The sequence below is a fragment of the Streptococcus mitis genome, from assembly GCF_001281025.1.
GTDB classification, from domain to species: Bacteria; Bacillota; Bacilli; order Lactobacillales; family Streptococcaceae; genus Streptococcus; species Streptococcus mitis_AK.
Genome location: NZ_CP012646.1, coordinates 1,310,757 through 1,426,099, shown reverse-complemented (window position 1 = coordinate 1,426,099; position 115,343 = coordinate 1,310,757). Strand labels below are relative to the sequence as shown.

103 protein-coding genes and 5 pseudogenes (2 of these 108 cut by a window edge) are annotated in these 115,343 nt (G+C 38.7%); 59 read left to right on the top strand and 49 right to left on the bottom strand.

Features of this window, described 5'->3' with window-relative positions:
• Both RN80_RS10210 and RN80_RS06930 read right to left on the bottom strand, forming a co-directional pair.
• Nucleotides 1-168 (bottom strand): annotated as a pseudogene (locus RN80_RS10210) (Xaa-Pro dipeptidyl-peptidase); its annotated part reaches 133 nt to the left of the window's first position; the annotation flags it as partial.
• A 174-nt stretch (nucleotides 169-342) separates the two neighbouring features.
• Entirely contained in the window at nucleotides 343-2,625 is a 2,283-nt protein-coding gene (locus tag RN80_RS06930; protein WP_060628436.1) for a Xaa-Pro dipeptidyl-peptidase, read from the bottom strand.
• A 288-nt stretch (nucleotides 2,626-2,913) separates the two neighbouring features.
• Between RN80_RS06930 and RN80_RS06925 the strand changes: the two genes are divergently transcribed.
• From RN80_RS06925 to pyk, 3 genes are all read left to right on the top strand, one after another.
• Nucleotides 2,914-6,015, top strand: coding sequence for a DNA polymerase III subunit alpha (locus RN80_RS06925; RefSeq protein WP_060628433.1), 3,102 nt, complete (start codon nucleotides 2,914-2,916; stop codon nucleotides 6,013-6,015).
• 81 nt (nucleotides 6,016-6,096) lie between these two features.
• On the top strand, nucleotides 6,097-7,104 hold the full coding sequence (gene pfkA, locus RN80_RS06920; protein WP_000820863.1) for a 6-phosphofructokinase: 1,008 nt from the start codon (nucleotides 6,097-6,099) through the stop codon (nucleotides 7,102-7,104).
• 58 nt (nucleotides 7,105-7,162) lie between these two features.
• Complete coding sequence (pyk, locus tag RN80_RS06915; RefSeq protein ID WP_060628431.1) at nucleotides 7,163-8,668, top strand: pyruvate kinase; 1,506 nt, start codon at nucleotides 7,163-7,165, stop codon at nucleotides 8,666-8,668.
• Nucleotides 8,669-8,754: 86 nt separating this feature from the next.
• Here the strand turns inward: pyk and RN80_RS09925 are convergent, their stop codons facing one another.
• The gene (locus RN80_RS09925) at nucleotides 8,755-8,910 is read right to left on the bottom strand and encodes a hypothetical protein (RefSeq protein ID WP_155455670.1); all 156 of its coding nucleotides are present in this window, start codon (nucleotides 8,908-8,910) and stop codon (nucleotides 8,755-8,757) included.
• Between the two features lie 75 nt (nucleotides 8,911-8,985).
• On the bottom strand, nucleotides 8,986-9,972 hold the full coding sequence (locus RN80_RS06910) for an L-lactate dehydrogenase (RefSeq protein WP_000204728.1): 987 nt from the start codon (nucleotides 9,970-9,972) through the stop codon (nucleotides 8,986-8,988).
• Nucleotides 9,973-10,166: 194 nt separating this feature from the next.
• Between RN80_RS06910 and gyrA the strand changes: the two genes are divergently transcribed.
• From gyrA to RN80_RS06750, 31 genes are all read left to right on the top strand, one after another.
• The gene (gene gyrA / locus RN80_RS06905; protein WP_060628429.1) at nucleotides 10,167-12,635 is read left to right on the top strand and encodes a DNA gyrase subunit A; all 2,469 of its coding nucleotides are present in this window, start codon (nucleotides 10,167-10,169) and stop codon (nucleotides 12,633-12,635) included.
• Nucleotides 12,635-13,378 carry a class A sortase gene (locus RN80_RS06900; RefSeq protein WP_060628427.1) on the top strand — a complete coding sequence of 248 codons (744 nt, stop codon included), beginning with the start codon at nucleotides 12,635-12,637 and terminating at the stop codon, nucleotides 13,376-13,378. Before gyrA ends, RN80_RS06900 begins: the two co-directional genes overlap by 1 nt.
• Before the next feature lie 166 nt (nucleotides 13,379-13,544).
• Entirely contained in the window at nucleotides 13,545-14,342 is a 798-nt protein-coding gene (locus RN80_RS06895; protein WP_060628426.1) for a formate/nitrite transporter family protein, read from the top strand.
• 291 nt (nucleotides 14,343-14,633) lie between these two features.
• Nucleotides 14,634-15,431 carry a formate/nitrite transporter family protein gene (locus RN80_RS06890; protein ID WP_060628424.1) on the top strand — a complete coding sequence of 266 codons (798 nt, stop codon included), beginning with the start codon at nucleotides 14,634-14,636 and terminating at the stop codon, nucleotides 15,429-15,431.
• A gap of 146 nt (nucleotides 15,432-15,577) precedes the next feature.
• Nucleotides 15,578-16,858: an O-acetylhomoserine aminocarboxypropyltransferase/cysteine synthase family protein gene (locus tag RN80_RS06885; protein WP_060628422.1), complete on the top strand. Its 1,281-nt coding sequence runs from the start codon at nucleotides 15,578-15,580 to the stop codon at nucleotides 16,856-16,858.
• Nucleotides 16,859-16,953: 95 nt separating this feature from the next.
• Entirely contained in the window at nucleotides 16,954-18,228 is a 1,275-nt protein-coding gene (locus tag RN80_RS06880; protein ID WP_001002655.1) for a DUF2130 domain-containing protein, read from the top strand.
• 169 nt (nucleotides 18,229-18,397) lie between these two features.
• Entirely contained in the window at nucleotides 18,398-19,195 is a 798-nt protein-coding gene (locus tag RN80_RS06875; RefSeq protein WP_000886495.1) for a hypothetical protein, read from the top strand.
• Between the two features lie 9 nt (nucleotides 19,196-19,204).
• Nucleotides 19,205-20,005 carry a hypothetical protein gene (locus RN80_RS06870; protein ID WP_000780008.1) on the top strand — a complete coding sequence of 267 codons (801 nt, stop codon included), beginning with the start codon at nucleotides 19,205-19,207 and terminating at the stop codon, nucleotides 20,003-20,005.
• A gap of 73 nt (nucleotides 20,006-20,078) precedes the next feature.
• On the top strand, nucleotides 20,079-20,957 hold the full coding sequence (truB, locus tag RN80_RS06865; RefSeq protein WP_060628420.1) for a tRNA pseudouridine(55) synthase TruB: 879 nt from the start codon (nucleotides 20,079-20,081) through the stop codon (nucleotides 20,955-20,957).
• A 109-nt stretch (nucleotides 20,958-21,066) separates the two neighbouring features.
• Nucleotides 21,067-21,705 carry a uridine kinase gene (gene udk / locus RN80_RS06860; protein ID WP_001181377.1) on the top strand — a complete coding sequence of 213 codons (639 nt, stop codon included), beginning with the start codon at nucleotides 21,067-21,069 and terminating at the stop codon, nucleotides 21,703-21,705.
• Nucleotides 21,706-21,831: 126 nt separating this feature from the next.
• A complete protein-coding gene (gene xseA / locus RN80_RS06855; protein ID WP_060628419.1) occupies nucleotides 21,832-23,172 on the top strand; it encodes an exodeoxyribonuclease VII large subunit in 1,341 nt (446 codons plus the stop codon).
• Entirely contained in the window at nucleotides 23,150-23,362 is a 213-nt protein-coding gene (locus RN80_RS06850) for an exodeoxyribonuclease VII small subunit (RefSeq protein ID WP_000043226.1), read from the top strand. The genes xseA and RN80_RS06850 overlap by 23 nt, the downstream gene beginning before the upstream one ends.
• Nucleotides 23,359-24,234 (top strand): polyprenyl synthetase family protein, encoded by an 876-nt coding sequence (locus tag RN80_RS06845; protein ID WP_060628418.1) that lies wholly within the window; start codon nucleotides 23,359-23,361, stop codon nucleotides 24,232-24,234. The genes RN80_RS06850 and RN80_RS06845 overlap by 4 nt, the downstream gene beginning before the upstream one ends.
• On the top strand, nucleotides 24,227-25,042 hold the full coding sequence (locus tag RN80_RS06840) for a TlyA family RNA methyltransferase (RefSeq protein ID WP_060628417.1): 816 nt from the start codon (nucleotides 24,227-24,229) through the stop codon (nucleotides 25,040-25,042). The genes RN80_RS06845 and RN80_RS06840 overlap by 8 nt, the downstream gene beginning before the upstream one ends.
• Nucleotides 25,035-25,466 carry an arginine repressor gene (locus RN80_RS06835; RefSeq protein WP_001034401.1) on the top strand — a complete coding sequence of 144 codons (432 nt, stop codon included), beginning with the start codon at nucleotides 25,035-25,037 and terminating at the stop codon, nucleotides 25,464-25,466. Before RN80_RS06840 ends, RN80_RS06835 begins: the two co-directional genes overlap by 8 nt.
• Nucleotides 25,467-25,472: 6 nt before the next feature.
• On the top strand, nucleotides 25,473-27,140 hold the full coding sequence (recN, locus tag RN80_RS06830; RefSeq protein ID WP_060628415.1) for a DNA repair protein RecN: 1,668 nt from the start codon (nucleotides 25,473-25,475) through the stop codon (nucleotides 27,138-27,140).
• A 1-nt stretch (nucleotide 27,141) separates the two neighbouring features.
• Nucleotides 27,142-27,870, top strand: coding sequence for a metallophosphoesterase family protein (locus RN80_RS06825; RefSeq protein ID WP_060628413.1), 729 nt, complete (start codon nucleotides 27,142-27,144; stop codon nucleotides 27,868-27,870).
• A gap of 78 nt (nucleotides 27,871-27,948) precedes the next feature.
• Complete coding sequence (lepA, locus tag RN80_RS06820) at nucleotides 27,949-29,772, top strand: translation elongation factor 4 (RefSeq protein ID WP_001047207.1); 1,824 nt, start codon at nucleotides 27,949-27,951, stop codon at nucleotides 29,770-29,772.
• Nucleotides 29,773-30,033: 261 nt separating this feature from the next.
• Entirely contained in the window at nucleotides 30,034-30,510 is a 477-nt protein-coding gene (locus tag RN80_RS06815) for a PTS sugar transporter subunit IIA (protein WP_000521973.1), read from the top strand.
• A gap of 38 nt (nucleotides 30,511-30,548) precedes the next feature.
• Complete coding sequence (locus RN80_RS06810; protein WP_000590547.1) at nucleotides 30,549-30,854, top strand: PTS sugar transporter subunit IIB; 306 nt, start codon at nucleotides 30,549-30,551, stop codon at nucleotides 30,852-30,854.
• Between the two features lie 47 nt (nucleotides 30,855-30,901).
• Complete coding sequence (locus RN80_RS06805; RefSeq protein WP_000338737.1) at nucleotides 30,902-32,377, top strand: PTS galactitol transporter subunit IIC; 1,476 nt, start codon at nucleotides 30,902-30,904, stop codon at nucleotides 32,375-32,377.
• Between the two features lie 210 nt (nucleotides 32,378-32,587).
• Complete coding sequence (locus tag RN80_RS09780; protein ID WP_080998520.1) at nucleotides 32,588-33,481, top strand: aldose 1-epimerase family protein; 894 nt, start codon at nucleotides 32,588-32,590, stop codon at nucleotides 33,479-33,481.
• A gap of 285 nt (nucleotides 33,482-33,766) precedes the next feature.
• Nucleotides 33,767-34,192 carry a galactose-6-phosphate isomerase subunit LacA gene (lacA, locus tag RN80_RS06795; RefSeq protein ID WP_000029277.1) on the top strand — a complete coding sequence of 142 codons (426 nt, stop codon included), beginning with the start codon at nucleotides 33,767-33,769 and terminating at the stop codon, nucleotides 34,190-34,192.
• A 30-nt stretch (nucleotides 34,193-34,222) separates the two neighbouring features.
• Nucleotides 34,223-34,738: a galactose-6-phosphate isomerase subunit LacB gene (gene lacB, locus RN80_RS06790; RefSeq protein ID WP_001216913.1), complete on the top strand. Its 516-nt coding sequence runs from the start codon at nucleotides 34,223-34,225 to the stop codon at nucleotides 34,736-34,738.
• Nucleotides 34,739-34,748: 10 nt separating this feature from the next.
• Complete coding sequence (locus RN80_RS06785; RefSeq protein ID WP_060628411.1) at nucleotides 34,749-35,678, top strand: tagatose-6-phosphate kinase; 930 nt, start codon at nucleotides 34,749-34,751, stop codon at nucleotides 35,676-35,678.
• A 1-nt stretch (nucleotide 35,679) separates the two neighbouring features.
• Nucleotides 35,680-36,660 (top strand): tagatose-bisphosphate aldolase, encoded by a 981-nt coding sequence (gene lacD, locus RN80_RS06780; RefSeq protein WP_001229114.1) that lies wholly within the window; start codon nucleotides 35,680-35,682, stop codon nucleotides 36,658-36,660.
• 234 nt (nucleotides 36,661-36,894) lie between these two features.
• Nucleotides 36,895-37,731: a PRD domain-containing protein gene (locus RN80_RS06775; protein WP_045611529.1), complete on the top strand. Its 837-nt coding sequence runs from the start codon at nucleotides 36,895-36,897 to the stop codon at nucleotides 37,729-37,731.
• A 35-nt stretch (nucleotides 37,732-37,766) separates the two neighbouring features.
• Nucleotides 37,767-38,084, top strand: a complete 318-nt coding sequence (locus tag RN80_RS06770) for a PTS lactose/cellobiose transporter subunit IIA (protein WP_001078331.1) — start codon at nucleotides 37,767-37,769, stop codon at nucleotides 38,082-38,084.
• Nucleotides 38,084-39,775: a lactose-specific PTS transporter subunit EIIC gene (locus tag RN80_RS06765; RefSeq protein WP_060628410.1), complete on the top strand. Its 1,692-nt coding sequence runs from the start codon at nucleotides 38,084-38,086 to the stop codon at nucleotides 39,773-39,775. The genes RN80_RS06770 and RN80_RS06765 overlap by 1 nt, the downstream gene beginning before the upstream one ends.
• A 463-nt stretch (nucleotides 39,776-40,238) precedes the next feature.
• Nucleotides 40,239-41,645 carry a 6-phospho-beta-galactosidase gene (gene lacG / locus RN80_RS06760; RefSeq protein WP_060628408.1) on the top strand — a complete coding sequence of 469 codons (1,407 nt, stop codon included), beginning with the start codon at nucleotides 40,239-40,241 and terminating at the stop codon, nucleotides 41,643-41,645.
• Nucleotides 41,646-41,686: 41 nt separating this feature from the next.
• Nucleotides 41,687-41,944, top strand: coding sequence for a DUF3884 family protein (locus RN80_RS06750; RefSeq protein ID WP_000471578.1), 258 nt, complete (start codon nucleotides 41,687-41,689; stop codon nucleotides 41,942-41,944).
• 104 nt (nucleotides 41,945-42,048) lie between these two features.
• Here the strand turns inward: RN80_RS06750 and RN80_RS06745 are convergent, their stop codons facing one another.
• From RN80_RS06745 to nrdH, 4 genes are all read right to left on the bottom strand, one after another.
• Nucleotides 42,049-42,816, bottom strand: coding sequence for a DeoR/GlpR family DNA-binding transcription regulator (locus tag RN80_RS06745; protein WP_060628407.1), 768 nt, complete (start codon nucleotides 42,814-42,816; stop codon nucleotides 42,049-42,051).
• A gap of 142 nt (nucleotides 42,817-42,958) precedes the next feature.
• Nucleotides 42,959-43,921 (bottom strand): class 1b ribonucleoside-diphosphate reductase subunit beta, encoded by a 963-nt coding sequence (nrdF, locus tag RN80_RS06740; RefSeq protein WP_000451386.1) that lies wholly within the window; start codon nucleotides 43,919-43,921, stop codon nucleotides 42,959-42,961.
• A 189-nt stretch (nucleotides 43,922-44,110) separates the two neighbouring features.
• Entirely contained in the window at nucleotides 44,111-46,270 is a 2,160-nt protein-coding gene (gene nrdE / locus RN80_RS06735) for a class 1b ribonucleoside-diphosphate reductase subunit alpha (RefSeq protein WP_060628405.1), read from the bottom strand.
• Between the two features lie 80 nt (nucleotides 46,271-46,350).
• Nucleotides 46,351-46,569, bottom strand: coding sequence for a glutaredoxin-like protein NrdH (gene nrdH / locus RN80_RS06730; RefSeq protein WP_000259240.1), 219 nt, complete (start codon nucleotides 46,567-46,569; stop codon nucleotides 46,351-46,353).
• Between the two features lie 350 nt (nucleotides 46,570-46,919).
• Between nrdH and RN80_RS06725 the strand changes: the two genes are divergently transcribed.
• The 5 genes and pseudogenes from RN80_RS06725 to RN80_RS06705 form a co-directional block, all read left to right on the top strand.
• Nucleotides 46,920-47,183 (top strand): phosphocarrier protein HPr, encoded by a 264-nt coding sequence (locus RN80_RS06725; protein ID WP_000146947.1) that lies wholly within the window; start codon nucleotides 46,920-46,922, stop codon nucleotides 47,181-47,183.
• 5 nt (nucleotides 47,184-47,188) lie between these two features.
• Nucleotides 47,189-48,922, top strand: coding sequence for a phosphoenolpyruvate--protein phosphotransferase (gene ptsP / locus RN80_RS06720; RefSeq protein ID WP_060628403.1), 1,734 nt, complete (start codon nucleotides 47,189-47,191; stop codon nucleotides 48,920-48,922).
• 134 nt (nucleotides 48,923-49,056) lie between these two features.
• Nucleotides 49,057-49,554 (top strand): YkgJ family cysteine cluster protein, encoded by a 498-nt coding sequence (locus tag RN80_RS06715; RefSeq protein ID WP_060628401.1) that lies wholly within the window; start codon nucleotides 49,057-49,059, stop codon nucleotides 49,552-49,554.
• 205 nt (nucleotides 49,555-49,759) lie between these two features.
• Nucleotides 49,760-51,529 carry an LPXTG cell wall anchor domain-containing protein gene (locus tag RN80_RS06710; protein WP_060628400.1) on the top strand — a complete coding sequence of 590 codons (1,770 nt, stop codon included), beginning with the start codon at nucleotides 49,760-49,762 and terminating at the stop codon, nucleotides 51,527-51,529.
• Nucleotides 51,530-51,592: 63 nt separating this feature from the next.
• Nucleotides 51,593-51,940: pseudogene (locus RN80_RS06705) on the top strand (hypothetical protein); the annotation flags it as partial.
• Between the two features lie 159 nt (nucleotides 51,941-52,099).
• On the opposite strand, the gene dhaQ reads toward RN80_RS06705, so the two are convergent.
• On the bottom strand, nucleotides 52,100-53,089 hold the full coding sequence (gene dhaQ / locus RN80_RS06700) for a DhaKLM operon coactivator DhaQ (RefSeq protein ID WP_060628399.1): 990 nt from the start codon (nucleotides 53,087-53,089) through the stop codon (nucleotides 52,100-52,102).
• Nucleotides 53,086-53,616 (bottom strand): dihydroxyacetone kinase transcriptional activator DhaS, encoded by a 531-nt coding sequence (dhaS, locus tag RN80_RS06695; RefSeq protein WP_045611536.1) that lies wholly within the window; start codon nucleotides 53,614-53,616, stop codon nucleotides 53,086-53,088. The genes dhaQ and dhaS overlap by 4 nt, the downstream gene beginning before the upstream one ends.
• A gap of 153 nt (nucleotides 53,617-53,769) precedes the next feature.
• On the opposite strand from dhaS, the gene dhaK reads away from it, so the two are divergent.
• The 17 genes from dhaK to RN80_RS06610 all read left to right on the top strand — a co-directional run bounded on the left by dhaK (nucleotide 53,770) and on the right by RN80_RS06610 (nucleotide 68,818).
• Nucleotides 53,770-54,759 carry a dihydroxyacetone kinase subunit DhaK gene (dhaK, locus tag RN80_RS06690; RefSeq protein WP_060628397.1) on the top strand — a complete coding sequence of 330 codons (990 nt, stop codon included), beginning with the start codon at nucleotides 53,770-53,772 and terminating at the stop codon, nucleotides 54,757-54,759.
• Between the two features lie 21 nt (nucleotides 54,760-54,780).
• Nucleotides 54,781-55,356 (top strand): dihydroxyacetone kinase subunit DhaL, encoded by a 576-nt coding sequence (gene dhaL / locus RN80_RS06685; protein WP_060628395.1) that lies wholly within the window; start codon nucleotides 54,781-54,783, stop codon nucleotides 55,354-55,356.
• Entirely contained in the window at nucleotides 55,356-55,730 is a 375-nt protein-coding gene (gene dhaM, locus RN80_RS06680; RefSeq protein WP_060628393.1) for a dihydroxyacetone kinase phosphoryl donor subunit DhaM, read from the top strand. The genes dhaL and dhaM overlap by 1 nt, the downstream gene beginning before the upstream one ends.
• Before the next feature lie 645 nt (nucleotides 55,731-56,375).
• Nucleotides 56,376-57,107 (top strand): hypothetical protein, encoded by a 732-nt coding sequence (locus RN80_RS06675; RefSeq protein ID WP_049544586.1) that lies wholly within the window; start codon nucleotides 56,376-56,378, stop codon nucleotides 57,105-57,107.
• Between the two features lie 136 nt (nucleotides 57,108-57,243).
• Complete coding sequence (locus RN80_RS06670) at nucleotides 57,244-57,435, top strand: hypothetical protein (protein WP_049544587.1); 192 nt, start codon at nucleotides 57,244-57,246, stop codon at nucleotides 57,433-57,435.
• 30 nt (nucleotides 57,436-57,465) lie between these two features.
• A complete protein-coding gene (locus tag RN80_RS10130; RefSeq protein ID WP_049544588.1) occupies nucleotides 57,466-57,678 on the top strand; it encodes a hypothetical protein in 213 nt (70 codons plus the stop codon).
• 48 nt (nucleotides 57,679-57,726) lie between these two features.
• Entirely contained in the window at nucleotides 57,727-57,945 is a 219-nt protein-coding gene (locus RN80_RS10125; protein WP_049544636.1) for a hypothetical protein, read from the top strand.
• Between the two features lie 124 nt (nucleotides 57,946-58,069).
• The gene (gene pynA / locus RN80_RS06655) at nucleotides 58,070-58,762 is read left to right on the top strand and encodes a pyrimidine 5'-nucleotidase PynA (protein ID WP_049544589.1); all 693 of its coding nucleotides are present in this window, start codon (nucleotides 58,070-58,072) and stop codon (nucleotides 58,760-58,762) included.
• Between the two features lie 61 nt (nucleotides 58,763-58,823).
• On the top strand, nucleotides 58,824-59,477 hold the full coding sequence (locus RN80_RS06650; RefSeq protein WP_060628392.1) for a uracil-DNA glycosylase: 654 nt from the start codon (nucleotides 58,824-58,826) through the stop codon (nucleotides 59,475-59,477).
• Between the two features lie 9 nt (nucleotides 59,478-59,486).
• Entirely contained in the window at nucleotides 59,487-59,951 is a 465-nt protein-coding gene (locus tag RN80_RS06645) for an NUDIX hydrolase (protein ID WP_001135768.1), read from the top strand.
• Between the two features lie 12 nt (nucleotides 59,952-59,963).
• Nucleotides 59,964-61,232: a dihydroorotase gene (locus RN80_RS06640; RefSeq protein WP_060628390.1), complete on the top strand. Its 1,269-nt coding sequence runs from the start codon at nucleotides 59,964-59,966 to the stop codon at nucleotides 61,230-61,232.
• A 41-nt stretch (nucleotides 61,233-61,273) separates the two neighbouring features.
• Nucleotides 61,274-62,635: a sodium-coupled multidrug efflux MATE transporter PdrM gene (pdrM, locus tag RN80_RS06635; RefSeq protein ID WP_060628388.1), complete on the top strand. Its 1,362-nt coding sequence runs from the start codon at nucleotides 61,274-61,276 to the stop codon at nucleotides 62,633-62,635.
• A 153-nt stretch (nucleotides 62,636-62,788) separates the two neighbouring features.
• Entirely contained in the window at nucleotides 62,789-63,757 is a 969-nt protein-coding gene (locus RN80_RS06630) for a thiamine pyrophosphate-dependent dehydrogenase E1 component subunit alpha (protein WP_060628386.1), read from the top strand.
• Between the two features lie 15 nt (nucleotides 63,758-63,772).
• Nucleotides 63,773-64,765 carry an alpha-ketoacid dehydrogenase subunit beta gene (locus RN80_RS06625; protein WP_000448714.1) on the top strand — a complete coding sequence of 331 codons (993 nt, stop codon included), beginning with the start codon at nucleotides 63,773-63,775 and terminating at the stop codon, nucleotides 64,763-64,765.
• Nucleotides 64,766-64,976: 211 nt separating this feature from the next.
• Nucleotides 64,977-66,020, top strand: coding sequence for a dihydrolipoamide acetyltransferase (locus tag RN80_RS06620; protein WP_060628384.1), 1,044 nt, complete (start codon nucleotides 64,977-64,979; stop codon nucleotides 66,018-66,020).
• 45 nt (nucleotides 66,021-66,065) lie between these two features.
• Complete coding sequence (lpdA, locus tag RN80_RS06615) at nucleotides 66,066-67,769, top strand: dihydrolipoyl dehydrogenase (RefSeq protein WP_001162878.1); 1,704 nt, start codon at nucleotides 66,066-66,068, stop codon at nucleotides 67,767-67,769.
• Between the two features lie 59 nt (nucleotides 67,770-67,828).
• Nucleotides 67,829-68,818 carry a lipoate--protein ligase gene (locus tag RN80_RS06610; RefSeq protein WP_060628382.1) on the top strand — a complete coding sequence of 330 codons (990 nt, stop codon included), beginning with the start codon at nucleotides 67,829-67,831 and terminating at the stop codon, nucleotides 68,816-68,818.
• A gap of 73 nt (nucleotides 68,819-68,891) precedes the next feature.
• On the opposite strand, the gene xerS is transcribed toward RN80_RS06610, so the two are convergent.
• From xerS to rexB, 24 genes are all read right to left on the bottom strand, one after another.
• Entirely contained in the window at nucleotides 68,892-69,962 is a 1,071-nt protein-coding gene (gene xerS, locus RN80_RS06605) for a tyrosine recombinase XerS (protein ID WP_060628381.1), read from the bottom strand.
• A gap of 564 nt (nucleotides 69,963-70,526) precedes the next feature.
• Complete coding sequence (locus RN80_RS06600) at nucleotides 70,527-72,077, bottom strand: ClC family H(+)/Cl(-) exchange transporter (protein ID WP_060628380.1); 1,551 nt, start codon at nucleotides 72,075-72,077, stop codon at nucleotides 70,527-70,529.
• Between the two features lie 16 nt (nucleotides 72,078-72,093).
• Nucleotides 72,094-72,873 carry a ribonuclease HII gene (locus tag RN80_RS06595; protein ID WP_060628379.1) on the bottom strand — a complete coding sequence of 260 codons (780 nt, stop codon included), beginning with the start codon at nucleotides 72,871-72,873 and terminating at the stop codon, nucleotides 72,094-72,096.
• Entirely contained in the window at nucleotides 72,860-73,711 is an 852-nt protein-coding gene (gene ylqF, locus RN80_RS06590; protein ID WP_060628378.1) for a ribosome biogenesis GTPase YlqF, read from the bottom strand. The genes RN80_RS06595 and ylqF overlap by 14 nt, the downstream gene beginning before the upstream one ends.
• Before the next feature lie 361 nt (nucleotides 73,712-74,072).
• Complete coding sequence (locus tag RN80_RS06585) at nucleotides 74,073-75,182, bottom strand: glycosyltransferase (protein ID WP_060628376.1); 1,110 nt, start codon at nucleotides 75,180-75,182, stop codon at nucleotides 74,073-74,075.
• A gap of 10 nt (nucleotides 75,183-75,192) precedes the next feature.
• Complete coding sequence (locus RN80_RS06580; RefSeq protein ID WP_060628374.1) at nucleotides 75,193-76,743, bottom strand: lipopolysaccharide biosynthesis protein; 1,551 nt, start codon at nucleotides 76,741-76,743, stop codon at nucleotides 75,193-75,195.
• Complete coding sequence (locus RN80_RS06575) at nucleotides 76,744-77,703, bottom strand: capsular polysaccharide synthesis protein (RefSeq protein ID WP_060628372.1); 960 nt, start codon at nucleotides 77,701-77,703, stop codon at nucleotides 76,744-76,746.
• A 5-nt stretch (nucleotides 77,704-77,708) separates the two neighbouring features.
• Nucleotides 77,709-78,704, bottom strand: a complete 996-nt coding sequence (locus RN80_RS06570; RefSeq protein WP_060628370.1) for a glycosyltransferase — start codon at nucleotides 78,702-78,704, stop codon at nucleotides 77,709-77,711.
• A 1-nt stretch (nucleotide 78,705) separates the two neighbouring features.
• Entirely contained in the window at nucleotides 78,706-79,680 is a 975-nt protein-coding gene (locus RN80_RS06565) for a glycosyltransferase family 2 protein (protein ID WP_060628368.1), read from the bottom strand.
• A gap of 13 nt (nucleotides 79,681-79,693) precedes the next feature.
• Complete coding sequence (locus RN80_RS06560) at nucleotides 79,694-80,653, bottom strand: glycosyltransferase family 2 protein (protein ID WP_060628367.1); 960 nt, start codon at nucleotides 80,651-80,653, stop codon at nucleotides 79,694-79,696.
• Nucleotides 80,646-81,656, bottom strand: coding sequence for a glycosyltransferase family 2 protein (locus RN80_RS06555; protein ID WP_060628361.1), 1,011 nt, complete (start codon nucleotides 81,654-81,656; stop codon nucleotides 80,646-80,648). The genes RN80_RS06560 and RN80_RS06555 overlap by 8 nt, the downstream gene beginning before the upstream one ends.
• Nucleotides 81,657-81,695: 39 nt before the next feature.
• Nucleotides 81,696-82,661, bottom strand: coding sequence for a glycosyltransferase family 2 protein (locus RN80_RS06550; protein WP_060628360.1), 966 nt, complete (start codon nucleotides 82,659-82,661; stop codon nucleotides 81,696-81,698).
• A 14-nt stretch (nucleotides 82,662-82,675) separates the two neighbouring features.
• On the bottom strand, nucleotides 82,676-83,785 hold the full coding sequence (locus tag RN80_RS06545; protein ID WP_060628358.1) for a CDP-glycerol glycerophosphotransferase family protein: 1,110 nt from the start codon (nucleotides 83,783-83,785) through the stop codon (nucleotides 82,676-82,678).
• Nucleotides 83,782-84,861, bottom strand: coding sequence for a glycosyltransferase (locus tag RN80_RS06540; protein WP_060628357.1), 1,080 nt, complete (start codon nucleotides 84,859-84,861; stop codon nucleotides 83,782-83,784). The genes RN80_RS06545 and RN80_RS06540 overlap by 4 nt, the downstream gene beginning before the upstream one ends.
• Before the next feature lies 1 nt (nucleotide 84,862).
• Nucleotides 84,863-85,261, bottom strand: coding sequence for a glycerol-3-phosphate cytidylyltransferase (tagD, locus tag RN80_RS06535; RefSeq protein ID WP_060628355.1), 399 nt, complete (start codon nucleotides 85,259-85,261; stop codon nucleotides 84,863-84,865).
• Entirely contained in the window at nucleotides 85,258-86,091 is an 834-nt protein-coding gene (locus RN80_RS06530; RefSeq protein WP_060628353.1) for a glycosyltransferase, read from the bottom strand. Before RN80_RS06530 ends, tagD begins: the two co-directional genes overlap by 4 nt.
• Nucleotides 86,092-86,107: 16 nt before the next feature.
• A complete protein-coding gene (locus tag RN80_RS06525) occupies nucleotides 86,108-87,208 on the bottom strand; it encodes an EpsG family protein (RefSeq protein WP_060628351.1) in 1,101 nt (366 codons plus the stop codon).
• 30 nt (nucleotides 87,209-87,238) lie between these two features.
• Nucleotides 87,239-87,892, bottom strand: a complete 654-nt coding sequence (locus RN80_RS06520) for a CpsD/CapB family tyrosine-protein kinase (RefSeq protein ID WP_045611653.1) — start codon at nucleotides 87,890-87,892, stop codon at nucleotides 87,239-87,241.
• A 1-nt stretch (nucleotide 87,893) separates the two neighbouring features.
• Nucleotides 87,894-88,598 (bottom strand): YveK family protein, encoded by a 705-nt coding sequence (locus RN80_RS06515; RefSeq protein ID WP_045611656.1) that lies wholly within the window; start codon nucleotides 88,596-88,598, stop codon nucleotides 87,894-87,896.
• A gap of 42 nt (nucleotides 88,599-88,640) precedes the next feature.
• Complete coding sequence (locus RN80_RS06510) at nucleotides 88,641-89,216, bottom strand: sugar transferase (protein WP_052691054.1); 576 nt, start codon at nucleotides 89,214-89,216, stop codon at nucleotides 88,641-88,643.
• Between the two features lie 229 nt (nucleotides 89,217-89,445).
• On the bottom strand, nucleotides 89,446-90,177 hold the full coding sequence (gene cps4B, locus RN80_RS06505; protein WP_060628350.1) for a capsular polysaccharide biosynthesis protein Cps4B: 732 nt from the start codon (nucleotides 90,175-90,177) through the stop codon (nucleotides 89,446-89,448).
• A gap of 305 nt (nucleotides 90,178-90,482) precedes the next feature.
• Nucleotides 90,483-91,661 (bottom strand): hypothetical protein, encoded by a 1,179-nt coding sequence (locus tag RN80_RS06500; protein ID WP_060628348.1) that lies wholly within the window; start codon nucleotides 91,659-91,661, stop codon nucleotides 90,483-90,485.
• 214 nt (nucleotides 91,662-91,875) lie between these two features.
• Complete coding sequence (addA, locus tag RN80_RS06495; protein WP_060628346.1) at nucleotides 91,876-95,526, bottom strand: helicase-exonuclease AddAB subunit AddA; 3,651 nt, start codon at nucleotides 95,524-95,526, stop codon at nucleotides 91,876-91,878.
• Nucleotides 95,523-98,798 (bottom strand): ATP-dependent nuclease subunit B, encoded by a 3,276-nt coding sequence (gene rexB, locus RN80_RS06490; RefSeq protein ID WP_060628765.1) that lies wholly within the window; start codon nucleotides 98,796-98,798, stop codon nucleotides 95,523-95,525. Before rexB ends, addA begins: the two co-directional genes overlap by 4 nt.
• A 117-nt stretch (nucleotides 98,799-98,915) precedes the next feature.
• On the opposite strand from rexB, the gene RN80_RS06485 reads away from it, so the two are divergent.
• From RN80_RS06485 to RN80_RS06475, 3 genes are all read left to right on the top strand, one after another.
• Entirely contained in the window at nucleotides 98,916-99,725 is an 810-nt protein-coding gene (locus tag RN80_RS06485; protein WP_060628344.1) for a Cof-type HAD-IIB family hydrolase, read from the top strand.
• 141 nt (nucleotides 99,726-99,866) lie between these two features.
• Nucleotides 99,867-100,775 (top strand): ATP-binding cassette domain-containing protein, encoded by a 909-nt coding sequence (locus RN80_RS06480; protein ID WP_060628342.1) that lies wholly within the window; start codon nucleotides 99,867-99,869, stop codon nucleotides 100,773-100,775.
• A 10-nt stretch (nucleotides 100,776-100,785) separates the two neighbouring features.
• Nucleotides 100,786-101,538, top strand: a complete 753-nt coding sequence (locus RN80_RS06475) for an ABC transporter permease (RefSeq protein WP_060628341.1) — start codon at nucleotides 100,786-100,788, stop codon at nucleotides 101,536-101,538.
• Nucleotides 101,539-101,578: 40 nt separating this feature from the next.
• Here the strand turns inward: RN80_RS06475 and RN80_RS06470 are convergent, their stop codons facing one another.
• From RN80_RS06470 to RN80_RS09760, 15 genes and pseudogenes are all read right to left on the bottom strand, one after another.
• Entirely contained in the window at nucleotides 101,579-102,457 is an 879-nt protein-coding gene (locus tag RN80_RS06470) for a sensor histidine kinase (RefSeq protein ID WP_060628339.1), read from the bottom strand.
• A complete protein-coding gene (locus tag RN80_RS06465; protein WP_060628337.1) occupies nucleotides 102,454-103,155 on the bottom strand; it encodes a response regulator transcription factor in 702 nt (233 codons plus the stop codon). Before RN80_RS06465 ends, RN80_RS06470 begins: the two co-directional genes overlap by 4 nt.
• A gap of 190 nt (nucleotides 103,156-103,345) precedes the next feature.
• The gene (gene aguB / locus RN80_RS06460; protein ID WP_060628335.1) at nucleotides 103,346-104,221 is read right to left on the bottom strand and encodes an N-carbamoylputrescine amidase; all 876 of its coding nucleotides are present in this window, start codon (nucleotides 104,219-104,221) and stop codon (nucleotides 103,346-103,348) included.
• 9 nt (nucleotides 104,222-104,230) lie between these two features.
• On the bottom strand, nucleotides 104,231-105,316 hold the full coding sequence (aguA, locus tag RN80_RS06455) for an agmatine deiminase (RefSeq protein ID WP_060628333.1): 1,086 nt from the start codon (nucleotides 105,314-105,316) through the stop codon (nucleotides 104,231-104,233).
• Nucleotides 105,313-106,440, bottom strand: a complete 1,128-nt coding sequence (gene nspC / locus RN80_RS06450; protein ID WP_060628331.1) for a carboxynorspermidine decarboxylase — start codon at nucleotides 106,438-106,440, stop codon at nucleotides 105,313-105,315. Before nspC ends, aguA begins: the two co-directional genes overlap by 4 nt.
• Nucleotides 106,440-107,699: a saccharopine dehydrogenase family protein gene (locus tag RN80_RS06445; RefSeq protein WP_060628329.1), complete on the bottom strand. Its 1,260-nt coding sequence runs from the start codon at nucleotides 107,697-107,699 to the stop codon at nucleotides 106,440-106,442. The genes nspC and RN80_RS06445 overlap by 1 nt, the downstream gene beginning before the upstream one ends.
• Nucleotides 107,696-108,556 carry a polyamine aminopropyltransferase gene (gene speE, locus RN80_RS06440; protein WP_000366729.1) on the bottom strand — a complete coding sequence of 287 codons (861 nt, stop codon included), beginning with the start codon at nucleotides 108,554-108,556 and terminating at the stop codon, nucleotides 107,696-107,698. Before speE ends, RN80_RS06445 begins: the two co-directional genes overlap by 4 nt.
• Nucleotides 108,557-110,017, bottom strand: a complete 1,461-nt coding sequence (locus RN80_RS06435) for an aminotransferase class I/II-fold pyridoxal phosphate-dependent enzyme (RefSeq protein ID WP_060628327.1) — start codon at nucleotides 110,015-110,017, stop codon at nucleotides 108,557-108,559.
• A gap of 561 nt (nucleotides 110,018-110,578) precedes the next feature.
• Nucleotides 110,579-110,674: pseudogene (locus RN80_RS09765) on the bottom strand (type II toxin-antitoxin system death-on-curing family toxin); the annotation flags it as partial.
• A gap of 18 nt (nucleotides 110,675-110,692) precedes the next feature.
• Nucleotides 110,693-111,408, bottom strand: a pseudogene (locus tag RN80_RS06430) (alpha/beta hydrolase).
• 3 nt (nucleotides 111,409-111,411) lie between these two features.
• Complete coding sequence (locus RN80_RS06425) at nucleotides 111,412-111,723, bottom strand: hypothetical protein (protein WP_060628325.1); 312 nt, start codon at nucleotides 111,721-111,723, stop codon at nucleotides 111,412-111,414.
• A gap of 119 nt (nucleotides 111,724-111,842) precedes the next feature.
• Nucleotides 111,843-113,585, bottom strand: coding sequence for a glycoside hydrolase family 13 protein (locus tag RN80_RS06420; RefSeq protein ID WP_060628324.1), 1,743 nt, complete (start codon nucleotides 113,583-113,585; stop codon nucleotides 111,843-111,845).
• A gap of 176 nt (nucleotides 113,586-113,761) precedes the next feature.
• Entirely contained in the window at nucleotides 113,762-114,253 is a 492-nt protein-coding gene (locus RN80_RS06415; RefSeq protein WP_060628322.1) for a phosphoribosylanthranilate isomerase, read from the bottom strand.
• Nucleotides 114,254-114,316: 63 nt separating this feature from the next.
• Nucleotides 114,317-115,198 carry a diacylglycerol/lipid kinase family protein gene (locus tag RN80_RS06410; protein WP_060628321.1) on the bottom strand — a complete coding sequence of 294 codons (882 nt, stop codon included), beginning with the start codon at nucleotides 115,196-115,198 and terminating at the stop codon, nucleotides 114,317-114,319.
• A gap of 113 nt (nucleotides 115,199-115,311) precedes the next feature.
• Nucleotides 115,312-115,343: pseudogene (locus tag RN80_RS09760) on the bottom strand (hydrolase); its annotated part runs 142 nt beyond the window's last position; the annotation flags it as partial.

The following is a 115,343-nucleotide window of genomic DNA, read 5'->3' as shown; positions in this document are numbered from 1 at the left end:
CCTTCTTTTAACTTGTCACTAGTTGGGTGTAGATGAATTGGGTATCTATCCGTTTATCTACATTGGTGTCCTCTACTAACAGTAAATCATTCAATTAGGGTAGCCTTTTGTCACGACTTGTTGTGAATTTACGATTAATGTCAATTCACAGAGATTGTCCAACATGTGGAGTGGTAGCGAGTGTTATTAATGAGTACATATGTTGGTTAGGGTCTTAGTATCTTTTGTCTAAGCTCCCGTGTAGACCTATCATAAGCCCATATTGGGATTGAAGTTGACCCAAAGTTTATGTTTGTTTCAACTGTTCAAGTGGAAATAGTTCCGTATTGAAATTCTAATATATTATACCTTTTGATAAGGTAGGATAAGTGTAGACTGTTCAAGATCAACAGTCAGCTGGTAAGCGGTATTGTCACGGATTGTGATTTCAAAGTCAGTAGTATAGAGGACTAAACGAAGAGTATCTCCTTCTTTTAACTTGTAAATAGTTGGTTGCAGTTCAAATTGCACATCCATCCATTCATCTGCAGTAATATCCTCTACTAACAGTAAATCATTTCTATTTTGTAAATTGAGGTAGCCTTTTGTCACGACGCGTTGTGCATTTTCACGAAAAGGCAATTCGTTAAGATTTTCCAACATGTAGTAGCGACCGTTGTCAATGGTTCTAGCACTTAATACAGCTGGATAAGGTTGTAGGTATTTCTTCTGTCCAAATTCTAGCAGTTGGGCAGATAAGAGCCCCTTATTTGTACTGGATTTGATACGAAGATTGAGTTGGGCACGACCGTTCAGGTGGAGATCCTTGGTCACAGGAAGGTCAATAGTAATCTGATTGACTTTCCCTTGATAGAGTTCCGTATTGAAGGTCTGGTATGTCTTACCATAACGCTCAAAATCCTTATCTAAATACTGGTTTTGAATAACTTGCTCTTCTTGACCAAGTGAGAATGTTTCAAAGTTATCTTGCTCACCGAAGGTATCAAGTGATAACCAAGTCTGAGGAGCTGTATTATCCTGCCAAATGACAGTAGGGAGTTGAAAATCTGTATCTTCTCCCAGTAATTTCTTAGTCAATAAGGCATTCATGGACTCACGGAAATCAATGGACTGCCAGTTATTCATATAAACATGGGCACCATTATGGAAAAAGAGGTGCTTATTTATATTATCAGGAAGGGCGTGAAACATCTGATAAACATGAAGTGGTTTGACATTCCAATCCTGTGAACCATGAGTAAAGACAACCTCTGCCTTTACCTTATGAGCATTGAGCAGATAATTGCGGTCATGCCAAAACTGATTATAGTCACCAGATTTGCGATCTAACTGCTTTTTTACTTTTTCTAAGTCAGTTTGGTGATCTTCATTACCACGAATATAGTCGCCAGCCAAGAGATTACGAGAGTAGGTTAGTTCTGCAAGGGAGTCAAAGTCCTCACCTGGATAACCACCTGGGCTAGTTACCAGACCGTTTTCACGGTAGTAGTTGTACCACGAAGAAATACCAGCCTCGGCAATAATAACCTCTAAACCATCTACACCTGTAGTCGCAAGACCATTGGACATGGTACCTAGATAGGAAAGTCCAGTTGTAGCTACTTTTCCATTTGACCAGTCAGCCTTGACTTGACGTTGGCGCGTGTGGTCAGTAAAAGCACGGCAACGGCCATTAAGCCAATCGATGACATTTTTATAAGCCTCGATTTGCTGGTAGTCTCCGTTAGTCATGAAACCAGTAGAGTCTTTGGTACCAACACCTGAGACATACAGATTGGCAAAACCTCGTGGAAGGAAGTAGTCGTTGAGAGTATAGCTAGCGTTGATGTGCGTTAGCTTTTCCTCAGTTTCTGACACAAGCTCAGCTTGACCTTGAGGTTGGACGAGATTTAGTTGAGGTTCCTCTAGCTCAATCTTGTGAGCAGGTTTAACCTCGAGATTGCCCTCCATCTTGTAGAGAGCCTTGTCACTAGCCTTGTCATTTGTTCCCTGATGATAGGGACTGGCTGTCATGATAGCAGGGATTTTTCCATCAAAACGAGGACGAATAATGCTAACCTTGACTAAGTCTGGAAGACCTTTTTGGTCAGTATCGACACGAGACTCAACGTAAACGACTTCTCGAATGGCATCATGGCTAGAAAAAGTAGCCAAACTCTTACCGTTAAAGTAGTGATAGTCATTATCCTCAGGAATAAGACCGTCACTGACAAGTTGGTCGATAAGAGTATTTCCCTTTTTGGTGCGAGTATTGAGTAACTGATAGAAATTTTCAATCAAGTCACCATATACAATGGGAAAACCAGTCTCTTTACGAAAAACATCACTGTCTTCAAAGTCAATCAAGTAGGAAAAACCTAAGAGTTGAAAGGCTACAGTATAGAAAATATCTGCAGTCAGTTCTTTGTCTGACTGAAAAAATGTCAGTAAGTCAGTTTCTTTATCAACTGCTAAACTGGATAGGGGATAGGTGCTATCTTTGTAATTAAAAAAGAAACGAATAAGAAACGCTTCAAGCGTTTTTTTATTTGTAATGTTGACCGGTAAATCGAATCCATACTTTTTTAATTCAAAGATAATTGTATCTCTAGGTAGCGCAAAATAGCTGAATTGATTAAAACGCATAAAACCTCCTATTTATGAAATATATTAAGGTTATTATATCAAAAAATAGAGAGAAAAGAAACTATAAAAATTAACAGAAATTATAATAAATAAAAATAAGTACTTATGAAATAAACATGTAAAATGATAAGCTTAAATACAAAAATATTAGCGATTCTGTTGAAAATCGGGCAAGGATCGTCTAGTCAACTATGATTTTAGTTATTAGATATTAAAGCATCAGTAATACTAATAGAAATTTAAAGAAAATGGTATAATATAGTGAGAACGATAGAGGAGAAGTGTAAATTGATCGCACAACTAGATACAAAAACAGTCTATAGTTTTATGGAGAGTGTCATTTCAATCGATAAGTATGTGAGAGTAGCAAAAGACTATGGATACACTCATCTGGCTATGATGGATATTGACAATCTTTATTGTGCTTTTGACTTTCTAGAGGTTACAAAAAAATATGGAATTCATCCTTTGTTAGGGCTTGAAATGAATGTCCTTGTAGATGATAAAGATGTGAATCTGCGCTTTTTAGCTTTATCTAGTGTGGGCTATCAGCAGTTGATGAAACTTTCAACAGCCAAGATGCAGGGGGAGAAAACTTGGTCAGTTTTGTCCCAGTACCTGGAGGATATTGCGGTAATTGTGCCTTATTTTGAAGAGCTTGAGTTGTTAAATCTAGGCTGTGATTACTATATAGGGGTTTACCCAGAAACACTAGCAAGCGAATTTCATCATCCAATCTTGCCCCTCTATCGGGTCAATGCCTTTGAAAGCAGGGATAGAGAAGTTCTACAAGTATTAACAGCGATTAAAGAAAATCTACCACTTAGAGAAGTTCCTTTGCGCTCACGACAAGATGTTCTTATATCAGCAAGTTCTTTAGAGAAACTATTCCAAGAACGATTTCCGCAAGCCTTGGAGAACTTAGAAAAGCTGATTTCAGGTATTTCTTATGACTTGGATACTAGTCTAAAATTGCCTCGTTTTAATCCAGCAAGGCCAGCAGTAGAAGAATTGAGAGAACGTGCTGAATTGGGGCTTGCTCAGAAGGGGTTAACTGGTAAAGAATATCAAGACCGTCTAGACCAAGAATTGGCTGTTATTCATGATATGGGCTTTGATGATTATTTCTTGGTTGTCTGGGATTTGCTGCGTTTTGGACGTTCGAATGGCTATTATATGGGAATGGGACGAGGTTCCGCAGTTGGTAGCTTGGTTTCCTATGCTTTAGACATTACAGGGATTGACCCAGTAGAGAAAAATCTGATTTTTGAACGTTTCCTCAATCGTGAACGCTATACCATGCCTGATATTGATATTGATATTCCAGATATTTATCGTCCAGATTTTATCAGGTATGTTGGTAATAAATATGGCAGTAAACATGCGGCTCAAATCGTCACTTTTTCTACCTTTGGGGCCAAGCAAGCTTTGCGAGATGTCTTGAAACGTTTTGGTGTGCCAGAGTATGAATTATCTGCAATTACCAAGAAAATCAGTTTTCGTGATAATCTCAAGTCGGCCTATGAGGGTAACCTCCAGTTTCGTCAGCAAATCAATAGTAAGTTAGAATACCAAAAAGCCTTTGAAATTGCCTGCAAGATTGAGGGATATCCAAGACAAACCTCTGTCCATGCAGCTGGTGTTGTAATTAGTGACCAAGATTTAACCAATTACATCCCTCTAAAGCATGGTGACGAAATTCCACTGACTCAGTATGATGCTCATGGAGTTGAATCTAGCGGGCTATTGAAAATGGACTTTCTGGGATTGCGAAATTTGACATTTGTCCAGAAAATGCAAGAGTTGCTTGCTGAAACAGAAGGTATTCACCTTAAAATTGAAGAAATCGATTTGGAAGATAAAGAAACGCTAACTCTTTTTGCTTCTGGTAATACAAAAGGTATCTTTCAATTTGAACAACCTGGTGCTATTCGCTTGCTAAAACGTGTGCAACCAGTTTGTTTTGAAGATGTCGTAGCAACTACTTCCCTAAATCGACCAGGTGCTAGTGATTATATCAATAATTTTGTGGCAAGAAAGCATGGGCAGGAAGAAGTGACGGTTCTGGATCCAGTGCTGGAGGATATTTTGGCTCCAACTTATGGCATTATGCTCTATCAGGAGCAGGTTATGCAGGTTGCTCAGCGATTTGCTGGATTTAGTCTTGGGAAGGCCGATATTTTGCGTCGAGCTATGGGGAAAAAGGATGCCTCTGCCATGCATGAGATGAGGGCTTCCTTTATTCAAGGCTCCATAGAAGCTGGTCATACTGTGGAAAAAGCAGAGCAGGTTTTTGATGTTATGGAGAAGTTTGCAGGTTATGGTTTTAATAGATCTCACGCCTATGCCTACTCAGCCTTGGCATTCCAGTTGGCTTATTTTAAAACACATTATCCAGCCATCTTTTATCAGATTATGTTGAATTCTGTCAACAGTGATTATGTAACAGATGCTTTAGAAGCAGGTTTTGAAGTAGCCCCTCTGTCTATCAATACTATTCCCTATCACGATAAAATTGCCAACAAGTCTATCTATCTAGGTTTGAAATCGATTCAGGGGCTCAGCAAGGATTTGGCGCTTTGGATTATTGAACATAGACCTTATTCTAATATTGAAGATTTTTTAGCTAAACTACCTGAGAATTATTTGAAACTTCCTTTGCTGGAACCTTTGGTAAAAGTTGGTCTTTTCGATTCATTTGAAAAAAATCGTCAAAAAGTATTCAATAATTTAGCTAATCTATTTGAATTTGTGAAAGTGTTAGGAAGCTTATTTGGAGAGACCATCTATAGTTGGCAAGATTCGGAGGACTGGTCGGAGCAAGAAAAATTCTACATGGAACAAGAGCTTCTAGGAGTAGGAGTGAGCAAACATCCCTTACAAGCTATTGCAAGTAAGGCTATTTACCCTATTACCCCAATTGGAAATTTGTCAGAAAATAGCTACGCTATTATTTTGGTTGAAGTTCAGAAAATAAAAGTAATTCGTACCAAAAAGGGTGAAAATATGGCTTTCTTACAGGTGGATGACAGTAAGAAAAAATTGGATGTTACCCTCTTTTCAGATTTATATCGACAGGTTGGACAGGAAGTAAGAGAAGGAGCCTTCTACTATATAAAAGGAAAAATCCAGTCACGTGACGGTCGTCTGCAAATGATTGCACAAGAAATAAGAGAAGCAGTTGCTGAGCGCTTTTGGATTCAGGTGAAAAATCATGATTCGGATCAAGAAATTTCGAGAATTTTAGATCAATATAAAGGCCCAATCCCAGTCATCATCAGGTATGAAGAGGAACAGAGAACGATTGTTTCTCCCAACCATTTTGTAGTTAAATCTGATGAATTAGAAGCGAAATTGAATGGAATCGTTATGAAAACGATTTATCGCTAAAATTACGGAAAATAGAAGAATTTTCAACGTAAATGTGGTATAATCAGTAAGAATGTTAAAAGAAAAAGGAGCATAACCAATATGAAACGTATTGCTGTTTTGACTAGTGGTGGAGACGCCCCTGGTATGAACGCTGCCATCCGTGCAGTTGTTCGTCAAGCAATTTCAGAAGGAATGGAAGTGTTTGGTATCTATGATGGATATGCTGGTATGGTTGCCGGTGAAATTCATCCCCTAGATGCAGCTTCAGTAGGAGACATCATTTCTCGTGGTGGTACTTTCCTTCACTCAGCTCGCTACCCAGAGTTCGCTCAACTTGAAGGGCAACTTAAAGGGATTGAGCAATTGAAAAAACACGGGATTGAAGGTGTAGTTGTTATCGGTGGTGACGGATCTTACCACGGTGCTATGCGTTTGACTGAACATGGCTTCCCAGCTATCGGTCTTCCAGGTACAATCGATAACGATATCGTTGGTACTGACTTTACAATCGGTTTTGACACAGCGGTTACGACTGCTATGGACGCTATCGATAAGATTCGTGATACGTCATCAAGTCACCGTCGTACTTTTGTTATCGAAGTTATGGGACGTAACGCAGGTGATATCGCTCTTTGGGCAGGTATCGCAACTGGTGCTGATGAAATCATCATTCCTGAAGAAGGCTTCAAGATTGAAGATATCGTAGAAAGCATTAAATGTGGTTATGAGTGTGGTAAAAAACACAATATCATCGTCTTGGCTGAAGGTGTGATGTCAGCGGCTGAATTTGGTCAAAAACTAAAAGAAGCTGGAGACACAAGTGACCTTCGTGTGACAGAACTTGGACATATTCAACGTGGTGGTTCTCCAACTGCGCGTGACCGTGTTTTGGCATCACGTATGGGTGCACATGCTGTTAAACTTCTTAAAGAAGGTATCGGTGGTGTTGCGGTTGGTATCCGTAACGAGAAAATGGTTGAAAATCCAATTCTTGGAACTGCAGAAGAAGGAGCATTGTTTAGCCTTACTGCAGATGGTAAGATTGTGGTTAACAACCCACACAAGGCTGACCTTGAGCTATCTAGCTTGAATAAGAGCTTGTCATAATTTATAATTTAGTTAATAAGACCAAAAAGGTCATATATATAAAGGAGTCACAAAAATCATGAACAAACGTGTAAAAATCGTTGCAACTTTGGGACCTGCGGTAGAAATCCGTGGTGGTAAAAAATTCGGTGATGACGGATACTGGGGCGAAAAACTTGATGTTGAAGCTTCAGCTAAAAACATTGCTAAATTGATTGAAGCTGGTGCTAACACATTCCGTTTCAACTTCTCACACGGTGACCACCAAGAACAAGGTGACCGTATGGCAACTGTTAAACTTGCTGAAAAACTTGCAGGTAAAAAAGTTGGTTTCCTTCTTGATACAAAAGGACCAGAAATCCGTACTGAATTGTTTGAAGGAGATGCAAAAGAGTACTCTTACACAACTGGTGAAAAAATTCGTGTTGCTACTAAGCAAGGAATCAAATCAACTCGTGATGTAATCGCATTGAACGTTGCTGGTGCTCTTGATATCTATGATGATGTTGAAGTTGGTCGTCAAGTTTTGGTTGACGATGGTAAACTTGGTCTTCTCGTTGTTGCTAAAGATGATGCGACTCGTGAATTTGAAGTTGAAGTTGAAAACGATGGCGTAATTGCTAAACAAAAAGGTGTTAACATCCCTAACACTAAAATTCCTTTCCCAGCACTTGCTGAACGTGATAACGATGATATCCGCTTTGGTCTTGAACAAGGTATCAACTTCATCGCTATTTCATTCGTACGTACTGCAAAAGATGTGAACGAAGTTCGTGCAATCTGTGAAGAAACTGGAAACGGACATGTTCAATTGTTCGCTAAAATCGAAAACCAACAAGGTATCGACAACTTGGATGAAATCATCGAAGCTGCTGATGGTATCATGATTGCTCGTGGTGACATGGGTATCGAAGTACCATTCGAAATGGTTCCAGTTTACCAAAAAATGATCATCAAGAAAGTTAATGCTGCAGGTAAAGTTGTTATTACTGCAACAAACATGCTTGAAACAATGACTGAAAAACCACGTGCAACTCGTTCAGAAGTATCAGACGTATTCAACGCTGTTATCGACGGTACTGACGCTACAATGCTTTCAGGTGAGTCTGCAAACGGTAAATACCCACTTGAGTCAGTAACTACAATGGCTACAATCGACAAGAACGCTCAAACTCTTCTTAACGAATACGGTCGCTTGAACTCAGATTCATTTGAACGTAACTCTAAGACAGAAGTAATGGCTTCAGCTGTTAAAGATGCTACTAACTCAATGGACATTAAATTGGTTGTAACTCTTACTAAGACTGGTCACACTGCACGTTTGATCTCTAAATACCGTCCAAATGCTGATATCTTGGCATTGACATTCGACGAATTGACAGAACGTGGATTGATGTTGAACTGGGGTGTTATCCCAATGTTGACAGATGCTCCATCATCAACTGACGATATGTTTGAAATTGCTGAACGTAAAGCAGTTGAAGCAGGTCTTGTACAATCTGGTGATGATATCGTTATCGTAGCTGGTGTACCACTTGGAGAAGCTGTACGTACAAACACAATGCGTATCCGCACAGTACGTTAATTAAAATAAAAAGCCTATCATATTAAGCTTTCTAGCCTGTATGATGGGCTTTTTTTGTCCATGGGGCAAAAATGGGGCAAAATTTTTTACTTTCGATTTAATGCGACGGTATCAAGTGCGTCAAGCACTGCTTGCTCCAGACCTTTAATAATGTGAGTGTTGATTTGATGGGGCGTCTTAGCGGCATTATTCCAAATCCGCGTCATAATAGCTTTTAAAGGGATGTTGTTTTCTTCACGCAAACTTCCTAAAATATTTAGTTTAGATACAGATAAAAAATAACTCCCTGATGACTCAAGGAGTTATTTCTATCTAAATTAGTTTTTAGAAGCAGCTTGGAATTCTGGGTTTTTCCACGCTTCGTCAATAATAGCTTGTAATTCTTTAGCAGATGCTTGCATTTTTTGAGTTTCTGCGTCGTTCAATGGGATATTTACTGGACGAACGATACCATGTGCACCAACAACAGCTGGTTGACCGATAAAGACGTTTTTAACTCCGTATTGACCTTCTTGGAATACTGAAAGTGGAAGTACTGCGTTTTCATCGTCAAGGATTGCTTTAGTAATACGAGCAAGGGCTACTGCGATACCGTAGTATGTTGCACCTTTTTTGTTGATGATTGTGTAAGCTGCGTCACGAACACCTTCGAACAATTCAATCAATTCAGCTTCTTGAACATTTTGAGTGTCTTTAAGGAATTCTTCAAGGTTTACACCAGCGATGTTAGCGTGTGACCAAACAGCGAACTCAGAGTCACCGTGTTCACCCATAATGTAGGCGTGCACTGAACGAGCATCAACATCCAATTTTTCAGCAAGTGCTTGACGGAAACGTGCTGAGTCAAGTGAAGTACCTGAACCGATAACACGTTCTTTAGGGAAACCAGAGAATTTCCAAGTTGAGTAAGTCAAAACGTCAACTGGGTTAGCAGCAACAAGGAAGATACCTTTGAAACCTGATTCAACAACTTGAGTTACGATTGATTTGTTGATAGCAAGGTTTTTACCTACAAGGTCAAGACGAGTTTCACCTGGTTTTTGAGGCGCACCTGCAGTGATTACAACAAGGTCAGCGTCTGCACAGTCAGAGTATTGAGCTGCATAGATTTTTTTAGGTGAAGTGAAGGCAAGGGCGTGACTAAGGTCAAGCGCGTCACCAACAGCTTTTTCATGCAATTGTGGAATTTCGATAATTCCAAGCTCTTGTGCAATTCCTTGGTTAACAAGTGCAAAAGCGTAAGAAGAACCTACAGCACCATCACCGACAAGGATAACTTTTTTGTGTTGTTTAGTTGAAGTCATTATTCTAAACATCTCCTTAATTTTATTCAGGGATTTCCCCAGTTATTTTAATTCTATCACTTTTAAAAAGCTTTGTCACGGATATGCATTTCAGTTCTTGATGTAAACGTTTTAGTGATTTTAGATACCTGAAATATAGCGGACATTATGGTATAATATAGTTAATTACTAATAGTGAAATGAGGCATTTATTAATGCAGGATAGAAATTTAGTGAATGTCAATCTGACAAAGGAGATGAAGACGAGCTTTATCGACTACGCTATGAGTGTTATCGTAGCGCGGGCTCTTCCTGATGTTCGAGATGGCTTGAAACCGGTTCACCGTCGGATTCTCTATGGAATGAATGAATTGGGTGTTACTCCAGACAAACCCCATAAAAAATCTGCTCGTATTACAGGGGACGTCATGGGTAAATACCACCCACACGGGGATTCCTCTATCTATGAAGCCATGGTCCGCATGGCTCAATGGTGGAGTTACCGTTACATGCTTGTCGACGGCCATGGAAACTTTGGTTCCATGGATGGTGATGGTGCTGCCGCCCAACGTTACACCGAGGCACGCATGAGCAAGATTGCTCTGGAGATGCTTCGTGATATCAATAAAAATACAGTTGATTTCGTTGATAACTACGATGCCAATGAACGTGAACCCTTGGTATTGCCAGCGCGCTTTCCAAATCTTTTGGTTAATGGAGCGACTGGTATTGCGGTTGGAATGGCAACAAATATTCCACCTCATAACTTGGGTGAAACCATTGATGCAGTGAAGTTGGTCATGGACAATCCTGAAGTGACTACTAAGGACTTGATGGAAGTTTTGCCTGGTCCAGATTTTCCAACAGGTGCCCTTGTCATGGGGAAATCAGGTATTCATAAGGCTTATGAAACAGGTAAAGGTTCTATTGTCCTTCGTTCTCGTACTGAAATTGAAGAAACTAAAACTGGCCGTGAGCGCATCGTTGTGACAGAATTTCCATACATGGTAAATAAAACCAAGGTACATGAGCATATTGTTCGTTTGGTTCAGGAAAAACGCATTGAGGGAATAACAGCGGTACGTGATGAGTCAAACCGTGAAGGTGTTCGATTTGTTATCGAAGTTAAGCGCGATGCCTCAGCCAATGTTATCCTCAACAATCTTTTCAAGATGACCCAGATGCAAACTAACTTTGGTTTTAATATGTTGGCGATTCAAAATGGGGTACCGAAGATTTTGTCTCTTCGTCAGATTTTGGATGCTTATATCGAGCACCAAAAAGAAGTGGTTGTTCGTCGTACACGTTTTGATAAGGAAAAAGCGGAAGCACGTGCTCATATTTTAGAAGGTCTCTTGATCGCACTAGACTATATCGATGAAGTGATTCGTATCATTCGTGCTAGTGAAACAGATGCGGAAGCACAAGCTGAGTTGATGAGTAAGTTTAAGCTTTCTGAACGTCAAAGTCAGGCCATCCTTGATATGCGTCTTCGTCGTTTGACAGGTTTGGAACGCGATAAGATTCAGTCTGAGTATGATGACCTCTTGGCTCTGATTGCGGATTTAGCAGATATTCTAGCTAAGCCGGAACGTGTTTCTCAAATCATTAAAGATGAATTAGATGAAGTTAAACGTAAATTTGGTGACCAACGTCGTACGGAATTGATGGTCGGTGAAGTCTTAAGCCTCGAAGATGAGGATTTGATTGAAGAAACGGATGTCTTGATTACACTTTCTAACAAGGGATACATCAAACGTCTCGACCAAGCTGAGTTCACCGCTCAAAAACGTGGTGGTCGTGGTGTTCAAGGTACAGGTGTTAAGGATGATGATTTTGTCCGAGAGTTAGTGTCAACTAGCACTCATGATCACCTACTCTTCTTTACAAATAAAGGCCGTGTTTATCGCCTGAAAGGCTATGAAATTCCTGAGTATGGCCGTACAGCCAAGGGATTACCGATTGTCAATCTTTTGAAATTGGATGAAGGTGAAAGTATTCAGACCATCATCAATGTTGAATCTGAACGTAGCGATGATGCTTATCTTTTCTTCACAACTCGTCATGGTATTGTGAAGAGAACCAGCGTTAAGGAATTTGCTAATATTCGTCAAAATGGACTTAAAGCTCTGAATCTTAAAGATGAAGATGAGTTGATTAATGTCTTGCTGACAGAAGAGGACACGGATATTATCATTGGTACAAAGTTTGGTTATTCAGTTCGCTTTAATCAATCAGCTGTTCGTGGTATGAGTCGTGTCGCCACTGGTGTGAAAGGTGTTAACCTTCGTGACGGAGACACAGTTGTTGGTGCTAGTGTGATTACAGATCAGGACGAGGTTCTTATTATCACTGAAAAAGGATTTGGTAAGCGCACAGTTGCGACCGAATATCCAACTAAAGGTCGTGGTGGTAAAGGGATGCAAACTGCTAAAATTACTGAAAAGAATGGTTCCCTTGCTGGTCTTATGACTGTAAAAGGTGATGAAGATTTGATGATTATCACTGATACAGGTGTCATGATTCGAACCAACGTTGCCAATATTTCACAAACAGGTCGCTCAACTATGGGAGTTAAAGTGATGCGCCTGGACCAAGATGCTAAAATTGTAACCTTTACTACGGTTGCAGCGGCAGAAAAAGAAGAAGTTGGGACAGGAAACGAAACAGAAGGTGAAGCATAATGTCTCATAAAAAGAACAAAAAGAAAACAAACCGTAAAAATTTACTAATCAATATCTTGGCAGGGTTTTTAATCCTCTTGTCAGTGGCTTTGATTTTCAATTCAAAAATTCGTGATATGTTCATGGTTTGGAATACCAATAAATACCAAGTCAGCCAAGTATCAAAAGAAAAATTGGAAGAAAATCAAGATACAGAAGGGAATTTTGACTTTGATTCCGTAAAAGCCATCTCGTCAGAAGCTGTCTTATCCTCACAATGGGATTCGCAAAAATTGCCAGTTATCGGTGGAATTGCTGTCCCTGAGGTAGAAATTAACTTGCCTATTTTTAAGGGGCTTGATAATGTCAATCTCTTCTATGGAGCTGGTACAATGAAGCGTGACCAAGTGATGGGGAAAGGAAACTATTCACTTGCGAGCCACCACATCTTTACAGCAGAAAATGCCAGTCAAATGCTCTTTTCTCCACTGGCACGCGCTAAAAATGGGATGAAAATTTATCTAACTGATAAGGATAAAGTTTATACCTATGAAATTCGAGAAGTGAAGCATGTGACACCAGATCGCGTCGATGAGATTGATGATCGTAGTGGTGTTGATGAAATCACACTTGTAACATGTGTAGACTATGATGCGACAGAGCGTATTATCGTAAAAGGTGACTTGAAAGATACAAAAGATTATTCACAAACACCTGAAGAAATTCTAACAGCTTTCAATCAACCATATAAACAGCGCTATTAATAGTTAAAGAATCAGTAAACATTTTATTTTACTGGTTCTTTTTATATTGCTTTATAAGCATGCTAAGTAATGATAAATCAATACAAATACTAGCATTTTTCAAAAACAATTACCTATTTTAATATTTTGTGTTATAATACTAAATATAAAAAAATAGGAGATGTTTATGAGTTCTTCAGAGTTTATTTCGAAGATTGATTATTATTGCCACAAGAAAGAAAGTCTTTTCAAGCAAAGTAAATTCAAGTATGCGATTCGTTCTATGTTTGCAGGTGCTTTTTTAACCTTCAGTACAGCTGCTGGTGCTATTGGTGCAGATTTACTTAATAGTATTGTTCCAAGTAGTGGGTATTTCCTTTTCCCATTTGTTTTTGCTTGGGGGCTGGTTTATATTGTTTTCCTAAATGCAGAATTGGTAACTTCCAATATGATGTATTTAACAGCAGGCGCATTTTTGAAAAAGATTGAGTGGAAAAAGGCAATGATTATTTTACTCTATTGTACTTTGTTTAATCTTATTGGTGCCTTGGTAGCTGGATGGGCCTTTGCCAACTCGTCAGCCTTTTCGCATTTGACCCATGATAGCTTCCTTCCTAAGCTTGTAGCCAAGAAATTGGCGCGACCAAGTGATTTAGTCCTGCTTGAGGGAATTCTTGCCAATGTATTTGTAAATATTGCCATTCTTTCATCTATACTAGTGAAAGATGGTGCTGCCAAACTATGGATCATTTTATCAGCTATTTCCATGTTTGTCTTCTTGTCCAATGAGCATATCGCTGCCAATTTTGCTTCCTTTAGTATTATGAAATTCAGCATGATTGCTGATCAAGTACCTCACTTTGATCTTCCAAATATCCTTCGACATTGGGGTGTAACCTTTATTGCTAACTTTATAGGTGGAGGTCTTTTGATTGGTTTACCGTATGCCTTTCTAAATAAGAATGAAGATGCATATGTTGATTAAGAAGAGTTAGTGTATCAGTGAGAATCAGAATGATTCTCTCTTTTTCTTTTACAAAATAGGCTTGCAGAGAAAATCGTTTTTAAATTGTAACAAAAAAATATATTAAATAGAATAAAAGTTATTCCATGTAACCTCAATATTCTGATAACTAAAACTTATAAAAGCTTATTATTAAAACAATGTAAACGATTGCTAGATTTATAAATTTATTAAAAATGCAATTAGGAAAGGCTTTTCATTATATCGATTTTATGTTATAATTATCACAAATAAAAATTTTAGGAGTTTATTATGGTTTCTTCAGAATTTATCTCAAAGATTGAATTTGCTTGCAAGAAGAAAGAAAGTCTTTATAGTCAGAGCAAATTTAAGTATGCGATTCGTTCTATGTTCGCAGGTGCATTTTTAACCTTCAGTACAGCTGCTGGTGCAGTTGGGGCTGATTTGATTAATAAAATTGCACCAGGTAGTGGACGTTTCCTCTTCCCCTTTGTCTTCGCTTGGGGCTTGGCCTACATTGTTTTCTTGAATGCTGAGTTGGTAACATCAAACATGATGTTTTTAACTGCTGGTAGTTTCTTGAAAAAAATCTCTTGGAGAAAAACAGCTGAGATTTTACTTTACTGTACCTTATTCAACCTTATCGGAGCTTTAATAGCAGGTTGGGGCTTTGCCCACTCAGCAGCTTATGCACATCTGACTCACGATAGTTTCATCTCAGGGGTTGTTGAGATGAAGTTAGGCCGTTCAAATGAATTAATCTTGCTTGAGGCGATTTTGGCAAATATTTTCGTAAATATTGCGATTCTTTCATTTGTTTTGGTCAAAGATGGTGGTGCCAAACTTTGGCTTGTGTTGTCAGCGATTTACATGTTTGTATTCTTAACAAACGAGCACATTGCGGCGAACTTTGCTTCTTTCGCGATTGTAAAATTCAGTGTTGCTGCTGACTCAATTGCTAACTTCGGTATTGGAAATATGCTTCGTCACTGGGGTGTAACCTTCGTTGGAAACTTTATCGGAGGAGGCCTCTTGATGGGTCTTCCATATGCCTTCCTCAATAAAAATGAAGATACTTATGTAGATTAAGAAAATGAGCACGATTAATTCGTGCTTTTTTCGTTTTTAAATTGAGTAATAGCTATTTCTAATATCAAAATATAGAAAACTGATATTTGTAAACTATAACTTAAGGTGCTACAATATCCTTAATCAAACTATTTGGAGGTCGTTTTATGACTCGTGATTTTAAATTTGAAACTTTGCAACTGCATGCTGGTCAAGTTGTGGATCCAGCTACTAAGTCTCGTGCAGTGCCGATTTATCAAACAACATCCTTTGTTTTTGATGACACGCAGGAAGGTGCAGATCTTTTTGCCTTGAGAAAACCAGGGAACATTTATACTCGTATCACCAACCCTACAACAGCTGCCTTTGAAGAAAGAATTGCTGCCCTTGAAGGTGGTGTTGGAGCTCTTGCAACAGCATCAGGTATGTCCGCAGTGACTTATACGATTTTGGCACTTGCCCACGCTGGTGACCATGTAGTAGCAGCCTCAACTATTTACGGTGGAACCTTCAATCTCTTGAAGGAAACCCTTCCTCGTTATGGTATCACAACAACCTTTGTCGATGTTGATAATTTGGAGGAAGTAGAAGCAGCTATCAATGACAATACCAAGCTTGTCTTGATTGAAACCTTGGGCAACCCCTTGATTAACATTCCTGACTTGGAAAAATTGGCTGAGATTGCGCATAAACACCAGATTCCACTCGTTTCGGATAATACCTTTGCCACACCTTACTTGATTAATGTCTTTTCTCACGGTGTAGATATTGCCATTCACTCTGCGACTAAGTTTATCGGTGGCCATGGTACGACTATTGGTGGAGTGATCGTTGATAGTGGTCGTTTTGACTGGGCAGCTTCAGGAAAATTCCCTCAATTTGTTGAGGAAGACCCAAGCTATCACAACTTGAGCTATACTCGTGATGTAGGTGCAGCAGCCTTTATTATCGCTGTCCGTGTCCAATTGCTTCGTGATACAGGTGCAGCCTTGTCACCATTTAATGCCTTCCTCTTGCTTCAAGGACTTGAAACCCTTTCACTTCGTGTGGAACGTCATGTACAAAATGCTGAGAAAATTGTTGATTTCCTTGTCAACCATCCTAAGGTAGAAAAAGTCAACTATCCAAAACTTGCAGATAGTCCTTATCATGCCTTGGCTGAGAAATACTTGCCAAAAGGTGTCGGTTCAATCTTTACCTTTCATGTCAAAGGTGGGGAAGCAGAAGCCCGCAAGGTAATTGATCATTTAGAAATCTTCTCTGACCTTGCAAACGTGGCAGATGCTAAGTCTCTTGTTGTTCATCCAGCCACAACCACTCACGGTCAATTGTCAGAAAAAGATCTAGAAGCAGCAGGTGTCACACCAAACCAAATCCGCTTGTCTGTTGGACTTGAAAATGTAGATGATTTGATCGAAGATTTGCGCTTGGCCTTGGAAAAAATTTAAAGTAAAAAAAGATAAACAGTGGGTTTCGACTCACTGTTTTTGATTTTCCTTCAGGCATGATATAATGGTTACAGAAGTCTAGAAAGAGGAACGATATGAACGAAATCAAATGCCCCAACTGTGGGGAAGTCTTTACAGTAAATGAAAGTCAGTATGTTGAACTTTTGTCCCAAGTGAGAACAGCAGAGTTTGATAAGGAACTACACGATCGCATGAAGCAGGAACTGGCCTTGGCTGAGCAAAAGGCCATGAATGAGCAACAGTCTAAACTAGCTCAAAAAGACCAAGAAATTGCGCAATTACAGAGTCAAATCCAAAACTTTGATACAGAAAAAGAATTGGCCAAGAAAGAGGTTGAACAGACAAGCAATCAGGCCTTATTGGCTAAGGATAAGGAAGTACAGGCCTTGGAAAACCAATTGGCCACCTTGCGTTTGGAACATGAAAATCAACTGCAAAAGACCCTTTCTGACCTAGAAAAAGAACGAGATCAGGTTAAAAATCAGCTACTTTTGCAAGAAAAGGAAAATGAGTTATCTTTGGCTTCTGTTAAGCAAAACTACGAAGCCCAGCTCAAGGCAGCCAGTGAACAAGTCGAATTTTATAAGAATTTCAAAGCTCAACAATCTACAAAAGCTATCGGGGAAAGTTTGGAACACTATGCGGAGAGTGAGTTTAACAAGGTCCGCAGTTTTGCCTTTCCAAATGCTTACTTTGAGAAGGATAATAAGGTCTCTGCGCGTGGTTCCAAAGGCGACTTTATCTTCCGCGAGAGTGATGAAAATGGTGTTGAAATCATTTCCATCATGTTTGAGATGAAAAATGAAGCTGACGGAACAGAGAAGAAGCACAAGAATGCAGATTTTTACAAGGAATTGGACAAGGACCGTCGGGAGAAGAACTGTGAATATGCGGTTTTGGTGACTATGCTTGAGGCCGATAATGACTACTTTAACACGGGGATTGTTGACGTCAGCCACGAGTATGAAAAGATGTATGTGGTTCGTCCTCAATTCTTTATCCAGTTGATTGGACTCTTGCGTAATGCTGCTCTTAATTCCTTAAAATACAAGCAGGAGTTGGCCTTAGTTCGCGAGCAAAATATAGACATTACGCATTTTGAGGAAGATTTGGATGCCTTTAAACAGGCATTTGCTAAGAACTATAATTCAGCTTCTACCAACTTTGGTAAGGCAATCGATGAAATCGACAAGGCCATAAAACGGATGGAAGAGGTTAAAAAGTTCCTAACAACATCTGAAAACCAACTCCGTCTGGCTAATAATAAGCTGGAAGATGTCTCTGTCAAGAAATTGACACGTAAAAATCCAACCATGAAAGCGAAGTTTGAAGCACTGAAGGGGGAGTGAGATTATCTTAAAAACAGGAGTGTTATATGAAAAGAACTATAGAAATTATTAGAACATGGTCAGCTGATAAAATTGAATTAATTTTTCTTAAAAGCTGGAGCTACTTTGCTAGCTCATTTAGCTAGTTTGTTTATATAAATTAGTTTGTAATTTTTTATAGGAGTTTTTTATGTTAGATAATATTTCTAAGAATATCTCGAATTGGTCATCAGTTCGAATCTGCAGCATACTGGAGGTTTTTATTTTATTTTATCTACGTTGGATAATTATAGCAACAGCAATTAGTTTATTATTCGTAAAATCAACCGTCGTTACTACATTATTGCTCATATTTCTAACATTACTGACTATTATCGTTGTAATAACTCATTTTTTAGTAAATCACGTTGCAGAAGTTATTTTATACGAGCAAGTGAATTTTATAAAATATATTTCTCTTTTAACTGAAACTTATGAAAGGCGGCCTGATAATAAAACAGGGAATTTAAATGCCTTAAATCTGGGTTTAGCTAGGTGTGCTTTCTATCAAGGGAATTTTAGTGAGGCAATCCAATATGCTGAACGAATAAGAGTTAAAAGTTCTAAATTGAATTTGAAACGTATTTATGAACTAAACATCGTATTTATAGAATCATTATCATACCTTCATTTAAGGGAGACGGATGAAATTTCTAAACTTTTAGTTTCTTATGATTGGGAAAAAATTAAAAGAATTGATAAAAATAGAATGTTGGATTTAATTGAACCAGTATCAAAAATACTCAATGGAGAAGTTACAGGCTACTTCGACACCACCGAACCAGAAAATAAATTAGCTCGAATCATGTTCTCTTATTACGGAGCTCTCAATGCTCAGCTAAAAGGAGATGAGGCTCGTGCCCGAAGTTTGTTTGAAAGCATTGCCCATGAAAATCCAGAACTCTTTTATGTTCAGGAAGCGAAAAAATATTTAGAATCAGTGAAATGAGAGTAATATATGAAATTAGTAAAAAAAATAGTAAGTAGGGCGACAGAAAACACTCTTTTACAACTTGATAGGGTTATTCTAATTTGCTTATTTTTAGTCTTGGATATTTATGTGATGGCAGTATTTTTAATATTTCAAAGCAATTTGGAAATATTGGGACTCATATTATTAGTTATTGACTTTTTAGTTCTCGTCTTTGTATTTTATTTAAGATTTGTATCTAGAAAAGTTATTGTTCTAGTGTTACACGATTCTATTGATCTTAAGCTATATGAAGACATGTTAAGAGTTCAATCAGAAAAATCTATTAAGCCCTTTAGGGCAACATATCGTGAGAATTACCAAATTATCCAAGGTCGAGTGGCTTATTTAAAAGGAGATTTTCAAGCTGCCAAGGAAAATATGTCCAAATATGATTTGAAAAAAATTTGGAAGAGATTCAGAACCCCTGCGTTTTTAATATCAAGCTTTGAACTATTAACAGTTTCCATTCATCTCCAAGATGTGCAAGATATTGCTTTCTTTGAGGAACAATTGTCCAAGGCGCCAGATTTTAAAGGAGGCAAAGCTACACTTGTTGCTCAAGCCCAAGCCATAAAAGATATTGTGTTCAATAAAGAAGTGAACGACTACTTTAACATTACTGAGCCAGAAAGTAAGCTAGCTCGAATCATGTTTTCTTATTACGGCGCTCTCAATGCCCAATTAAAAGGAGATGAAGCTCGTGCCCGTAGTTTGTTTGAAAGTATCGTCCATGAAAATCCAGAGCTCTTTTATGTTCAGGAAGCTAGGAAGTATTTAGAAAAATAAGCTGATATAGTTTTAAAATCTGTCTAAGATAGAATATGTTGATGTAAAGTGAAAAGGGAATTAGAAAGCAAAAATGAACGGTATTATCAACTTAAAAAAAGAAGCGGGCATGACCTCGCATGATGCGGTTTTTAAACTGCGTAAGATTTTGGGAACCAAGAAGATTGGTCATGGTGGAACCTTGGATCCGGATGTGGTGGGTGTTTTGCCCATTGCGGTTGGCAAGGCAACACGCATGGTCGAGTTTATGCAGGATGAGGGCAAGGTCTATGAGGGGAAAATCACTCTGGGCTATTCCACGACGACAGAGGATGCTAGTGGGGAAGTGGTCGCAGAGACACCTGTTTTATCGCCCTTGGATGAAAAGCTTGTTGATGAAGCAATCGCCAGTCTGACTGGGCCTATTACCCAGATTCCACCTATGTATTCGGCTGTAAAGGTCAATGGTCGCAAGCTTTATGAGTATGCGCGTGCTGGCCAAGAAGTGGAGCGTCCAGAACGTCAGGTGACCATTTATCAATTTGAGCGGACAAGTCCGATTTCTTATGAGGGGAATCTAGCACGTTTTACTTTTCGTGTGAAATGCAGCAAGGGGACTTACATCCGTACCTTGTCTGTTGATTTGGGAGAAAAATTGGGTTATGCGGCCCATATGTCTCACTTAACACGTACTAGTGCAGCTGGTTTGCAACTAGAAGATGCTCTTACCTTGGAAGAAATTGCTGAAAAAGTGGAGGCTGGTCAATTGGACTTTCTTCATCCTCTAGAGATTGGGACAGGCGACCTTGTCAAAGTTTTCCTAACTCAAGAAGAGGCTGCAGAAGTGCGCTTTGGTCGTTTTATCGAACTCGAACAAACAGAACAAGAATTAGCTGCCTTTGAAGATGATAAATTACTATCTATTCTAGAAAAGCGAGACAATTTATACAAGCCAAGGAAGGTTTTTAGCTGATCTAACTGGGGTGTAGGGAGTGTTGTTTCCCCTAGACTATTCAAACCAGACTATAAATTTTGCAAAAATTATGATAGAATAGACGACGGATAAAAAAACGGAGGATAGCATGCAAAATAGACCAATCATTATCGGAGTGACAGGTGGTTCTGGTGGTGGTAAGACCAGTGTTTCAAGAGCCATTTTATCGCATTTTCCTGATGAAAAGATTTCCATGATTGAGCATGATTCATACTACAAGGATCAGTCTCATTTGACCTTTGAAGAGCGTGTCAAAACCAACTACGACCATCCTTTTGCCTTTGATACAGACTTGATGATCGAGCAGATTAAGGAATTGTTGGCAGGGCGTCCGGTGGACATTCCGACTTACGACTATACAGAGCATACACGAAGTAGCAAGACCTATCGTCAAGAACCTCAAGATGTCTTTATCGTTGAGGGGATTTTGGTCTTGGAGGATAAGCGCCTGCGCGATTTGATGGATATTAAGATTTTTGTGGATACAGATGATGATGTGCGCATTATTCGTCGGATCAAGCGTGATATGGAAGAGCGTGGCCGTAGCCTTGATAGCGTCATTGACCAGTACTTAGGTGTGGTTAAACCTATGTATCATCAGTTTATCGAACCAACCAAGCGTTATGCTGATATCGTCATTCCTGAAGGGGTCAGCAATACCGTGGCTATTGACCTGTTGACAACCAAGATTGAAAAGATTTTGGAAGAAGCTCGAAACAGCAAATAATCAGATGTGGAGGCTTTGCCTCCTTTTTTATTTTCCCCTCATAATGGTACATAAATGGAGATTTTTAGGCATATTTTTGGTATAATAATACCCATGAAAGAGCAAGAAAATGAATAGTAGGTGGAGATGGAAAAGTATTTATCGGTAACAACTTTGACCAAGTATCTGAAAATGAAATTCGATAAAGACCCTTACTTGGAACGGGTCTATTTAACTGGTCAAGTTTCCAATTTTCGTAAACGACCTACTCACCAATATTTCTCCCTAAAAGATGACCATGCAGTTATTCAAGCGACCATCTGGTCTGGAATTTATCAGAAATTAGGTTTCGACCTGGAAGAAGGGATGAAGATCAATGTGATTGGGCGTGTGCAGGTCTATGAGCCAAGTGGAAGCTACTCCATTATCATTGAAAAGGCAGAGCCTGATGGGGTTGGGGCGCTTGCGATTCAGTTTGAACAACTCAAGAAAAAATTGGCAGAAGAAGGCCTGTTTCAAGAGAGGTTCAAGCAACCTCTGCCCCAATTTTCTAAGAGAATTGGTGTAGTAACCAGTCGCAGTGGAGCCGTTATTCGAGATATTATCACGACCGTCAGCAGGCGCTTTCCAGGTGTCGATATTCTTCTCTATCCGACCAAGGTTCAAGGTGAAGGGGCTGCGGAGGAAATTGCTCGAAATATTGTGCGAGCTAATCAACGGGACGATTTGGACTTGCTGATTATTGGTCGTGGCGGAGGTTCCATAGAGGATCTCTGGGCTTTTAACGAGGAAATTGTGGTACGAGCTATTTTTGAGTCTCGTTTGCCAGTTATTTCTAGTGTGGGACATGAGACGGATGTGACCTTGGCAGATTTTGTTGCAGATCGACGAGCTGCAACACCAACGGCTGCAGCTGAACTGGCAACACCTGTGACCAAGTTGGATGTATTAGCTCATTTGCAAAATCAGGAAAAGCGGATGGCAACAGCAGTCCGAAATGTCCTATCGAAGAAACAAGAAGCTTTAAAAAAATGCAGTCAGTCTGTTATCTTTAGACAGCCAGAGCGCTTGTATGACGGTTATATGCAACGCTTGGATCAACTGCAACTGCGCTTAAAACAAAGTTTGCGAACACGGATTTCTGATAACAAACAAGTCGTCCAAGCAAGGACGCATCGACTGGTACAATTATCACCTGTTACTAAAATACAACGTTATCAAGATCGTCTTGGTCAGTTGGACAAGCTCCTCCGTAGTCAAATGGCTTTGGTTTATGATGCCAAGGTTGCTGAGGTGAAACGACTTTCGGAAGCCTTGCTGATGTTGGATACCAGTCGAATCGTGGCGCGTGGTTATGCTATTGTCAAAAAAGAAGAGTCCGTTGTGGATTCGGTTGAGAGTTTGAAGAAAAAAGATCAAGTAACGCTTTTGATGCGGGATGGTCAAGTAGAATTAGAGGTTAAAGATGTCAAAACAAAAGAAATTTGAGGAAAATCTAGCAGAACTGGAGACCATTGTCCAAAGTTTGGAAAATGGTGAAATTGCTCTGGAAGATGCGATTGCTGCCTTTCAAAAGGGCATGGTTTTGTCAAAAGAGCTCCAAGCGACGCTGGACAAGGCTGAAAAGACCTTGGTCAAGGTTATGCAAGAAGACGGAACAGAAAGTGATTTTGAATGAAAAAGCAAGAAAAATTAGCTCTTGTCGAGTCGGCCTTGGAAGATTTTTATGGAGACCAGCAGTTTGCCTCTAGTTTGCGAGAGTCTGTTCTCTATTCCATTCATGCTGGCGGCAAGCGTATTCGACCTTTTCTCTTGTTAGAAGTTCTGGAAGCCTTGCAGGTCGCTATTAAACCTGCTCATGCGCAGGTGGCTGCGGCCTTGGAAATGATTCATACAGGTAGTTTGATTCACGATGATCTTCCAGCTATGGATGATGATGATTACCGTCGAGGGCGGTTAACCAATCACAAGAAATTTGGAGAAGCAATGGCCATTTTGGCAGGAGATGCTTTGTTCCTAGATCCTTATGCCTTGATAGCGCAGGCAGATTTGCCAAGTCAGATCAAGGTAGACTTGATAGCCAACCTATCTCTTGCATCAGGAAGTCTGGGCATGGTAGCAGGACAGGTTTTGGATATGGAGGGCGAACACCAGCACTTGTCTTTGGAAGAACTCCAGACCATTCATGCTAATAAGACTGGGAAACTACTAGCCTATCCCTTTCAAGCGGCTGCTATTATAGCCGAATTGGCACCTGAGATGCAGGTGAAGCTGAAAACTGTTGGTGAATTGATTGGGCTTGCTTTTCAAGTTCGAGATGATGTACTGGATGTGACCGCTAGTTTTGAAGAAATTGGCAAGACACCACAAAAGGACATACAGGCAGAAAAGTCAACCTATCCAGCCTTGTTGGGCTTGGAAGAGGCTATTGACTTTTGCAATCAAACTTTGGATCAAGCTAATGCCAAATTAGAAGAAATTGCCCAGCAGGTTCCCTTTGAAATAGAATCGATTGTAAGTGTAGTAGAAAGTTTGAGGATCAATGGCTAAGGAAAGAGTGGATGTACTAGCTTATAAACAGGGCTTGTTTGAAACGAGAGAGCAGGCCAAGCGTGGTGTAATGGCTGGCTTAGTCGTAGCAGTCCTTAATGGAGAACGGTTTGACAAGCCAGGAGAGAAAATCCCAGACGACACCGAGCTAAAACTCAAGGGGGAGAAACTCAAGTATGTCAGCCGTGGTGGCTTGAAACTGGAAAAGGCCTTGCAGGTCTTTGATTTGTCAGTGGATGGGGCGACCACGATTGATATCGGGGCTTCTACTGGTGGCTTTACCGATGTCATGCTGCAAAATGGTGCTGAGTTAGTCTTTGCAGTTGATGTTGGTACCAATCAATTGGCTTGGAAACTACGCCAAGACCCAAGAGTTGTCAGCATGGAGCAGTTCAATTTCCGCTATGCTGAAAAGACTGATTTCGAAAAGGAACCGAGCTTTGCCAGTATTGATGTGAGTTTTATTTCTCTCAGTTTGATCCTTCCGGCCTTGCACCGTGTCTTGGCAGATCAAGGTCAGGTTGTGGCTTTGGTTAAGCCTCAGTTTGAGGCAGGACGTGAGCAGATTGGAAAAAATGGAATTATTAGCGATGCCAAGGTTCATCAGAATGTCCTTGAATCTATCACAACCATGGCAGTAGAGGAAGGCTTTTCAGTCCTTGGATTGGACTTTTCTCCCATCCAAGGCGGTCATGGAAATATTGAGTTTTTAGCATATTTGAAAAAAGATGAGTCAGCAAGCAATCAGGTTCTTGCTGAAATTGAAGAAGTAGTAGAGAGGGCGCATAGTCAATTTAAAAATGAATAAAAAAGAGAGACTTGAAAAAATTAGACGATTTGTGACAGATTATCAAATCGGTACACAAGAAGAAATCGTAGAACATTTGAAAGAGGCAGGCATTACTGCCACTCAGGCAACGGTATCCCGAGATATCAAAGAACTGGGGATTGTCAAAATTCCTTTGAGAGACAATACCTATGTCTATGAATTGCCAAAATCAATCGTAAAAAGTTTGCAACTGGCTGAAGACAATATTGAGTCAGCTGAATTGATGGATAAGATGATCAATCTCCAGGTTATCCCAGGAAATACAGCATTTGTAAAAGCTCAGTTAACCGAGACTTTTGCGGATAAGATTTTTAGCTGTTTAGCTGATGATAGCTCGATTTTAGTCATTGCCAGAAGTGAAAGTCTAGCTGAGGAAATCTTTGAACAAGTAAAAAATTGGTAGGTCTATATGTTACTTGAAATTTCGATAAAAAACTTTGCCATTATTGAGGCTATTTCCCTCAATTTTGAAAAGGGGATGACTGTCCTGACTGGTGAAACGGGTGCAGGGAAGTCGATTATCATTGATGCCATGAATATGATGTTGGGAGCTCGTGCGACGACAGATGTTATTCGTCATGGGGCACCAAAGGCAGAGATTGAGGGGCTTTTCTCAGTTGAGAATAGTCGTCTTTTACAGGAAATTTTTGATGAGCAAGGTTTGGAATTGGGGGATGAGATTATCATCCGTCGAGAAATCTTGCAAAATGGTCGGAGTATTAGTCGTGTTAATGGCCAGATGGTCAATCTGTCTGTTTTGCGTGCTATTGGACAACATCTGGTAGATATACATGGCCAGCATGATCAAGAGGAGTTAATGCGTCCTCAACTTCATATCCAGATGTTGGATGAATTTGGCGATGCAGCTTTTTGGGACTTGAAAGAAACCTATCAAACGAGTTTTGATGCTTATCGAAAAATGCGTAAGCAGGTTCTGGAAGTTAAGAAAAACCAACAGGAACACAAGGCACGTATTGAAATGTTGGAATTTCAAATGGCAGAGATTGAGGCAGCAAACTTGCAGGCTGGAGAAGATTTGGCTCTCAATCAAGAGCGTGATAAACTGCTCAACCATAAAAATATTGCGGATACACTGACCAATGCCTACAGCATGTTGGACAATGAAGATTTTTCAAGTCTGGCCAATGTTCGTTCGGCCATGAATGACATGGAGAGTGTCGAAGAGTACGACCCTGAATATCGTGAAATTTCAAGCTCACTGTCTGAGACCTACTATGTCTTAGAAGACATTAGCAAACGTTTGGAAGCTATTATAGAGGACCTTGATTTTGACGGCAATCGTCTTATGCAGGTTGAGAATCGTTTGGACCTCCTTCACACTATTACACGTAAGTATGGTGGGACTGTAGACGATGTCTTGCTTTATTTTGCTAAAATTACGGAAGAATACAATCTCTTGACAGGCAATAACCTTTCGTCTGAGGACATGGAAGCAGAGCTCAAGAAATTGAAAGTCAATCTTGTTGATTTGGCAGGTCAACTTGCATCTGCTCGTCATGACTTGGCTCAGAAATTAGAATCTGAGATTAAACAAGAACTGCAAGACCTCTATATGGAAAAAGCTCGGTTTCAGGTTCGTTTTAGCAAGGGAAAATTCAGTCGTGAGGGAAATGAAACGGTCGAATTTTACATTTCAACCAACCCTGGCGAAGATTTTAAACCCTTGGTCAAGGTTGCTTCTGGAGGGGAATTATCTCGTCTCATGCTAGCTATTAAATCTGCCTTTTCTCGCAAAGAGGGCAAGACAAGTATTGTCTTTGATGAAGTGGATACAGGAGTTTCAGGCCGTGTAGCTCAGGCTATTGCACAGAAGATTCACAAGATTGGCCAACATGGTCAGGTTCTGGCTATTTCCCATTTACCACAAGTGATTGCGATTGCGGATTATCAATTCTTTATTGAGAAGATTAGCAATGACCATTCAACAGTTTCGACTGTTCGTCTCTTGACGGTTGAAGAGCGAGTGGAAGAAGTTGCTAAGATGTTGGCAGGTGATGATGTGACAGAAGCAGCCCTGACGCAAGCCAGAGAATTGTTGAGAAACAGGGAGAAATAAGATGACGGACTATTATGTAATTGGAGATGTTCACGGAAAAGCTGGGATGCTGGAAGACCTTCTCAAAACATGGGATGGTCAGACCCAGTTGCTCTTTCTAGGGGACTTGATTGACCGTGGTGAAGATAGTCGCCGTGTCCTAGAGATGGTTAAGGACTTGGTCGATAATCAAGGGGCTGTCTGTTTGTCAGGAAACCACGAGTATATGTTTCTGACTTGGCTTGATGACCCAGAAGAAAGCTATGATCATTATCGTCGCAATGGTGGTGATACAACCATTAACTCTATCCTAGGTCGTCCCTTGGATGCGCCAGTTGATGGGGTAGAAGATGCCAAGCGTGTTGCTACTGAAGCGGCAGACTTGGTCGAATTTATTCGTCAAATGCCATTTGTGGTAGAGACAGACAAGTATATCTTTGTTCACGCAGGTATTGATTTGACCTTGGATGACTGGCATGAAACCACAGATTATAAAAAAGTCTGGCTTAGAAAACCATTCCACGAAGCAGAAAATCATACTGGAAAAATCATTGTCTTTGGCCATACACCGGTCTATAGTTTGCTGAAGCAAGAGCGTGGTACTGCTGAGCTTTGGACTACAGAAGATGGCAAGATTGGGATGGACGGAGGAGCTGTCTATGGTGGTGTCCTTCACGGGATTGTCTTTACAGACCAAGGAATGACAGAACAACACTTTATCGAAAATGACGGCTTTGTCGCTGAAGATTAGTACTCCTAACAGGGTATGGTCTTGTCAAAATGTCAAAAACAATTTATAATAAATAGATACCCTGAAAGGAAGAGAATCATGAACTTAGAAGAATTGAAAAAACGACAGGAGAAGATCCGTAACTTCTCTATTATCGCCCATATTGACCACGGAAAGTCGACTCTAGCAGACCGCATTTTGGAAAAGACAGAGACCGTTTCAAGCCGTGAAATGCAGGCCCAGCTTTTGGATAGCATGGATCTAGAACGGGAACGTGGGATTACCATTAAGTTGAATGCCATCGAACTGAATTACACTGCAAAAGATGGAGAAACTTATATTTTTCACTTGATTGACACGCCGGGGCACGTTGACTTCACTTATGAAGTTTCACGTTCGCTAGCTGCTTGTGAGGGTGCTATTTTGGTGGTCGATGCCGCTCAAGGTATTGAGGCTCAAACCCTTGCCAACGTTTATCTAGCCTTGGACAATGATTTGGAAATCATGCCAGTCATTAATAAAATTGACCTACCAGCTGCAGATCCAGAGCGCGTGCGTACAGAGATTGAAGATGTGATTGGTTTGGATGCCAGTGAAGCAGTTTTGGCTTCTGCCAAGGCTGGTATCGGTATCGAAGAAATCCTCGAGCAAATCGTAGAAAAAGTACCGGCACCAACGGGTGATGTGACGGCACCACTTAAGGCCTTGATTTTCGACTCGGTTTACGATGCTTACCGTGGGGTTATTCTTCAAGTACGTGTCATGGATGGGGTGGTCAAACCTGGCGATAAGATTCAGCTTATGAGCAATGGCAAGACCTTTGATGTTACGGAAGTGGGTATTTTCACACCAAAAGCAGTTGGTCGTGATTTCCTTGCGACTGGTGACGTTGGTTATATTGCAGCTTCTATTAAGACGGTTCAGGATACGCGTGTGGGTGATACCGTTACCTTGGCAACCAATCCTGCGGCAGAGCCATTACATGGTTACAAACAGATGAATCCTATGGTTTTTGCAGGTCTCTACCCAATTGAGTCAAACAAGTATAATGACCTACGTGAAGCCCTTGAAAAATTGCAACTCAATGATGCCAGTTTGCAGTTTGAACCAGAAACATCTCAGGCACTTGGATTTGGTTTCCGTTGTGGTTTCCTTGGACTTCTCCATATGGATGTTATCCAAGAACGTTTGGAACGTGAGTTTAACATCGATCTCATCATGACAGCTCCGTCTGTTATCTATAAGGTTAATTTGACTGACGGTGAGTCTATGGATGTGTCCAACCCGTCTGAATTCCCAGATCCAACTAAGATTGCGACCATTGAGGAGCCATATGTTAAGGCGCAAATCATGGTACCACAGGAGTTTGTCGGAGCAGTCATGGAATTAGCTCAGCGTAAGCGTGGTGACTTTGTGACGATGGACTATATTGATGATAACCGTGTCAATGTTATCTATCAAATTCCACTGGCTGAAATCGTCTTTGACTTCTTTGATAAGCTTAAGTCTTCAACTCGCGGTTATGCAAGCTTTGACTATGAATTGTCAGAGTACCGCCCATCTAAGCTAGTGAAAATGGATATCCTTCTCAATGGAGACAAGGTGGATGCCCTCAGCTTTATTGTTCACAAGGACTTTGCCTACGAACGTGGGAAACTCATCGTTGATAAGCTCAAGAAAATTATCCCTCGCCAACAATTTGAGGTTCCAATTCAAGCAGCTATTGGACACAAGATTGTCGCTCGTACTGATATCAAGGCCCTTCGTAAGAATGTACTTGCTAAGTGTTACGGTGGTGACGTTTCTCGTAAACGCAAACTCCTTGAAAAACAAAAAGCAGGTAAGAAGCGCATGAAAGCTATCGGATCAGTAGAAGTTCCACAAGAAGCCTTTCTCAGCGTCTTGAGTATGGATGAAGAATAAGTTATCAGAAATGCCTTTCCTTGTTCATAGGAAATTTATATAATAATAAATAGTAAAGCAGGCTTAGATGGTCTGCTTTTTTAGTTTCTAGAACAGAAAAAATGTTTGAAATGTTTGTTTATATGTTTGTTTTTATATAACAAGCTATAAAAACAACAAAAATATAAAAAAAGAGACAAAAAACAACAGAAAAATATTGACAACGATTTCATATAGTGTTATACTTATAGCATAAAGTTAATGGAAAGAAGGGAAAACCTTATGGGATTAGATCATTTCTTTGACAAAAACCTTGTGTTTTGCTTAGAAGCGGATAATCAAGAACATCTCTTTGATCAGGTTGCAACTTTATTGGAAGAACGAGAAATCGTAACTCCAACTTATCGTGAAGCCTTGATTACGCGTGAAAAGTCATTTCCAACTGGCTTAGATATGGAATTTTTGGGTAAGGATTTGCCGAATGTGGCTATTCCTCACACAGATATTGTTCATAATCTAGCTGAAAAAGTTGTGGTTGTTCGATTAGAGAAACCGGTGACTTTCCACAATATGATTGCACCAGATAAGGAAGTAGAGGTATCCTTGCTCTTCTTTATCATTAATAACTCAAGTTCAAGTCAAACGAACATTCTTGCTCAGTTGATGGACTTCTTTACTGGAAATGGTCATCTTGAAGACCTATCAAAAATTTCTGATCCTGAAGCCCTCTATGCTTATATCGCTGAAGAAACTGCATAATCTTGTCTATTAAAAATATTAAATCGGAGGAAATCCATATGATTAAAATTCTTGCTGCCTGCGGTGCAGGTGTTAACTCAAGCCACCAAATTAAAAGTGCTCTTGAAGAAGAACTTTCAAACCGCGGTTTCGATGTTCACTGTGATGCGGTAATGGTCAAAGACGTTAACGAAGACCTTATCAAAGGTTATGACATCTTCACACCCATTGCTGCTACAGACCTTGGTTTTGATCCAGGTATTCCAGTTATCGAAGCTGGACCAATCTTATTCCGTATCCCAGCAATGAGCGCTCCAGTATTTGATAATATTGAAGCAGCTATCAAAGAACACGGATTAAGCTAATTTTAATTTGTTAACATTCATATAACATAAAAAAGGGAGGAACTGTTATGGATGCAATCTTTGGCCTAATCAAAGAATTTTTCACACCTATCTTAGATATGGGTGGACCTGTCATCATGTTAATCATTTTGACAGTATTGGCTTTACTTTTTGGAGTGAAATTCTCCAAAGCGCTTGAAGGTGGTATCAAACTTGCCATCGCTCTTACTGGTATCGGAGCTATCATCGGTATGCTAAATGGTGCTTTCTCAGCATCACTTGCAAAATTCGTTGAAAACACTGGTATTCAATTGAGTATCACTGACGTTGGTTGGGCACCACTTGCAACAATCACTTGGGGATCTGCTTGGACACTATACTTCTTGCTTATCATGTTGATTGTCAACGTAGTAATGCTTGCTATGAAGAAAACTGATACACTTGACGTCGATATCTTCGATATCTGGCACTTGTCTATCACAGGTCTTTTGATTAAATGGTATGCAGACAACAACGGTGTGAGCCAAGGGGTTTCACTCTTGATTGCTACAGCAGCTATCGTACTTGTTGGTGTGTTGAAAATTATCAACTCTGACTTGATGAAACCTACATTTGATGACCTTCTTAACGCACCAAGTTCATCACCAATGACATCAACTCACATGAACTACATGATGAACCCAGTTATCATGGTTTTGGATAAGATTTTTGAAAAATTCTTCCCAGGTCTTGATAAATATGACTTTGATGCTGCTAAATTGAACAAAAAAATCGGTTTCTGGGGATCTAAATTCTTTATCGGTTTCATTCTTGGTATTGTTATCGGTATTATGGGAACTCCACATCCAATTGCAGGTGTTGCCGATGCAGATAAATGGCGTCTTGTTATCAGAGGATGGTTGTCTCTTGGTTTGACTGCCGGTGTATCTTTGGAACTCTTCTCACTTATCGGTTCATGGTTCATCGCAGCCGTAGAACCACTATCACAAGGTATTACAAACGTTGCTACTAAACGTCTTCAAGGACGTAAATTCAACATCGGTCTTGACTGGCCATTCATCGCTGGTCGTGCTGAAATCTGGGCTTGTGCTAACGTACTTGCACCAATCATGTTGATTGAAGCTGTGCTTCTTTCAAAAGTCGGAAATGGTATCTTGCCACTTGCAGGTATCATCGCTATGGGTGTTACTCCAGCTCTCTTGGTTGTAACTCGTGGTAAATTGCTCCGTATGATTATCTTCGGAACACTCTTGTTGCCACTCTTCCTTCTTTCAGGTACACTTATTGCACCATTTGCAACAGAACTTGCTAAAGGTGTAGGTGCCTTCCCAGCAGGTGTGAGCGAAACTCAATTGATCACTCACTCAACTCTTGAAGGACCAATCGAAAAACTTCTTGGTTGGACAATTGGTAACACTACAACAGGTGATATCAAAGCAATCCTTGGTGCTGTAGTCTTCCTTGTATTCTATATCGGTATCTTTGCTTGGTACAGAAAACAAATGATCAAACGTAACGAAGAGTACGCAGCAAAAGCAAAATAATGCGCTCCTATAAAATGTAAGCTCAATGAAAATCAAAGAGCAAACTAGGAAGCTATCCGCAGGCTGTACTAAAGTACGGCAAGGCGACGCTGACGAAGTTTGAATTGAATTTTCGCAGAGTGTAAATTGTTGAAACTAGGTTGTCAATTTCCTAATTGGGAGTGACAGCCTAGCTTTTTCTTAAGTATAAAATCTCGGAGGTAAATAACAGTGATTGAATTAAAATCAGAACAATTAAGTGTTCAATTTAACAGTTTTGGTGGGACTCTTTCTTCTATAAAAGATGCTGAGGGACTTGAGTATTTGTGGCAAGGAGATGGTACTTATTGGAGTGGACAAGCTCCTGTTCTCTTTCCAATTTGTGGTTCATTGAGAGAGGATACAGCACTTTATATAGATGATAATGGAGAAGAAAGTAAAGGAAACATTCCTCGTCATGGTCTGGTCCGTAAGAAAGAATTTGAATTAGTTGAACAGACAGATAATAGTGTAACTTTTGCAATTGAAGACGATGAGAATAGCTATCAGAACTACCCTTATCATTTCCGCCTAGAAATCACTTATATTCTTACTGGCAAGACAGTACGGACTCAATACAAAATATTTAATAAAGAAACTAGCAAGGTCCTGCCTTACTTTATTGGTGGCCATCCAGGATTTAATTGTCCTCTACTGGATGATGAAGTTTATGAAGATTACTATTTAGAGTTTGAGAAAGAAGAGACTTGCTCTGTTCCACGTCCTTTCCCAGAAACGGGGATGCTTGATTTTCAAGATAGAAGTCCATGGCTAGAGGATCAAAAGGAATTAGATCTTAATTATGATCTTTTCAGCACAGATGCAGTCACCTTAGATGAATTGCAATCTAGAACAATTGCCCTTCGTTCTCGTAAACATGATAAGGGATTGAAAGTTCGTTTTGCAGAGTTTCCAAATCTCATCATCTGGTCAACTTTGAATAAAGGTCCTTTCATTGCTTTTGAACCATGGTCTGGCTTGTCAACATCTCTTGAAGAAGGAGATCGTCTAGAAGATAAGAAGAATGTTCGTCTCCTAGAACCTGATCAAGTGGATCAAATTGGTTTTGATATCGAAATTTTTTAGTTAAAAAACACAAAAACAAACACTAACTGTTGACTTTTTCCGGAAATAGGAGTATATTATGTTTGTAAGCAACAAATGATGTTTGTAACAAACAAATAATCACTTGTTATATTCTCTTTCGTGGAGAAAGATTATTTCTAGGGAACTGGTTTCCTAAACTTGAATAAGGTGTCATTCATCTCGTTCAATTCAATTTGTCAATAAACTGCTAGAAAGCTTTTTGTAGGTAAACTGCTAACTGTAAAAGGTTTTACTAGCCTAGAAAAATAAAAAGGAGTATACAATATGTCTATTGTTATCGGTGCAGATGCTGCAGGTTTGAGATTGAAAGAAGTTGTGAAAGACTTCTTGGAAAAAGAAAACTTCCACGTTGTGGATGTTACAGCTGAAGGTCAAGACTTTGTTGATGTGACTCTTGCTGTTGCTGCAGAAGTAAACAAAGAAGAACAAAACCTTGGTATCGTGATTGATGCTTATGGAGCTGGTCCATTTATGGTTGCAACTAAGATCAAAGGAATGGTTGCTGCAGAAGTATCTGACGAACGTTCAGCTTATATGACTCGTGGCCACAACAACTCACGTATGATCACTATGGGTGCACAACTTGTTGGTGATGAATTGGCTAAAAACATCGCTAAAGGATTTGTTAACGGTAAATACGATGGTGGACGTCACCAAATTCGTGTCGACATGTTGAACAAAATGTGCTAATTAGATTACAGTAAGAAAGGTAAGTTAAAAATGAGAATTGCAATTGGATGTGACCACATCGTAACAGATGAAAAAATGGCGGTTTCAGAATTTTTGAAATCAAAAGGATATGAAGTCATTGACTTTGGTACATATGACCATACACGTACTCACTACCCAATCTTTGGTAAAAAAGTAGGGGAAGCTGTAACTAGCGGTCAAGCTGATCTTGGGGTATGTATCTGTGGTACTGGTGTTGGTATCAACAACGCTGTCAATAAAGTTCCAGGTGTTCGTTCTGCCTTGGTTCGTGATATGACAACAGCTCTTTATGCTAAAGAACAATTGAACGCCAACGTTATCGGTTTTGGTGGTAAGATTACTGGTGAATTGCTCATGTGCGATATCATCGAAGCTTTCATCCATGCTGAATACAAACCATCTGAAGAAAACAAGAAATTGATTGCGAAAATTGAACACGTTGAAAGTCACAATGCTCAACAAACAGACGCAAACTTCTTCACTGAATTCCTTGAAAAATGGGATCGCGGAGAATACCACGACTAAGAGGTGACCTATGATTTTAACAGTCACAATGAACCCATCCATTGACATTTCCTATCCCTTGGATGAGTTGAAGATTGATACTGTCAATCGTGTGGTGGATGTAACCAAAACGGCTGGTGGTAAGGGACTCAATGTTACCCGAGTACTTTCAGAATTTGGGGATTCTGTTCTTGCTACTGGTTTAGTGGGTGGCAAACTTGGTGAGTTTTTGGTTGAAAATATCGATGATCAAGTAAAGAAAGATTTCTTCTCAATTCAGGGAGAAACTCGGAACTGTATCGCTATTCTCCACGGAGACAACCAAACAGAAGTTCTTGAAAAAGGTCCTGAAGTATTGGAACAGGAAGGTCAAGACTTTTTGGAACATTTCAAAAAACTCTTGGGCTCAGTTGAAGTAGTAGCTATCTCAGGTAGTCTGCCAGCTGGCCTTCCAGTTGCTTACTATGCGAGCTTGGTAGAACTTGCTAATCAAGCTGGTAAGCCTGTAGTCTTGGACTGCTCTGGTGCAGCGCTTCAGGCGGTTCTTGAATCACCACATAAACCAACAGTCATCAAACCAAATAATGAGGAATTGTCTCAACTTCTAGGAAGAGAAGTTTCTGAGGATTTGCATGAATTAAAAGAAGTCCTTCAAGAACCTTTGTTTGCAGGTATTGAATGGATTATCGTTTCACTTGGTGCCAACGGTGCCTTTGCCAAACATGGTGACACTTTCTACAAGGTAGATATTCCTAGAATTCAGGTAGTCAATCCTGTCGGATCTGGAGACTCTACTGTGGCAGGAATTTCTTCAGGGCTTCTTCACAAAGAATCGGATGCAGAATTACTCATCAAGGCAAATGTCCTTGGTATGCTCAATGCTCAAGAAAAAATGACTGGTCATGTCAACATGGCCAACTATCAAGCTCTATATGATCAATTAATAGTAAAAGAGGTATAAAATGGCTTTAACAGAACAAAAACGTGCACGCTTAGAAAAACTTTCTGATGAAAATGGTATCATCTCAGCTCTTGCATTTGACCAACGTGGTGCTTTGAAACGCCTCATGGCTCAACACCAAACAGAAGAACCAACAGTGGCTCAAATGGAAGAACTGAAAGTCTTGGTAGCAGATGAATTGACAAAATACGCTTCATCTATGCTTCTTGACCCTGAGTATGGACTTCCAGCAACTAAAGCTCTTGATGAAAAAGCTGGTCTTCTCCTTGCTTATGAAAAAACAGGTTATGATACAACAAGTACAAAACGTTTGCCAGACTGCTTGGATGTTTGGTCTGCAAAACGTATTAAAGAGGAAGGTGCAGATGCAGTTAAATTCTTGCTTTACTATGATGTAGATAGCTCAGATGAACTTAACCAAGAAAAACAAGCTTATATCGAACGCATCGGTTCTGAGTGTGTGGCTGAAGATATCCCATTCTTCCTTGAAATCCTTGCTTACGATGAAAAAATTGCTGACGCTGGTTCTGTAGAATATGCGAAAGTAAAACCACACAAAGTTATCGGTGCTATGAAAGTCTTCTCAGACCCACGCTTTAACATTGATGTCTTGAAAGTAGAAGTTCCTGTTAACATTAAATATGTTGAAGGTTTCGCTGAAGGTGAAGTAGTTTATACACGTGAAGAAGCAGCAGCCTTCTTCAAAGCTCAAGATGAAGCAACTAACTTGCCTTACATCTACTTGAGTGCAGGTGTATCAGCTAAACTTTTCCAAGATACTCTTGTATTTGCTCATGAATCAGGTGCAAACTTTAACGGAGTTCTTTGTGGCCGTGCTACATGGGCTGGATCAGTTGAAGCTTACATCAAAGATGGTGAAGCAGCAGCTCGCGAATGGCTTCGTACAACTGGTTTTGAAAACATTGACGAACTCAATAAAGTTCTTCAAACAACAGCGACTTCATGGAAAGAACGCGTGTAAGCAAGTCCTCCTAGGTTAGGAACATGAATCTAAAAAAATTTTAAAAAAAGTTTTATGTAAAGGTTTACAAAACAACTTACTTGTGCTATACTTAAATCACAAGTTAATACAAGGTGAGTGTTACTAAGTAATATTAGGCATGATCACAGGTGAATTAGAAATCGGCTGATTTTCTAGTTCATTTGTGGTCATTTTTTGTACTCATATACCTTTAAGATATAAAAGGAGGTTGACATGTATCGAATTCTAAATCCAATGAATCACAATGTCTCGCTTGTCAGAAACGATAAAGGAGAAGAAGTGATTGTGATTGGTAAGGGGATTGCATTTGGAAAGAAGAAAGGGGATTTGATTGCTGAACAGCAGGTTGAGAAAATCTTTCGGATGAAGACCGAAGAGTCCAGAGAAAACTTTATGGCTCTCCTCAAAGATGTTCCGCTTGATTTTATCACAGTGACCTATGAAATCATTGATAAGCTATCAAAGAAATATCATTATCCGATTCAAGAGTATCTCTACGTAACATTGACAGATCATATTTACTGTTCTTACCAAGCTCTAGCACAAGGAAGGTACAAGGATAGTAATCTGCCAGATATTTCCACTAAGTATCCTGTCGCTTTTCAAATCGCAAATGAAGCATTTGAAATTTACCGTCAGAAGCTAGCAGATCATTTTCCTGAGGACGAAATTATTCGGATTGCTTATCATTTCATTAATGCCGAAGGTGAAAATGAAGTGGAACTTGTGGAGTCGATTGATAAGAGGAAAGAAATTCTCAGGAATGTTGAAGAAGTTTTAACGGACTATGCAATTCAACGAACTAAAGAGAATAACCATTTCTATGATCGTTTTATGATTCATTTGAATTATTTCTTGGATTATTTAGACAGATCTAGAGATGATAACCAATCACTTCTGGATATGGAAGATCATATTAAACAATCCTATCCAAAAGCGTTCGAGATTGGTTCCAAGATCTATGATGTGATTACGCAACATACGGGTCTTGATTTGTATAAAAGTGAACGAGTTTATCTAGTTCTACATATCCAACGTTTATTGTCATAAAAATTTATTTAAAACTATATAAGGAGAAATCTATCATGAATAGAGAAGAAGTAACATTGTTAGGTTTTGAAATCGTAGCCTATGCTGGCGACGCTCGTTCAAAACTATTGGAAGCCTTGAAGGCTGCTGAAGCTGGTGATTTTGAAAAAGCGGACGCTCTGGTAGAGGAAGCTGGTAGCTGTATTGCAGAGGCTCACCACGCGCAAACAAGTCTATTGACTAAGGAAGCTTCTGGTGAGGACTTAGCGTATAGTGTGACCATGATGCACGGTCAAGATCACTTGATGACAACTATTTTGTTAAAAGATTTGATGCACCATTTAATTGAACTGTACAAGAGAGGAGTTAAATAATGAATAAACTAATTGCATTTATTGAGAAAGGAAAACCTTTCTTTGAGAAATTATCTCGTAATATCTATCTTCGTGCTATTCGTGATGGTTTCATTGCAGGTATGCCTGTTATTCTCTTCTCAAGTATTTTTATCTTGATTGCCTTTGTACCAAACTCATGGGGCTTTAAATGGTCTGATGAAGTTGTAGCCTTTCTTATGAAACCTTACAGCTATTCAATGGGTATTTTAGCTCTCTTGGTAGCTGGTACAACAGCCAAGTCATTGACCGACTCAGTAAACCGTAGCATGGAGAAAACCAATCAAATCAACTATATGTCAACATTGTTGGCAGCAATTGTTGGTTTGTTGATGTTGGCAGCTGATCCTATCGAAAATGGTCTAGCTACTGGATTCTTAGGGACAAAAGGTTTGCTTTCAGCCTTCCTTGCTGCCTTTGTTACCGTAGCAATCTATAAGGTTTGTGTTAAGAACAACGTCACTATTCGCATGCCTGACGAAGTTCCACCAAATATTTCACAAGTTTTTAAAGATGTGATTCCATTCACTCTATCTGTTGTTTCTCTTTATGCTCTTGACTTATTAGCACGTCATTTTGTTGGTGCAAGTGTGGCTGAATCAATCGGTAAATTCTTTGCACCATTATTCTCTGCAGCTGATGGCTATCTTGGTATTACCATTATCTTTGGTGCTTTTGCCTTCTTCTGGTTTGTTGGGATTCATGGTCCATCTATTGTTGAACCTGCTATCGCAGCAATTACCTATGCCAATGCCGAAGTCAACTTGAACCTTCTTCAACAAGGGATGCACGCTGACAAGATTCTTACTTCTGGTACACAAATGTTTATCGTTACCATGGGTGGTACTGGTGCGACACTGGTTGTTCCATTCATGTTCATGTGGTTAACAAAATCAAAACGTAACCGTGCAATCGGACGTGCTTCAGTAGTTCCAACTTTCTTTGGTGTAAATGAACCAATCTTGTTTGGTGCACCGCTTGTATTGAACCCAATCTTTTTCATTCCATTTATCTTTGCTCCAATCGCAAACGTATGGATCTTTAAATTCTTTATTGAAACTCTTGGAATGAACTCATTTACTGCTAATCTACCATGGACAACTCCAGCTCCACTAGGTCTAGTTCTTGGTACTAACTTCCAAGTTCTATCATTCATTCTTGCTGCTCTTCTAATCGTGGTTGACGTAGTCATTTACTACCCATTCCTTAAAGTATATGATGAACAAATTCTTGAAGAAGAGCGTTCAGGTAAGTCTAATGATGAATTGAAAGAAAAAGTTGCTGCAAACTTCAACACTGCAAAAGCAGATGCTATTCTTGAGAAAGCGGGTGTAGAAGCAGCACAAAATACCATCACTGAAGAAACAAATGTCCTCGTTCTCTGTGCAGGTGGAGGTACAAGTGGTCTCCTTGCAAATGCTTTGAACAAGGCAGCAGCAGAGTACAATGTTCCTGTGAAAGCAGCAGCAGGTGGTTATGGTGCTCACCGTGAAATGTTGCCAGAGTTTGATTTGGTTATTCTTGCTCCTCAAGTAGCTTCTAACTTTGAAGATATGAAAGCAGAAACTGATAAACTTGATATTAAACTTGCGAAAACAGAAGGCGCTCAATACATCAAATTAACCCGTGATGGAAAAGGTGCTCTTGCATTCGTACAAGCTCAATTCGATTAACGATAGGGACTGTGAAACAGTCTCCTATCGTTACGGAAATCGCTATGGCGAATTTCCTAATCGCCTTGTTAATTCGTCGGTAAAAAGCTATCGTTTTTACCTCCTCATGTCACAATTCGATTAATAATAGGGACTATGAAATAGTCTCCTATCGTTACGGCAATCGCTATGGCGAATTTCCTAATCGCCTTGTTAATTCGTCGGTAAAAAGATATCGTTTTTACCTCCTCATGTCACAATTCGATTAATAATAGGGACTCTGAAATAGTCTCCTCTCGTTACGGAAATCGCTATGGCGAATTTCCTAATCGCCTTGTTAATTTGTCGGTAAAAAGATATTGTTTTTACCTCCTCATGTCACAATTCGGTGACTTGGTACAAGAAGTGAGATGGAGAAGGATGGCTCACTGACTCCTCTCCTCTCACTTTTACTTTATTTTAAATCAAGAAATAGGTGAAAAAAATGACAAAAACATTACCAAAAGACTTTATTTTCGGTGGCGCAACAGCTGCCTATCAAGCAGAAGGTGCTACACATACTGATGGTAAAGGACCAGTTGCGTGGGATAAGTATCTTGAAGATAACTACTGGTACACTGCCGAACCAGCCAGTGATTTTTACAATCGATACCCAGTTGACCTCAAGCTAGCAGAAGAGTATGGTGTCAATGGTATTCGAATTTCTATTGCCTGGTCACGTATTTTCCCGACTGGTTACGGTCAAGTAAATGCTAAAGGTGTTGAATTTTATCATAATCTATTTGCAGAGTGTCACAAACGTCATGTTGAGCCTTTTGTAACTCTTCATCACTTTGATACGCCAGAAGCTCTCCACTCAAATGGAGACTTCTTAAACCGTGAAAATATTGAACACTTTGTAGACTACGCTGCCTTCTGTTTTGAAGAATTCCCAGAAGTAAACTATTGGACAACCTTTAATGAAATTGGGCCAATTGGTGATGGTCAATACTTGGTTGGAAAATTCCCTCCAGGTATTCAGTACGACCTTGCCAAAGTTTTCCAATCGCACCACAATATGATGGTTTCTCATGCGCGTGCGGTAAAATTGTACAAAGAGAAAGGCTATAAAGGTGAAATTGGGGTTGTTCATGCTCTACCTACTAAGTATCCTCTAGATCCTGAAAATCCTGCAGATGTTATTGCGGCAGAGTTGGAGGACATTATCCATAATAAATTTATCTTGGATGCAACTTATCTGGGTCACTACTCTGAAAAGACCCTGGCAGGGGTAGAGGCTATCTTGGCTGCCAATGGTGGTAGCTTAGATCTTCGTGAAGAAGATTTCGAAGTATTAGAAGCTGCGAAAGACTTGAACGACTTCCTTGGAATCAATTACTATATGAGTGACTGGATGGAAGCCTTTGATGGAGAAACTGAAATTATCCATAATGGTAAGGGTGAGAAAGGAAGCTCTAAATACCAAATCAAAGGTGTTGGTCGTCGTGTAGCTCCTGACTATGTACCACGTACGGATTGGGATTGGATTATCTACCCTCAAGGTTTGTATGACCAAATCATGCGCGTGAAGAAAGATTATCCGAACTACAAGAAGATTTACATCACTGAAAATGGACTTGGTTATAAAGATGAGTTCGTTGATAACACTGTTTACGATGATGGTCGTATTGATTACGTGAAGCAACACTTGGATGTCTTGTCTGATGCTATTGCTGATGGTGCAAACGTCAAAGGATACTTCATCTGGTCATTGATGGATGTCTTCTCATGGTCAAATGGATATGAGAAACGTTACGGTCTCTTCTATGTAGACTTTGAAACCCAAGAACGTTATCCTAAGAAATCAGCTCACTGGTACAAGAAAGTAGCGGAAAGTCAGATTATAGACTAGTAGAATTAGTAATTAGATATAGAATTATAGTGAGGCAAAAGATGTTCAAAGATTTTATCCAATCTATTTATGAAAAAGTTTATATCATCAATTTTGATAAATGTTCTCAAATACCTTGTTTGACGAATGAGGAGCTGAAAAAACTTGGGAAATGGTATGTCTCTACCGGTAAAGAATGGATCTGCCATTCAGACTATGAGCTAGAAGAATTTAAAAATATCTTTTTAAATTTTATCAGTCCTGAAGAACGGGATAATATCTCCTTTGATTCAGATTTCATGCCGTTTCAACAATCATAAAGAATCTAGGAAACTCCTAGTAAAAATCTTCATCTAAAAATGCGTCATATCAAGATTCTTATTTTCTTGATATGACGCATTTTATATTTTATCAATCCTCAGTTTTATGGTTTAGAAAGAATAATTTTTGTTTGTTTTGAAAGTTGTTCGAAGGTTTCTTTGCCCAGTTTAGAATCTGAAATGATGGTATCAATATCAGAGATATTGTAGAAGGTATAAAAATCAAATTTATTGAACTTACTATTGTCAGCTAGTAAGTATTTTTTATTGGAATTATTGAGGGCGATGCGTTGAGATTCACCTTCCTCTTCACTAAAGGTCGCAATCGCATTGTCCTGAATACCATTACAGCTAACGAAAGCTTTAGAAAATTGTAGGTTAGCTAAGTTTTGTAAGGTTAGTGTTCCCACAAAAGCTCCGGTGATAGAGCGGTAGTTTCCACCGATTAAAATCAAATCTGTTAGTTTTCGTTCGTTTAGGATGAGAAAGACTGGTAAACTGTTTGTTACAACACGAATATTATCGATTGGAAGTTCTCGGGCAAACGATTCCAAGGTTGTCCCTGGACCAATAAAAATGGTTTCACCTTCATCAATTAAATGGCCTGCAAAACGGCTGATTTCTTGTTTTTCTGCAATCTGTAAGCTTTGTTTTTCAATATTAGAACGTTCATTATTTAAAATGGAACCTGTGCGAATTTTTTCAGCTCCACCGTGCACCCGAACAAGTAAATCCTTGTCTGCTAACTCTTGCAAGTAGCGTCTAGCAGTCATATCTGATACATCCAAGCGAGTCATGATTTCTTTTACAGTAATAGTTCCCTTTGTATTTACCGTTTCTAGAATATTATCTAGTTTTTCCTGCTTTAACATCGTTATCACCTCTATTTCTATTACTATTTTATCATAAAGTATGCAATCAATCAATTTAAAAAACAAAAGAAAACAAAAACAAAAATATCATGGTTGTTTTAAACAAACCATGATATATGTTATTAGTTCTGGGATAATTGAATTAGTCTAAACCGTAGTTGTAATCATCATCTTGCATGGCTTCAACTTCACCAAGAAGGTAACCATTTCCGACTTGAGAGAAGAAGTCGTGGTTGGAAGTACCTGTTGAAATACCATTCATAACGATTGGGTTGACATCATCAGCTGAGTCTGGGAAGAGTGGATCTTGTCCCAAGTTCATGAGAGCCTTGTTAGCATTGTAGCGAAGGAAGGTTTTGACTTCTTCCGTCCAACCAACACCGTCATAGAGGCTCTCTGTGTAACCTTCTTCATTCTCGTAGAGAGTGTAGAGCAGGTCGTACATCCATTCTTTGAGTTTTTCTTGCTCTTCTTCAGGTAATTCATTGAAACCAAGTTGGAATTTGTAACCGATGTAAGTTCCATGAACAGACTCATCACGAATAATTAATTTGATGATTTCCGCAACGTTGGCTAGTTTGTTATTACCAAGGTAGTAGAGCGGCGTGAAGAAACCAGAGTAGAAGAGGAAGGTTTCGAGGAAGACACTGGCAACTTTCTTTTCAAGTGGGCTACCGTTGAGGTAGATTTCGTTGACAATCTCAGCCTTCTTTTGTAGGTAAGGATTGGTATTGGTCCATTCGAAAATTTCTTCAATCTCAGCCTTAGTATTCAAAGTAGAAAAGATTGATGAGTAAGATTTTGCGTGGACAGATTCCATAAATTGGATATTATTGAAAACAGCTTCCTCATGTGGTGTACGGATGTCTGCGCGAAGGGCTTGAACCCCAGTTTCAGATTGCATAGTGTCGAGAAGGGTTAAACCACCAAAGACTTTTCCTACCAAGTCTTTTTCTACATTTGATAGCTTTCTCCAGTCATCCAAGTCATTTGATAAGGGAATACGTGTATCAAGCCAGAATTGCTCCGTCAGTTTTTCCCAAGTTGATTTGTCGATGACATCTTCGATGGCATTCCAGTTAATGGCTTTGTAGTAAGTTTCCATTTTGAAATCTCTTTCTGTGTTTAGTATTGCGAACTCACAATTACCTCTATTTTATCATAAATCTAGAGGAGTATCGCACAAAAAGTCGGAAGCCCGACTTTTTGATATTTCATAGTGTAGATGCTTATTCCAGTTTAGCTTGGTAAATGAATCGATAGCCTGAGTAAATGTAGTTTCCTCAAGCAAAGATTAAATCACACAGCTTTCACATTGGTTAGCACCGACTTCTCCACCATCATCTGTAAAGGTACGGACGTAGTAGATAGATTTGATACCCTTGTTAAAGGCATAGTTACGAAGGATAGACAAGTCACGTGTCGTTTGTTTATTTTCCTTCTTCCATTCGTAAAGACCTTTTGGAATATCACTACGCATGAAGAGGGTGAGTGATAGTCCTTGGTCCACGTGCTCAGTTGCAGCAGCATAGACATCAATCACCTTACGCATATCCATGTCGTAGGCAGAAGTGTAGTAAGGAATAGTATCTGTTGACAAACCAGCAGCAGGGTAGTAGATTTTACCGATTTTCTTTTCTTGGCGTTCTTCGATACGTTGCGTAATCGGGTGGATAGAAGCAGAAACATCGTTGATGTAGCTGATAGAACCATTTGGTGCTACAGCAAGACGGTTTTGGTGGTAAAGTCCATCTGCTTGAACCTTGTCGCGAAGTTCAGCCCAGTCAGCAGCACTTGGGATAAAGACATCTTTGAAGAGTTCTTTAACACGTTCTGATTTTGGGATAAACTCGCCTGTAATATACTTGTCAAAGTAGCTTCCGTTAGCATAGTCTGATTTTTCAAAGTTGTGGAAGGTGATACCACGTTCACGCGCGATATTGTTTGACTCAACCAAAGTCCAGTAGTTCATAAGCATAAAGTAGATGCTTGTAAACTCAACAGACTCAGGTGATCCATATTCAATCAATTGTTGGGCAAGGTAGCTGTGAAGTCCCATGGCACCAAGACCAAAGGTATGAGCTTGGCTATTTCCATGGTCAATAGTAGGTACAGCTACGATGTGTGAACTATCTGTAACGAAAGTAAGGGCACGAACCATGGCACGGATAGAACGACCAAAGTCAGGTGAAGTCATCATGTTGACCACGTTGGTTGAACCAAGGTTACATGAAACGTCCGTTCCCATTTGAAGGAATTCTTGAGCATCGTTGATCAAGCTTGGTTCTTGGACTTGAAGAATTTCAGAACACAAGTTACTCATGATAATCTTACCATCAACAGGATTTGCACGGTTAGCCGTATCAATGTTGACGACATAAGGGTAGCCAGATTCTTGTTGCAATTTAGAGATCTCAGTTTCCAAATCACGCGCCTTGATTTTTGTCTTGCGGATATTTGGATTTGCGACTAGCTCATCGTATTTTTCAGTGATGTCAATGTAGTTGAATGGCACACCGTATTCAAGCTCTACTGAGTATGGGCTGAAGAGGTACATTTCTTCATTTTTACGAGCCAATTCGTAGAATTTATCGGGTACTACAACACCAAGTGAAAGGGTCTTAACACGAACTTTTTCATCGGCGTTTTCTTTCTTAGTTGAAAGGAAGGCGATAATATCTGGGTGGAAGACGTTGAGGTAGACAACACCAGCACCTTGACGTTGACCCAATTGGTTTGAGTAAGAGAAGCTATCTTCGAAAAGCTTCATAACAGGAACGACACCTGAAGCAGCTCCTTCATAGCCTTTGATAGGTGCACCAGCTTCACGAAGGTTGCTGAGGGTAATTCCCACACCACCACCGATACGTGAAAGTTGAAGAGCTGAGTTGATAGAACGTCCGATAGAGTTCATATCATCAGTTACTTGGATTAGGAAGCAAGATACTAACTCCCCACGACGAGCACGTCCAGCATTCAAGAAGGAAGGAGTAGCAGGTTGGTAGCGTTGGTGGATGATTTCATTGGCAATATCGATTGCAACAGCTTCATTGCCATCAGCGAAATAAAGGGCGTTAAAGAAGACACGGTCTTCCATGCTTTCAAGATAATATTCACCGTCATTAGTCTTTAAGGCGTATTGATTGTAAAACTTATAAGCTGCCATGAAAGACTTGAATTGGAAGTTTTGGTCTTTGATAAATTGAGCCAATTCTTCCAAAAATTCTGGACGATATTTCTTGATAAAGGCTGTTTCGATGTAGTTGTGTTCAATGAGGTAGTTGATTTTATCCTTGATTGAATCAAAAACCATAGTGTTTGGAACTACATTTTCTTTAAAGAAGGCATCCAAGGCTTCCTTATCTTTATGAAGCATGATTTGTCCATTGACAGGACGGTTGATTTCGTTATTGAGACGGAAGTAAGTCACGTCTTCAAGATGTTTTAATCCCATAAAATTTCCCTTATCTAATTACAAAAGAAAGGCTTCTAAGTTAGCCCTAGAAGCAGTTTCTTCTGGATGATGTACTAAGATTATGCTAATTGTTTCAATTTTCCTGGTTGGAAACCTGAAAAGACTTCAGTTGGTGTTTGGATAACAGGAGCTGCGCTGAAACCGAGCTCTTTAACTTGATCGATGTACTCAGGTTGCTCATCAAGATTGATTTCACGATAAGCGACATTATTACTGTCCAAGAAACGTTTGGTCATCTTACATTGGACACAGTTGTTTTTAGAATAAACGGTTACCATTGTGTAACTCCTCTTTCAAAATAGATTACTTTCTTAGTATATCAGAAAATAAATTTTTGTCAATGATTTAAAACTAAATATAGTGGTCTATTTTCATGCTTCAGCTCACAAAACACAATATGTAGTGTTTACTTTGTGAAATAGTGATGATAATCCTACAAGTAGCTTTTTGGAAAACTATATCCTGTGTTTTGTTATCTAGAATAGAAGATTTTCAGCAAGTTATCTGAAAGGAAATCGAATAAATCCCATAAAATGCTTGAAAAAAATCCTAGAAGATGATATAATACCAAATTGTAAGGGTTATCACATATAACTCAAAAAAGAAAGAACAAAAGGAGAGTCAAACTATGGCTTCTAAAGATTTCCACGTAGTGGCAGAAACAGGTATTCACGCACGTCCAGCAACATTGTTGGTACAAACTGCAAGCAAATTTGCTTCAGATATCACTCTTGAGTACAAAGGTAAATCAGTTAACCTTAAATCAATCATGGGTGTTATGAGTCTTGGTGTTGGCCAAGGTGCTGACGTAACTATCTCAGCTGAAGGTGCAGATGCAGATGACGCTATCGCTGCAATCTCAGAAACAATGGAAAAAGAAGGATTGGCATAAGGAAGATGACAGAAATGCTTAAAGGAATCGCAGCATCTGACGGTGTTGCCGTTGCAAAAGCATATCTACTCGTTCAACCGGATTTGTCATTCGATACTGTTTCAGTCGAAGATACAAACGCAGAAGAGGCTCGTTTGGATGTTGCTCTTGAAGCTTCTCAAAACGAGCTTTCTCTTATCCGTGAGAAAGCTGTAGGTACGCTTGGTGAAGAAGCGGCTCAAGTTTTTGACGCTCATTTGATGGTTCTTGCTGACCCAGAATTGATTGGTCAGATTAAAGAAACAATCCGTGCTAAGAAAGTCAATGCTGAAGCGGGTCTTAAAGAAGTGACTGATATGTTCATCACTATCTTTGAAGGTATGGAAGACAACCCATACATGCAAGAACGTGCAGCGGATATCCGCGACGTGACAAAACGTGTATTGGCAAACCTTCTTGGTAAAAAATTGCCAAATCCAGCTTCTATCAATGAAGAAGTAATCGTAATTGCGCATGACTTGACACCATCTGATACAGCTCAATTGGACAAAAACTTTGTAAAAGCTTTTGTAACAAACATCGGTGGACGTACAAGCCACTCAGCTATCATGGCACGTACACTTGAAATTGCAGCTGTATTGGGAACAAATAACATCACTGAAGTAGTGAAAGACGGTGATATCCTTGCCGTTAACGGAATCACTGGTGAAGTCATTATCAACCCAACAGATGAACAAGCGGCAGAATTTAAAGCAGCTGGTGAATCTTATGCTAAACAAAAAGCTGAGTGGGCACTTTTGAAAGATGCTCAAACAGTGACTGCTGACGGTAAACACTTTGAGTTGGCTGCTAACATCGGTACTCCAAAAGACGTGGAAGGTGTTAACAACAACGGTGCAGAAGCTGTTGGACTTTACCGTACAGAATTCTTGTACATGGATTCTCAAGACTTCCCAACTGAAGATGAGCAGTATGAAGCATACAAGGCTGTTCTTGAGGGAATGAATGGTAAACCAGTGGTTGTTCGTACAATGGATATCGGTGGAGATAAGGAACTTCCTTACTTCGATATGCCACACGAAATGAACCCATTCCTTGGATTCCGTGCCCTTCGTATCTCTATTGCCGAAACTGGAGATGCAATGTTCCGTACACAAATCCGTGCCCTTCTTCGTGCTTCTGTTCATGGTCAATTGCGTATCATGTTCCCAATGGTTGCCCTATTGAAAGAATTCCGTGCAGCTAAAGCAGTCTTTGATGAAGAAAAAGCAAACCTTTTTGCTGAAGGAGTTGCAGTTGCGGATGATATCCAAGTTGGTATCATGATTGAAATCCCTGCAGCAGCGATGCTTGCAGACCAATTTGCTAAAGAAGTTGACTTCTTCTCAATTGGTACAAACGACTTGATCCAATACACAATGGCAGCAGACCGTATGAACGAGCAAGTTTCATACCTTTACCAACCATATAACCCATCAATCCTTCGCTTGATCAACAACGTTATCAAGGCAGCTCACGCTGAAGGTAAATGGGCTGGTATGTGTGGTGAGATGGCTGGTGACCAAAAAGCTGTTCCACTTCTTGTCGGAATGGGCTTGGATGAGTTCTCTATGTCAGCAACATCTGTACTTCGTACACGTAGCTTGATGAAGAAATTGGACACTGCTAAGATGGAAGAGTACGCTAACCGTGCCCTTACAGAGTGTTCAACAATGGAAGAAGTTCTTGAACTTCAAAAAGAATACGTTAACTTTGATTAATGTGATTAACCTTGTAACTTAGTTGCAAGGTTTTTTTGACGCATTTTGGAAAAGCATAGTCCTATAAAGTCCACTTTTCAATGCTCCAGAGGCATGGTATAATAGGGGGGAGTAAATAGAATAAGAGAGAAACCATGTCTAAAGAAATTGATATTGAGTACTACCACCAGCTAGCCTTGCAAAAGCAGAAGGAACACCGTAAAGTTTTAGCCAATCTAAAGAAAAAGCCACCTAAGAACTTGGATAAAATTGCCCAGCAGATTCACCAAGAAGTCTTTGAGGAGATTGATTGTACGGCCTGTGCCAACTGTTGCAAGACATTGGGGCCTGACTTTAAAGAAGCGGATATTACAAGAATAGCCAAGTATTTTAAGATGAAATTACCAGCTTTTGAAGCGGAGTTTCTGCAGGTAGATGAAGATGGTGATAAGGTTTTTAAATCCATGCCTTGTCCCTTTCTAGGAGGAGATAATCTCTGTTCCATCTATGATGTTCGTCCAAAGGCCTGCCGGGAATTTCCCCATACGGACCGTAAAAAAATCCATCAAATCAACCATTTGACGATTAAGAATACTTTGACCTGTCCAGCAGCCTATCTCTTTGTTGAAAAGTTAAAAGAAAAAATCGAATGAAGGAATCTTTATTCAATTTTTTATGTACTTTATGATGTAATATCAAATAATTATTTTCCTTCCCCAAATAACATGTAATATTATTAAATAATTGTTTGTGAATTAAGCGTTTATAGCGTTTATATGGTATAATGTTTGTAATAATGTTATAAATCTATGGGATTTTGCTAATGCATGATTCCTTCCATTTAAGGAGAAAAACTGTATGAAAAAACTTACTAAGTTTGGCATCATTACAATGTCTGTCTTTGCTCTAAATTTAGTTTCTCAGTCAGTAGTTCAAGCTGAAGGAATTAATAGCGAACCAGCAAATGTTTCAGAGACACTAGGTATTACTAATTCAACTGATGCTGAGAACACTTCTTCAGTAGACAATAGGGTTGCACCAGACCCTACTAGTGACACATCACGAAAATCAGACGAACCAGATGGTAGCAATATCATTGATGAAGGCGGTTATGTCAATGTTGAAGGACTTCCAGCACATTTTAGTGAAGATGGTAAAAGTGTCGTCTACAATTACACCGTAGCCTTTAAAGGACTGCACACAAATTATCATGGCGAAACAGTCCAAGGCGTTCGTGTTCGTATACCAGAAATAGTTGGTTCTAAAGTTGATTTCACTTTGATTGGAACACGTGATGCTAATGAAAATCCTGTAGATGTCAATGTTCCTATGAAAGAGTTTTCGTATAATAAAGATATGGAATCAACTGATGGAAAGGAGATTGTTCCAACTGCAGAAGAACTAGCGGCTGGTAAGAAACCTTCCATTGTTAATATGAATGATTATTATGACAGTGAACGTGAATCTTTCAATGATAAAGTTAATATATATGCTGTTAGTTCAAAAACATTGAGATCAAATGCTTTTCGTATATCTGTGACCGTACCCTTGGAGGAAGCTAAGAAGATCAAGTACTTACCAATTGACGCTAGATTTGGTTGGAAATGTTCTCAAGAAGGTACGCTTGGTTCATATGAAGAAGGTTGCCAAAATCTAGAAGATTATCTTCAACATCCCCCATATTATCAAGACAGTAATGGAAAAAACACTTATGGTGCTCTAGCTAATCCAAGCTTAGTAGATGATACTTATGTTCAGAATAATCATCTAATTAGGTCAGTTTCAAACCAAAATACTCATATCACACCTAATAACGGTGATTGGAAAACTATTCCTCATGATGTTAATATTAATCCTGAGACCTTCTTTAATTATGTTAAAATTTTTAACTCGAAATACAATCCTTCTGTTAAATATTATGCTTCAGAATTTGAAGATATGGCTGATCAGGATGTTTCTACGCTTCATTATGGAGATGTAGTGGTGGATTATGTGATTAAAGGAACAAATCAATCTATTAAGGAGACTTATAAAGACACACCATTAACTTCTATTTATGGATCTGATGGAAATCTTGTGACTTATAATGCTGCTGAAAATGCAGATGAGCGTCCGTCTTCTATCACTGTAGATGGTAAAAAATACAATCTAGTTGGTGTTTCTTCAACATCTGCACCTGAAACAGGTCAGTTAAAAGAAGGTACAACTCATGTTATCTATGAGTATGAGAAAGAACCAGATCCAAAACCAACACCAGATCCAGAGCCAACTCCGGATCCAAAACCAACTCCGGATCCAAAACCAACTCCGGATCCAAAACCAACTCCGGATCCAAAACCAAGTCCGGATCCAAAACCAACACCAGATCCAAAACCAACACCAGATCCAGAGCCAACACCAAATCCAGAGCCAACTCCGGATCCAAAACCAATACCGAATCCAGAGCCAGCTCCAAAACCTGTTCAACCAGAAAATGTTCAATCTACTGAGCAAAAATCAGATCCAGAAAAAGCTCAGTTACCAAATACAGGAACTTCTGATTCGCCATTAACTATGAATCTTCTTGCTATTTTAGCTGGAATCTTTGGTATTTCACTTTTCAAAAAAAGTAAAAAATCAGAGAACTAAGTAAATAGTTTTAAAAAAAGTCATCCAAATTGGATGGCTTTTTAGTGTAGTCCCCTATATTTCTATAGTCTACTCACTATTTTCTTTTTAGCATTTAGCCGTATCTACGAGTCCTTTAGTTTTGGGGAGAGCTCCCTTCATATGCACTATCTCTTTGTGGTTCCTCTAGTAGGGGGTATCATTCTGGTATTATTGTTGAAAACCATCCCAAACTTAGGGCGACTCAGTCTAAACTTGTGGAACTCGGCAGTTGCAGTACTAACAGCAGGAATGCTCTTTCGTGGAATCGTCCACCTATCAGGTCGTTCAACGACACTAGATCAACCCTACTGGTATGTTGGTCTAGCCTTTACTATTTTGGCTATAGCATCGCTTTCCCTTCAGAAGAGGAACAGTAAGAAATTAGTTTAAAAATGAAGAAACTGGTTGTTGAGGAACAGCCAGTTTTTTGATAGAAGAATTGTAAGGTATAGATGGACTATTTGAAATGGCAAGAATGAGTTCTTTTAAACGTAAGATAAAAGCAAAAGGCTATCAAGTGATGTAGCCCTTTTGAGTTATACAAGCAAATTACCATGCAAAAGCTGTCGTTGTAGCATTGAGGGCTTCTAGCCATTGCTTATTTTTTACAGGGCAAAGAGTTACGGATATACCTGCCATATCTAGACTGGTCATAAATGTTCCTGATTTTATAAAGGTAATAGTGACTCCTTCAATTTCTAAGAGTTGAAGGAGATCATTGACAAATATGCCCATTTCTAGGTTGGTACTAGTACCTAGATTATTTATAAGTAATATGAATTGATCTCCTTTTTTCCAATGATAGTGCAATCTTAATTTACTTATAATTTCATTTGCAAGAATTTCCGATGATTGGAATGGGACGATACGATAGCCTTCTTCTCCATGTATCCCAATACCATAAGAAATATTTCCTTCTTCTAAGTTAAATAGTGGACGGGTAGCTTGGGGGAGACTAGCAGATTTCGTTGCAAAGCCAATTGTTGCGATTTCGGGAGCAAGCTGATGACCTAAATCGGTTAGTTGTTCTATGTCGGCACCATTTTGAGATGCAAATCCTAGGATTTTATGAAGTAAGATTGTCCCTGCAAGCCCTCTTCCTCTAATTTGAAATCTATTGTGAGGTTCAATAGAAATATCGTCGTGTGCTAGACTATAGCCGACCTTAATTCCTTCTTTTCTAGCAGTGTTAATGGCTGAGCTAAATTCTTTGATGTCTGCTTCGAAATTTTTTACAATGATGAAGACACCGTGACCATTGTTTAAAAAACGAATGGACTCTAAGATTTCAGTTCTTGTAGGAGGAGTAAATAATTGGCCATAGATAGCAGCGGTAAGCATTCCTTCTCCCACATATCCAATATGCGCAGGTTCGTGACCGGAACCTCCACCCGACAATATTGGAACCTGATGAGGATTGCGATTTTTTTGATAGACTAATGGTAAGGTAGGGTGTTTTTCTAATTCAGGATGACTGCTGACAGTTGCCGAAATGTAACTTGAAATAATTTTCTGTTTATGATTTGAAATAAATGTCATTGTGGTCTCTTTCCAATAATTGTCATGATTAGAAAGTCTGGTTGTGGAACTGGACTTTTTTTATTGACGTAAGCCTTCACGATTTCTGCTAGAGCATGTGAATGATAGTCTAACAAAAAACAAGTATAAGCAGATGAATCGATATCAATCTGACCGTATTCTCTTAAAATTTTTGATACAAGCAAGCGACAGTAGCTGATAAAGTGGTCATAGAAGTTATTTTGTCCTTGAATATCAAAAAGTTGAATATAAAAGTCACGCTCTTGTTCGAAATAAAGAAATAATTCTTGTAATAGTTTTTGGCCTGAAATGAAGTCCAAGTTATTGGTGATATACTCGGTTAAGTCATTTTCAAATATCCAGTCTAGCAGTTCATATTTGTCAAGAAAGTGATTATAAAAGGTCTGTCTACGAATGCCAGCTGATTCCATGATATCTACAATGGAGATTTTGTCAAATTCTCTAGTAGCTAATAGGTCTCTAAATGCCTTGGCAATCCGTTTTTTTGTAATAAATGATGATGCCATAGGAAACCTTTCTTTTACTTACTTCATTTTACCAAAAAAATGTTTTAAACGGGTTTAAAAGGGGACAAATAATAGAATCTGTCCCTTATCATCCAGCGATAAAAAATATATAATGAAAGCGAAAACAAAGGTACATGCCGAAAGGAGTTTCTCATGAAAAAAATTATAAATGAACCGACACAAGTTGTTGATGAAATGTTGCAGGGATTGTCATTCATGCATGATGACTTGGTAGAACGCTTAGATGGTTTTGATGTCATCGTTAGAAAGGCAGAAAAGACAGGAAAAGTTGGACTCATTTCAGGTGGAGGTTCAGGACATGAACCAAGTCATGCTGGATTTGTAGGAGATGGAATGTTGTCTGCTGCCATTTGTGGAGCAGTCTTCACTTCACCTACTCCGGACCAAATTTTAGAAGCCATTAAGGCGGCTGATGAAGGTGCTGGAGTTTTCATGGTCATCAAGAACTATTCTGGTGACATTATGAACTTTGAAATTGCACAAGAACTTGCCGAAATGGAAGGCATTGATGTAGCAAGCGTTGTGGTTGATGATGATATCGCTGTTGAAAATAGTCTCTATACCCAAGGGCGTCGAGGTGTCGCAGGTACTATATTAGTCCATAAAATTTTGGGTGCTGCAGCTCGTTCTGGTAAAACATTAGCTGAAATGAAGGACTTGGCCGACAAACTTGTCTTAGAAATTAAAACAATTGGGCTAGCCTTGTCTGGAGCAACCGTTCCTGAGGTTGGGAAACCAGGTTTTGTTCTAGAAGATGATGAATTTGAATATGGAGTTGGTATCCACGGTGAACCGGGATATAAGAAAGAGAAAATGCAACCTTCAGCACAATTGGCTTCAGAATTGGTTGAAAAATTATCTGAAGGTTTCCAACTTAAAGCTGGAGAACGCTATGGCCTTCTCATTAATGGTTTAGGAAGCACTCCTCTTATGGAGCAATATGTATTTGCAAATGATGTGGCTAAATTACTCCATGAAAAAGGTGTTGAGTTGGCGTTTAAGAAAATTGGAAACTATATGACATCAATTGATATGGCTGGATTATCATTAACATTAATTCGATTGGCAGATGATGAATGGTTAGATGCTCTAAATGCACCTGTTACTACACCAGCTTGGTAAGACTCAAGGAGGAAATGTTTCATGAATGTTGAACAAGCTCTTGAATGGATGAAGCTTTTTAATAAAAAGATTCAAGAACAGAAAGATTATCTTAGTGAGCTAGACACCCCTATAGGAGATGGAGACCACGGTGGAAATATGGCGCGTGGCATGGCTGCAGTTATGGAAAACTTAGAAGGAAAGCAATTTGAGACCAGCAGTGATGTTTTTAAACTTGTCTCAATGCAACTACTGAGTAAGGTAGGTGGTGCTTCTGGTCCCTTGTATGGCTCTGCTTTTATGGGCATGGCCAAGTCTGATTCAAATTCGAAAATAGAGGAAATTTTACAAAGTGGTTTGGATATGATTGTCAAACGTGGGAAAGCAGAAGTTGGAGAAAAGACAATGGTTGATGTTTGGACTCCTGTTATTGCTGCTTTGTCTGCTGGCCAATTGACTCAAGAGGTTATTGATCAGGTAGTGAATGCTACCAAAGATTTACTTGCAACTAAAGGAAGGGCATCTTATGTAGGAGAACGTTCTCTTGGACATATTGATCCTGGATCATTCTCATCAGGATTACTCTTTACTGCTCTTTTAGAAACTGGGGTGGTTTAATGGGAAGTATTGGTCTTGTTATCGTTTCACATTCCAAACACATTGCAGAAGGTGTCGTTGAACTGATTAGTGAAGTAGCTAAAGATGTTCCGATTACTTATGTAGGAGGCATCGAAGATGGAGGAATTGGTACAAGTTTTGATCAAGTAGATAGGGTTGTTTCCGAAAATCCAGCAGATACTTTATTAGCCTTTTTTGACCTAGGTTCTGCTAAAATGAACTTAGAAATGGTGGCTGATTTCAGTGATAAAAGTATCATCATCAACAGGGTTCCAATTGTAGAAGGTGCCTATACTGCAGCTGCTCTTCTTCAGGCTGGTGCAGAACTGTCAGTTATTCAAACACAGTTGGCGGAGCTTGAAATCAATAAATAAGGAATTTTACTATAACTCTTTTTATAGGTGGGCTATTGATTATCTCAACTATCAAATTTTAAGTAAATAATTTCAAAATCAGAAAGGGATTGCTTTGGGCAGTTCCTTTTTAATATAAAAGGAGTGGAATCATAGCGTTTCTAAATTGTGAATCATTCAAAACAGATTGTGATGGGACTATTCTAGCTTTAGAATTCTTCAAAAATTAAAATTTAAGGCAATCAATGGCTTAGAATAGTGCCAAAACGTTTAGTTTATAGGAATTCTAGGTCTATAATTACATAGATATTTATGAAGTTAGGGTATTCGATAGTTAGGATTGTTCTATTCTGAAAGATTTGAGCTGTCAATTGTATAGGATAGTGTTTTACCAATGAATTTTGTTGAAAGATTCCTTGTTTTATGGTAGTCTAAAGTAAAAGAAAGCCTTATCATTATATTTGTATCTTTAATCTGACTTGGTTTAGGTCTAGAAGAAGGATAGATCTTTTTGGGATTTTTAATAACAATTATATTTTCACTTGCAAAAAATGTATTTCAACTTTACCTAATGTAAAAGAAGGAAATATCATGAAACGTTTATGACTTGTTGGAAAGAGAATGTGAACTAAAAATTGATTCTCTTTGCATATCAGGAGTAGGTAGATGAGTAATCTAGAGTCAATTCGTAAAGCGCATATCATCGTGTGGGGTGCCTATCTATTTTTATCATTAAGGGCGCCGCTAATTAGCAGCACAGAGTATTTCTTGCTTATTTTTTTAGCATTTCTCTACTCAATAGTATCGTTACCTATATATTCTGTGAAGAATAAAATAGTATCCATTTGTTTGGCTATAAACTCGATTCTGTTAATGAGTTTTCCAATTTTAATCAATAAATTTTTCCCAGGAAAGGTTTCTACTTATATCGTATTAATCAGTATTTTTGTCCTGGAGTTCTTAATCTTTAATAAAATTGGTAGAGATTTTGATACTAGATTAGCTAGCGAGTATAGGAAAATCAGTCAGTTTAAAAGTAAGATGTCTCAATCTCCTTGGATAAAATATTTAGAGATTTCTAGTTTTATATTAACTATATTTCCATTTATTCTTCATGGTACAGTTGATAATCGTGTATTGGCTCTTATATTTTTGATAAAAATTTGTGTAGATACTACGATAAAGATTCTATTAAACAGAATCTTTAAGACAAGTGAGGTAATGAAAAGGAGGATATTTTCTCTTTTTGTACTAGATTTGATTGTCTTTTTATTTTTAGGCTATGTTTTAGTGATACAAAAAGACGAATATCTGTTTTCAATTCTACTAATTTTTTCTAATTTCTCACTTCCCTTTATCAGAGAAAAAGAGTATGAGTTATTTAAAAATAAGAAGTGAGATAAATACTTTTCTTTCAAATCAGGTAGAGAAAAGATATCTTATCTAGTTGACGAAGAGATAAAAACGAAGTTCTTTCTTTTGGGATAAATGTTACAGTAAACATAGCAATTGCTTATTTTATGGGAGACCCAACATGTTTCAACTAAGTGATAAAGCCAGAATAATATTTGCTATTATAGGAGCAAGTTCCATATTAGTCAGCATGTATCTTATTCCTCTTATTAAAACTGAGAATAAATTTTGGGAAATACTTTTATTTATATTAGGTGTATTACTAATTGGAATTGCGTTACTAAGTCATAAAAAAATTAAATTTTGGAAATAGCGTTAGTGAGAAGGACAGGATAATAGTATTATGATGGTTGTTTTAATTTTGATGGTTGTGGTATATCTGTATTATGTAATTACAGAGTATTTTCAGAATAGTTATATTGACTGTATACTATTTCTAACATTGCTGATTTCTCATTTGATATGGGATTACTATTTTTTGCCCATTGAAGTTTTAGTGGCATTAAGTGGAGTAAATTTGCTGTCAAGATTATTCAAAAAAATGAGAAGTCAATAGATTTGTTAGTGGATTATAAAGATGAAAGGTAAAATTGGGATATTTAAAATGAAACATTTTTTTGCAGGAATTGGTGAGATAAGATTTAGTAGTTATCTATTGTCTCTATGTGTAGGACTAGCCCCTCTTTTTCATATCTATGTAATAGGCTCTGAAATGAGTTTTTTGAAAATAGTATTATCTATTTTGGGAGTCATATTTGTAGGTATTTTAACTATTGCTCGAATTTATAGAAGATTTTTCTATAATAAAAATAAACTTGACTAGAATAGTATGGATTAGTTAATCAATTGGAACGATTATTCTTTGTGATACTATACCACTTTTAAGTTTTTACATTAAACAGCTGGCTGAAGTGAAAGTTGTTTATCTTAGAAAGGAAAACACCAAATTGTCCTACAAATTTCTACTCTTCGACCTCGACCACACCTTGCTTGATTTTGATGCTGCTGAGGATGTGGCTTTAACGCAACTTCTAAAAGAAGAAGGGGTTGCAGATATTCAGGCTTATAAAGACTATTATGTTCCTATGAACAAGGCTCTCTGGAAGGACTTGGAGCAAAAGAAAATCAGTAAACAAGAGCTGGTTAACACGCGCTTTTCTTGTTTATTTGCTCATTTTGGAGAGGAAAAAGACGGTAGTTTTCTAGCCCAGCGTTACCAATTTTACCTCGCCCAACAGGGGCAAACTTTTTCAGGTGCTCATGAACTTTTAGATAGCCTCATCGAGCGTGATTATGACTTGTATGCTGCGACAAATGGAATAACTGCCATTCAGACAGGGCGTTTAGCTCAATCTGGTCTAGCACCTTATTTCAATCAAGTCTTTATCTCTGAACAGTTGCAAACACAAAAGCCTGATGCCCTCTTTTATGAAAAAATGGGGCAGCAGATTGTAGGTTTTAGCAAAGAAAAGACGCTGATGATTGGAGATTCCCTAACTGCCGACATTCAAGGTGGTAATAATGCGGGGATTGACACTATCTGGTACAACCCTCATCACCTCGAAAATCACACACAAGCCCAACCGACTTACGAAGTCCATTCTTACCAAGACTTGCTGGATTGTTTAGATAAACTGTAAAAAGTGGTTTCCATAGCCACTTTTTGCTATAATAGAGGCAGTAAAAACGAAGGAGTTGGCTATGGAACACTCGTCTTGGCATGCTTTGATTAAGGCACAATTACCTGAGGGTTATTTTGGGAAAATCAATCAGTTTATGGAGCAGGTTTATGGTCAGGGGACTGTTTATCCACCCAAGGAAAAGGTTTTTCAGGCTCTCTTGACCACACCCCTAGAAAACGTTAAGGTGGTGATTCTGGGACAGGATCCCTATCACGGGCCAGGTCAAGCGCAGGGCTTGAGTTTTTCTGTACCGGACTCTATCCCAGCTCCACCATCCTTGCAAAATATCTTGAAAGAATTGTCAGATGATATCGGGGTTAAGAAATCTCATGATTTGACAGCTTGGGCTGAGCAAGGAGTCTTGCTTCTTAATGCTTGTTTGACAGTTCCTGCTGGACAGGCCAATGGTCATGCTGGTCAGATATGGGAGCCTTTTACGGATGCTGTGATTCAGGTGGTCAATCATCTAGATAGACCAGTCGTTTTTGTACTCTGGGGAGCTTATGCACGTAAGAAGAAGGCCTTAGTTACCAATCCTCATCACTTGATTATCGAATCAGCCCATCCTAGTCCTTTGTCAGTTTATAGAGGATTTTGGGGTTCCAAGCCTTTTTCCAAGGCCAATGCATTCTTAAAAGAAACAGGACAAGAGCCAATCGATTGGCTTAGATAAGGAGAAAATATGCCTCAGTTAGCGACGATTTGCTACATTGATAACGGGAAAGAATTGCTCATGCTCCATCGTAATAAGAAGCCAAATGATGTTCATGAAGGGAAATGGATTGGTGTGGGTGGTAAGCTAGAGAGAGGAGAGACCCCTCAGGAATGCGCGGCGCGTGAAATCCTCGAAGAGACGGGACTGAAAGCCAAGCCAGTTCTAAAAGGTGTTATCACTTTTCCTGAATTTACGCCAGATTTAGACTGGTACACCTATGTTTTTAAGGTGACGGAGTTCGAGGGTGACTTGATTGACTGCAACGAGGGAACGCTAGAATGGGTTCCCTATGATGAGGTTTTGAGCAAGCCAACTTGGGAAGGTGACCATACCTTTGTTGAGTGGCTTTTAGAGGATAAACCCTTCTTTTCAGCCAAGTTTGTTTATGATGGGGATAAATTGTTGGATACCCAAGTCGATTTCTATGAATAAAGGAGAAAGCAGATGCTACTAATTAAAAATGGTCGTGTAATGGATCCCAAGTCTGATTTGGATCAAGTGTGTGATGTCTTAGTTCAAGATGGGAAAATTATCAAAATTGCGCCTGAGATTAAAGAAGAAGGAGCAGAGATAATTGATGCTACTGGTCTTGTAGTTGCTCCTGGCTTGGTCGATATTCATGTTCATTTCCGTGAACCTGGTCAAACACACAAGGAAGACATCCATACTGGGGCACTAGCAGCTGCGGCAGGTGGTTTTACAACTGTTGTCATGATGGCTAATACTAGTCCAACCATCTCGGATGTAGAGACCTTGCAAGAAGTTCTCCATTCAGCTGCCAAAGAGAAGATTAATGTTAAGACGGTTGCGACCATTACTAAGAACTTTAATGGCCAAGACTTGACTGACTTCAAGGCACTCTTAGAAGCTGGTGCGGTTGGTTTTTCTGATGACGGTATTCCGCTTGAAAGTAGTAAAGTTGTCAAGGAAGCCATGGAGGAAGCCAAAAAGCTTAATACCTTTATTAGTCTCCATGAGGAAGATCCAGGTTTGAATGGGATTCTTGGCTTTAATGAAAATATCGCTAAAGAACATTTCCATATCTGCGGTGCTACTGGGGTGGCTGAGTATGCTATGATGGCGCGTGATGTCATGATTGCCTATGCAACCAAGGCCCATGTTCACATCCAGCATTTGTCTAAGGAAGAAAGTGTTAAAGTAGTTGAGTTTGCTCAGGGGCTAGGTGCGCAGGTCACAGCAGAAGTAGCACCACAGCATTTTTCTAAGACCGAAGCGCTCCTTTTGACACAAGGAAGCAATGCTAAGATGAATCCGCCACTTCGTTTGGAATCAGACCGTCGTGCCGTTATCGAAGGTCTCAAGTCAGGTGTTATCACAGTTATCGCGACAGACCACGCGCCTCACCATGCGGATGAAAAAAATGTCGAGGATATTACCAAAGCGCCATCTGGTATGACAGGTTTGGAAACATCTCTTTCTCTCGGCTTGACCTATTTGGTAGAAGCTGGTGAGTTAAGCCTGATGGAATTACTCGAAAAGATGACCTATAACCCAGCCAAGCTTTATAACTTTGAAGCAGGTTACTTGGCTGAGAATGGTCCAGCGGATATTACTATTTTTGATGCTAATGCTGACCGCCTTGTGGACTCCCATTTTGCTTCCAAAGCAGCTAATTCACCATTCATCGGTGAAACCTTAAAAGGGCAGGTTAAATATACCATCTGTAAGGGACAAATTGTCTATCAAAACTAGGTGGAAGTCTGCTCTGTAAACTAGAAAAATAGAGAGACTATATGTACCAAACCCATCATTTTAAAGATAAATTTATCTTATTTTTAAAGATATTTTTCCCTATCCTTATTTATCAATTTGCCAATTATTCTGCCTCCTTTGTTGATACGACTATGACAGGTCAATACAATACCATGGACTTGGCTGGTGTGTCTATGGCAACCAGTATCTGGAATCCTTTCTTCACATTCCTGACAGGGATTGTGTCAGCTCTGGTGCCTATCATTGGTCACCATCTTGGTCGAGGTAAAAAGGAAGAGGTTGCGTCTGATTTTTACCAGTTCATCTATCTGGCCTTGGGCCTATCCGTGGTCTTACTGGGGATGGTGCTTTTATTGGCACCACCAATCTTGAATCATATTGGACTAGAAGCACCGGTGGCAGCAGTAGCGGTTCGCTATCTCTGGTTTTTATCTATCGGAATTATCCCCCTGTTGCTTTTTAGTGTCATTCGTTCCTTGCTGGATTCGCTGGGCTTGACCAAGCTGTCCATGTACCTCATGCTTTTGTTACTCCCTCTCAATAGCGGATTTAACTATCTCTTGATTTACGGTGCCTTTGGAGTTCCAGAGCTGGGAGGTGCTGGTGCTGGTTTAGGAACATCCTTGGCCTACTGGGTCTTGCTGGGGATTTCTGTTTTGGTTCTATTTAAACAGGAGAAGCTCAAAGCCTTGCATTTTGAGAAATGCATTCCGCTTAATATGGATAAAATCAAGGAAGGAGTTCGCTTAGGTCTGCCTATTGGAGGAACTGTCTTCGCGGAAGTGGCTATCTTTTCTGTGGTTGGCTTGATTATGGCTAAGTTTTCGTCCTTGATTATCGCTAGTCATCAGTCAGCTATGAACTTTTCAAGTCTTATGTACGCCTTTCCTATGAGTATCTCATCGGCTATGGCTATTGTCGTTTCCTATGAAGTGGGAGCCAAGCGATTTGATGATGCGAAAACCTATATTGGTCTAGGAAGATGGACTGCCCTCATTTTTGCAGCCTTCACCTTAACCTTCCTTTACATTTTTAGGGGAAATGTGGCCAGTCTTTATGGGAACGACTCAGAATTTATCGATTTGACAGCGCGTTTTTTGACTTACAGCCTTTTCTTCCAGTTAGCAGATACCTTTGCGGCACCGCTTCAGGGAATTTTGAGGGGTTATAAGGATACCGTTATTCCTTTTTACCTTGGTTTGGTTGGTTATTGGGGCGTAGCAATCCCAGTGGCTATGGTCTTCGATTCACTAACAGATTTTGGAGCTTATTCTTACTGGATTGGCTTGATTATTAGTCTAATTGTGAGTGGGGCGCTATACCGTTGGCGTTTAACTGTGATTATGAAGAGGTTTGAATCTTTAGAAAAATCTAAACGATAGAAAGTTTGTGAAAAAATGTTCTTGATAAGAAAATCCCTTGTTCCTATGGGGTTTTCTTTTTGATTTTGTGAAATTTTCTTTAGAAAAACTTTGACAGTATTTGTCAAAAACGGTAAAATAGTAAGGTAAGAAGAAAGTTAGAAAGGCAAGAAGATGTCAACTTTAGATAAAAATCTTTTGCTAGAGATGTTCCGAAAGATGGAAGAAATCCGTCGTATGGACTTAAAAATTGCGCAATTAGTAAAGAAAGGGAAAGTGCCAGGAATGACGCACTTTTCTGTTGGAGAAGAGGCGGTTAACGTGGGTGCTATGTTGGCTCTCAATCCAGATGATCTGATCACATCAAACCACCGTGGTCATGGACAAGCTATTGCTAAAGGAATTGACCTAAACGGAATGATGGCTGAAATCCTTGGTAAATACACTGGAACCTGTAAAGGTAAAGGTGGTTCTATGCATATTGCTGACCTTGATGCTGGTAACCTTGGTGCCAATGGTATCGTAGGTGGTGGTATGGGAATCGCTGTTGGTGCAGCCCTCAGTCAGCAAATGCAAAATACCGGTAAAATCGTTGTCTGCTTCTTTGGAGATGGTGCGACCAACGAAGGTGTTTTCCACGAAGCAGTGAACATGGCTTCAATCTGGAACCTGCCAGTCATTTTCTATTGCATTAACAACGGTTACGGTATCTCTGCGGATATCAAGAAAATGACCAATGTAGAACATATCCATCAACGTAGCGTCGCTTATGGAATTCCTGGAATGTTCATCGAAGATGGAAACAATGTCATCGACGTCTACGAAGGATTTAAGAAAGCTGTAGACCATGTTCGTGGTGGTAATGGTCCAGTCTTGATTGAAAGTGTTACTTATCGCTGGCTCGGTCACTCATCATCTGATCCTGGTAAATATCGTACGCGTGAAGAAGTGGAATTGTGGAAACAAAAAGATCCAATTGAAAACCTCCGCAATTACCTTATTGAAAATAACATTGCAAGTGCCGAAGAATTGGAAGAAATCCAAGCGCAAGTTAAGGAAGCGGTAGAAGCTTCTGTTAAATTTGCAGAGGAAAGTCCATTCCCACCGCTTGAATCAGCATTTGAAGATATTTACGCAGACTAAGGAGAAAGAGATAAAATGGAAACAAAAACAATGTCCTTCCGTGACACCATTATCCTTGCTATGTCTGAGGAAATGCGTCGCGATGAAAATGTGTTCTTGATGGGAGAAGACGTCGGTGTCTTCGGAGGCGACTTCGGTACTTCTGTTGGAATGCTCGAAGAATTTGGACCAGAACGTGTTCGTGACTGTCCGATTTCTGAAGCTGCTATCTCAGGAGCAGCAGCAGGAGCAGCCATGACAGGCCTTCGTCCAATCGTCGATATGACCTTCATGGACTTTTCTGTTATTGCAATGGACAATATCGTCAACCAAGCTGCTAAAACACGTTATATGTTTGGTGGTAAAGGTCAAGTTCCAATGACTGTCCGTTGTGCAGCTGGTAATGGAGTTGGATCTGCCGCCCAGCATTCACAGTCTCTAGAGTCTTGGTTTACTCACATTCCTGGTCTTAAGGTTGTGGCACCCGGAACACCTGCGGACATGAAAGGACTGCTTAAGTCTTCTATCCGTGATAACAACCCAGTTATTATTCTTGAGTACAAGTCAGAATTTAACCAAAAAGGGGAAGTGCCAGTTGATCCAGACTACACGATCCCACTTGGGGTTGGCGAAATTAAACGTGAAGGTACGGATGTAACAGTTGTTACTTATGGAAAAATGCTACGCCGTGTGGTTCAAGCTGCTGAAGAATTAGCAGAAGAAGGAATTTCTGTTGAGATTGTGGACCCACGTACCCTTGTTCCGCTTGATAAGGATATCATCATTAACTCAGTTAAGAAGACTGGTAAGGTTGTTCTGGTAAACGATGCCCACAAAACAAGCGGCTATATCGGAGAGATTTCAGCTATTATTTCAGAATCGGAAGCATTTGACTATCTAGATGCACCAATTCGTCGTTGTGCAGGAGAAGATGTGCCGATGCCTTATGCGCAAAACCTAGAGAATGCAATGATTCCAACAGTTGAAAGCATCAAAGATGCTATCCGTAAAACATATAATAAAGAATAGAATTACATAAGATAAGTTATGTAAAATAACGGTTGTTTTTAACTTTAGTAACTTGAGATACGTGTTGTATCCAAGTTGCTTGTAGAGTTGAGCACGGGCTAAAAGCTCGGAAAAAAGATAAATCTCCTTGGCTTAATCGAAGCCATCGTCGATTTCCTATTTTTCAGTCGCTTTTAACGCCCTTTGTATCATAAATAGAATTGGAGAGGTCATGGCTGATGACAAGCTAAGAGCGACTCCTGCGGCTAGAAAGTTAGCGGATGATCTAGGGATCAACCTCTACGACGTTTCTGGCTCAGGTGCAAACGGTCGTGTCCACAAAGAAGACGTGGAAACTTATAAAGACACAAATGTGGTTCGCATTTCGCCACTTGCAAAACGAATTGCCCTCGAACATAACATTGCTTGGCAGGAGATTCAAGGAACCGGTCATCGTGGTAAAATCATGAAGAAGGATGTTTTGACCTTGCTTCCTGAAAATATCGAAAACGATACCATCAAGTCTCCTGCTCAGATTGAAAAAGTGGAAGAAGTTCCTGATAATGTAACACCATACGGTGAAATTGAACGTATTCCAATGACACCAATGCGTAAGGTTATTGCTCAACGTATGGTTGAGTCTTACCTAACTGCGCCAACCTTCACGCTCAACTATGAAGTTGATATGACTGAAATGTTGGCTCTTCGTAAGAAGGTTCTTGAGCCAATCATGGAAGCAACTGGTAAAAAAACTACTGTAACAGACCTTCTTTCACTTGCAGTTGTTAAGACACTTATGAAACACCCTTATATCAACGCTTCATTGACAGAAGATGGCAAGACCATTATCACTCACAACTATGTCAATCTTGCCATGGCAGTTGGGATGGATAATGGATTGATGACACCTGTTGTTTACAATGCTGAGAAGATGAGCTTGTCAGAGTTGGTTGTTGCCTTCAAGGATGTTATTGGCCGTACCTTGGATGGTAAATTGGCTCCAAGTGAACTGCAAAATTCAACCTTCACAATCAGTAATTTGGGAATGTTTGGTGTTCAGTCCTTTGGTCCTATCATTAACCAACCAAACTCAGCTATCCTTGGTGTGAGTTCGACAATCGAGAAGCCAGTTGTAGTCAATGGTGAAATTGTGATTCGCCCAATCATGAGCCTTGGTTTAACAATTGACCACCGTGTCGTAGATGGTATGGCTGGTGCTAAGTTTATGAAAGACTTGAAAGAATTGATTGAAAATCCAATCTCAATGTTGATTTAAGTACAAGAGTATTCATTTTTAAGATATAGATAAAGGAAGGAAGACATGGCCTTAGAAGTAATTATGCCAAAAGCCGGCGTGGATATGACAGAAGGACAAATCGTCCAATGGAATAAAAAAGTCGGAGAATTTGTAAAAGAAGGAGAAATCCTTTTGGAAATCATGACTGATAAAGTCAGCATGGAATTGGAAGCCGAAGAAGATGGGTACTTGATTGCTATCCTCAAAGGGGACGGTGAAACAGTCCCTGTAACGGAAGTTATCGGTTACCTTGGCGAAGAAGGGGAAAATATCCCAACAGCTGGAGCAGCAGCGCCAGAAGCTAGCCCTGTACCTACAGCAAGTGCTTCAAACGATGATGGTAAGAGCGATGATGCTTTTGATATCGTTGTGATTGGTGGAGGTCCTGCTGGTTATGTTGCAGCCATTAAAGCTGCCCAACTCGGTGGGAAGGTTGCCCTTGTTGAGAAATCTGAACTCGGTGGAACCTGCTTGAACCGTGGATGTATCCCAACTAAAACCTACCTACATAACGCTGAAATTATTGAAAATATCGGTCATGCTGCAAATCGTGGTATTGTGATTGAAAATCCTAACTTCACTGTTGATATGGACAAACTCCTTGAAACCAAGTCTAAGGTAGTCAATACTTTGGTTGGTGGAGTTGCTGGTCTTCTTCGTAGCTACGGAGTTACTGTTCATAAAGGAATTGGTACCATTACTAAAGACAAGAACGTCTTGGTAAATGGCTCTGAATTACTTGAAACCAAGAAAATCATCCTTGCTGGTGGTTCAAAAGTCAGCAAGATCAACATCCCTGGTATGGAATCTCCACTTGTCATGACCAGCGACGACATCCTTGAAATGAACGAAGTACCAGAAAGTCTTGTTATCATCGGTGGTGGTGTTGTCGGTATCGAGCTCGGTCAGGCCTTCATGACATTTGGTTCAAAAGTGACTGTTATCGAAATGATGGATCGTATCGTGCCAGCTATGGATTCAGAAGTTTCTAAGAACCTTCGCTTGATCCTTGAACGTAAAGGAATGACCATCTTGACTGGTACTAAACTGCAAGAAATCATCGAAGAAAATGGTCAACTTCGTATTAAAGTTGAAGGAAAAGACGATATCATTGCAAATAAAGCTCTTCTTTCAATCGGTCGTGTGCCAGACCTTGAAGGTATTGGAGAGGTTGAGTTTGAATTGGATCGTGGTCGTATCAAGGTCAACGAATACATGGAAACTTCTGTTCCAGGTATCTACGCACCAGGTGATATTAATGGTACTAAGATGTTGGCTCACGCAGCTTTCCGTATGGGTGAAGTTGCCGCTGAAAATGCCCTTAAAGGAAATCATGCTGTTGCCAAATTGAATTTGACTCCTGCAGCTATCTACACTCTTCCTGAAGTAGCAGCAGTAGGTTTGACAGAAGAACAAGCCCGTGAGAAATACGATGTAGCTATTGGTAAGTTCAACTTTGCTGCTAACGGTCGTGCCATTGCTTCTGATGCTGCTCAAGGTTTCGTAAAAGTCATTGCAGATAAGAAATACGGGGAAATCCTTGGCGTTCATATCATCGGTCCTGCAGCTGCAGAATTGATCAATGAAGCGTCTAGCATTATCGAAATGGAAATTACTGTTGAAGAAATGCTGAAGACTATCCACGGACACCCAACCTACTCTGAAGTGATGTACGAAGCATTTGCGGATGTTTTAGGAATGGCCATCCACTCACCTAAGAAAAAATAAAACGAAGATAGAATAGACTGGAAAATATCTTTCCAGTCTCTATCGTATAAAGGGATATCATGAAATATATTATCAATCATTCAAACGACACTGCCTTTAATATTGCCTTGGAAGAATATGCCTTTAAACACCTTTTGGATGAGGATCAAATCTTCCTACTTTGGATTAACAAACCATCTATCATTGTTGGTCGTCACCAGAATACCATCGAAGAAATCAACCGTGATTATGTTCGAGAAAATGGTATTGAGGTGGTCCGCCGTATCAGCGGTGGTGGAGCTGTTTACCACGATTTAAATAACCTCAACTACACGATCATCTCAAAAGAAGATGAAAACAAGGCTTTTGACTTCAAGAGCTTCTCAACTCCTGTTATCAATACTTTGGCTCAACTTGGGGTTAAGGCTGAATTTACAGGTCGTAACGACTTAGAAATCGACGGTAAGAAATTCTGTGGAAATGCCCAAGCCTATATCAACGGCCGTATCATGCACCACGGTTGCTTGCTCTTTGACGTTGATTTGTCAGTCCTCGCAAATGCCCTCAAGGTTTCAAAGGATAAATTTGAATCAAAAGGTGTGAAATCGGTTCGTGCTCGTGTGACCAATATTATCAATGAATTACCAGAAAAAATCACAGTCGAAGAATTCCGTGACTTACTCTTGGAATACATGAAAAAAGAGTATCCAGAGATGACAGAATACGTTTTTTCTGAGGAAGAATTAGCTGAAATTAACCGTATCAAAGATACTAAGTTTGGAACTTGGGACTGGAACTACGGTAAATCACCTGAATTTAACGTCCGTCGTGGAACAAAATTCACTAGTGGTAAGGTGGAAGTCTTTGCTAACGTTACTGAATCAAAAATCCAAGACATCAAGATTTATGGTGACTTCTTTGGTATCGAAGACGTTGCTGCAGTAGAAGATGTCCTTCGTGGGGTGAAATACGAACGCGAAGATGTCCTCAAAGCGCTAGAAACCATTGATATCACACGCTACTTCGCTGGTATTAGCCGTGAAGAAATTGCTGAAGCGGTAGTCGGATAAATCAAAAAGAAGTTGGTTGTAGGACCAGCTTCTTTTTTAAAAATCATATATTACATAATTTATTTTATGTATTTTATAAACTATCTAGAGCATTCTTTTGTTCATCATTAACGATATGGGTATAGAGGTCAGTGACTTGTGTACTGGCATGTCCTAGCTGATGGCTGACCAAAACTTGCGATTTAGTCGCATCATAAAGCCTGGTTGCTAGCGTATGGCGCAGTTTATGGGGAGTTACACGGACTTTGAAGTCCTCAGAGTACTTAGCAACCATCTTTTCCACACTGGAAGCATCGATACGATTAGGAAGACCTCTGTAGAGTGTCAAAAAAAGGGCTGTATCTGTTTTTTCTGTCTTATAGCGTTGATTACGAATGGCCAGATAATTCTCTAAATAAGGCTTAGCAAAAGCAGCGACATTGACCGAGTCACGTTTTCCCCCTTTTCGAGTGACATCAATAACCATCATTTTGAGATTGAGATCCCTTAGATCCAGATTAACAGCTTCAGATAAGCGGACACCAGACGCCAAGAGAAGGGCAATAATGGCCAAATCACGTTCTTTATTTTTGTTAAATGATGAGAGAGCGCGATTTGAAAGTTGTTGTGGATACTCTTGGTCAATATAAGTTAGAAAACCTTCTGTTTCATTACCTAAAAAGAGTTTTTGCTTGATGTTTTCAGCTCTGGCAGCAAGCGTTTCTTTCTTTTTCTTTGTTGAAACTTTCTTCATTACATTACGATAAAAATAAGGCTCTCCCTGATCGTTTTCAACTTCCTCGGTCAGATACTTGTAAAGACTGGAAAGTGCTGACAAAGTCCGATTGATGGTTGTCTGAGAAACTCCTTGCTTGGTTGTATTAGCGTTTAGCAAAGGACGTTCACGTAGGTAAAGAATAAAGGATTCCATGTCTTTCTTAGACATGTTTTCCAATACAGATAAAGGAATATCAGATATTTTATCAGCGTTTGAAATCCCAGACTCCAAAACCCAACTGAAAAATCGATCGTATTCCTTGAGGTATTCGTACAGTGTTGTAAAACTGTAGGGCACAGCAAGCTTAGATTGGTAGTATTCCAGAACATACCAGGGCATGATTTTTTTTAGTTTGTCGATTCGTTCCAGTAAAATCTCACGTTTCATGTATTTTCTCCATAAATAAGTCTACTAGTAGTATAGCATAGGCTTATTTATTTTTCAAGAAAATTATAGTTTTTCGGAAAGATGTTATAGAGCTTTTTAAAAAAGACTTAAACCTGTGTAAAACGGATCTAAATCTTTGGAGTTTCATTGTGAATCATTAGCTAGTGCTTTTTCTAGTTTCTAAATACTAAACCAGAATGAAATAGTCAACAGAATAAAGAAAATAATAAAGAACTCACCCACTAAACTTCTGTTCATTCTACATAACTGAAGAGATATATAAGGAGCTATGAGATACAAAATGCATTGTATGATTGCTATCGTTTTCTTTTTTATTATTTTAATCTTGCTGTACAGATTTGATACAGTAAACTCCTTTCTAGCTTTATGCATTATCATTTCTAACTTAATTATAATCTTATTTTTACCAAAGTTCAGTTACTTGTACGTGAGATATCTTGTAAGTAAAAAATAACCGATCTCATTGCTGAGAATCGGTTTTCTAATATATTTAATTAATTAAGAAGTTTATTTTTTACATAACATAAATTATGTAAAAAGCTCCTACAACAATAAATCTTTTACTTTCCCAATTTCACTTTTTGGAATAACTAGGTGAATCATATCTCCGAGATACATTCTGGTTGAACCGTTAACGGTTTGACTTTTACCGTTATGGACTTGGGTGGTGATGAGGATATTATGTGGTAGGTTGAGTTCATGAACCTGTTTTCCAGCGATTTTGTCAGAAACAGGGATTTCAATGAGAGTGACTTCTCCTTCATCTGTCGCTTCTTCTGGCAGCATTTTTTCCAACATAGCCTCATAGACTGGTGCACCCTTGAGTAGATCCATGATGATGTAGGCGACCAAGGTTACTAATCCAAGTGGCATGAGGTTGCGAATATCTCCTACCATCTCAGTTACGAGTATCATAGCAGTTAAGGGAGCCTTAGATATTGCTCCAAAATAACCACTCATTCCTAGAATGACAAATATAGGGAATTGCTCTTGACTGACAAGTCCAAGATTGACACAAATAACACCAACTAGAGCTCCAAGTAAGGAGCCAAGCGCCAAAATTGGTAGGAAAATTCCTCCTGGAAGACCACTTCCATAACTAATCATGCTCCAAACAAAGCGAATCAAAAAGTAAACTAATAGAACTTGGAAACTAAAATCTTGCTCAGTTAGGGAAAGAACCAGCTGATTTCCACCACCAAGGATTTGGGGTAAGAAGATTCCGACTGGTAGGATGAGAATAAAGGCAAAAATTGGATAATAAGCTCTATCCAAATGGATTTTTTGACCAAGCCAATCATAAACTCGACCAACATTGAGCACAGCTTTCTCATAGAGAAAACCGGAAAGTCCTAGAAAAATTCCCATAAGGAGGTAAATCCAATACTGATCTAAGGTCATGAGTGGGATGTTGTCTGGCATATCCAGTACGGGTGTTAGGCCAAATATGAGCAGAGAAACAAAGTTTGCTACGAGACTAGCTGCTAGAGTGGAAACCCAGAAAAATCGAGAAAAGTGATGATAGACTTCTTCTACCACAAAGAGAAGTCCTGCAATCGGCGCATTAAAGGCTGCAGCTAGACCAGCGGCAGCTCCACTAGCAATCAAGGAGCGTTCCTCTACTGGACTGGATTTGAGCCATTTGGCAATTCCTTTACCACCAACAGCTCCAAGTTGAATACTTGGCCCTTCACGCCCCAGCATAAGACCACTAGCAATAGCAAGAATTCCTAGGATATATTTTTTCCAAAGAACGCCCCACCAGTTGAGGGTCATGAGGCCTTTCAGTTCGGCTTCGACTTGAGGAATTCCTGAGCCTTTGATATCTTTTTCTGACCGTGTTAATTTAGCACTGAGCCAACAAACTATTAAATAAAATAGACCAATGATAAAAAGATTGCGCACTAGGTGCGCTTGATCTTGATAAAGTCCTTGTATCAGGTGGAAGCCTTTTTCGATTAAGAAACGAAAGGATCCAACGATAATTCCAACAACGAGACCGACGATGATTCCTCGTCCAACTTGGGATAATATGGTACTCGAGGCAAAGGCAAATTCTTTCTTGGAACTGAGTGTTTCTGACTGTTCCTCCATAATCATTCCTTCTAACTTAACTTTCTTTTTCTCCTAAAACCAGTGATTTAACGGGTTCAAAGCTGGTTCGGTGAATTGGGGTAACTCCTAGTTTTGTGAGGCCTTCCAGGTGTTTAGCAGTTCCATATCCTGCATTAGCAGCAAAATCATAGCCAGGGAACTGCTGATCGTATTCCTTCATCAATTCATCACGTGTCACCTTGGCTATTATAGAAGCCGCTGCAATTGAAAGGGAATTGGCATCTCCCTTGATGATAGATGTTTGTGAAATTGGTAAATCCAGTTTCATGGCATCTATCAAAAGGTGCTCAGGTTGCGGACGGAGCTGGGAGATTGCTTCCTTCATAGCTAGTTTGGTTGCTTCATAGATATTGACTTGGTCGATGACCTGATTATCCATGATACCAATGCCGATTGACAAGGCTTGCTCCTGAACTGCTTGGAAAATCTCCAGATGTTTCTTTTTAGGAATTTTCTTGCTGTCGTTGAGACCTCTAATTTTACAATTTTTAGGTAAAATAACGGCTGCAGCGACTACAGGACCAGCAAGAGGACCACGACCGACCTCATCAACACCTGCAATTAAGGTCAATCCTTGCTTATAAAGTTCTTTTTCATAGGAAAGCATGGATTCCAAACGAAGATCCTCATCCAATTCAGCTTGAATGGCTTTTTTACGCTTGCTGATTTCCTTTTGAACTCCAGAGCGACTATCCTTTTCAAGTTCTAAAAAAACAGGGTTATCTAAGTCCTTGACTGTTGCAAGGAGTTCTTTGATTTCTTTAATCGTCGCCATCGAGGTCATCCAATGTATCTAAGGTATAGTTACCGAGTTTGCCATCGCGGACTTCCTTCACGAAGAGGCTGTAAAAACGATCATAGTCGTCACGGAAACCGAGGGCACGGGTCATATCCATAATAATAACAGGCGCTTCTTCTTCAATTTTCATTTGTTTGAAGCGTTCAGCCAACTTTTCTGGATAATGTTCTTTGAAATAATTGATACCAAAAATTGTCACCTCATCCATAGGAAGCAGCTGGTCTTTGATAGCTCCAGTCAAGGCTAGTTTAAGAGCAACAGTTTCATCCTCAAACTTAGGCCAAAGAATCCCCGGTGTATCCAAGATTTCAAGGTCTTTATTGGTTTTGAGCCATTGTTGTCCCTTGGTTACACCTGGTTTATTGCCGACAACGGCAATTTTCTTACCAGCCAAACGGTTCATAAGCGTTGATTTACCAGCATTTGGAATCCCGATAATCATGGTACGCAAGGTTTCAATTTTTATCCCACGTTCTCTCTGGCGAGCAATCTTATCAGCCATGAGCTTTTTGGCCGCATCTGTTACAACTTTTACAGTTACTTGTTCTTTGGAGTTGATAGCTAGAGTCTGGATTCCCTTTGATTCAAAATACTGACGCCATTCTTTGGTCATTGCTGGATCGGCCAAGTCCGCCTTGTTTAAAATCAAGAGTTTTGGTTTGTCACCAACAATCTTTGTCAACATAGGATTTTGACTAGATAGAGGTAAACGAGCATCCACCAAAATCGTTACAAAATCAACAAATTTTAAATTTTCCTGCACCTGTCGACGCGCTTTAGACATGTGACCAGGAAACCATTGAATAGTAGCCATAATATATCTCCTTCGGGTTGAAAAAATTGTAAAAACGTTTTCTTTCTTGCCTTATATTCTATCATAAATTACTCTTTTTTGCATAAGCTTTTGTCTAGAAAAGCTACTTTATTAAGAAAAATTGAATGCAATCTCATTTTTTGATATATTAACCTCCGAAAAATAGTCATCTCTAATCCATGAGATTATTAAATATAAACTTAGTAGTATTCTCTTGCAATTAAGTTAATTATTCAGCTGATAAAATAGCTTTTAGAAGTACTATTAAAATAGCCATAATTTTATTTATGAAACTAACGTGTAATAATCTGATAGAAATAAAATTAGAGAAGACATTCATGTCCTCTCCATCAACTTTTAATCACTCATCAAATAATTTCTCCAACTGTCTGGTTGCTGATTCAATCTCGTAGCCATTTTCATCTATCAGCTGTTTCACCTTTTCTGTATCAAGCTCTCGATGATTTCTGACCGACAAAATCTTATCTGCCCATTTTTCAAGAGAATCTTTCAAAGACAGGCTGTTGTCATAGTTATCTAGTATTCTTGCATCTGGTAGATGATTTGCTGTTACAACAGGCAATCCATTTGCCTGAGCTTCAATGAGTACAATTGGCAATCCTTCAAAATGAGATGGGAAGAAGAAAACGTCTAGAAGATTTAGCATTTTTCCGACATTAGTGGTCAAGCCTGTAAAAATGACTTTGTCTACTACTCCATATTCTTTTGCCACATTTTCTAAAAATGCAGTATCTCCTCTTCCAATAAATACTAGACGAGAATTTGGTTCTTTTTTGACGATTTCAGAAAAGACCTTAACACAAAAACTTTGATTTTTTTGTTTTTCATATAAACGGGACACTTGCCCAATGACCAAACAATTTTCAGGGATCTGATACTCCTTTCGAAGTTGGGCTTGCATTTCTTGATCATATAAAAATTTCTCAACTTCAATGGCATTATGAATAACTAAGGCCTTTTTTCGTTCTTGACCATGATAAAAATGGTTCAATGCTTCTGTTCCGCAGGCCCAATAATCTGTCGCATATTTGCCGACAAAAAATCGATTGACTGGATGAATAAAGCGATAAAATTTATCTGCTGTAGCACAATGTCCATGAACGATTCTTTTTTCTATCCCATATTTCTTTGCCAATTTTAAAAATTCTAAATGTGTCAAGCCATTTTGATTGGACCATACAATATCATAACGATGAGCATTTTTCTTAAAAAAATCATCCCATTCTTTTAAGGCTTGCTGGATATGAGGTCTTAACTTGGGGATTCTATGAACGACTAGAGGATTGCGACAAAGCTTTTTAAAATGATCACTAAATTCAACATCTTCAGGACCTTGTAGTAAAAATTCTAGTTCAAATTCAGAGGTATCAATATGGTTATAAAAATCTAGAACAATTTTTTCCAAGCCACCAACATCTGGAACCAGACCACAAACCAATATTCTTTTCATTGATTTCTCCTTATTTTTTTAACTTTAACACTTTTTGAATCATGAATATAATTTGTTTTCCACCTTCATGATTTCTAAATAGGAAAACGTAGACACCCAATACTGTCAAATAAAGAACGATTTTGATTGCCAAACTGAGAATGAAATCTAGCTGAGTTAAGAGGTAGTTATCCAGTAAACTCAAAAGTAGGATACTCATCCCTACAACTGAGAAATCTTGTAACATTGTTTTAAAAAAGTCCTTTGAGGAAGCTTTCAATCCATACTTAAAGGCGCTATAGGGTTCATACCATGTGCAGGTTAAGACTGTTGAACAAATCGTACCCAATAAAATTCCAGCTACTCCTAAATCTAAAATCGCTAAAAAGTAGAGTGAAAGGGAAATATTTAATAAAATCTCGACGATAACTTTTTTATTTTGCTCATAACTTAAGCCATAAACTGAAATCAACGTTAGAATCGGTCTTCTATAAAAAGTTAGGAAAAAATGAAGGATAATCAAAATCTCAACTGTACGATTAAATGAAAAACTCTCACCTAACCAGATAGTCATAAATGGATGAATGAACATTAAATAGCCTAAGCTAGCAAAATAAATCAAGCTAAAAGCAATAAATTGGTATTTTTTTAGGAATTTAACCGTATCTGCTACTGTCGTAGATTTCGAATGGACTAAGTTACCTACGGAAGAAACAACTGAATTTATCACAGTATTTAAAATCAGTGAAAGAAATCCTAAAACATAGGTATAATTCCCATAAATACCAATAGCTGCTAAGCTGATAAAACTTGCCATTAGAATACTATCTGTTTGAAAAACAATGGTTTCTCCAATACTACCGACTATATTTCCTTTGATATTTCGGATAAATTTTTCTTTTTCCTCCTGATTAATGGGTGTTATCTCATTCTTAAACAAGTAACCATACAATCTATCAACAATCCCCGACATGATGATATTCCCTATAAAATTCATCATGATACTGATCAATAGATAAAAGATATAATTTTTGGTAAAGAATAAAATTCCGATTTGCAAGCATACACGAAGCGTATTTAATCCAAAGTCAATCAAAGTCATCATATAATTACGCTGATCGACATAAAGCAAGGTTCGTTTATAGGAGAAAAAATAGCTGGAAGCTGAGTTAAATACAAAGAGAAAAAATATCAAATATACTTCACTATTTACCGTATAATCCTTTATCATGTAAGGAAGAAATAAAGAAAGTATAGCGCCCAGTATAAAAATAGAAAAGCCGATGATTCTATATAATTTTTTGAAAAGAATCATAAAGGCATTGATTTTTCCATGTTCTTCTCTGCCTAAGGGTCCATATAGTGCATAGCTCATGGCTCCAGCAACCCCTAATTCTGCCAAAGACAGGATAGAAACTAAGCTAGACAAATAATTGTTTAATCCTAGATAGGTTACCCCAAGTAAATTGATAAAAATAGTTCGATTGATAAAGCCAAGAAGGACTTGAAAAGGTTGCAATGCCAGAGCAATACTCGTATTTAAGGTGGCAAATTCGGTTCTACTTTTTTTCGTGTATTTCATCTATTCCTTTAATTTTCCTTGTAAAAGTTGATCGAGATAACTTCCTGGAAGGACTTCTTCTTTCTTGATTTTATAAGTCGTTTTTAAAATCGGTGTTGTTTTTAACACTTCTTCCCATTCTTTTTCATCAAAAAGATCATGGGCATGGTCTCTTAAAAACCAAACACGCTCAGCTGGTGCTAGAATAGGTAATCTATCCACTAAGTTTTCAAAATAAGGACTGCACTTATATTCGGACAAAATAAAATAATCCATCATCAGGTAATGAATAAAAACTGGATATTTACGAACATAGTAAAGATATAAATCCCGAATATGTTTAAAATAAGGCTTGCCTTTTTTTCCTGCCAGAAAGAAACCTGCCCATTTAAAGTCACCAACAGTTCGTTCTATTTGTTCAGATCGTATAGGTGGATGATTCAAACTAAAAAAGTCCCCTTCAAACATTTCTAAAGTTGCATAGGGAGATACAAATAAGGTTGCATCCATCCAAATGCCACCGTATTGGCATAAGAGACTAAAACGAATAATATCTGAATAATGCGCAGCTGATAATTCTTTTTTCTTGTATTTTTCGGTGATGTCTCTTGGAATATTGATGAAATCCGCCAGATTTTCATCCGTCAACAAATAGAATTCACAATCATTTCTTTTGGCGAAGTTTTTTATGGTCTTTATTGAAGTCTGGACTGTCCCAGGCATTTGAGCTTCTCCCTGTTGCCACATTGTCCAAATCATTTTCGGAAATTCCGTCACTTCTTCTTTTTCATCTATCAAATCATCTATTTGAGCTTCTTTTCTTAATTTCAGTACAAAATGCAAAAGAATCTTTCTTCGAAAATCATAAAACATCTTGTCAGATTTTTGTGCGAGAAAGTAAACACATGTTAGTTTAAGGCCATAATATTTTAAAATTTGACGATAGCGAGCCATTTTTTTTTGTAAGATTTGTAGTTTCATAAACTCTACAAATTCCTTTCACATTTTTCTAAAGCTGTTTCTAGAAAATACCCACTACGAATTTTTTCTCCAATTTTTTTACTATTTTTAATCAGCTCTTGAAAATCTTCTTCATCAATCGAGTTTAAACAATCTGCAATTTCAAATAATGAATCAACAAGTATTCCACAATGGTTTTTTCGTACAAACTCCGCTAAAGCAGATTGGCTCCATACAATAATCGGAAAACCTGAGGCTAAATAAAGAGAAGCTTTATGAGGGTTATTCATCTTTAAATACTCTCCATACATTCCACTACAAGTATGGGGGCTATCTCCATCCCAGACTAAGCCAAAACCGCCATGCAAGTGATTAGAAAGTTCATCAGGAGAAAAAGCACCTTGATAATGAACGTTGTGAGGAAGATTCTCCTCTTCAAAGTTAATGCCATAAATAGAAAAATCTGGTTTTTCGGGTAATTGTCTTGCGTATTTTGTTTTCCGAATATCGAAATTTCCAGCTAACAAAATAGTTTCTTTTTCATAAGCTTTCTTCTCTTTATAATGTGGAATCAAATAGTCAAATATCTCTAAGGAAACAATCTTCTCTTCCGGTATTCCTAATCGCACAAGTTCTGCTTTCATCTTTTCATTATGAGCGATAATACCATCTACTTTTTCAAGGACTGTTTTATTTTGTAAAAAATGGATAATGGAATATTTGAAATCTGTAAATGACTTGATTTTTTTATTTCTCAGGGACTCGATATCGTGAATCAGCAAATAAGCTTTGAATGTTCTATTTTTCAAAAATCTCGTAAAAATTTGTTTTTTTAAGGTATGCCATAATAACGGAAATTGAAGAACTAACACATCATTTTTTGTCAAAGTGATGGGATTTGAATCATTATTTAGGGAAAAAGGTTGATATCCTGCTTCTAGCATTATTTTTTCAGCATCTAATCTTGCCTTAGATCCTGCATGTTTGGCTTCTGCGTAAAATTCTTTTAAGTAATAATTCATACTACTTCAACCCTCTCCAAAATCTTTTTACAATATATTTTTCAAATCTCCATTGAATGGCTCCAACAACTCTTGAAATAAAGACAATCTTTTTAGGGAATAAGCGATAAGCTCTCATTAAAAATGTGCGACTTGAACTTTTAGCGTAACGATTCAGATACTCGACATATTTTTCTTGATAGGGATTTCCTTCAAATATACGATAGTCGACAACGTGCATCAAGACTAAATGAAATAAGCGACGATGTACGTATGGGAGTGAGTCAGCATTTCCATCATATAAATGCTCCACTTTATCACAAATAGTAAACAAATCCAAATTTTTCAAACTAAATTCGCGATTCATAATACTACCAGAACGTACACGGTAATAATATCCTATATAATCGATTTTCACCATTTTATGAATATGTTTTAAGATTCCCATTCCTCCATACACATCTTCATAAAATAAACCTTCTAAAAATGGAAAATTGACAATCACTTGTCTTCGAAAAAGTTTAGCAACTGCATTCAAACGGACAATATTATCTTTACAAAGAGAAACTAATGCTTCATGGGCATTTCCTTGGAAAATAATTTTGACATTCTCAGGAGAAGGGATTTCTATTTCTTTTTGATCATTTGTATACCAACATTCTACGATGTCCATTTCTTCTGAAGTCATGTGCTTTAATAATTGTTCCAACATATCTTCTTTAAGAACATCATCACTGTCTACAAAAGTGATAAATTCGCCTCTAGATTCAGTCATACCACGATTACGAGCGCCACTTAATCCTTTATTTTCTTGATTGATTAAGTGAAAACGAGAATCTTGTTGACAATAGCGCTCACAAATTTCTTTTGAGCCATCTCTTGAACCATCATTGACTAGGATCACTTCTATATCGGTATAAGTTTGATGTTGAATACTATTTAAACATTCTTCCAGATAGTCTTCAACATTATAAACAGGTACAATGACACTAATCATAAATAGGCTCCTATTAAATTTTCCATTTTTTTCGAATGTCTAAATATCTTAAATATAAAGGATAAAATATACTTAAAAAATATTTCGGAGAAGAACTATACCATCTTAATAGTTTACTAGAATTGAAAATATCTGATGATTTCTTAGCTATTTCAAAATAGTTATCAATTGCATCAACATATAACTGATAGTAGGGATGTCCAATTCTTATACGATACTTTTTAAAATGACCAATACCGACTAAAAATAACATATTCCCTACATAAGGTAACCAATTATCTTCTCTAAATTCCTCTAATAATTTTTCGCCAACTTTAAAAATATCAAGATTCTTTTCTGAATATTTCTGATTCATCGTACTAGAAGTATGATATCGATAATAATAACCAATATAGTTAATTTTTCTCATTTTCTGAATATATTTTAAAGAGACGATTCCAGTATAAAAATCTTCATAAATTAAATTTTCTAAAAACGGAACTTTCTCCACTATTTCACGACGATAGAGTTTTGCGACTGGACTCCAACTTACCCCGTGATGAAAGCATTGATATAATGCTTCATTTGAATCAAATTCTTTAACATGAATATCTTTTTTTTCTTCATTCAAACATTGAATAGCCTCAGTTCTATCACATTCTACAATATCAATCCCATTAGACATATACTTCATAAGTTGTTCTAACATACCAAGACTTACAACATCATCACTATCAACAAACATGATGTATTCGCCAATAGATTCTTTCACACCATGATTTCTGGCTACACTTTGACCTTGATTTTTTTGATTGATCAATCGGAAACGCTTATCCATTTGGCAATAACGCTCACAAATCGCGTGTGAGCCATCTGTAGAACCATCATTGACTAAAATGACTTCTATATCTTGATAGGTTTGCTTTCGAATACTTTCTAGACATTCTTCCAGATATTCTTCCACGTTATAAACTGGAACGATTATACTAATCATTTTTGTTCATAAGCTCCTTCATTTGTCTTTTGTGAGTCAACTTTCTAAATTTACTCCATCCTTTATACAGAAACTGATACACTGGATGAGTAATCGTTAAAAAATATTTTGGCGCTATGAAATACATTCTTAGTAAACGGTATTTTCGAACAACTTCTTGAGATTGCTTCGCAATAAAAGCAGACTCCTTTATAAAATTCTCATACAAACTAACACAAGGACTCTTCTTCGTAATGCCATCTCTGTAATAATGACTAACCCCTAGATAAAACATAAAGTATCCAATATACGGTAATAAATATGCATCATCTTGGAAGGATGCTATTAATTGATTTCCAACTTTAAAAATATCTAAATTTTTCTCATTAAAAGAAGTTGTCATAGTACTATTCGGACTAAATCGGTAATAATACCCAGTTAAATCAACAACTACCATTTTTCGAATATTTTTTAAAAAATTAATTCCTGTATAAACATCCTCGTAAATAACACCTTCTAAAAATGGAACTTTTTCAATAATTTCTCTTCTATATAATTTTGCACATGGGGAATAATTCACTTCTTTAAGTGCTATACATTTAATAATGGCTGCCGTTGAATTACCTTCGAAAATAACTCGAATCGGTTTATTTTTATGCAATTCTTCTTGATTGCGAACAAGACTACATTCTACTAAATCCACATCCGCCTTCATATAGGATAGTAATACGTCTAGTATATTTGCTTTAATGACATCATCACTATCGACAAACATGATATATTCACCAAGGGATTCTTTTACGCCATGATTTCTGGCTACACTTTGACCTTGATTTTTTTGATTGATCAATCGGAAACGCTTATCTGTTTGGCAAAAATGCTCACAAATAGCTTGTGAGCCATCTGTTGATCCATCATTGACTAAGATGACTTCGATATTTTGATAGGTTTGCTTTCGAATACTCTCTAGACATTCTTCCAGATATTCTTCCACGTTATAAACTGGAACGATTATGCTAATCATAAAACAGCTTCCTTCTCATTCATTTTTATTCATCTGAATTTACTTTCTAATTCCATTTTTTAGTTTCCACAAAAAATGATAAACAGGGAAAATGATCGAATTATAATATTTTGGACAAATATTATAGAGGCGAATCATACGCGAACTTTTTGCAAGCTCAGGATTTTTCTTGGTGATAGTTACATAGTCGGCTAATTTCTGATTATAGACATCTGCATATGGATTTCCTTTTTGGATATAGTCTTGATAATGCATGGTTGCTACATGAACTAGGAAGCTTCCAATGTAAGGAAGAAGTTCTTCCCTATCAGAATACAAGTCTATTAATTGGTCACTGACTGTAAAGATATCTAAATTTTTAGGAGTAAAGGTTCGATGCATGATACTAGCTTGATGTTGTCGATAATAATAACCTTTATAATCAATTTTAATGATTTTTCGAATATATTTTAACATTCCAATTCCACAATAAACATCTTCAAAAATCACCCCATCTATATAAGGAACAGCTTCAACAATTGATCTTCTATAAAGTTTTGTAACTGCATTAACATTTAAAACATGTTTAGGGAAAATTTTTACTGCTTCTTGAGAGTTCCCTTCGAATAGAATACTTGGTTCTTTAAAACTTTTAGCAAGAAATTCCTCGTTAGATACGGTAAACTGACTTTCCACAATATCTACGTCTTCACGCATATAGTGCATTAAGGTTTCTAAATAGTTCGCTAGAATCATGTCATCACTATCCACAAATACAATAAACTCTCCTCTTGAAGCTGCTACACCAGTATTTCGTGCAGCGCTCAATCCTTGATTCTCTTGATTCAACAAGTGAAAGCGACGATTCTCTTTACAATAACGTTCACAAATAGCTTTTGATCCATCTGTTGAACCATCATTGACTAAAAGGACTTCAAAGTCTGTGTAGGTTTGGTTTTGAATGCTGTCTAAACATTCTTCCAGATAAGTTTCTACATTATAAACAGGTACGATTACACTAATCATTCTTTATCCTAACCTTATTTCCTTAATCCAATTTCATCCAAAAGTGTCTTTGTAAAATCTTTTTGAATGGCATTTACCTTGTTATTAACTTTTTTTCGTTCTTCAATATAAGGATCTTCAGATTTCATGACACTCGCTAGGAAATCTAATAAATCATGCGAATCACGAATGACACTACCCACCATTAAACTCTTCACATCCTCAAATACAAAGCCTCTTTTTTCTTTGTATTCCTCATAATCATTAATGGTAAATGCAACTGGCCTATTTAATAAATAATAATCTAAAAATACTGATGAATAATCAGTAATTAATGCACTTGTTGTTCCCAAAAAGGTATATAAAGTCCCATATTGCTCACTGATGATATCTTCTGTCAATAGATGAATGGTCGAATAATTCATCTCAAATTTTAACTGAGATTCCTCAAGAGGGTGAAGTTTAATATAAAGTTGATAGCCATAGTTTGAAAGTAGTTCTTCAATGTTTTTAAAGTCCTCTTCTTCTAAAGAAAATATCAATGCCGCTTGGCTATCATGATAATTTTTGGAATTTCGGTAAGTTGGCATCCAAATGATTTTCTTCTCTTTTTTCTCTTTAAAGAGCTCATCATTTCGAACGTTGCCAACAAGAAGCATCTGCTCATCTTTAGCATTAAAGGCTGCTTTCATGATTGGAGTAAATAATTCTGAAGAGGAGACTAATTTTGTAAAGAAATTATAGTCAATTTTTTCCATTCCAACTTCAAGATTCCCAATTTTTTTCAAGGGCATTCCATGCCACAAGTTGACAACCATCTGGCTTGGAGCAGGCTTTATAGGATACTTGCCAAATGAATAGAAAAAATATTTAGATGTTAAAAAATAAAAGAAACCTCGATAAATCGAAACATACTTTACATCATTTTCTTTGTCTAAATGATAAAAATCATTAGAAGCACAAACGATTTCGTATGTTTCCTGATAGCCATTGTCCACTAAATAGTGATAGAGTGTTCTAAGATTATCTCTAAATCCCCAGTTAGAATACAGAACAATTCTATTCCTTTTCTTGTGAATAATTTTATTTATCTTATAAGTAAAATCACTTACTTTAAAAAGTAAGGGTTTTAAATAGTTGATCATTCTCTTTTTAAACCTTGCTTATAAATTTCTTTTAAATTTTGAACATTTTCTTCGATGTCAAATCGCTTTAGGTGTTCATTCAGCTGTCGTTGCTTATCCTTGATAGGCGCCTTTTCGATATAGTTTACCCATTTATCCTTATCTAGAGGCATAGCTGTACAGAGTTCATCAACAATCTGAGTTGTTGGATCAATTGTTTCATTCATGATAATATTGACTCCAGAACATTGAGCTTCTACCATTACCATTGGGAAACCTTCATACAAAGATGGAAAGGCAAAAATATCAAAGGCTGAATAAAATTTATGAACATCTTCTCTTTTTCCTGTAAAGATAATATTCTTCACTTCCTTACTTTTCTCTTCTAAAATTGAACGATCTGGTCCTTCACCAACAAAGAAAAAAGTAACATCAGGCAATTCTTTAGCAATTTCAATCAAAAAATTCTGATTTTTGAAAGGATTTAAAATACCAATCATCCCAACTACTTTTTGATGTTCAGCTATATGAAACTCTTTGCGAATTTCTTCTCGAAAAGTTGGAGAAAACCGATACTTGTTGATGTCAATTGCATTTGGAAGGATTTGAAATTCTTTTTTTCCAAATATCTTCAATCCAGCTAATTGACCACAAGAGATACGACGGGTCGCATTTTTCAAAGCTAAAAAGACCAAAAATCGATTGCGAATACTTTTTAACCAAGTGTCTGAAAATTGGCTACTATGATTGTGGTAAATCCTAACTGGAACACCATTTTTTCGAGCATAGTAATTATGGATAAAAGCGGTTATAGGATTATGGACATGGAGAATGTCAATTTTATTACTTTTATAAAATTGACGACACTCTCTCGCATAGGCAAATAATTTAGAAATCTTTAGGGCAGGAAATACAATGCGTTTGATTTCTTTTTCATCTAGGTATTGATTAAATGGGAAATGAGCCTCTCCATTTGACTCTCCAACCATATATTCAAACTCTTGATCATCAGTTGGAATATGATTTTTGATAAAACTTTGTACCCCACTCATGGTATTCCTTACACTACCTGTTACATGTATGACTTGATATTTCATCCTAGTTCCCTTGATTCAAATCATTCTTTATCTTAGAAGTTGAAATTTCTTTTGTTCGTGATAGGTAAACAACCTCTATTCCCAAATCACTTAAATAATCAAATTTTCCCTGCCAATCATCTCCAATGACAAACACATCAGCATGATACTTTTCTATGTCTGAGATTTTTTGATCCCAATTTTCTTCTGGTATGACGAGATCCACATATCTGATAGCCTCTAATAGAGATTTTCTTTCTTCGTAATCAAAATAACATTCTTTATTTTTTTCTAGCCTATTAAATTCATTGGTAGAAAGCCCGACAATGAGATAATCTCCCAACGCTTTTGCTCTTTTTAAAAGATTAATATGACCGTAATGCAATAAATCAAATGTTCCGTATGTAATGACTCTCTTCATAACTTCCTAACCACCTCTACATTTTCTCTCATATTTTTCTTATAGACCCATTTCCTAATTGAATTTGGAAGAATTCGAATCGCATTACGAAGGAAAATATTTCTAAATAATTCTACTAGAGTAATATCTCTTCTGCGATAAAAATCTAATTGGAGCATAAAGTCCGTCTTTACATACAAGAAACCACCTCTCCTCAGATAGCTAGAATCGTTTGTCTGCATGACTACTAAAGGTTCCTGGATATTCAAAAAATCCTTAGTTGGATTATCGTGTAACAATCTCATTGTGAGGTCATAATCCTCTAGGTAACGGAATTTACGATAATTACCAGCCTTCAAGATATATTTTTTTTTCATCATACTCGATGGATTATTAAAGGGATTTCTCATTTTCGAATATTGACGAATTTCGGCTGTAGTTTCTGGTACTTTCTTTAAGGCGGTAAACTCTGTATTTTTCTCTAGGATATTGGAACCAACCATGATGAGGTTGGGATTTTTTTCAAAGGCTGCTGCTTGCTTTTCAAACCTTGTTTCTAGAGAATAATCATCACTGTCCATTCTAGCAATGAATTCTGTTTGGCATTGATTGACTCCAAAGAGAGAGGCTGGTCCTGAGCCTAAGTTCTCAGGTAAATGAAAAACCTTTAAAATTGGAATCTCTCTCTGTAACTTTTGGATTTCTATTTCTAACTCTTCAGTCAATTCGCCATCACAAACTAAAATGATTTCTGTCGGTTTAAGGGTCTGTTGATAAGAACTTAGTAAACTTTTCCTTAAATTTGTAGGAGTCTCTTTTTTATAGACTGTCGTTAGAACTGAAAATTTCATTTTATAACTCCTAAACCTAATTTCCAAATAACCAATCAACAATAACTGAACGGTAGGGAACGACATGGTACCAGTCAGCTTTAAAATAAACAATGACTAGAAAGATTGAAGCGTAAACCAATATCATCAAATAAAATAAAATCCATTGAACTTTTTTGTCACCTATTTTAGATAAAATCATAGGGATATATAGGCAAATAAAGGGGGTAAAATAGTGTGCGAATCTGCCAAAAAGACTTGTTTGCAAAGTTGACGCAGTAAATAAAAAGGAGATAAAGAACAAAGTTCTTATAAATTCTTCTTCAGTCGATAACTTCAGTTTTCTAATCACTAATTCACCAAAGACCAGAACGATACCATACCAAATTGTTAAAAATACAGGTGCCCATTTATTGCTTTCCAAAAACCATGATGATTCCAGATAGGAAGTATACTGAGGGAAGAAAGAAATAAAGATAGTTGCAATTTGTTTGATAAAAGGTAAGATGATTAGAAATGCAAGGAACACAAATTGGTATATTCTTTTATTTAAAACGATTTTTTTAAGGGGGAAAAACAAGAGGCAGACGATACCAGATGTATGAAATAAGGGAGTTAGTAAGATAAATACCCATGCTAAAATCTTCTTGTTTTTTACTACGTAGTGAAACCCTAAAAAACTTAAAGCGATCGCTAGACCTTGTCTGATATTTGATAAAGAATAAAAAAAGAGTCCTAACGAGCTGAAGTAAATCAGTAAACTCATGTAAACATTTTTAGAATGCTTATAAAGCACAAGAAACCAGGCAATTAAAGTTATAAAGGCATAGGAAAATAATAAAAATGGATAGTGCTCACTAAAGTTTCTTAGGAAAATATTACTTACTAAATAACCAAGTTCAAATCGAGAACGAAATAGATTTGATAAATCCGGAAGTTGTAAATGATTCGATTCAAAAATATGGATATAAGTTCCTAAGTCTCCTCCGACGCTAGAAGTACGAAAACCCGCAATGATTAAAAAAAAGAAAAAAGTCGGAAGAACAAGGAAACCTAACTCTTTTACTTTATCCTCATATTTTAATGAGAAAAAGGCAAGGAAAGAGATATAGACGAACATTAAAAGATAGATTGTCATTTTTTCTCTCCTGCCTTTCAAATAGTTAGTTTAATAATAGTAATAATAGGTATCTTTATGTGAATCAATTTTATTCATTATCACACCAAGTAGTCTAGCTCCAACATGGTCTAATCTTCTTTTTGCTTCTATTATTTGTCGTCGTTTTGATTTTTTGATATCTACTACCAGAAGGGTAGCATCCGAAATACTGGCTAAAACTTGGGCATCAGTTGCTGCTAGCAAGGGAGGTGTATCGATAATGACATAGTCATAAAAATCCTCAAATGCTTTAAGTGTTTCATCCATAGAAGAACTAGCTAACATCTCAGAAGGATTAGGCGGAACAGGTCCTGAAGTCAGTACATCTAAATTCACATCATTTATCGTCAAATGATTAATAGAATCTACTCCTGACTTCTTTAATAGAAAGGTACTGAGTCCTTCAGTGTTATTTAGCTCGGTTAATTTATGTTGAGTTGGTTTACGCATATCCGCGTCTATGATAATCACTCTTTTCCCCTGTTGGGCCAAAGAAGCGGCAAGATTGATACTGACTTCACTCTTGCCTTCATTGGGGTTGGCACTTGTAACGACAATGATTTTAATATTTTTTCCAAATTCTGAGAACTGAAGATTACTCCTTAAAGTTCTAAAGGACTCAGCTACGATGGATTTACTGTTATGAATAACTTCGATATGCATGTCACTCACCTCTTCTCTTTCTCTCTATAGTTGGAATCATCCCGAGAACAGGTGTTCCCACTAACTCTTCCAAGTCTTCGTAAGAATCAATCGAATCACTCAGTACATATTTGATGAAAATAACATTAAATCCTACAAAAGAAAATACTAGAATAGATACAAGAAGATTCTTCCATAGAACGGGATAAACTGGAGAATCACTTCCCAGTGCTTCTGTAACAACTGACAAGTTGTCGCGCCCTAATCTATCTGCTGTAAATTTCTTGTACTGAGACACATACTCTTTAATATAACGTTCAGCTAAATTTCGATCTAGTCCTCTCACTGTTATTGTGACCAACTGAGAACCTGAGTCATTTGTTAATTTAACAGACTTGATTTTTGAAATTTCATCTGGTGATAAGCTTAATGCTTTATTGGTCTCATCTTTTACAGGGGGAAGATCTGCTATCTCTAAATAAGTCTTAGCTTGTCTTTGAAAGAGGTTTATAGCTTCAATCGTTTGCGCATCATTATTTTGCCCATTTGTTTGACTTGAAGTGTTCTTCATTATGAGCTTAGAGGATACACTGTATATAGGAGAAATGATAAAAACAGTATATAGACCAACTGCTGTCGTCCCTACTATAGTAAATAGAAGTAAAAATAGTAGTTTGCTTTTTATCAAAGAAAAAACTCTATTAATATTTTTATTAAAAATAGTCATATTATTGTTTGTTTCCTTTTATTTATTTTTTCTTTCTTAGAACTACCTAGATCCGTTCCCGGTAACCATCACTTTAATTGTTTTTAATAGTATAAGAAAATCTAACTTGATACTTTCGTGATTGATATAGAATAGATCGTAGACTAATTTATCTTTAGGAGTTAATTCATAACCACCATTTACTTGAGCCCATCCTGTGATTCCTGGGCGGACAGCTAAACGTTCATTAAAATTAGGGATATCTTTCAAAAATTCATTGATAAACTCTGGTCGTTCTGGTCGTGGTCCAATAATGGACATCTCACCTTTAATTACATTAATGATTTGTGGTAATTCATCAATTCGTGTTTTACGAATAAAACGTCCAACTTTTGTAATGCGTGTATCATTTTTGCTCGCCCATTTATGACCATTCTTTTCAGCATCTTGATACATGGATCGGAGTTTATAAATTGAAAAACTTTGTCCATTTAAACCAATTCGTTCTTGTATATAAATAGGATTACCACTTGATTCGATTACAATAAAGATACATGCTATTAAACAAATCGGGATAATTAATAGTAATGAGGGTATAGAAATTAGAAGACCTATAATTCTCTTAATTCTCCTATACATAAGCATCATTCTCCTAGAAAAAACTAAGGCGCACACATATATATGCGTGCGCCACTCACTACGTTGATGCATATATATATATATATAGTCCTGAGTATAAAAAGCTAGAACTAATAAAAATATGTATATTTACCAAGAATTAAATCATACAGTTCAATATAACATAAAAAAATAAGATTTTCAAGCTTACGTGATTAAAATACAGGAAATATACCTAAATTAAATGTTGCTAAATATTTTTGTTCGATATAATCAACTGAGGATTTACTAAAAATAATTCTTCTGCTCTTTCCTTTCCATACTGATGACTAATTGCGTCAAATGCTTGCTTCATATATGGTGGTCTTGAGCTTAGATTATGCATATCGCTAGCCACACAGTGAACTAGATTATAGGATAGAAAATACTGAGCTCTTTTTTTGAGTAAGCGATACTTATCCCCAAACATTTTAGGCTTAAGAACACTTGAACTATTTATTTGAGTATAACATCCCATATCTATCAGCTCTTTAACTCTTTTTTCATTTTTTTCTAGTTCAGCATAGCGTTCAATATGGGCAATGACAGGTCTAATACCTAACAATAAAACTTTATTTACTGCATTGCGGATTTCCCAATAGGGGGTGGTCGGGCTGAATTCAATCAAAGCATATTGTGTATCGTTCAGAGTAGGAATCTGCTTGCTTTCCAATTTGTCAAGAGCATCTTGGGTGAAGTATATTTCAGCTCCATATAAAAGAGTTAAGTCAGGCAGTTCTTTCTTAGCAAGTGCTTGAACCTCTTTAAAGTTGGTCATAATTGTATCTTCTGGAGTTTCAAACATATTTTTACGACGATGTGAAGTGGATACAATTGTACGAACTCCCTGTGAAAAAGCTTCTTTCAGAAGAGCTAGGCTTTCTTCAATTGTGCTTGGTCCATCATCTACACCAAAAACAATGTGAGAGTGGATATCAATCATGTAATATTTCCTTATATAATAGAGTTTTAGTTACTGTAATAAATAATTCCTGCATTTATATATAAGTATTTAGAATAACCTATAAATATTGGTTTATACAGTTTGTTTTCCTGATGTTATTATACTACGAAACATTAAAATAAGCTACTTATAATTAAGTCTCTCATAATATTTTAAAAGTTATCCAGTATAATAAAGCATATATAAATAAGCGTGTTTTGTTTTCGAATAAATCTGTTGAGAATAATAATGACACTGACTATTAAAACTAACACCTACCATGGCATTTCCATGGCAGGTGTTACTTATATCAATAATCGTTCTAAAAATGGTTTGATGCAGTTGAGAAGAATTCCATCTATCCAGCTTTCTTGTGCTGAGGATAGATGTTCTGTCTGAAGGCTTTCTTTTAAGAAGTCTCGGACTTGTTCTGGTGAGATTTCAAACTCAAAAGCTTTCATTTTATAGAAAAAGTTGATGAGATGATCTGACAGGTATTGGGTTGAAAAGGGAACTTCTCCACTTTTTCGATATTCTAATAAGAGTCGAGCAAATCGGGATTTTTCTTCAGGAAGGTCACGAAAATAGGAATTGAGGAGCCAAGTCTGCTTCTGTTTTCTTTCAACTGGATCCTGACTCGCAATTCGTTGGTCTTTTTCCAGCTCTTTTTGATATTGTTTGGCCTTGATGGCCCGTTCTGTTCTATTTTTACCAAAAAGAATTTTCTCCCATTTGCGTTCTTCTTGAGTCAGGGTTTCTGTAAAACCAAAATAATCTTGATAAGCCCGCTCTGCTGGGCCCATGGCTAGAACTAGATTGTCTGCATACTGCTTGGCTATTTTATCCCTCTTCTTGCGCTCTTTCTCTGCCTGAATACGGAGTTCTTGTTCGTAGTCAATTTTCTCCTTACCTAGCTTGACAAGGTAGAGTTGGTCATCTGGTTTTCCAAGTAAAAAGGGTTTGATACACTTTTCAAGGACTTCTTCCATCCGAGCCTTTTTCTTGGGCTCTGCCTTAGTCCAACTTCCTCCCTGAAAGACTTCTAAGAAAAGCTGGTAGTCACTCTCAGGCGCAAATTGATTGCCACGATTGGGTTTGAAAACACCTTTTTCCCAGAGCCATTTTAGAAGTCGCTCGTCAAAGTCACTTTTATTGACCTTGATTTTTTCCTTTTTCTGGGCTTTTCTGGTCAGATTTTCAACCTTTCTGAGCAGTTTTTCTTCCTCTTCCAGTTGCTGGTCAAGGGTCAATCGATGAAAATGACGAACACAGTCGCTACCAATCGGAAAGAGGCGTTGACCTGTGACACCGTTAAAGAGTTCGTAGGCGTACTTGATGGCATTTCCACAGACACAATTGCTACGGCCGATACCGTTAAAAATCAAGGAAACTTCATTCCATTCCTTGGTAGCTTGTTCCCAAGTATCAGCTTTTGAAGCCTGTAAAACCGCATCATGCAGGGATTTTCTAACTGGAAGTGTCATGAGGTCTCCTTTCTAATACTCAATGAAAATCAAAGAGCAAACTAGGAAGCTAGCCACAGGTTGCTCAAAACACAGTTTTGAGGTTGTAGATAAGACTGACGAAGTCAGCTCAAAACACAGTTTTGAGGTTGTGGATAGAACTGACGAAGTCAGTAACCATATCTACAGCAAGCTGAAGCTGACGTGGTTTGAAGAGATTTTCGAAGAGTATAAATTATACTTTTACAACTTGAACCTCGTCTTTACCGAGTAAAATCAAGTATTTTTCAATATTTTCAATCGAATAGGATCGTGATAAAGCTTCTCCGTATAGGGATAACTGACCACGATAGCGGTCTACGAGTTGACTCGGTTCATCATAGCGGTCTGTCTTATAGTCAAACAGAACAATTTTATCTTCGTAAAGTAGATAGCCATCAAGGATACCACGGACAACGAAGTCTTCCTGACTCTTTTGGTCTCGTTTGAGCATGGAAAAAGGTTGCTCGCGATAAAGATGGTTGGTATTAGCGAGAATTTCCTGACCGAGTGCTGTGTCAAAGAATGCAAGAATTTTAGCAAGATTGATCTTGTCTCTGACAGCTTGGCTAGTTTGAACTTGTTTGAGAGTTTCTGTCAGGCTAGCAAGAGTTGGTCGCTGACTGAGATCCATTCTCTGCATGAGTTCGTGGGTGGCACTACCAATCTCAGCTCCTGTTACCTTTTCTTTGGTTGAAAAATCTGGCAAATCAAAGTTGATTTTCTTGTCTACTGACTGTCCTTGACTTGCAATCTCAACACCTTCCATATCCATAACAGGTTCGTAGAATTTCTTGATTTGACTTGGGGTTTGAACACTAGGAAGTTCAATGGCTGCGCGGTGAAGAGTATTATAAACTTCAACTTCTTTCAGCATTTCAAGAGCTTCTTTAATGGTATTTGACTGACGATTGTCTGCTTGGGAGCTATCTTGGAGAGGACTTTTGTTTTCCAACTCTCCGATAGATTCTCTAGTCAGCTGATCTTCACCAACAAAACGATAGCTAAAGTTGAGATGATCCTTGGCAAACACTTTAATGATAGCCCAAATCCAATCTTGGAAATTCTTGGCTTGAAGTCTAGTGTTGCTATTTAGTTTTCCATTTTTAGCTGCTGGGTATTCCTTGGCTTCCAGCTTTTCACGAGAACCCTTACCGATAAGATAGAGCTTTTTCTCAGCCCGTGTCATAGCAACATACAGCAGACGCATCTGCTCTGAATAGCTTGCCAGCTGTAATTCCTCTTCGTTCTGCCTATAGGTCAAGCTAGGAATGGAGAGTTTGATGGTTTTAGGATAGTGATCTTCCACTGCTCCTGTCTCCATTTTGGCAATATATTTGACACCTAGACCGTTTTTACGACTGAGAATGACCTCTGACATGCTGTCTTGCTTGTTGAAATCTTGATCCATATTGAGGATAAAGACGTAAGGAAACTCTAGCCCTTTACTTTTGTGGATGGTAATGAGCTCTACTGCATCTTTTGGCGGTGCGACAGCCACGCTTGCCAAATCGTGCTGAGCTTCTAAAACTTGGTTAATCATACCAATAAAACGCGACAAGCCTTTGAAATTGCTCTTTTCAAATTGATCAGCACGCAGAGCTAGTGCATAGAGATTAGCCTGTCTAGCAAGACCATTTGGTAAAGCCCCCACATAATCATAATAAAAACGGTCGTTATAAATCTTCCAAATCAAGTCATATAGGGAGTGGGTTTTGGCATACAGGCGCCAAGAAACCAAGATATCCATGAATTGCTTTAGTTTCTCAGCTAGAGCTGAGTGAATCAAGACTTTTTGGCTACTTACCATTTTTTGTGCATTGACCAGTTTCTCATAGAGATTTTCTTGGACTTTATCCTCCGCTTTCTGAAGAGATAAACGTGCTAACTCGTCCTCATCAAAGCCAAACATTGGAGACTTCATAAGGGCAACCAAGGCATAGTCTTGCAGGGGATTATGAATGACACGAAGAGTGTCTAGCATGACTTGCACTTCTAGGGATTGGAGATAATTGTTTTGCTCTCCGTCGGTTTTAACAGGAATCCCGTACTCAGACAGGGCGAGAAGAATCTGGTCATTACGACTGCGGCTGGAGGTCAGAAGGGCGATTTCTTTAAAGGCAACACCTTGTTCCTGATGAAGTTTAAGGATTTCCTTGATAACTAAGCGCATTTCCCCTGTTAATTTCGTTTCTGCTTGGCTCTCTTCTTCCTCGCCTGTATCGTCCTTGTCGTAGATGAGAAATTCTGCCTTGTTGTCTGGATTGGGAGTCAGTTTGGTATTGGCAAAAACAAGCTGGTGCATGTTATCATAGTTGATTTCGCCGACCTCTTGGTCCATGAGACGTTCAAAGACATCATTGGTTGCTGACAGCACTTCTGAACTGCTACGGAAATTTTCCTTGAGGAGAATCAGCTTTCCTTCTTGGGAATCTTGCGCATAGCGTTGGAACTTTTCATTGAAAATCTGCGGGTCTGCTTGACGAAAACGATAGATGGACTGCTTGATATCCCCCACCATAAAGCGATTGTGACCATTAGACAGCAATTCCAGCATCCGTTCTTGAATATGGTTGGTATCCTGATACTCATCGACCATGACTTCATGGAAGCGCTCCTGATAAGCCTCACGAACTTGTGGGAAATTCTCTAAAATCTCAATGGTGTAATGGCTGATATCAGCGAATTCAAAGGCATTTTCCTGACGTTTACGCTGACGATAAGCTTCTACAAAATCACTCATGAAGGCTTGGAAGGTTTTAGCTAATCCCCATGTATCTCCATGATAACGTTCTTGATAGTCGAGAATGGTTATCTTGTCTGACAGTTGTCCTAGTTTAGCAAACTGTGCCTTTCTTTCTTCGTTGTAGGCATCAGCAAGAGGTTTCAAATCAGCCTTACGACTGGCATTAGTCAGAGCTCGACCATTTTTTTCCTTAGAGATTGCGACAACACGCGCAAGCACCGTTTGATAAGCCTGACTATCGGACTCTTGATTCAAGGAGCCGATTTCATCCAGAATCAACTGAACATTTTCTAAATAGGCAGCCTTGGGAAACTCCTTGGCATCATTATCCAGATGGTAACGGAAAAAGCTTTCCAAATCCCAAAGGGCTTGTTGGATTTGTGTGGTCAGTTTTTCTTTTTCACTGCTAAAATCAGCTTTTTCAAAGCCTTTGAGGAAAGATTCACTTAACCATTTCTGAGGATTGCTGGTGGATTGGAGGAAGTCATAGATTTTATAGACTTGCTGGCGCAGCCCCCGTTCGTCTTTGCCACGCCCTGCAAAATTTTTCAGCAAATGACTAAAGGTCTCTTTCTGTTTGCCTTGGTAATGGGCTTCAAATACCTCATGAAAGACTTCGTTTTTTAGAAGGAGTTGCTCGCTCTGGTTTTGTAAAATACGGAAATTAGGCGCAATATCAATCAGATAGCCATGTTTACCAAGGAATTTTTGTGTGAAAGAGTCCATGGTTCCGATGGCAGCGTTGGGTAGATCAGCCAACTGACGACCCAAGTGTTGTTTGAGGTCAACATCGCCACTTTCTTGAATTTGTTGGCTGATTTTTTTCTCTAAACGTTCCTTAAGCTCTGTGGCAGCCTTAACGGTAAAGGTGGAGATAAAGAGTTGACTGATTTCCACACCACGCGCCAATTGGTCTAGAATACGCTCGGCCATGACAAAGGTCTTCCCAGAACCAGCCGACGCTGAAACCAGGATATTTTGACCAGAAGTGTAGATGGCTTCGATTTGTTCGGCAGTTTTCTTTTGTTCCTTGCTCGAATGCGCTTCTGCTTCTTGCAATTTTTGAATTTCCTTCTCAGTTAAAAAGGGAATAGGCTTCATCGATTCAACTCCTCTCTTATTTTTTCAAACCAAGCTTGCTTGAGTTTTTCTCCGACCAGACGCTTGCCATCAGCTAAGTCCAACTTTTCTAGGAAACGAGCTTGACCTAGGTGGTAATTGGCTTCAAAGCCTGTGATGGCTTGGTGTTGCTGAACGTAGGGGGCAATACTTCTGCCATTTTCTGTATAAGGATTAATGGCAAACTGGCCTGCTAAAATTTTCTCAGCTGCTTTCTTGTAAAGATGGGCATTGTAGTCCAGTAGGAGCTGGAATTCCTCATCTGTCAGCTGATTAGCCTTGTTTTTGTTGTAAAATTCGCCCAAATGACTGCTTTCTTTTTCTAAAAAGAGTCCTTGGTATTTCATAGATTTGCTGGCTTCTACTACTGCACCTGCCAGACTTTTAACGGCCATCAGAGATTGGACAGGTTCAGCCATTTCCAAGTACATGGCACCAAAAAAGTTCTGCTCCCCTTCTCTTTTTAGTGCAGCTAAGTAAGTTGGCAACTGGGAATTGAGCCCATTAAAGAAATGAGGAAACTGGAACTGAGTTAGACTGGATTTGTAGTCTACCACTCCAATCGCTCCATCAGCTTTCAATCGGTCAATGCGGTCCACCTTGCCTCGTACAAAGACACTGCGACCATTGTCCAATTGAATAAAGGCCTGCTCTTTTCCACCAAAATTTGCCTCTTCTTTAATGGTTTCGATGGCTGGATTATGGCGGAGAATGTGTCCAGTCGTCCGTGCAACATCAAGCAGAACTTCCTTAGTAAACTGGGCTTCCAAACTTTCTTGGTATATAGCTTCAAATTCCCGTTCCTGACCGGTTTCGTGGATAGCTTGTTCTAGACGTTTGTCAAAGGATTCTTTGTCAGGCAACTGCAAGGCGCGTTCAAAAATGCGGTGTAAAAAATTCCCATGACTACGAGCATCTGGACGCAGGCGCAATTCCTCCTGCAAGCCTAACACGTAGCGGAGGAAATAACTGTATTGGTTCCGGTAAAACTCCGTCAAACCAGATGTAGACAGGTAAAATTCCTGTTCAGCAGGATAGAGAGCCTGTAAGGTGTCCTTAGCCAACTGCTTACTGCTTGGACTGGTTGGGAGGGCTGGATTTTCCAGACTTTGCTGGTCTAGTTTTTTACCCATGACACGCGCCAGAACCTTAATAAAGGTCAAATCTTGCTCAGTCTCACTCGTCTCGCCCTGCTGGTGATAGGCAACCAGACTGGACAAAAGACTGTGATAGGACCCCATATCTTCCTTAGACAGCCCTTTGTGATTCATCCTCCTCTCTTTTCGACTAAATCCCAAATGAATCAGCTCTTGAAGATAGGCAGATTCCTTGCTTTCACTTTCGTTAAAAAGGCTTGGAGCCGACAAGACCAACTGCTTACGAGCAGAATTGACCAAGGAAAGCATAGTATAGCGATTTTTCTTGAGGTTTTCACTGCTAGCAATCAGCAATTGCGCCCCATCTTCTGTCGCTTGGTTTAGACTCTGTCTTTCTTCGTCTGTCAAAAGACTGGTGTTTTGCGCAATTTTTGGTAAATTGTCCTGAGTCAGCCCAATGGCATAGACAAAGTCAGCCGTCAGTGGTGCAATCAAATCGTAACTCTGCACCAGGACAGTGTCCACTGTTGCTGGAATGGTACGGTATTGGGACAAACTAATTCCAGAATGGAGCAAGGCTAGAAAGTCCTCTAGATTAACTTGCGAACCAGCAAAAACAGTCGCAAATTGTTCTAAAACATGACAGAAAGCCTTCCAAACTTCGGCCTGTCTTTCCTGCTCTACAGCTTCCATAGTGGCTGTCAAATCTTGTAACTGCTTAGTTACTGCTCCTTCTTTTAGAAAGGCATTCCACTTTTGCAAGAGGTTTTCAGCCTTTTGTTTTCGGCTGGCAAACAGAGTTTCAAGAGGTGTTAAAATACGCAGACGAAGAGCATTTAAACGCTCTAAATCAAATTTTCCATGGTGGGATTTGTTGAAGGCTTGCTGAAAGGCTGGTAAGCCATTGATACCAAGATAGCGGATATATTGCTCAAATGCGTCAATATCAGCCTGACTAAGGTCGGTATATAAACCCGTTCTGAGGAGGTTAATCAAATCTTCCTGACGGAAACGATAGCGTTTTAAAGCCAAGGTAGACTCGACAAACTGTGTCAAAGGGTGATGGGCCATGGATTCGCTTCTACCAAGATAGAAAGGAATCTGGTACTGGTCAAAAATGGTTTTAAGAGATAACTGATAAGAAGCCACATCCCCCAAGAGAATACGAAAATGCTTGTAACTCAGATTTGAGTTCTCGTGTAATTTCTGACGAATGCTACGGGCTACTAGCTCCAACTCCTCCTTTTGCGTCAAGTAAGACCAGATTTGTAAGTTGTCACGGTCCTTCTCATCGACATTCAATGTTAATTCTGAAAAGTCATAAGAAGACTCCAGCAAACGAGAGGCCTTGTCAAAGCTGTCCATCTTCTCATGAGTTTGAGAATAATCCTGGGCAGGTGTTTGGTATTTAAAGGCTAGATGATGGAGAAACTCCACACTGGCTTGGTATAGATTGCCCTCGCTAAAAGGGCTAGTATAGGCTTTCTTACTAGCATAGGCTCCAATGACAATCTCAACACCCTTGCCGTGAAGTACGTCCACAATCCGCTCTTCCTCAGCAGAAAAACGGGTAAATCCATCAATAACCAAGGCGATTTGAGTAAAATCACTACTAACTTTGTCATTCTCAATAGCCTCAATCAAATGGGACAATTGACTTCCCTGAGCCAACTGACCTTGATTGAGATAAGCCGTTACCTTCTCAAAAATCAAGAGTAAATCGGCCCTCTTGTCCTCATCCGTCAAACTCTCCAAGTCCAAAAAACTCATCTGAGCTTTGGTCATCTCGTGGTAAAGCTCAATCAACTGCTGGATAAACTGAGGATCCTGCTTGATGGCTCCATAAACGCGTAAATCCTTAGGATCAAGTTTGGCAAGGCATTTGTAAAAGGCCATCCCAAGACCAATATCATCTAGACTGGTCTTAGCAGGCAAGTCATTCAAAATCAGGTAACGAGCCATTTGAGCAAAGCGCGTGACGGTAATCGCAAAAGAAGCCTGCTGGGGTAAACATTCCAGTACAGATCGTTCCTTTTCAAAAGAAAGAGAGTTAGGAGCGATATAGAAAACCCGCTTGCCAGCAGCAACTAGCTCCTCTGCCTCTCTAGTTAGAATTTCTGTTAAAGAAGTCCGAATATCAGTATAAAGTAATTTCATCTCTGCCTCGTTGGAATTTTTCATTACCTTTTATTATACCATGATTAGCCCGAAGATTCCTCCTCCTTTCCTCCAAAATATGCTATAATAATACCAAAAGATAAAGAAGGAAGACCTATGATTAAACTACTAGCCTTGGATATGGACGGAACCCTCCTAAATGAAGCCAAGGAAATCCCACAAGCTCACATTACTGCCATTCACCAAGCCATTGAAAAAGGTGTCAAACTGGTTCTCTGTACTGGTCGTCCTCTCTTCGGAGTTCTTCCTTACTACAAGAAACTTGGTCTTGATTTGCAAAATGAATACGTTATTGTCAATAACGGTTGCTCAACCCACCAGACAAGTGATTGGAGTCTGGTTGATTGGCAAGAACTCAGTCCAGCAGATATCGAGTACCTCTATGACCTAGCTGAAAAAAGTGATGTTCAGTTGACTCTTTTTGATGAGGAGCATTATTTTGTCCTCGGTGGCAAGCCTAATGAAATTGTTCAAAATGATGCCAAGCTGGTCTTTTCGGACCTGACTGAAATTTCTCTTGAGGAAGCGACTAGTGGTAAGTATCGTATGTTCCAAGGTATGTTTTTAGGAACAAAAGAACAAACAGACGATTTTGAGCAGTGTTTTGCTGAGGAACTCTGCCAACTATTTAGTGGAGTTCGTTCGCAGCCTGTCATTTATGAAGCTATGCCACTTGGTACGACCAAGGCTACTGCTCTTTCTCGACTAGCAAATATTTTGAAGATTGATTCCTCAGAAATCATGGCCATGGGCGATGCTAATAACGATATCGAAATGCTCCAGTTTGCAGGACTTGGGATTGCAATGGGAAATGCCAGCGATTATGTCAAATCCCTTGCGGATGACGTTACAGCAAGCAACGAAGAAGACGGCGTTGCGCGTGCCATTGAGAAATATATTTTATAATTAAGAAGCCCAGTTCATATCAACTGGGTTTTGATATTTAAGAATTCCTAAAACTTTAGAAACTCTTTAGAAATGCTTGAGCTTTCTTTGATTTCTATGCTTTATACTAAAGTTAACAAAATAAATCAAAAGGAGAGAATCATGAAAACAGTACTCGACATTCATGGATTGTCCAAAAACTTTGACAAACAAGCTATTCTTCAGGATCTTCGTCTAACGATAAGAGAGGGAGATATTTATGGACTTATCGGGAAGAATGGAGTTGGGAAGACTACCTTAATCAAAATCATTACGCAACTACTATTTGCGGATAAAGGGACTGTTTCCCTCTTCTCTAGCCAAACGGAAAATGAGTGGACCAAGGCTCTATCTCGAGTAGGTTCTGTTATCGAATCACCCGTAGCCCATAATCACTTAACAGCCTATCAAAATCTGAAATATTACTGTATGATTCGTCATATTCCAAATGCTGATCAAGTTATTCGAGAAACGCTGGACTATGTAGGTTTGACAGATACAGGGAAAAAAGTCTTTCGAGATTTCTCTCTTGGAATGAAACAAAGACTTGGTATTGCCATTGCCCTCCTATCCAAACCAGATTTCCTAATCTTAGATGAACCTATCAATGGTCTCGACCCAATCGGTATCAAAGAATTTCGACTAATGATTCAACGCCTCAATCAAGAACAAGGGATCACCATTCTCATCTCTAGCCATATCTTGTCAGAACTCTACCTCGTAGCTAATCGCTTTGGTATTTTAGATCAAGGAAAGATTATCCGTGAAATCAGCAAAGCGGAATTTGAAACACTAAGTGAGGATTATATTGTCCTTAAGACAGCTGATCAAGAGAAAGCTTGTCAAGTATTAAAAGAACAAATCCAGCTCCAGTTCAAGGTTGTTAATCCTGAAAACGAAATTCACATCTTTGGTCAGGAACAAGATGTCAAACAGATTCTCAAAGAATTAACCTTGTCAGATGTTGCTATTGACGAGATTTACTATGCCCGTCAAAACCTAGAAGAATACTTCACTCAATTGGTCGAATAGGAGGAAAATCATGATACATACCATTCAAGCAGACTTTTACCGTCTTTTCCGTTCCAAAGGATTCTGGATTACAGAATTCGTTCTCTTTGCTCTCATGCTAATGGGAGCAAGTATAGGAGCTACGGGTCATCTGATGGCAATCCAGACAGAAGAACCAGAAATTCCAACCCAAGGTTGGAATGGTGTACAAGCCCTGATCAACGCATCTAGTCAAGGTTCAAACCTCGTTTTTCTCTGCATCATTCTAGCTTGTCTCGTTCTTGGAGTTGATTTAATCGGTAAACTCTATAAAAATAATTTAACAGTGGGTGTCTCTCGTACCGAGTTTTTTCTAGCCAAAGCCTTTGTATTGGCTTGTATTGCACTTTTACAAGTCATCATCTGTCTTGTAATTGCCTTTATTCCAGCAACTATCTTAAATGGATTTGGAACTATGCCTGATGGCTTTATTGGCAATCTACTGGTAACCATTTTCCTTCAATTTCTTTGCCTCCTTGCTTGGCTTTCCATTGTTTCCTTCATTCTCTATGTTAGTCATTCTTATATTGCGGTATTTATTGGTTATTTTGTCAGCTCTATCTTACTTTCTATGCCAATGCTCATTTTTCCAAATATCAAAATTTTACCATATTTATCGTTGCAATTTTTCTATGCTATGACTGCTAATAGTGAATCCATTTTCTATACACTTATAGTTAGCTTAGCTGTTATTGTAATCTTTAATCTAAGTGGACTGACAGTTTTCAAAAAGAAAAGTCTATAAAAAATGACCTCCTCTAGGCTACAGAGGAGGTTTCTTTTTGTTAAAAGTAAATGCAAACTGACAACCATTGCCCATCTGTGCTTAGTTTCATCTCTGCACCAAGAAGATGGCATAATTCCTCAGTGATATAAAGGCCTAAACCAGAGGATTCTTCCGTATCAGATAGATTTTCAGAATAAAAACGGTTGCTGAGATTTTCTATTTTTTTGATGGGCTGTTTGACAAGGTTTGCAATCTCTAAGACAAGCTGTTCCTTTTCCTTTCTCAAGGACAGACGTGCTTCTTCCTTGCCATGTTTGAGGACATTCCCAAGCAGATTTTGTAAAATTCGATCCAGTAAGTCTTCATCAGTCCTCATTTTCAGACCAGCTTCAACCTTAAAATCAAGCGTGATTTTTGCCGCCTGAAAAACATCATAATAAGCCAGAGTCTTTTTGGTGATAAAAGTTGAAAGCTCCACTTCTTCCAGTTTCGGTTTGACAGCTCCTTCCATCAAACGACGATATTCTAGGAGAGCCTCCAAACGTTTGGAAACTAAATCAAGATGCTGGGCTATTTTTTGTAAGGTTTCTGATTTGTCTTCAGGAGACTTCATCAATTGTTGCGTGTAGCCTGAAGCGATAGTCAAAGGTGTCCGAATATCATGGGCGATATTGCTGATGGCCATATCCAGAGTCTGCTTTTCCCTTTTCATCACCAACCGAGATTGTTCCACTTCTTGAAATAGATTTTCAATTTGCTGGTAGAGATGTAAAAAATGTTTGGAAAAAATGCTGACTCCGACTCTTTTCATACTACCCGTGAGAATCTTGTCTTCAATCTGTTGACTCAAGTTTTTAAGTGCTATATGGTAGCGAATCAATGCAATCGATAAAATAATTAGGAGTACTAGTAGGACAAAAATTATCATGTAGGTCATTGCTTGTCTCCTTTTAATCTTACCCCAACGCCCCAGATGGTTTCAATATATTCTTGATTTGGGTCAAGCTGGTTTAATTTTTTACGAAGATTACTCAAATGCGTATTGAGAGTATTATCTCCAGGTAGGTAGCTATCCTCCCAGACCAATTCATAAAGTTCTTCCTTAGTGAAAATTTTCTTTGGATATTTAAGGAGAGTTTGGAGAATCAAGCATTCTTTCTTGGCAAGGCGAATCGTTTCCTGACTATTTTTGATTTCAAAACTTTCGGCATAAAACTGGATATTTTTCAAGTTTTGTGGCAGATTTTCAGTTTTTTCTATTTCCATAGGCTGTTTTTCTACGCTTTGACGTAATTGAACAGTAACTCTAGCAAAGACTTCGTCCAAATCAAAAGGTTTGACTATGTAATCATTGGCACCCTTTAAGAGGTATTGACTGATTAGCTTCTTATCGCTCAAAGCCGTTAGCATAATGACTGGAATTTGACTTTGTTCCCTGATGGCTTTTAAAACCTGATCCCCATTTTTCCCAGGAAGCATGATATCTAGCAAAACGAGTTCAATCCTACCTTGGTCAAAACGCATGATTCCTTCAGTTCCTGAAAAGGCTTGAATCACCTCATGCTCCTCAGTAAGAAGTGTTCGTAAAATCTCTTGAATGTCACTATTGTCTTCAATGACCAATATCCTAGCCATAAATACCAACCTTTCTGCAACTATTATAGCATGTTTTATTGATAAAGCTTAAACAGAAAAGCTCCTCGCATAAAAGCGCGAGAAAGCCTTAGAGGGTTAAAATATAAAATCCACTTACTAGATGACCTAGTATCCCTATAATTACTAGTGAAAACGAGTCTAGCAGAATAAATCTCTCATTTCTCCCCTACTAGTCCGTAATTCGTTGATACATTTCTGGTCTTCTATCTCGAAACAAGCCCCAGTTTAGGCGCTCGCTTGCTCCCTTGTCTAGGTCATAAGTAGCTAACAGAACAGCTTCTTCTTGTCTTTCAGCTTGCTCTAGAATAGCTCCTGTTTCATCCGTCATAAAAGATGAACCGTAGAAGTCAAGACTGGAACTCTGTCCACCATTTTCCTCGCTTGGAGTGACTTCCTCTAATCCATAACGATTGGCTGCAATAACTGGGACAATATTTGCTGCTGCGTGGCCTTGCATGGTACGTTGCCAATGGCCACAACTATCCGTATCTAGGATAGGCTCAGAGCCAATAGCAGTTGGATAAAAGAGCAATTCTGCCCCATTTAATGCGAGACAGCGGGCTGTTTCAGGGAACCATTGATCCCAACAAATACCGATCCCAATCTTAGCATAACGAGTGTCCCATACCTTGAAACCTGTGTTACCAGGCGTGAAATAGAACTTTTCTTGATAATAATGATCATCTGGTATGTGGGTCTTTCGGTAAACGCCTAGAACTTCCCCATCAGCGTCAATAACTGCAATAGAATTATACAAGACATTGCCATCTTTTTCATAGAAACTGATCGGTAAAACAACTTGTAGTTCCTTAGCAATCACCTTAAAATGCTGAATAGCTGTATTGTCTGTCACCGACTGGGCATGCTGGTAGTAGTCATACTGACGTTCCTGACAGAAATAGGGACGTTCAAACAACTCGGGCAAGAGAATAATTTGTGCGCCTTGTTCTGCAGCCTGACGTACTAAACGTTCTGCGGTTTGGATATTTGTTGCCACATCCTTAGCGCATTGCATCTGAATGGCTGCAACTCTTACATTTCTCATCTTTTTCTCCTATTCTGGGATTTGTTGGGTGATACAGTGGATATTGCCACCACCTAAAAGAATATCTCTGGCTGGTATTCCGACAACTTTACGGTCTGGGAAACACTTACTGAGGATATCTAAGGCTACTTGGTCATTTACGTCTTGAAATTGGGGAACAAGGACAGCCTTGTTGGCGATATAAAAGTTTACGTAGGAAGCTGCTAGTCGTTCACCAGCGTAGCGTTCTTCTTCACCTTCTTCGTAGGAATAACCAGGAAGATCTTCTTCTGTCACAACTTGTCGAACTGCAGGGATAGGCAATTTATGAATGGTGAAGTGACGACCTTTTGCATCTGTTTCTTGCTCTAATAGTTCGAGATCTGCTTTTGACATGGCATACTGAGGATCGCTTTTGTCGTCTGTCCAAGCCAAGACAAGTTCTGCAGGACCAACAAAGGCTGCAACGTTGTCAACGTGTTCATTGGTTTCGTCCTGATAAATACCATAAGGAAGCCAAATAACTTTTTCAGCGCCAAGGCTCTCTAATAAGGTATTCTTAATTTCCTCTTTAGTCAGATGAGGATTGCGACCAAGACTGAGAAGGCAACTTTCAGTTACGATAATGGTTCCTTGACCATCGCTATGTATCGCTCCGCCTTCTAGGACAAAAGGTTTGGCATCATAAACAGGCATTTCCAAGGACTCAGCAAAACGACTGGCTACTTGGTCATCATCTTCATAATCTTGATAAAGACCATCAACAGCACCACCCCAGGCATTGAAAGACCAATCCATGGCTAATTTCTGGCCTTTATCATTGACAAGAATGGTCGGACCTGTATCACGAGCCCAGGCATCATTGGTGGGAATGTCTAGATAAATAACGCTATCTCCAAGGTAGTCTTGGGCTTCAGCTAAGTAGTCTTGGTCCACCAAAAGATAGACTCTTTCTCCTTCTGCTATGGTCTTAATAATCTGGCTGAAAGCTCTTTTAGCAGCTTTACCTTGAAAAGGCCATGATCCTGGTCTTGTAGGCCAGATCATCAAGGTTCCGTGATGGGGTTCGTACTCTGCTGCCATGCGATAGCCCGCTTTTTTCGGAGTTTCTATCATGATAATCTCCCTTTAAAGTCTTGATAGCCGAAGGCTTTGACCAAGCTACAGTCACCCTGTTCGTCCATGAGATAGAGACTTGGCAATCCAATACCATTAAAGGTATTATTTTTGACAAAAGAATAAATGGCCATATCTTCAAAATAAAGTCTGTCTCCGATTTGAACTGGATTTTCAAAGCTATAATCACCAATCACATCGCCTGTCAGACAAGTATTGGAAGAAAGTCTATAGGTATGGGCTTTTTCCTGTGCCTCAAAGCCATTTCTCAAAGGTGGACGATAGGGCATCTCAAGTACATCAGGCATATGGCAGGTCGCAGAGGCATCTAAAACCAAGATTTCCATACCGTTTTCGACAATATCCAATACTTCAGTTGCTAGATAACCTGCATTGAGCGCAATGGCTTCACCCGGCTCGATATAGACTTCAAGATTGTAAGTTTCTCGGATACGCTTGATTTCTGAAATCAGCAAATCCACATCGTAACCTTCTCTTGTGATGTGGTGTCCGCCCCCCATATTGAGCCATTTGACCTCATGTAAGTAAGGACCAAACTGCGCTTCTACTGCTTTCAAAGTTGTCTGTAAATCATCTGCTCCCTGCTCGCAAAGGGTGTGAAAATGAAGACCGTCTACCAATTCCAGCAAATCACTCGGTATCTTGTCTGAAGTTACTCCAAAACGGGAACCAGGTGCACAAGGGTCATAGAGCGCGTGGTCACCTTGAGTTGAACACTGAGGGTTGAGGCGCAAACCAACACTGATACCAGCATCTCGACAACGCGGACCGTGTTTACGCAACTGTCTCTCTGAGTTAAAGACGATATGGTCCGTTATCTCCAGCAATTCTTCCAAGTCTGCATCCTTGAAAGCAGGCGCAAATACATGGACTTCTCCCGGAAATTCTTCTCTAGCTAGCTTAGCTTCATAAAGTCCACTGGCTGTCGTACCTGATAAATACTGGCTAATCAAAGGATAGGTTTTGTAGAGGGAATAAGCCTTCTGGGCAAGTAAAACCTTACAGCCCGCTTCTTCTTGAACATAATGTAGAATACGGCAATTGGCTTCTAATTTGGCTAGGTCAATAACATAGGCTGGTGTTGGTACTTGTTCTAACTTCATCAGTCCACCATTTGTGGATTTTCAACCACAACCCATGGCAAACCATACTCATTCAAAGCTTCCATGAATGGATCTGGATCCAACTCTTCAAGGTTATACACTCCAGCTTGTTTCCAAGTACCGTTCATAACCAATTTTGTCCCAATCATGGCTGGAACGCCTGTCGTGTAAGAAATTGCTTGTGAACCAACTTCTGCGTAACATTCCTGATGGTCACAAACATTGTAGATGTAGATGGTCTTTTCAACGCCATCTTTGACACCTGTAAAGATACATCCGATATTGGTTTTACCTACAGTGCGTGGCCCAAGGCTTGCTGGATCTGGAAGCAAGGCTTTCAAAAATTGAATCGGAACGATGTCTTGTCCATTGAAGTTAATGGTATCCGTACGAAGGAGTCCAACATTTTCCAAGCATTTCATATGCGTTAGATAAGATTGACCAAAGGTCATAAAGAAGCGAATACGTTTAACACCTGGAATGTTCTTGGCCAATGATTCGATTTCTTCATGGTGAAGGAGATACATGTCTTTTTGTCCAACTTGAGGGAAATCGTACTCGCGCTTGATAGACATGGCTTCAACTTCGACCCATTTTCCATCTTCCCAGTAAGAACCTGGAGCAGAAACCTCACGGAGATTAATTTCTGGGTTAAAGTTGGTTGCAAATGGATAACCGTGGTCACCACCATTACAGTCTAAAATGTCGATATAATGGATTTCATCAAAATAGTGTTTGAGGGCGTAAGCAGAAAAGACACTAGTCACACCTGGGTCAAAACCAGAACCAAGAAGAGCGGTCAAGCCAGCCTCTTTGAATTTCTCCTGATAAGCCCATTGCCATGAGTAGTCAAAGTAAGCTGTAAAACCAAGTTCTTTACAACGTTTCTCATAGATGGCACGCCATTCAGGGTCTTCTGTATCCTCTGCTTCGTAGTTGGCTGTATCGATATAGTGAACACCTGTTGCCAAACAAGCATCCATAATGGTTAAATCTTGATAAGGCAGAGCTACGTTCAAAACAGCTTCTGGTTTATAGCTTTCAATCAGGGCAATCACTTCTTCTACCTTGTCAGCATCAAGAGCAGCTGTCTCAATCTTTGTACTTGTTTTGCCTTCCAGTTTAGCCTTCAAGTCATCACATTTTGACTTGGTACGGCTAGCAATCATAATCTCTGCAAAGGTTTCGCTATCTTGACAAATCTTTGAAATAGCAACTTGGGCAACTCCCCCACATCCAATAACTAGTAAACGACTCATTTTTTTCCTTCCTCTTCTTCTAAAATGTCCTCAACATACTTGGGCAACATAAAGGCTCCCACGTGTAAGTTTGCAGTGTAATATTCTGTGAAAAGCTGGCGTTTTTTCCAGCCTTCCTTGTCAAAATCCTTGACAGGGTGGTATTTTTTCGATGCAAATCCAAACAACCAATAACCAGCAGGGCTAGTTGGGATGTGGGCCTGATAGACCCGACTGATTGGAAAGGCTTGATTGACCTTGCGGTGCATGCTTCGACAAGCTGACTCATCTTCGTCAAAGAAGGGACTACCATGCTGGTAAATCATGATGCCGTCTTCTTTCAAGGCTCTATAACTGTTGCCGTAAAATTCCTTGGTAAAGAGCCCTTCCGTATGTCCAAATGGATCTGTCGCATCGTTGATGATAATATCGTAGTCATCTTCACAGTTTCGCAAAAATCGTAGTCCATTTTGGTAGTAAATAGTAACACGAGGATCATCTAGCCCTGAAGCAAAATCTGGGAAATACTCACGACAAACCTCAACTAGCATCTCATCTGGTTCCACAATATCGATTTGCTCCAGTTCAGGATAGAGTGTTAATACTTGAGCAACACCACCGTCACCACCCCCAATAACCAAAACTTTCTTGGGATTGGGATGCACAGCCATGGGAACATGAACGGTCATTTCATTGTAGACAAAATCATCAGCATCTGAGAACAAGACGTGCCCATTTAAAATCAAAATCTTTCCAAAAGCTGGTGTATCCAAGACTTCGATATCCTGCCATTCACTTTTACCAGCGTAGAGTTGCTTGGCTGTTCTCAGGGACAATTTCACATCTGGAGTATGAACTTCAGAAAACCATAAATCCATCTAGTTCTCCTTTCTCTTAATGACGTTGATGTGATTGACCTCAGGATCTTCCGTCCCTTGGAGGGAACAACCACGTTCCTTGGCAAATTGGATATAATCGACAATTTCTCGTGTAATGCGTTCACCAGGAGCCAAGATAGGGATTCCTGGTGGGTAACACATAACAAATTCTCCACAGACTTGTCCAACAGATTCGTCTAAAGACAAACTTTTTCTCTCTGAATAGAAGGCTTCCTGAGGAGATAAAACCAACTCGGGCTGAATATATTCTCCAGCTATCAAGTCCTTCCCATCTCGTGAATAGAGTCTCTTGATATCTGCTAAAGCACCAACTAATCGTTCAATGTCTTGGATACGGTCACCAATCGAAATATAGGCCAAGATATTGCCAATATCACCAAACTCAATCTGAATGTCGTATTCGTCTCGTAAGAGGTCATAAACCTCGATACCTGTTAAGCCAATACCCTGAGTATAAACGGACAGCTTGGTCACATCAAAATCGCAAACGGACACTCCGTCTATTAACTCTTTTGAGTAGGCATAGTAGCCACCGATAGCATTGATTTCACGACGAGCATACTCTGATAACTCAATGACCTTCTCAAACGACTCTTTACCACGAAGAGCCAAGTTGCGACGTGAAATATCCAAACTAGCCATCAACAAGTAAGAGGCGGATGTTGACTGGGTTAGGTTTATAATCTGACGAACGTATTCAGGATTCATCTGCTCCCCGATTAAAAGAAGCGAACTTTGTGTCAAACTCCCACCAGACTTATGCATGGAAACTGCTGCCATATCAGCACCTGCATCCATAGCAGAAATTGGAAGTTTATCAGTAAAATGTAAGTGTGCTCCGTGGGCTTCATCCACTAAAACTAGCATGCCAGCTTCATGAGCCATTTCCGTTAAACCCTTGAGGTCTGAACAAATTCCATAGTAAGTAGGATTGTTAATCAAAATGGCCTTGGCATCTGGATGCTCCTTAATTGCCTGCGCTACTCGGTCATTTTCAAGACCTAAAGCGATACCAATCTTAGGATCCACACTCATCTCGATATAGATGGGAATAGCACCACATAGAACCAGCGCATTGATAGCAGATTTATGGACATTACGTGGCAAAATAATCTTATCTCCAGCCTTGCAGGTGGAAAGAATCATAGTCTGCACCGATGAAGTTGTTCCACCAATCATTAGAAAGGCATGGCTAGCCCCAAAAGCATCTGTAGCCAGCTCCTCTGCATCACGAATAATCGAAATGGGGTGACCAAGATTATCCAAGGGTTTCATAGAATTGACATCAATGCCAACACATTTTTCACCTAACAGTTCGACAAGTTCTGGATTTCCCCGTCCGCGCTTGTGACCTGGAACATCAAAGGGAACAATCCTTTTCTTGCGCAACTTCACCAAGGCCTCATAAATTGGGGCTTGGTTTTGATCTAACTCTTTCAAGACATACTCCTTTACTATATTTTTAGCGCTTCAAGAAGACGAAGACGACTAAAGGTTGACTCATGAAAAAAGAGCAGGTTTTCACCTGCTCTGCAATCTTCTGACGTTTTTATGTTTGTTTCTGTTGAGTATGTCTGTTCCCGATGTTTCCAAACTCTCTAGTAGCAAATATTACGTACTTTATTGATCGTTTCACAAGATGACGTGTGCTTTCACCACACTAAAAATTTATGAATTAGGACAAGTGTCCTAACATCAACTTATAAAAGTAGGCTTTTAACCCTATCAATAATGTGGTTTTTCAACCACGCTTCGGCATTCAACCCTGCCTGTCCGTAGGCATTTTTTACTCGGGTTTATATTTGCTAGAAAACATCATCTCATTTTCTAAGCTTTATTACTATATCATACTTCCAACACTCTGTAAAGTACTTTTTTGAAAAAATATCTATTTTTGTTCGGAAAAATAATATTTTATATAGATTTGTATAAGTTTAATAGTGTGAAAACGGATATAAAAAGAACTAGTCCACTAGTTCTTTTAAATGTATCTTAACGATTAATGGTAACAGAAAAACGATAGCCATTTAATTGTATAAATTTCACCAAAACGAATAAAGCAGTTCGTTTATTAGCATTGGCAAAAACATGCTTTTTTCAAGTAATACAAGTAGCTCATTGAGAATAAGCGAGCCACTCATTAATCATACTAGCGATTTCTTTGGGAGCTTCAGTATAAACTTCATGGCTAACGTTCTCTAGAAAAATAGTATCAAAATAGTCTGGCAATTCTTTTAAGGCTTCCTCTCTCCATGTAGCTTCATTAGGATAGCGAGGACTGATAAACAAAGCATCTCCCACTTCTCTCTTAAAAGCTTGTATTTTCCTCCGTAGGCGGAGGATCGCTTCTATATTTTCATAATTTATAGCCAACTCATATCTATTATACTCGCATTCCAGTGATAGGACTGTCTTACAGCTTTCTCCATATTTTCTGACCAATGCTTTGCTTCAGATTTTTCTTTAGAAATAAGAACATCTAAGTCCGAAACGACTTGAGATTCAATATAGTTTTTAGTTTCCTCTAACTCTGTATCTAAAGGTAAAATCTTATCTAAATCTAGATAGCCACCATCCAAAAGAATCAGTTTTGTCACTTCATAAAATTCCGATGCAAGATAACGCGCCAAATCTCCTCCAAGAGAATGACCTATCAGACATATAGATTCTTCCTCTACAATCTCATTTTTAAACCATGATTTCAACTCTGTTTCATCTTGAAGATGCTTTTCATATGGATTTAGAAAATAAATCTGCGAATTTAGTTCTTGAAAAAAATCCTTGCTATGATAGAAATTGCTTCCCAGACCTCCAATAAAATATTTTTTCATTCTCTACTTAATACTATGCTTATTCATCTTTTGTTCAAAGATAGTCGTGATAATTTGCTGCAATTCTTCGCGTTCTTTTTCTGGAATTTCACCACTTGTTTGAGCTGCTGCGTAGAGCTCAGGGTGTTCAATAGAAATTCGTTTGATCGTACGTGTCGTAGCATGTTTTCTGACGAAAAATGGGATTCTCTTAATCAAGTCTTTTGGTACTAGCGCAAGAATCTTCTCAGCAGTTTCCTTGTCACTAATTTTAGACGTCGTAAGCCCCTTCTTAATCATTTCCTGTTCTTTTTCTGTAAAATCTTTTAATTCCATTCGATTAGTCCTCCTATTTTCTCTAAGTTAAATTATATACCAATTGTAGCAAGACGACAAATAGTCTGTTTGTAAAAAGCTCTCTATACAACAATTTTCCTGTCACTCTTAATTGATCTTTAATGAAAAATCACAAATCCTTTTGGAAAGATGAGAAGCTGATTCTCCAATTCTTGGTAATTGGTTGCTAAGACTACTGCTTCTTTCTCGACAATATAATCTTCTGTTGATTGGTTAAATATTGCTTTGAGGGCATGTCCTTGGTATTTCCATTCCAAAGCTATTAGATCTGGTTTGATTTCTTTTAGGCTATACTTGCCATGCGAAATGATTGCTGAGGCATGTTTGCGAATCTTGATTAGCTTCTTCATAAAGTTCAGCATCTCATTATCACTTGATACGCGTTCCCAAGGCATACAACTGCGACAATCTGGGTCTGGACCGCCAGTCAAGGATAGCTCTGTTCCGTAATAGATGCAGGGTGTTCCTTTTTGTAAAAAGAGAAAGGTTAGGGCTGATTTAACCAGTTGAACATCTTCATCGGCCGTCCACAAAATACGTTCTGTATCATGCGAATCTAGAAGATTAAACATCACTTCTGAAATCTGCTGCTTGTAATACATAGATTGGCCATTGATTTCATCTACAAACTGGTTCGTATTTTTAACACCTCGTAAGAAATAGTCCTTGATACTATCAGATAAAGGATAATTCATGACTGCATGAAACTCATCGCCATTTAACCAAGGCTGAGAGGTATGCCAGACTTCTCCAAGGATGTAAAGATCAGGCCTTTTAGCTAAAACTGCCTTCCGAAAATCCCTCCAGAACTGATGGTCAATCTCATTAGCCACATCCAAACGCCAAGCATCGATACCAAACTCTTCAATCCAATAAGTCGCAACCTTTAAAAGATAGTCCTTGACCTCTGGATTGGCTGTATTTAGCTTAGGCATATAGTCCTCGAAACCAAAAGCGTGATAAGGTAACTCTCTCTTATTGGCTAGCTTTTCAGTCGTCACTGGAAATTGTTGAATATGGAACCAATCTTTATAAGTAGACTGTTCACCATTTTTTACAACATCTTGCCATTGAGGCGATTGCGAACCAATATGGTTAAATACAGCATCCAGCATGATTTTCATGCCACGCTGATGAGCTTGCTCGACCAGCTCTAGAAAGGTTTCCTTGTCTCCAAAATTATGGTCGATTTCAAAGTAATCCGTCGTATTGTACTTATGATTGCTCGTAGATTCAAAGATAGGGCAAAGATAAAGTCCAGTAATTCCCAAGTCTTGCAAGTAATCCAGATGGTCAATAATCCCCTGTAAATCACCACCAAAGAAATCATCACTCTGAGGTGTGATAGATGAATCCCAGTCTAATGCCCCTTCTGGGTTTAATCGAGCATTTCCATTGGCAAATCTCTCAGGAAATATCTGATACCATACCGTATTTGAAACCCAGTCAGGAACCTTGCAGGCATCATTCTCATGAAGATAGGGCAACTTAAATCCATTCCCAATAGCATGGAGATTTTCTAGAGAATTTTCCACACAACCTTTATCACCATACAAAATACTTTGACCTTCTGTATCCGTGACTTCAAAGAGATACTGGATACGTGCAAAGTCAACGGACACTTCAACTTGCCAATAATCAAAGATGGCATCAGAAGTTATCTTGACCATTTCTTTTGTATCCTGATAAAACTCCTCCATAAAGATAAAAGGGTCACCATAATGCAAGTTGATGTTTTCAATGTCCCCTTTCTTAGTTCGAATCCGAATATGAAGTTTCTTATCCTTATAAAGATAGGCGAACTCCGACTCAGGCCTGTGGTAAATGGCTGTTAATTCCATTGTATCTGTCTCCTAGTTTACTTTCATCCGTATATAACGCAAACGTTTTCATAATTGTTAATCTAGTATACTACTTTCGTATTTTATTTTCAAGGCTTGTCCGTAGATTCTAGTGGTTTGGTTCTATAAATAAAAAAGCAGCCAGTCTTACAACTTGCTACTTTCCAAATGATGATTTACAAATGTCTTTCCAGCCACTCAATTTTTTTAAAATCCTTATTGTTATTGTGCTCATTTCGATAAGAATCTTGGGAAGAAGCCTTGTAAATACTTAAAAACTGTTCCAAACTTGGAATGCGAAAAGTGATGTTTTCGAGATGAATCAGCTCTATATCCGATTCCGAAACTCCTGCAAAATCAGGTAAAGAATCGATACTTCCGAACTCAACACTCAGACCATCTTTTTGGAATTCATGCTCATGAATATCTATTAAGTCATAGCCTAAGTGTTTCATCACTTTCATTATCTTGTCCCACTCATAAATTCTGAGATGATCAGGTGCTTCCCAACCTCTAGGATCACCAGGCACATGAATGTCAATGTCAGACGGCCTCCATTCTTCATTTGAATGGTATTCAAAACCCAAGGACCCCATGAGCGTCGGTGTGATTCCGATTTGGTTTAAATGAGAACAAATTGTTCGAAATTCATCAAATAGAGAATTCATTCCTCCTCCAATCGTTGGTATAGAATTTAATTTCGTTGTGAATAATAAACTAATTTTTACCTTCTACTCTTTCGGTTTTGAAAATACTTCTACTCGCTGAGCTAGGACTTTGATTTCTACAGGTAGGTTATCCGATTTATCGCCATCAACATCTGACTCCAATTCACTATCTGAAGAGATCTTAATATTACGCGCTCTGATATACTCAATATTATCATTGCCGACAACATCTCCTTTTAGTAAATCAGGAATGACGGATAATTTGGAGAATAGAGACGCATCTTTTAGAATCAAAATGTTGGCATAACCGTCTTTGTTTTCTTCAAAGATTTTCTTATCAGCGAAGTAATTTGTCAAGAGAACCAAAACATGGCTCGCTTCACCAACATAATTTCCATTTTCTGTCTCAACCTTAATGTTAAAGACCTGATCCGTCATGACAGACTTCATGGTATTTACAGCATAGGCTAAAATACCGAATTTTGTCTTATCCTCGATTTCAACATTATGAATCGCCTCAGGAAGTGAACCGATACTAAAGATATAACCAAAATAATTGTCATTTGCTTTACCGATATCAATCTTGTTGGTTAAGTTGAAATCCAGTTCGTCAATTGCGCCATCAATGTCTTGATTGATTTCCAACAGTTTCGTAATGAGGTTACCCGTACCGCCTGGGATAATCCCTAACTTAGGAATGTAGTCTCTCTCAGCAATACCCGAAATGACTTCATTAACAGTACCATCTCCACCAAAAACAACCACTGCATCGTACTGCTCACGTGAAGCTTCTTCAGCAAAATGTGTTGCATCCAACGCTTTTTCAGTAATTTTGGTTTCTACGTGCTCAAAGCATTCTTTTGCTTTATTTTCCAGCTTTTCTTTGTAATCCAAAGCCTTCTCACCACCAGAAGTAGGGTTAATAATTACCATTGCTTTTTTCATTAATAATACTCCTTAATTTTTAAATAGAAATGTTTACATTTCGTCGTATGCAAGTAAATGTAATCCTATTATACAATGAAAATACAGAAAAGAGAAATATGACGTACTGGAGATTAATATAATTTTATTCTATTTTCCCATCGCA

Excerpts from the sequence above, each read along its gene's own strand:
- RN80_RS06425 (WP_060628325.1), bottom strand. The coding sequence starts at position 111,723 with ATGGAATTAAAAGATTTTACAGAAAAAGAACAGGAAATGATTAAGAAG.
- RN80_RS06675 (WP_049544586.1), top strand. The coding sequence starts at position 56,376 with ATGAGTAATCTAGAGTCAATTCGTAAAGCGCATATCATCGTGTGGGGT.
- RN80_RS06670 (WP_049544587.1), top strand. The coding sequence starts at position 57,244 with ATGTTTCAACTAAGTGATAAAGCCAGAATAATATTTGCTATTATAGGA.
- RN80_RS06610 (WP_060628382.1), top strand. The coding sequence starts at position 67,829 with ATGAAATATATTATCAATCATTCAAACGACACTGCCTTTAATATTGCC.
- RN80_RS06485 (WP_060628344.1), top strand. The coding sequence starts at position 98,916 with ATGATTAAACTACTAGCCTTGGATATGGACGGAACCCTCCTAAATGAA.
- RN80_RS06500 (WP_060628348.1), bottom strand. The coding sequence starts at position 91,661 with ATGACACTTCCAGTTAGAAAATCCCTGCATGATGCGGTTTTACAGGCT.
- RN80_RS06580 (WP_060628374.1), bottom strand. The coding sequence starts at position 76,743 with ATGAAATACACGAAAAAAAGTAGAACCGAATTTGCCACCTTAAATACG.
- RN80_RS06710 (WP_060628400.1), top strand. The coding sequence starts at position 49,760 with ATGAAAAAACTTACTAAGTTTGGCATCATTACAATGTCTGTCTTTGCT.
- RN80_RS10130 (WP_049544588.1), top strand. The coding sequence starts at position 57,466 with ATGATGGTTGTTTTAATTTTGATGGTTGTGGTATATCTGTATTATGTA.
- RN80_RS10125 (WP_049544636.1), top strand. The coding sequence starts at position 57,727 with ATGAAACATTTTTTTGCAGGAATTGGTGAGATAAGATTTAGTAGTTAT.
- lacB (WP_001216913.1), top strand. The coding sequence starts at position 34,223 with ATGAGAATTGCAATTGGATGTGACCACATCGTAACAGATGAAAAAATG.
- cps4B (WP_060628350.1), bottom strand. The coding sequence starts at position 90,177 with ATGATTGATATCCACTCTCACATTGTTTTTGGTGTAGATGATGGACCA.
- RN80_RS06745 (WP_060628407.1), bottom strand. The coding sequence starts at position 42,816 with ATGTTAAAGCAGGAAAAACTAGATAATATTCTAGAAACGGTAAATACA.
- dhaM (WP_060628393.1), top strand. The coding sequence starts at position 55,356 with ATGGGAAGTATTGGTCTTGTTATCGTTTCACATTCCAAACACATTGCA.
- RN80_RS06525 (WP_060628351.1), bottom strand. The coding sequence starts at position 87,208 with ATGACAATCTATCTTTTAATGTTCGTCTATATCTCTTTCCTTGCCTTT.
- RN80_RS06880 (WP_001002655.1), top strand. The coding sequence starts at position 16,954 with ATGAACGAAATCAAATGCCCCAACTGTGGGGAAGTCTTTACAGTAAAT.
- RN80_RS06805 (WP_000338737.1), top strand. The coding sequence starts at position 30,902 with ATGGATGCAATCTTTGGCCTAATCAAAGAATTTTTCACACCTATCTTA.
- RN80_RS06545 (WP_060628358.1), bottom strand. The coding sequence starts at position 83,785 with ATGATCAACTATTTAAAACCCTTACTTTTTAAAGTAAGTGATTTTACT.
- RN80_RS06900 (WP_060628427.1), top strand. The coding sequence starts at position 12,635 with ATGTCTCATAAAAAGAACAAAAAGAAAACAAACCGTAAAAATTTACTA.
- dhaS (WP_045611536.1), bottom strand. The coding sequence starts at position 53,616 with ATGGCATCATCATTTATTACAAAAAAACGGATTGCCAAGGCATTTAGA.
- RN80_RS06835 (WP_001034401.1), top strand. The coding sequence starts at position 25,035 with ATGAATAAAAAAGAGAGACTTGAAAAAATTAGACGATTTGTGACAGAT.
- dhaL (WP_060628395.1), top strand. The coding sequence starts at position 54,781 with ATGAATGTTGAACAAGCTCTTGAATGGATGAAGCTTTTTAATAAAAAG.
- RN80_RS06420 (WP_060628324.1), bottom strand. The coding sequence starts at position 113,585 with ATGGAATTAACAGCCATTTACCACAGGCCTGAGTCGGAGTTCGCCTAT.
- RN80_RS06845 (WP_060628418.1), top strand. The coding sequence starts at position 23,359 with ATGAAAAAGCAAGAAAAATTAGCTCTTGTCGAGTCGGCCTTGGAAGAT.
- RN80_RS06550 (WP_060628360.1), bottom strand. The coding sequence starts at position 82,661 with ATGATTAGTGTAATCGTACCTGTTTATAATGTAGAAACTTATCTGGAA.
- nrdH (WP_000259240.1), bottom strand. The coding sequence starts at position 46,569 with ATGGTAACCGTTTATTCTAAAAACAACTGTGTCCAATGTAAGATGACC.
- RN80_RS06750 (WP_000471578.1), top strand. The coding sequence starts at position 41,687 with ATGTTCAAAGATTTTATCCAATCTATTTATGAAAAAGTTTATATCATC.
- udk (WP_001181377.1), top strand. The coding sequence starts at position 21,067 with ATGCAAAATAGACCAATCATTATCGGAGTGACAGGTGGTTCTGGTGGT.
- RN80_RS06540 (WP_060628357.1), bottom strand. The coding sequence starts at position 84,861 with ATGAAATATCAAGTCATACATGTAACAGGTAGTGTAAGGAATACCATG.
- RN80_RS06930 (WP_060628436.1), bottom strand. The coding sequence starts at position 2,625 with ATGCGTTTTAATCAATTCAGCTATTTTGCGCTACCTAGAGATACAATT.
- RN80_RS06465 (WP_060628337.1), bottom strand. The coding sequence starts at position 103,155 with ATGGCTAGGATATTGGTCATTGAAGACAATAGTGACATTCAAGAGATT.
- addA (WP_060628346.1), bottom strand. The coding sequence starts at position 95,526 with ATGAAGCCTATTCCCTTTTTAACTGAGAAGGAAATTCAAAAATTGCAA.
- RN80_RS06895 (WP_060628426.1), top strand. The coding sequence starts at position 13,545 with ATGAGTTCTTCAGAGTTTATTTCGAAGATTGATTATTATTGCCACAAG.
- xseA (WP_060628419.1), top strand. The coding sequence starts at position 21,832 with ATGGAAAAGTATTTATCGGTAACAACTTTGACCAAGTATCTGAAAATG.
- aguB (WP_060628335.1), bottom strand. The coding sequence starts at position 104,221 with ATGAGAAATGTAAGAGTTGCAGCCATTCAGATGCAATGCGCTAAGGAT.
- RN80_RS06565 (WP_060628368.1), bottom strand. The coding sequence starts at position 79,680 with ATGATTAGTGTCATTGTACCTGTTTATAATGTTGAAGACTATCTGGAA.
- ptsP (WP_060628403.1), top strand. The coding sequence starts at position 47,189 with ATGACAGAAATGCTTAAAGGAATCGCAGCATCTGACGGTGTTGCCGTT.
- ylqF (WP_060628378.1), bottom strand. The coding sequence starts at position 73,711 with ATGGCTACTATTCAATGGTTTCCTGGTCACATGTCTAAAGCGCGTCGA.
- RN80_RS06620 (WP_060628384.1), top strand. The coding sequence starts at position 64,977 with ATGGCTGATGACAAGCTAAGAGCGACTCCTGCGGCTAGAAAGTTAGCG.
- lacG (WP_060628408.1), top strand. The coding sequence starts at position 40,239 with ATGACAAAAACATTACCAAAAGACTTTATTTTCGGTGGCGCAACAGCT.
- RN80_RS06600 (WP_060628380.1), bottom strand. The coding sequence starts at position 72,077 with ATGGAGGAACAGTCAGAAACACTCAGTTCCAAGAAAGAATTTGCCTTT.
- RN80_RS06410 (WP_060628321.1), bottom strand. The coding sequence starts at position 115,198 with ATGAAAAAAGCAATGGTAATTATTAACCCTACTTCTGGTGGTGAGAAG.
- recN (WP_060628415.1), top strand. The coding sequence starts at position 25,473 with ATGTTACTTGAAATTTCGATAAAAAACTTTGCCATTATTGAGGCTATT.
- RN80_RS06475 (WP_060628341.1), top strand. The coding sequence starts at position 100,786 with ATGATACATACCATTCAAGCAGACTTTTACCGTCTTTTCCGTTCCAAA.
- nspC (WP_060628331.1), bottom strand. The coding sequence starts at position 106,440 with ATGAAGTTAGAACAAGTACCAACACCAGCCTATGTTATTGACCTAGCC.
- RN80_RS06840 (WP_060628417.1), top strand. The coding sequence starts at position 24,227 with ATGGCTAAGGAAAGAGTGGATGTACTAGCTTATAAACAGGGCTTGTTT.
- RN80_RS06585 (WP_060628376.1), bottom strand. The coding sequence starts at position 75,182 with ATGAAAAGAATATTGGTTTGTGGTCTGGTTCCAGATGTTGGTGGCTTG.
- RN80_RS06520 (WP_045611653.1), bottom strand. The coding sequence starts at position 87,892 with ATGCATATCGAAGTTATTCATAACAGTAAATCCATCGTAGCTGAGTCC.
- dhaK (WP_060628397.1), top strand. The coding sequence starts at position 53,770 with ATGAAAAAAATTATAAATGAACCGACACAAGTTGTTGATGAAATGTTG.
- RN80_RS06470 (WP_060628339.1), bottom strand. The coding sequence starts at position 102,457 with ATGACCTACATGATAATTTTTGTCCTACTAGTACTCCTAATTATTTTA.
- RN80_RS06415 (WP_060628322.1), bottom strand. The coding sequence starts at position 114,253 with ATGAATTCTCTATTTGATGAATTTCGAACAATTTGTTCTCATTTAAAC.
- lepA (WP_001047207.1), top strand. The coding sequence starts at position 27,949 with ATGAACTTAGAAGAATTGAAAAAACGACAGGAGAAGATCCGTAACTTC.
- lacD (WP_001229114.1), top strand. The coding sequence starts at position 35,680 with ATGGCTTTAACAGAACAAAAACGTGCACGCTTAGAAAAACTTTCTGAT.
- RN80_RS06515 (WP_045611656.1), bottom strand. The coding sequence starts at position 88,598 with ATGACTATTTTTAATAAAAATATTAATAGAGTTTTTTCTTTGATAAAA.
- RN80_RS06640 (WP_060628390.1), top strand. The coding sequence starts at position 59,964 with ATGCTACTAATTAAAAATGGTCGTGTAATGGATCCCAAGTCTGATTTG.
- RN80_RS06510 (WP_052691054.1), bottom strand. The coding sequence starts at position 89,216 with ATGTATAGGAGAATTAAGAGAATTATAGGTCTTCTAATTTCTATACCC.
- lacA (WP_000029277.1), top strand. The coding sequence starts at position 33,767 with ATGTCTATTGTTATCGGTGCAGATGCTGCAGGTTTGAGATTGAAAGAA.
- RN80_RS06775 (WP_045611529.1), top strand. The coding sequence starts at position 36,895 with ATGTATCGAATTCTAAATCCAATGAATCACAATGTCTCGCTTGTCAGA.
- RN80_RS06630 (WP_060628386.1), top strand. The coding sequence starts at position 62,789 with ATGTCAACTTTAGATAAAAATCTTTTGCTAGAGATGTTCCGAAAGATG.
- nrdF (WP_000451386.1), bottom strand. The coding sequence starts at position 43,921 with ATGGAAACTTACTACAAAGCCATTAACTGGAATGCCATCGAAGATGTC.
- RN80_RS06560 (WP_060628367.1), bottom strand. The coding sequence starts at position 80,653 with ATGATTAGTATAATCGTTCCAGTTTATAACGTGGAAGAATATCTGGAA.
- rexB (WP_060628765.1), bottom strand. The coding sequence starts at position 98,798 with ATGAAATTACTTTATACTGATATTCGGACTTCTTTAACAGAAATTCTA.
- RN80_RS06815 (WP_000521973.1), top strand. The coding sequence starts at position 30,034 with ATGGGATTAGATCATTTCTTTGACAAAAACCTTGTGTTTTGCTTAGAA.
- RN80_RS06595 (WP_060628379.1), bottom strand. The coding sequence starts at position 72,873 with ATGGCGACGATTAAAGAAATCAAAGAACTCCTTGCAACAGTCAAGGAC.
- aguA (WP_060628333.1), bottom strand. The coding sequence starts at position 105,316 with ATGATAGAAACTCCGAAAAAAGCGGGCTATCGCATGGCAGCAGAGTAC.
- pyk (WP_060628431.1), top strand. The coding sequence starts at position 7,163 with ATGAACAAACGTGTAAAAATCGTTGCAACTTTGGGACCTGCGGTAGAA.
- pdrM (WP_060628388.1), top strand. The coding sequence starts at position 61,274 with ATGTACCAAACCCATCATTTTAAAGATAAATTTATCTTATTTTTAAAG.
- RN80_RS06825 (WP_060628413.1), top strand. The coding sequence starts at position 27,142 with ATGACGGACTATTATGTAATTGGAGATGTTCACGGAAAAGCTGGGATG.
- RN80_RS06575 (WP_060628372.1), bottom strand. The coding sequence starts at position 77,703 with ATGAAACTACAAATCTTACAAAAAAAAATGGCTCGCTATCGTCAAATT.
- RN80_RS06875 (WP_000886495.1), top strand. The coding sequence starts at position 18,398 with ATGTTAGATAATATTTCTAAGAATATCTCGAATTGGTCATCAGTTCGA.
- dhaQ (WP_060628399.1), bottom strand. The coding sequence starts at position 53,089 with ATGACATTTATTTCAAATCATAAACAGAAAATTATTTCAAGTTACATT.
- RN80_RS06850 (WP_000043226.1), top strand. The coding sequence starts at position 23,150 with ATGTCAAAACAAAAGAAATTTGAGGAAAATCTAGCAGAACTGGAGACC.
- RN80_RS06785 (WP_060628411.1), top strand. The coding sequence starts at position 34,749 with ATGATTTTAACAGTCACAATGAACCCATCCATTGACATTTCCTATCCC.
- RN80_RS06810 (WP_000590547.1), top strand. The coding sequence starts at position 30,549 with ATGATTAAAATTCTTGCTGCCTGCGGTGCAGGTGTTAACTCAAGCCAC.
- RN80_RS06570 (WP_060628370.1), bottom strand. The coding sequence starts at position 78,704 with ATGAATTATTACTTAAAAGAATTTTACGCAGAAGCCAAACATGCAGGA.
- RN80_RS06910 (WP_000204728.1), bottom strand. The coding sequence starts at position 9,972 with ATGACTTCAACTAAACAACACAAAAAAGTTATCCTTGTCGGTGATGGT.
- RN80_RS06480 (WP_060628342.1), top strand. The coding sequence starts at position 99,867 with ATGAAAACAGTACTCGACATTCATGGATTGTCCAAAAACTTTGACAAA.
- RN80_RS06715 (WP_060628401.1), top strand. The coding sequence starts at position 49,057 with ATGTCTAAAGAAATTGATATTGAGTACTACCACCAGCTAGCCTTGCAA.
- RN80_RS06725 (WP_000146947.1), top strand. The coding sequence starts at position 46,920 with ATGGCTTCTAAAGATTTCCACGTAGTGGCAGAAACAGGTATTCACGCA.
- RN80_RS06890 (WP_060628424.1), top strand. The coding sequence starts at position 14,634 with ATGGTTTCTTCAGAATTTATCTCAAAGATTGAATTTGCTTGCAAGAAG.
- tagD (WP_060628355.1), bottom strand. The coding sequence starts at position 85,261 with ATGAAGAGAGTCATTACATACGGAACATTTGATTTATTGCATTACGGT.
- xerS (WP_060628381.1), bottom strand. The coding sequence starts at position 69,962 with ATGAAACGTGAGATTTTACTGGAACGAATCGACAAACTAAAAAAAATC.
- RN80_RS06650 (WP_060628392.1), top strand. The coding sequence starts at position 58,824 with ATGGAACACTCGTCTTGGCATGCTTTGATTAAGGCACAATTACCTGAG.
- RN80_RS06530 (WP_060628353.1), bottom strand. The coding sequence starts at position 86,091 with ATGAAATTTTCAGTTCTAACGACAGTCTATAAAAAAGAGACTCCTACA.
- pfkA (WP_000820863.1), top strand. The coding sequence starts at position 6,097 with ATGAAACGTATTGCTGTTTTGACTAGTGGTGGAGACGCCCCTGGTATG.
- RN80_RS06625 (WP_000448714.1), top strand. The coding sequence starts at position 63,773 with ATGGAAACAAAAACAATGTCCTTCCGTGACACCATTATCCTTGCTATG.
- truB (WP_060628420.1), top strand. The coding sequence starts at position 20,079 with ATGAACGGTATTATCAACTTAAAAAAAGAAGCGGGCATGACCTCGCAT.
- RN80_RS06870 (WP_000780008.1), top strand. The coding sequence starts at position 19,205 with ATGAAATTAGTAAAAAAAATAGTAAGTAGGGCGACAGAAAACACTCTT.
- RN80_RS06645 (WP_001135768.1), top strand. The coding sequence starts at position 59,487 with ATGCCTCAGTTAGCGACGATTTGCTACATTGATAACGGGAAAGAATTG.
- RN80_RS06885 (WP_060628422.1), top strand. The coding sequence starts at position 15,578 with ATGACTCGTGATTTTAAATTTGAAACTTTGCAACTGCATGCTGGTCAA.
- nrdE (WP_060628405.1), bottom strand. The coding sequence starts at position 46,270 with ATGGGATTAAAACATCTTGAAGACGTGACTTACTTCCGTCTCAATAAC.
- RN80_RS06765 (WP_060628410.1), top strand. The coding sequence starts at position 38,084 with ATGAATAAACTAATTGCATTTATTGAGAAAGGAAAACCTTTCTTTGAG.
- lpdA (WP_001162878.1), top strand. The coding sequence starts at position 66,066 with ATGGCCTTAGAAGTAATTATGCCAAAAGCCGGCGTGGATATGACAGAA.
- gyrA (WP_060628429.1), top strand. The coding sequence starts at position 10,167 with ATGCAGGATAGAAATTTAGTGAATGTCAATCTGACAAAGGAGATGAAG.
- RN80_RS06445 (WP_060628329.1), bottom strand. The coding sequence starts at position 107,699 with ATGAGTCGTTTACTAGTTATTGGATGTGGGGGAGTTGCCCAAGTTGCT.
- speE (WP_000366729.1), bottom strand. The coding sequence starts at position 108,556 with ATGGATTTATGGTTTTCTGAAGTTCATACTCCAGATGTGAAATTGTCC.
- RN80_RS06555 (WP_060628361.1), bottom strand. The coding sequence starts at position 81,656 with ATGATTAGCATAATCGTTCCAGTTTATAACGTGGAAGAATATCTGGAA.
- RN80_RS06770 (WP_001078331.1), top strand. The coding sequence starts at position 37,767 with ATGAATAGAGAAGAAGTAACATTGTTAGGTTTTGAAATCGTAGCCTAT.